General features: G+C 62.9%; 102 protein-coding genes, 2 pseudogenes and 1 riboswitch (1 of these 105 running past the window's edge). Of the genes and pseudogenes, 54 read left to right on the forward strand and 50 right to left on the reverse strand.

Translation table 11 applies throughout. From position 1 onward, the window contains the following. The 5 genes from ACZ52D_RS02785 to ACZ52D_RS02805 all read left to right on the forward strand — a co-directional run. Positions 1-303, forward strand: partial view of a creatininase gene (locus tag ACZ52D_RS02785; protein ID WP_411352330.1) — the final stretch only. The gene continues 513 nt to the left of window position 1, outside the view; the window shows 303 of its 816 coding nt (coding positions 514-816); the start codon falls outside the window, past its left edge; it ends in the stop codon at positions 301-303. A gap of 19 nt (positions 304-322) precedes the next feature. Further along, positions 323-1,441 (forward strand): polyamine ABC transporter substrate-binding protein, encoded by a 1,119-nt coding sequence (locus ACZ52D_RS02790; RefSeq protein WP_411352329.1) that lies wholly within the window; start codon positions 323-325, stop codon positions 1,439-1,441. A gap of 81 nt (positions 1,442-1,522) precedes the next feature. Continuing rightward, positions 1,523-2,368 (forward strand): ABC transporter permease, encoded by an 846-nt coding sequence (locus ACZ52D_RS02795; RefSeq protein WP_323778802.1) that lies wholly within the window; start codon positions 1,523-1,525, stop codon positions 2,366-2,368. Continuing rightward, positions 2,365-3,165, forward strand: a complete 801-nt coding sequence (locus ACZ52D_RS02800; protein ID WP_323778803.1) for an ABC transporter permease — start codon at positions 2,365-2,367, stop codon at positions 3,163-3,165. Before ACZ52D_RS02795 ends, ACZ52D_RS02800 begins: the two co-directional genes overlap by 4 nt. A 19-nt stretch (positions 3,166-3,184) precedes the next feature. Continuing rightward, on the forward strand, positions 3,185-4,276 hold the full coding sequence (locus ACZ52D_RS02805) for an ABC transporter ATP-binding protein (protein WP_411352915.1): 1,092 nt from the start codon (positions 3,185-3,187) through the stop codon (positions 4,274-4,276). A gap of 157 nt (positions 4,277-4,433) precedes the next feature. Here ACZ52D_RS02805 and ACZ52D_RS02810 read toward each other — a convergent pair whose 3' ends face one another. The 4 genes from ACZ52D_RS02810 to ACZ52D_RS02825 form a co-directional block, all read right to left on the reverse strand. Further along, positions 4,434-4,652, reverse strand: coding sequence for a hypothetical protein (locus ACZ52D_RS02810; protein WP_464442486.1), 219 nt, complete (start codon positions 4,650-4,652; stop codon positions 4,434-4,436). Between the two features lie 598 nt (positions 4,653-5,250). After that, the gene (locus ACZ52D_RS02815) at positions 5,251-6,564 is read right to left on the reverse strand and encodes a glutamine synthetase family protein (RefSeq protein ID WP_464442487.1); all 1,314 of its coding nucleotides are present in this window, start codon (positions 6,562-6,564) and stop codon (positions 5,251-5,253) included. After that, positions 6,557-7,420 carry a MurR/RpiR family transcriptional regulator gene (locus ACZ52D_RS02820; protein ID WP_464442488.1) on the reverse strand — a complete coding sequence of 288 codons (864 nt, stop codon included), beginning with the start codon at positions 7,418-7,420 and terminating at the stop codon, positions 6,557-6,559. The genes ACZ52D_RS02815 and ACZ52D_RS02820 overlap by 8 nt, the downstream gene beginning before the upstream one ends. Before the next feature lie 30 nt (positions 7,421-7,450). Further along, positions 7,451-7,681 carry a hypothetical protein gene (locus ACZ52D_RS02825; protein WP_417476069.1) on the reverse strand — a complete coding sequence of 77 codons (231 nt, stop codon included), beginning with the start codon at positions 7,679-7,681 and terminating at the stop codon, positions 7,451-7,453. Between ACZ52D_RS02825 and ACZ52D_RS02830 the strand changes: the two genes are divergently transcribed. The 7 genes from ACZ52D_RS02830 (at position 7,572) to ACZ52D_RS02860 (ending at position 16,785) form a co-directional block, all read left to right on the forward strand. Further along, positions 7,572-9,362, forward strand: a complete 1,791-nt coding sequence (locus ACZ52D_RS02830; RefSeq protein WP_464443108.1) for a branched-chain amino acid ABC transporter ATP-binding protein/permease — start codon at positions 7,572-7,574, stop codon at positions 9,360-9,362. The genes ACZ52D_RS02825 and ACZ52D_RS02830 overlap by 110 nt on opposite strands. Before the next feature lie 37 nt (positions 9,363-9,399). After that, positions 9,400-10,557, forward strand: a complete 1,158-nt coding sequence (locus ACZ52D_RS02835; protein ID WP_065331252.1) for an ABC transporter substrate-binding protein — start codon at positions 9,400-9,402, stop codon at positions 10,555-10,557. 11 nt (positions 10,558-10,568) lie between these two features. After that, complete coding sequence (locus ACZ52D_RS02840; RefSeq protein ID WP_411352325.1) at positions 10,569-11,285, forward strand: ABC transporter ATP-binding protein; 717 nt, start codon at positions 10,569-10,571, stop codon at positions 11,283-11,285. 1 nt (position 11,286) lies between these two features. After that, positions 11,287-12,180 carry a branched-chain amino acid ABC transporter permease gene (locus ACZ52D_RS02845; RefSeq protein WP_464442489.1) on the forward strand — a complete coding sequence of 298 codons (894 nt, stop codon included), beginning with the start codon at positions 11,287-11,289 and terminating at the stop codon, positions 12,178-12,180. Further along, a complete protein-coding gene (locus tag ACZ52D_RS02850; protein ID WP_464442490.1) occupies positions 12,177-12,947 on the forward strand; it encodes an N-formylglutamate amidohydrolase in 771 nt (256 codons plus the stop codon). The genes ACZ52D_RS02845 and ACZ52D_RS02850 overlap by 4 nt, the downstream gene beginning before the upstream one ends. 11 nt (positions 12,948-12,958) lie before the next feature. Next, on the forward strand, positions 12,959-13,600 hold the full coding sequence (locus tag ACZ52D_RS02855) for a cysteine hydrolase family protein (RefSeq protein ID WP_464442491.1): 642 nt from the start codon (positions 12,959-12,961) through the stop codon (positions 13,598-13,600). Between the two features lie 143 nt (positions 13,601-13,743). Next, the gene (locus ACZ52D_RS02860; protein WP_464442492.1) at positions 13,744-16,785 is read left to right on the forward strand and encodes an aminotransferase class III-fold pyridoxal phosphate-dependent enzyme; all 3,042 of its coding nucleotides are present in this window, start codon (positions 13,744-13,746) and stop codon (positions 16,783-16,785) included. Positions 16,786-17,627: 842 nt separating this feature from the next. On the opposite strand, the gene ACZ52D_RS02865 is transcribed toward ACZ52D_RS02860, so the two are convergent. Further along, a complete protein-coding gene (locus tag ACZ52D_RS02865; protein ID WP_464442493.1) occupies positions 17,628-18,362 on the reverse strand; it encodes an HNH endonuclease in 735 nt (244 codons plus the stop codon). Then, positions 18,349-19,707: an ATP-binding protein gene (locus ACZ52D_RS02870; RefSeq protein WP_464442494.1), complete on the reverse strand. Its 1,359-nt coding sequence runs from the start codon at positions 19,705-19,707 to the stop codon at positions 18,349-18,351. The genes ACZ52D_RS02865 and ACZ52D_RS02870 overlap by 14 nt, the downstream gene beginning before the upstream one ends. Positions 19,708-20,092: 385 nt before the next feature. On the opposite strand from ACZ52D_RS02870, the gene ACZ52D_RS02875 reads away from it, so the two are divergent. After that, entirely contained in the window at positions 20,093-21,295 is a 1,203-nt protein-coding gene (locus tag ACZ52D_RS02875) for an EVE domain-containing protein (protein WP_464442495.1), read from the forward strand. A gap of 329 nt (positions 21,296-21,624) precedes the next feature. Here ACZ52D_RS02875 and ACZ52D_RS02880 read toward each other — a convergent pair whose 3' ends face one another. The 6 genes from ACZ52D_RS02880 to ACZ52D_RS02905 are packed head-to-tail and all read right to left on the reverse strand — an operon-like array spanning position 21,625 to position 26,925. Continuing rightward, on the reverse strand, positions 21,625-22,617 hold the full coding sequence (locus ACZ52D_RS02880; protein ID WP_464442496.1) for an alpha/beta hydrolase: 993 nt from the start codon (positions 22,615-22,617) through the stop codon (positions 21,625-21,627). Beyond that, on the reverse strand, positions 22,580-23,620 hold the full coding sequence (locus ACZ52D_RS02885) for a TRAP transporter substrate-binding protein (protein ID WP_369924561.1): 1,041 nt from the start codon (positions 23,618-23,620) through the stop codon (positions 22,580-22,582). Before ACZ52D_RS02885 ends, ACZ52D_RS02880 begins: the two co-directional genes overlap by 38 nt. Before the next feature lie 51 nt (positions 23,621-23,671). Further along, the gene (locus tag ACZ52D_RS02890) at positions 23,672-24,961 is read right to left on the reverse strand and encodes a TRAP transporter large permease (RefSeq protein WP_369924562.1); all 1,290 of its coding nucleotides are present in this window, start codon (positions 24,959-24,961) and stop codon (positions 23,672-23,674) included. After that, positions 24,961-25,449 carry a TRAP transporter small permease gene (locus ACZ52D_RS02895; RefSeq protein ID WP_222455163.1) on the reverse strand — a complete coding sequence of 163 codons (489 nt, stop codon included), beginning with the start codon at positions 25,447-25,449 and terminating at the stop codon, positions 24,961-24,963. Before ACZ52D_RS02895 ends, ACZ52D_RS02890 begins: the two co-directional genes overlap by 1 nt. 34 nt (positions 25,450-25,483) lie before the next feature. Further along, positions 25,484-26,557, reverse strand: coding sequence for an aldo/keto reductase (locus ACZ52D_RS02900; RefSeq protein WP_222455164.1), 1,074 nt, complete (start codon positions 26,555-26,557; stop codon positions 25,484-25,486). Continuing rightward, positions 26,554-26,925, reverse strand: coding sequence for a TIGR04076 family protein (locus ACZ52D_RS02905; protein ID WP_369924564.1), 372 nt, complete (start codon positions 26,923-26,925; stop codon positions 26,554-26,556). Before ACZ52D_RS02905 ends, ACZ52D_RS02900 begins: the two co-directional genes overlap by 4 nt. A gap of 84 nt (positions 26,926-27,009) precedes the next feature. Between ACZ52D_RS02905 and ACZ52D_RS02910 the strand changes: the two genes are divergently transcribed. Next, a complete protein-coding gene (locus ACZ52D_RS02910) occupies positions 27,010-27,657 on the forward strand; it encodes a GntR family transcriptional regulator (RefSeq protein ID WP_222455166.1) in 648 nt (215 codons plus the stop codon). Between the two features lie 464 nt (positions 27,658-28,121). On the opposite strand, the gene ACZ52D_RS02915 is transcribed toward ACZ52D_RS02910, so the two are convergent. Next, positions 28,122-28,688, reverse strand: coding sequence for a LuxR C-terminal-related transcriptional regulator (locus ACZ52D_RS02915; protein ID WP_464442497.1), 567 nt, complete (start codon positions 28,686-28,688; stop codon positions 28,122-28,124). Between the two features lie 116 nt (positions 28,689-28,804). Here ACZ52D_RS02915 and ACZ52D_RS02920 point away from each other — a divergent pair, with 116 nt between their 5' ends. The 14 genes and pseudogenes from ACZ52D_RS02920 to ACZ52D_RS02985 form a co-directional block, all read left to right on the forward strand. Continuing rightward, the gene (locus tag ACZ52D_RS02920) at positions 28,805-29,980 is read left to right on the forward strand and encodes a thiolase domain-containing protein (RefSeq protein WP_464442498.1); all 1,176 of its coding nucleotides are present in this window, start codon (positions 28,805-28,807) and stop codon (positions 29,978-29,980) included. A 25-nt stretch (positions 29,981-30,005) separates the two neighbouring features. Beyond that, positions 30,006-31,517, forward strand: a complete 1,512-nt coding sequence (locus ACZ52D_RS02925; RefSeq protein WP_464442499.1) for a class I adenylate-forming enzyme family protein — start codon at positions 30,006-30,008, stop codon at positions 31,515-31,517. Positions 31,518-31,572: 55 nt separating this feature from the next. Then, entirely contained in the window at positions 31,573-32,658 is a 1,086-nt protein-coding gene (gene dctP, locus ACZ52D_RS02930; RefSeq protein WP_369926149.1) for a TRAP transporter substrate-binding protein DctP, read from the forward strand. A gap of 4 nt (positions 32,659-32,662) precedes the next feature. After that, positions 32,663-33,202, forward strand: coding sequence for a TRAP transporter small permease subunit (locus ACZ52D_RS02935; RefSeq protein ID WP_369926151.1), 540 nt, complete (start codon positions 32,663-32,665; stop codon positions 33,200-33,202). Between the two features lie 70 nt (positions 33,203-33,272). Beyond that, positions 33,273-34,589, forward strand: a complete 1,317-nt coding sequence (locus ACZ52D_RS02940) for a TRAP transporter large permease (RefSeq protein WP_369926153.1) — start codon at positions 33,273-33,275, stop codon at positions 34,587-34,589. A gap of 877 nt (positions 34,590-35,466) precedes the next feature. Next, entirely contained in the window at positions 35,467-36,225 is a 759-nt protein-coding gene (locus ACZ52D_RS02945) for a FadR/GntR family transcriptional regulator (RefSeq protein WP_369926155.1), read from the forward strand. Between the two features lie 18 nt (positions 36,226-36,243). Then, positions 36,244-37,221, forward strand: coding sequence for a tripartite tricarboxylate transporter substrate binding protein (locus tag ACZ52D_RS02950; RefSeq protein WP_464442500.1), 978 nt, complete (start codon positions 36,244-36,246; stop codon positions 37,219-37,221). Between the two features lie 4 nt (positions 37,222-37,225). Continuing rightward, the gene (locus tag ACZ52D_RS02955) at positions 37,226-37,708 is read left to right on the forward strand and encodes a tripartite tricarboxylate transporter TctB family protein (RefSeq protein ID WP_464442501.1); all 483 of its coding nucleotides are present in this window, start codon (positions 37,226-37,228) and stop codon (positions 37,706-37,708) included. Between the two features lie 9 nt (positions 37,709-37,717). Next, positions 37,718-39,217 (forward strand): tripartite tricarboxylate transporter permease, encoded by a 1,500-nt coding sequence (locus ACZ52D_RS02960; protein ID WP_464442502.1) that lies wholly within the window; start codon positions 37,718-37,720, stop codon positions 39,215-39,217. 21 nt (positions 39,218-39,238) lie between these two features. Then, on the forward strand, positions 39,239-39,778 hold the full coding sequence (locus ACZ52D_RS02965) for a 2,4'-dihydroxyacetophenone dioxygenase family protein (protein ID WP_464442503.1): 540 nt from the start codon (positions 39,239-39,241) through the stop codon (positions 39,776-39,778). Beyond that, complete coding sequence (locus ACZ52D_RS02970; protein ID WP_222455178.1) at positions 39,775-40,548, forward strand: SDR family NAD(P)-dependent oxidoreductase; 774 nt, start codon at positions 39,775-39,777, stop codon at positions 40,546-40,548. The genes ACZ52D_RS02965 and ACZ52D_RS02970 overlap by 4 nt, the downstream gene beginning before the upstream one ends. Positions 40,549-40,566: 18 nt before the next feature. Next, complete coding sequence (locus tag ACZ52D_RS02975; RefSeq protein WP_464442504.1) at positions 40,567-41,580, forward strand: zinc-dependent alcohol dehydrogenase; 1,014 nt, start codon at positions 40,567-40,569, stop codon at positions 41,578-41,580. A gap of 125 nt (positions 41,581-41,705) precedes the next feature. Then, a pseudogene (locus ACZ52D_RS02980) lies at positions 41,706-42,127 on the forward strand (transposase). Positions 42,128-42,335: 208 nt separating this feature from the next. Further along, positions 42,336-42,539: pseudogene (locus tag ACZ52D_RS02985) on the forward strand (integrase); the annotation flags it as partial. A gap of 124 nt (positions 42,540-42,663) precedes the next feature. Here ACZ52D_RS02985 and speB read toward each other — a convergent pair. The 4 genes from speB to ACZ52D_RS03005 are packed head-to-tail and all read right to left on the reverse strand — an operon-like array spanning position 42,664 to position 46,620. Beyond that, positions 42,664-43,629 (reverse strand): agmatinase, encoded by a 966-nt coding sequence (gene speB / locus ACZ52D_RS02990; protein ID WP_464442505.1) that lies wholly within the window; start codon positions 43,627-43,629, stop codon positions 42,664-42,666. 18 nt (positions 43,630-43,647) lie between these two features. Beyond that, positions 43,648-44,928, reverse strand: coding sequence for a TRAP transporter large permease (locus ACZ52D_RS02995; RefSeq protein ID WP_464442506.1), 1,281 nt, complete (start codon positions 44,926-44,928; stop codon positions 43,648-43,650). Further along, the gene (locus ACZ52D_RS03000; RefSeq protein WP_222455182.1) at positions 44,916-45,548 is read right to left on the reverse strand and encodes a TRAP transporter small permease; all 633 of its coding nucleotides are present in this window, start codon (positions 45,546-45,548) and stop codon (positions 44,916-44,918) included. The genes ACZ52D_RS02995 and ACZ52D_RS03000 overlap by 13 nt, the downstream gene beginning before the upstream one ends. A 55-nt stretch (positions 45,549-45,603) precedes the next feature. Next, on the reverse strand, positions 45,604-46,620 hold the full coding sequence (locus tag ACZ52D_RS03005) for a TRAP transporter substrate-binding protein (protein WP_222455183.1): 1,017 nt from the start codon (positions 46,618-46,620) through the stop codon (positions 45,604-45,606). A gap of 107 nt (positions 46,621-46,727) precedes the next feature. On the opposite strand from ACZ52D_RS03005, the gene ACZ52D_RS03010 reads away from it, so the two are divergent. From ACZ52D_RS03010 to rnk, 4 genes are all read left to right on the forward strand, one after another. Continuing rightward, on the forward strand, positions 46,728-47,669 hold the full coding sequence (locus ACZ52D_RS03010; protein ID WP_222455184.1) for a LysR family transcriptional regulator: 942 nt from the start codon (positions 46,728-46,730) through the stop codon (positions 47,667-47,669). Positions 47,670-48,890: 1,221 nt separating this feature from the next. Next, complete coding sequence (locus ACZ52D_RS03015; protein WP_464442507.1) at positions 48,891-49,259, forward strand: hypothetical protein; 369 nt, start codon at positions 48,891-48,893, stop codon at positions 49,257-49,259. 354 nt (positions 49,260-49,613) lie between these two features. Then, entirely contained in the window at positions 49,614-50,081 is a 468-nt protein-coding gene (locus tag ACZ52D_RS03020; RefSeq protein ID WP_464442508.1) for a hypothetical protein, read from the forward strand. Between the two features lie 85 nt (positions 50,082-50,166). Continuing rightward, positions 50,167-50,610, forward strand: a complete 444-nt coding sequence (gene rnk, locus ACZ52D_RS03025) for a nucleoside diphosphate kinase regulator (protein WP_464442509.1) — start codon at positions 50,167-50,169, stop codon at positions 50,608-50,610. Between the two features lie 572 nt (positions 50,611-51,182). On the opposite strand, the gene ACZ52D_RS03030 is transcribed toward rnk, so the two are convergent. From ACZ52D_RS03030 to ACZ52D_RS03040, 3 genes are all read right to left on the reverse strand, one after another. Continuing rightward, positions 51,183-51,602 (reverse strand): hypothetical protein, encoded by a 420-nt coding sequence (locus ACZ52D_RS03030; RefSeq protein WP_464442510.1) that lies wholly within the window; start codon positions 51,600-51,602, stop codon positions 51,183-51,185. Positions 51,603-51,647: 45 nt separating this feature from the next. After that, entirely contained in the window at positions 51,648-52,745 is a 1,098-nt protein-coding gene (locus tag ACZ52D_RS03035) for an AAA family ATPase (protein WP_464442511.1), read from the reverse strand. A 320-nt stretch (positions 52,746-53,065) separates the two neighbouring features. Next, positions 53,066-55,363 (reverse strand): adenosylcobalamin-dependent ribonucleoside-diphosphate reductase, encoded by a 2,298-nt coding sequence (locus ACZ52D_RS03040; protein WP_464442512.1) that lies wholly within the window; start codon positions 55,361-55,363, stop codon positions 53,066-53,068. A gap of 672 nt (positions 55,364-56,035) precedes the next feature. Between ACZ52D_RS03040 and ACZ52D_RS03045 the strand changes: the two genes are divergently transcribed. Then, positions 56,036-56,467 carry a DUF1489 family protein gene (locus ACZ52D_RS03045; RefSeq protein ID WP_369926969.1) on the forward strand — a complete coding sequence of 144 codons (432 nt, stop codon included), beginning with the start codon at positions 56,036-56,038 and terminating at the stop codon, positions 56,465-56,467. Positions 56,468-56,737: 270 nt separating this feature from the next. On the opposite strand, the gene hisG is transcribed toward ACZ52D_RS03045, so the two are convergent. From hisG to hisS, 3 genes are read right to left on the reverse strand one after another with little or no spacing between them, the layout of a single operon-like run. After that, positions 56,738-57,436: an ATP phosphoribosyltransferase gene (hisG, locus tag ACZ52D_RS03050; RefSeq protein WP_222455192.1), complete on the reverse strand. Its 699-nt coding sequence runs from the start codon at positions 57,434-57,436 to the stop codon at positions 56,738-56,740. Next, a complete protein-coding gene (locus ACZ52D_RS03055; RefSeq protein ID WP_222455193.1) occupies positions 57,433-58,557 on the reverse strand; it encodes an ATP phosphoribosyltransferase regulatory subunit in 1,125 nt (374 codons plus the stop codon). Before ACZ52D_RS03055 ends, hisG begins: the two co-directional genes overlap by 4 nt. Before the next feature lie 3 nt (positions 58,558-58,560). Continuing rightward, entirely contained in the window at positions 58,561-60,048 is a 1,488-nt protein-coding gene (gene hisS / locus ACZ52D_RS03060) for a histidine--tRNA ligase (protein ID WP_417474102.1), read from the reverse strand. Between the two features lie 221 nt (positions 60,049-60,269). Between hisS and ACZ52D_RS03065 the strand changes: the two genes are divergently transcribed. Both ACZ52D_RS03065 and ACZ52D_RS03070 read left to right on the forward strand, forming a co-directional pair. After that, a complete protein-coding gene (locus ACZ52D_RS03065; RefSeq protein ID WP_222455195.1) occupies positions 60,270-60,464 on the forward strand; it encodes a SlyX family protein in 195 nt (64 codons plus the stop codon). 195 nt (positions 60,465-60,659) lie between these two features. Next, positions 60,660-61,097 (forward strand): nuclear transport factor 2 family protein, encoded by a 438-nt coding sequence (locus ACZ52D_RS03070; protein WP_222455196.1) that lies wholly within the window; start codon positions 60,660-60,662, stop codon positions 61,095-61,097. Between the two features lie 42 nt (positions 61,098-61,139). Here the strand turns inward: ACZ52D_RS03070 and dnaE are convergent, their stop codons facing one another. Then, complete coding sequence (gene dnaE, locus ACZ52D_RS03075) at positions 61,140-64,652, reverse strand: DNA polymerase III subunit alpha (RefSeq protein WP_464442513.1); 3,513 nt, start codon at positions 64,650-64,652, stop codon at positions 61,140-61,142. 686 nt (positions 64,653-65,338) lie between these two features. Here dnaE and ACZ52D_RS03080 point away from each other — a divergent pair. From ACZ52D_RS03080 to ACZ52D_RS03095, 4 genes are all read left to right on the forward strand, one after another. Then, positions 65,339-66,856, forward strand: coding sequence for an ABC transporter ATP-binding protein (locus ACZ52D_RS03080; protein ID WP_222455198.1), 1,518 nt, complete (start codon positions 65,339-65,341; stop codon positions 66,854-66,856). 57 nt (positions 66,857-66,913) lie between these two features. After that, a complete protein-coding gene (locus ACZ52D_RS03085) occupies positions 66,914-67,996 on the forward strand; it encodes an ABC transporter permease (protein WP_222455199.1) in 1,083 nt (360 codons plus the stop codon). A 1-nt stretch (position 67,997) separates the two neighbouring features. After that, on the forward strand, positions 67,998-68,918 hold the full coding sequence (locus ACZ52D_RS03090; RefSeq protein WP_222455200.1) for an ABC transporter permease: 921 nt from the start codon (positions 67,998-68,000) through the stop codon (positions 68,916-68,918). 72 nt (positions 68,919-68,990) lie between these two features. Beyond that, positions 68,991-70,067, forward strand: a complete 1,077-nt coding sequence (locus ACZ52D_RS03095; protein WP_222455201.1) for a BMP family ABC transporter substrate-binding protein — start codon at positions 68,991-68,993, stop codon at positions 70,065-70,067. Positions 70,068-70,201: 134 nt separating this feature from the next. Here ACZ52D_RS03095 and ACZ52D_RS03100 read toward each other — a convergent pair whose 3' ends face one another. The 3 genes from ACZ52D_RS03100 to ACZ52D_RS03110 form a co-directional block, all read right to left on the reverse strand. Further along, positions 70,202-70,780, reverse strand: coding sequence for a hypothetical protein (locus ACZ52D_RS03100; RefSeq protein WP_464442514.1), 579 nt, complete (start codon positions 70,778-70,780; stop codon positions 70,202-70,204). An 85-nt stretch (positions 70,781-70,865) separates the two neighbouring features. Further along, positions 70,866-72,101, reverse strand: a complete 1,236-nt coding sequence (locus ACZ52D_RS03105; protein WP_464442515.1) for an HlyD family secretion protein — start codon at positions 72,099-72,101, stop codon at positions 70,866-70,868. Continuing rightward, a complete protein-coding gene (locus ACZ52D_RS03110; RefSeq protein WP_464442516.1) occupies positions 72,098-72,538 on the reverse strand; it encodes a hypothetical protein in 441 nt (146 codons plus the stop codon). Before ACZ52D_RS03110 ends, ACZ52D_RS03105 begins: the two co-directional genes overlap by 4 nt. Positions 72,539-72,677: 139 nt before the next feature. On the opposite strand from ACZ52D_RS03110, the gene ACZ52D_RS03115 reads away from it, so the two are divergent. From ACZ52D_RS03115 to ACZ52D_RS03125, 3 genes are read left to right on the forward strand one after another with little or no spacing between them, the layout of a single operon-like run. Then, a complete protein-coding gene (locus tag ACZ52D_RS03115; RefSeq protein ID WP_464442517.1) occupies positions 72,678-73,625 on the forward strand; it encodes an aldo/keto reductase in 948 nt (315 codons plus the stop codon). A 5-nt stretch (positions 73,626-73,630) separates the two neighbouring features. Further along, a complete protein-coding gene (locus ACZ52D_RS03120; RefSeq protein ID WP_464442518.1) occupies positions 73,631-74,701 on the forward strand; it encodes an NAD(P)/FAD-dependent oxidoreductase in 1,071 nt (356 codons plus the stop codon). Further along, complete coding sequence (locus ACZ52D_RS03125; protein ID WP_464442519.1) at positions 74,701-75,357, forward strand: DUF938 domain-containing protein; 657 nt, start codon at positions 74,701-74,703, stop codon at positions 75,355-75,357. The genes ACZ52D_RS03120 and ACZ52D_RS03125 overlap by 1 nt, the downstream gene beginning before the upstream one ends. A 79-nt stretch (positions 75,358-75,436) precedes the next feature. Here the strand turns inward: ACZ52D_RS03125 and ACZ52D_RS03130 are convergent, their stop codons facing one another. From ACZ52D_RS03130 to ACZ52D_RS03155, 6 genes are all read right to left on the reverse strand, one after another. Next, the gene (locus ACZ52D_RS03130) at positions 75,437-75,856 is read right to left on the reverse strand and encodes a PRC-barrel domain-containing protein (protein WP_464442520.1); all 420 of its coding nucleotides are present in this window, start codon (positions 75,854-75,856) and stop codon (positions 75,437-75,439) included. A 159-nt stretch (positions 75,857-76,015) separates the two neighbouring features. Continuing rightward, complete coding sequence (locus tag ACZ52D_RS03135) at positions 76,016-78,523, reverse strand: GcvT family protein (RefSeq protein WP_369926945.1); 2,508 nt, start codon at positions 78,521-78,523, stop codon at positions 76,016-76,018. 209 nt (positions 78,524-78,732) lie between these two features. Then, a complete protein-coding gene (locus ACZ52D_RS03140; protein ID WP_369926943.1) occupies positions 78,733-79,062 on the reverse strand; it encodes a hypothetical protein in 330 nt (109 codons plus the stop codon). A gap of 519 nt (positions 79,063-79,581) precedes the next feature. Further along, a complete protein-coding gene (locus ACZ52D_RS03145; protein ID WP_464442521.1) occupies positions 79,582-80,985 on the reverse strand; it encodes an FAD-binding oxidoreductase in 1,404 nt (467 codons plus the stop codon). 123 nt (positions 80,986-81,108) lie between these two features. Beyond that, positions 81,109-82,890, reverse strand: a complete 1,782-nt coding sequence (gene ggt, locus ACZ52D_RS03150; RefSeq protein WP_464442522.1) for a gamma-glutamyltransferase — start codon at positions 82,888-82,890, stop codon at positions 81,109-81,111. A 31-nt stretch (positions 82,891-82,921) separates the two neighbouring features. Next, positions 82,922-83,908, reverse strand: a complete 987-nt coding sequence (locus ACZ52D_RS03155) for a 2-hydroxyacid dehydrogenase (RefSeq protein ID WP_222455213.1) — start codon at positions 83,906-83,908, stop codon at positions 82,922-82,924. A 162-nt stretch (positions 83,909-84,070) separates the two neighbouring features. Between ACZ52D_RS03155 and ACZ52D_RS03160 the strand changes: the two genes are divergently transcribed. Beyond that, complete coding sequence (locus tag ACZ52D_RS03160) at positions 84,071-84,604, forward strand: SH3 domain-containing protein (RefSeq protein ID WP_417474128.1); 534 nt, start codon at positions 84,071-84,073, stop codon at positions 84,602-84,604. Between the two features lie 292 nt (positions 84,605-84,896). Then, positions 84,897-87,110, forward strand: coding sequence for an NADP-dependent isocitrate dehydrogenase (locus ACZ52D_RS03165; RefSeq protein WP_222455215.1), 2,214 nt, complete (start codon positions 84,897-84,899; stop codon positions 87,108-87,110). Positions 87,111-87,222: 112 nt separating this feature from the next. On the opposite strand, the gene ACZ52D_RS03170 is transcribed toward ACZ52D_RS03165, so the two are convergent. The 12 genes from ACZ52D_RS03170 to bioB all read right to left on the reverse strand — a co-directional run bounded on the left by ACZ52D_RS03170 (position 87,223) and on the right by bioB (position 101,181). Further along, positions 87,223-89,130: a methyl-accepting chemotaxis protein gene (locus ACZ52D_RS03170; RefSeq protein WP_464442523.1), complete on the reverse strand. Its 1,908-nt coding sequence runs from the start codon at positions 89,128-89,130 to the stop codon at positions 87,223-87,225. 213 nt (positions 89,131-89,343) lie between these two features. After that, a complete protein-coding gene (locus tag ACZ52D_RS03175; protein WP_417474131.1) occupies positions 89,344-89,868 on the reverse strand; it encodes a DUF2478 domain-containing protein in 525 nt (174 codons plus the stop codon). 156 nt (positions 89,869-90,024) lie between these two features. Next, positions 90,025-92,061, reverse strand: a complete 2,037-nt coding sequence (locus ACZ52D_RS03180) for an ABC transporter permease (RefSeq protein ID WP_464442524.1) — start codon at positions 92,059-92,061, stop codon at positions 90,025-90,027. Next, positions 92,058-93,110, reverse strand: coding sequence for a quaternary amine ABC transporter ATP-binding protein (locus ACZ52D_RS03185; RefSeq protein WP_464442525.1), 1,053 nt, complete (start codon positions 93,108-93,110; stop codon positions 92,058-92,060). The genes ACZ52D_RS03180 and ACZ52D_RS03185 overlap by 4 nt, the downstream gene beginning before the upstream one ends. A 10-nt stretch (positions 93,111-93,120) precedes the next feature. Continuing rightward, positions 93,121-94,086: an ABC transporter substrate-binding protein gene (locus tag ACZ52D_RS03190; RefSeq protein WP_369926930.1), complete on the reverse strand. Its 966-nt coding sequence runs from the start codon at positions 94,084-94,086 to the stop codon at positions 93,121-93,123. A 342-nt stretch (positions 94,087-94,428) separates the two neighbouring features. Then, a complete protein-coding gene (locus ACZ52D_RS03195) occupies positions 94,429-95,394 on the reverse strand; it encodes an ABC transporter substrate-binding protein (RefSeq protein ID WP_464442526.1) in 966 nt (321 codons plus the stop codon). A 181-nt stretch (positions 95,395-95,575) separates the two neighbouring features. Continuing rightward, on the reverse strand, positions 95,576-96,361 hold the full coding sequence (locus tag ACZ52D_RS03200) for a methyltransferase domain-containing protein (protein ID WP_464442527.1): 786 nt from the start codon (positions 96,359-96,361) through the stop codon (positions 95,576-95,578). Next, positions 96,358-96,969, reverse strand: coding sequence for a pimeloyl-ACP methyl esterase BioG family protein (locus tag ACZ52D_RS03205; protein WP_464442528.1), 612 nt, complete (start codon positions 96,967-96,969; stop codon positions 96,358-96,360). The genes ACZ52D_RS03200 and ACZ52D_RS03205 overlap by 4 nt, the downstream gene beginning before the upstream one ends. Before the next feature lie 90 nt (positions 96,970-97,059). Beyond that, complete coding sequence (gene bioA / locus ACZ52D_RS03210; RefSeq protein ID WP_464442529.1) at positions 97,060-98,358, reverse strand: adenosylmethionine--8-amino-7-oxononanoate transaminase; 1,299 nt, start codon at positions 98,356-98,358, stop codon at positions 97,060-97,062. Then, positions 98,355-99,068: a dethiobiotin synthase gene (bioD, locus tag ACZ52D_RS03215; RefSeq protein WP_222455225.1), complete on the reverse strand. Its 714-nt coding sequence runs from the start codon at positions 99,066-99,068 to the stop codon at positions 98,355-98,357. The genes bioA and bioD overlap by 4 nt, the downstream gene beginning before the upstream one ends. Next, positions 99,065-100,204 (reverse strand): 8-amino-7-oxononanoate synthase, encoded by a 1,140-nt coding sequence (locus tag ACZ52D_RS03220; RefSeq protein WP_464442530.1) that lies wholly within the window; start codon positions 100,202-100,204, stop codon positions 99,065-99,067. The genes bioD and ACZ52D_RS03220 overlap by 4 nt, the downstream gene beginning before the upstream one ends. Next, positions 100,204-101,181: a biotin synthase BioB gene (gene bioB, locus ACZ52D_RS03225; protein ID WP_369926916.1), complete on the reverse strand. Its 978-nt coding sequence runs from the start codon at positions 101,179-101,181 to the stop codon at positions 100,204-100,206. The genes ACZ52D_RS03220 and bioB overlap by 1 nt, the downstream gene beginning before the upstream one ends. A 209-nt stretch (positions 101,182-101,390) precedes the next feature. Next, a riboswitch (TPP riboswitch) is annotated at positions 101,391-101,519 on the forward strand. A 123-nt stretch (positions 101,520-101,642) separates the two neighbouring features. Between bioB and thiC the strand changes: the two genes are divergently transcribed. The 7 genes from thiC to ACZ52D_RS03260 are packed head-to-tail and all read left to right on the forward strand — an operon-like array spanning position 101,643 to position 107,649. Beyond that, complete coding sequence (gene thiC / locus ACZ52D_RS03230; RefSeq protein ID WP_222455228.1) at positions 101,643-103,469, forward strand: phosphomethylpyrimidine synthase ThiC; 1,827 nt, start codon at positions 101,643-101,645, stop codon at positions 103,467-103,469. After that, entirely contained in the window at positions 103,466-104,434 is a 969-nt protein-coding gene (locus ACZ52D_RS03235) for an FAD-dependent oxidoreductase (RefSeq protein ID WP_464442531.1), read from the forward strand. The genes thiC and ACZ52D_RS03235 overlap by 4 nt, the downstream gene beginning before the upstream one ends. Beyond that, the gene (gene thiS / locus ACZ52D_RS03240) at positions 104,403-104,600 is read left to right on the forward strand and encodes a sulfur carrier protein ThiS (protein WP_222455230.1); all 198 of its coding nucleotides are present in this window, start codon (positions 104,403-104,405) and stop codon (positions 104,598-104,600) included. The genes ACZ52D_RS03235 and thiS overlap by 32 nt, the downstream gene beginning before the upstream one ends. A gap of 4 nt (positions 104,601-104,604) precedes the next feature. Continuing rightward, entirely contained in the window at positions 104,605-105,387 is a 783-nt protein-coding gene (locus ACZ52D_RS03245; RefSeq protein ID WP_417474149.1) for a thiazole synthase, read from the forward strand. Then, positions 105,387-105,980, forward strand: coding sequence for a thiamine phosphate synthase (locus ACZ52D_RS03250; protein WP_464443109.1), 594 nt, complete (start codon positions 105,387-105,389; stop codon positions 105,978-105,980). The genes ACZ52D_RS03245 and ACZ52D_RS03250 overlap by 1 nt, the downstream gene beginning before the upstream one ends. After that, a complete protein-coding gene (locus ACZ52D_RS03255; protein WP_464442532.1) occupies positions 105,977-106,948 on the forward strand; it encodes a ThiF family adenylyltransferase in 972 nt (323 codons plus the stop codon). Before ACZ52D_RS03250 ends, ACZ52D_RS03255 begins: the two co-directional genes overlap by 4 nt. Beyond that, positions 106,945-107,649: a hydroxymethylpyrimidine/phosphomethylpyrimidine kinase gene (locus ACZ52D_RS03260; RefSeq protein ID WP_464442533.1), complete on the forward strand. Its 705-nt coding sequence runs from the start codon at positions 106,945-106,947 to the stop codon at positions 107,647-107,649. Before ACZ52D_RS03255 ends, ACZ52D_RS03260 begins: the two co-directional genes overlap by 4 nt. Here the strand turns inward: ACZ52D_RS03260 and ACZ52D_RS03265 are convergent, their stop codons facing one another. The 3 genes from ACZ52D_RS03265 to ACZ52D_RS03275 form a co-directional block, all read right to left on the reverse strand. Next, positions 107,650-108,216, reverse strand: coding sequence for an isochorismatase family protein (locus ACZ52D_RS03265; protein ID WP_222455235.1), 567 nt, complete (start codon positions 108,214-108,216; stop codon positions 107,650-107,652). 119 nt (positions 108,217-108,335) lie between these two features. Continuing rightward, positions 108,336-109,262 (reverse strand): ornithine carbamoyltransferase, encoded by a 927-nt coding sequence (gene argF, locus ACZ52D_RS03270; RefSeq protein ID WP_464442534.1) that lies wholly within the window; start codon positions 109,260-109,262, stop codon positions 108,336-108,338. A gap of 78 nt (positions 109,263-109,340) precedes the next feature. Then, positions 109,341-110,522, reverse strand: coding sequence for an acetylornithine transaminase (locus ACZ52D_RS03275; RefSeq protein WP_464442535.1), 1,182 nt, complete (start codon positions 110,520-110,522; stop codon positions 109,341-109,343). Positions 110,523-110,937: 415 nt separating this feature from the next. On the opposite strand from ACZ52D_RS03275, the gene ACZ52D_RS03280 reads away from it, so the two are divergent. Continuing rightward, the gene (locus tag ACZ52D_RS03280; RefSeq protein WP_464442536.1) at positions 110,938-111,843 is read left to right on the forward strand and encodes a DMT family transporter; all 906 of its coding nucleotides are present in this window, start codon (positions 110,938-110,940) and stop codon (positions 111,841-111,843) included. Between the two features lie 22 nt (positions 111,844-111,865). On the opposite strand, the gene ACZ52D_RS03285 is transcribed toward ACZ52D_RS03280, so the two are convergent. After that, a complete protein-coding gene (locus ACZ52D_RS03285; RefSeq protein ID WP_222455240.1) occupies positions 111,866-112,678 on the reverse strand; it encodes an ABC transporter permease in 813 nt (270 codons plus the stop codon). Between the two features lie 156 nt (positions 112,679-112,834). On the opposite strand from ACZ52D_RS03285, the gene ACZ52D_RS03290 reads away from it, so the two are divergent. Then, complete coding sequence (locus tag ACZ52D_RS03290) at positions 112,835-113,434, forward strand: GcrA family cell cycle regulator (protein ID WP_222455241.1); 600 nt, start codon at positions 112,835-112,837, stop codon at positions 113,432-113,434. Positions 113,435-113,564: 130 nt separating this feature from the next. Here the strand turns inward: ACZ52D_RS03290 and ACZ52D_RS03295 are convergent, their stop codons facing one another. Continuing rightward, complete coding sequence (locus ACZ52D_RS03295; protein ID WP_464442537.1) at positions 113,565-114,089, reverse strand: YHS domain-containing (seleno)protein; 525 nt, start codon at positions 114,087-114,089, stop codon at positions 113,565-113,567. 250 nt (positions 114,090-114,339) lie between these two features. On the opposite strand from ACZ52D_RS03295, the gene yghU reads away from it, so the two are divergent. Beyond that, positions 114,340-115,212 (forward strand): glutathione-dependent disulfide-bond oxidoreductase, encoded by an 873-nt coding sequence (yghU, locus tag ACZ52D_RS03300; protein ID WP_464442538.1) that lies wholly within the window; start codon positions 114,340-114,342, stop codon positions 115,210-115,212. Positions 115,213-115,343 lie beyond the last annotated feature (131 nt).

Here is a 115,343-nt window from a genome sequence, read left to right on the forward strand (position 1 = left end):
CTGGGTTGGGACATCGAACACGGCGGTGTGTTGGAAACTTCGCTGATGCTCAAGCTTTACCCGAATTTGGTGTGGCTGCAGGACGCAATCGACCACCCGCCGGCCGAATTTCCGCCCTATGACGTCTACCCCCCGCACGAGGACTGGACACCCTCCACCGGCACCCTGTCCTCCCCCAAGGATGCCTCGGCCGAAAAGGGCGAGCTGCTTCTCAATGTCTGCACCGCAGGGATCGTCAAAGCGCTGCGGAAAGAATTCGGAGAACGCTCTCCGGCAAGCGCGGCGGCTACAGCTGCGCAATAAACCCAGCAAGGAGACTGACATGACTGCCAAACTTATCCATCCCACCCGGCGGGCGCTGCTGAAGTCGGCCGCAGGCGCGGCGCTCGCAACCCCGTTTCTGTCTATCCGGGCCGCGGCCGAAACCGTGAATCTGTCGATGCTGGCGTGGTATGGCCATGCAGAGCCCGATGTCGTTGGCGAATTTGAAGAGCTGCACAATGTGAAGTTCACCCCGAAATACTACACCGGAGGCGACAACATGCTGGGCCTGATCGCCCAGTCGCCGCCGGGCACCTATGACGTCATCCTGTCCGACGCCGAATATGTTCAGCAGTTGAACGCGGCCGGATACATTGAGGAACTGGACCCAAACGACTATGCCTTTGATGACTTCTTCCCGGAGTTCCAGCAATTCCCGGGCCACTGGAAGGACGGCAAGCTCTACTCGGTGATCACCCGGTTTGGCTTCCTCGGTATATCCTATAACGCCGATGTGCTGAGCGAGAGCGATGCGGCCAGCTACAACGTCTTCGGCGACAGCCGCCTGACCGGCAAACTGGGCCACTTCGACTGGCACCTTCCAAACTTGGGGCAGATCAGCTTGCTGAACGGCAATCCCAATCCCTTCGACCTGAGTGACAAGGCTTGGCAGCAGGTGGAGGACAGCACAATGGCGCTGCGCGACCAGGTGGGCGGGTTCTTTGACTATGGCGGCACCTTCTCGTCGCTGAAGAACGGCCAGATGACCGCATTTGCGGGCATTGGCGACTGGATCACCGGCGTGCTGGAGAAGAACGGTGCCAATGTGCGCACCGCGATCCCGCAAGAAGGCGGCCTGCAATGGACCGAAAGCTTTTCGATCGGCAAGGGCTCCCGCAACCAAGAAATGGCGAAGAAGTGGATCCAGTACATCACCTCGCCCAATGGCCAAGCGAAGTCAGCGGATATGGCGGCCTACCCGGCGCTGATCCCCAACAAGAAGGGCTGGGTCGTGCTGAATGAGGCGAACCCTGCCGAAGCCAAGAGGCAGAACATGGTCCTGGGCCAGCACAACGCCATGGACCTGATCCGCGAAGGCCGCATCAAGTACCGCCAGCTACCCGTGCAGCAAAGCCTGGAGGACTGGAACGACTTCTGGTCCGACTACAAAGGCGCGTAACTCCACCAGCACCGGAGATGTCTCCTCCCCTGTCCCCGGTGCCCAACTGAAGGCCAGCTGCCGCCCGGTGCTGGAAAACCGATGAATACACGGCCATCTCTGTTTTCACTGACCTTTTCGCTGCCGCTTCTGATCTGGCAGCTGGCCTTCTTTTTGTTTCCGCTGGCCTTTCTGGTGGCACTTAGCTTCTGGACAGTGCGGAACTTTCAGATGCAGCCCGATTTTGACACCGTGAACTGGGTGAAAATCTATTCCCGCAGCGTGTTCTGGGATGCCTACTTCAGGACCCTGCTGCTCGCTTCTTTCAGTGCGGCGCTAATTAGCCTGGCGGCTTTCCCGGCGTCTTATGCGATCTCGTTCAAACTGGGTGAAAATGCGAAACGCTGGATGATCTTCGTCCTGATCATCCCTTTCTTCACCAGTTATTTGGTCCGCGTCTATTCGCTGCAGGTCTTCTTGTCCGACGCAGGCATCCTGAATGCTTTCCTAGGCTACCTTGGGCTCGGCCCCTATTCTATGCTCAACAACAGCTTCGGCACCCTCACCGGCTATGCCACCCTGTGCCTGCCGCTGGTTATCCTGTTGCAGGTCTTCAGCCTGAATTTCGTGAACCGTGATTTGGTCGAGGCCGCCCACAATATGCGCTGCGGCCGCCTGCGGACGGTTCTGGAAGTGATCATACCCTCTGCCAAAGCCGGTCTGGTGATCGCAGGCCTCTTCGCTTTCATCCTCAGCTTCGGCGATTTTGTGAGCCCCCTTTATCTGGGTGGAGGCAACCCGCCGACCCTTTCGATCATGATCACCGATATCACAAAATCCGGGCAGCAATGGCCGCGCGCTGCGGTGGTGGCGCTGACGATGATCGCCACACTTTTGACAGTCGCCTTTGCCGCCATCAAATTTGCCTACAGGGAGGCAGGAAAGTGACCGGTAACCGTAATCCCCTTATCAACGGCCTGCTGAAGCTGCATATCACGCTATGCCTGATCTTCATCTTCGCCCCGATTGCCGGCAGCTTTGTCTTCTCGCTGAACTCGGACCGCTTTCCTTCGCTGCCGCTAGGCTCGTTCTCAACTGAATGGTACCGGCTTATCTGGGAAGACCCACTGGTCTGGGCCGGCTTCTTCAACACTCTTCTTGTTGGCGCTTGCGTTGCAGCGATTGCGACGCTGCTGGGCTTTGGCGGCGCCTACACCGATTTTCGCTACAAGTTTTTCGGCAAGCCCGTCTATCTGGCCCTTGCCCTGCTGCCGCCCACCATCCCAGTGGTGATCATGGGGCTGGCGATGCTTGCCTTCCTCTCCCGCGTCAGCCTCTCCGGGAATGTGATTTCGGTGATCATTGCCCACGGCGTGATGTGCAGCCCATTTGCCATGGCGATCATCCGCCTGCGCCTGTCGCAGATGGACCCTGATCTGGAAGCCGCAGCCTGGAACTTGGGCGGCAATGAATGGGTAACCATGCGCCATGTGATCATCCCCTTCACCAAACCCGCAATCTATGCCGCCTTGTTCATCACCATGGCCGTGTCCTTTGACGAATTCGCGGTGGCCTGGTTCGTATCGGGCCTGAACGAGACCCTGCCGGTCAAGGTTCTGGGCTTCCTCCAGGGCCAGGTCAGCCCCCGGATCAATGCCATCGGCTCGCTCGCCTTTGTCAGCTCAATCTCCTTCATCGTGATTGCCCAGCTTCTGATGCGCAATCCAAACGCCAAGACCTCTTAACAGACAGGACAGAGCCATGATGGACACTCCAATCGTGCATTTTGACAACGTTGTTAAAAAGTTCGGCAGCTTCACCGCTGTTGAAAAGGCCGACTTCCAGATCGCCCGCGGCGAGTTCCTGGCGATCATGGGCTCTTCCGGCTGCGGCAAGACCACGACCCTGAGGATGCTGGCAGGGCTGGAAGATCCGACCGAAGGCAATATTTTACTGGACGGGAAGAAAATCAACGGCAAGCCGACCTGGGAACGGGACACGCCGATGGTCTGGCAGAGCCTGGCGCTATTCCCTTTCCTGACGGTGCAGGAGAATGTCGAGTTCAGCCTTAAGATGCGCAAAGTGTCCAAGGGTGAACGGCGTGAGCGGGCCCGCAAGTGGCTGGACCGGCTTGGTATCCTGGAGTTTGCTGACCGCAATATCTCGCAGCTGTCCGGCGGCCAGCGCCAGCGTGTCGCTCTCGCCCGGTCGCTGGTGACCGAACCTAAGATCCTGCTGCTGGACGAGCCCCTCTCCGCTCTTGACGCCCATTTGAAAGTCCGCATGCAGTCGGTGCTGTCGGGCCTGCAAAAGGATCTCGGCATCACTTTCGTTTACGTGACCCATTCGATGTCCGAGGCCTTCTCCATGGCAGACCGGGTGGTCATTATGAGCCGCGGCAAGATTGAGCAGATCGGCACCCCGGAAGAGATCTACCGGAAACCCCACAACCGATTTGTTGCGGACTTCTTGGGCTCTTCCAATGTGTTTTCTGGCAACCTAGCATCCGGAGGCAGTGTCGTTTGGAAAGTCGATGCTAAAAACGCAACCTATACTTTAAAGGCGCCTGCAGGTGTGCAGAAGACCCGCGGAGCCTCCGTGGCCTTTGCCGTGAGTTCCGAGAACATGTCATTGGCCGTCGCTGGAACGCCCTGTACTGAAAACTGCGTTGAAGCCACGGTTGTGGGCGGCGAATTCGCTGGCGCCTCTGCCACTGTCTTCCTGGAAACGGATCAGGGCCAGGAACTAAAGGTGCAAAAAGGGCATGAAGAACTCGAGGCGGTAGACCTCAGAGCCGGACAGAGGCTCTTGGTTCATTGGCTACCGGAGCATTGCCACGTTCTGCCTGGCGAATGAAGGGTTTAACGCAAACTTCGGAAGCCCACATTCCGCCCTTGGCGGCAAGCCTCCTGCCATGGTCTATTGGCTGAGAAAAGACGAAACCCAACCTGGTCAGCAGCGGCAGAGAGTAGCTTAAATTACGCCAGATCCTGTCCAACGATCGGGGAGTAGCTCATACAGATTCCGCCGCATCTTTGGTTTCTACATTCATGACCAATGCCAAGGTCAGGTGAAAGATATCTTCGCCAGTCATGTGCGCCGCCGCCCGCCCGCGCCCCCCAGGGCTGCGCAGACCGGCACGGGCCATGGCGCGCGTCATGGCATCAACCTTATTGGGATTCAGATCAAAGTACTCCGCAAGAGCACGGACCATTTCACCTTTTGTCGCCATGGGAGATGCCCTCAAGAACTGCCGATGAGGAGTTGATAGACCATGAACGGGTCACGCGTCAAGTTTTTAGTAAAACTTTTTCCGAAAAATATGCCAAAAACCGATCCGAGCCTTTAGCTCGCTTGTGAGTTGGTCGCTCTGACAGAGAGGCCCGGCAGGAAGCATTGCGACTAAAGAGGCAACAACTCTCAAAAATCTCTCACAAAAGTTTATCCAGTACTCCCCATAGGAATACTGTACTCCCTGAAAAGATACCGCAGAGCACTCTAAGGTTAGACCCGGAAAAGGATAAGAATGATGCCTTCAGCCCCCCTATAGGAGAGATGTGCCTTAAGGCTACAAACCTTCGGTCCATTAACGCAGGTGGAGCATATTCAGCCTCTGCCACCCGCCCGATACCGCACGACGACTTGGTCGGACCGCTACTCAACCTTGAAAAGCGACAAGCGGCTCCGCCAAATTCATCCGCTTGGCAAGGCCTTACTAGGAGACGGGAAAGCCCCCCCCCCTCAAGCATGCTTCGCGCATCAATGGCCCGACCTGACAGTTGGCTCACTCCTTGAGCAATCAGGTTTTACGCTACTCAGAAGGAGCTGCGCTAGTAGACTTGAGCGTAGACAGCACATCTCTCCTCTGGCGGCATCGTGTCTAGATAGGCCAGCTCACCCCTTTTATGGGCAAGGTAGACTTCTGCAAAGCCTTCCGGAAACCAACTGCGAGCAATGTCATTGCGCTCGAACCGCGCCAGGGCTTCGGGCAGCGCTTCTGGCAGTCGGGTATAGCCGCGCGCCTTCAACGCCTCTGCGGACAGTAACGACAAGTCTTCTTGGGTCACTGGCGGTGCGGCCAGGTTCTCTTGCAGGCCTTGCGCCCCAGCATGCACGATTGCAGCAAGCGCCAGATACGGCGAGGCAGCGGCGTCGCCGGCCCGGAACTCAAAATTATACTGGCGGGCAATGCCGGCCTCGTCCTGTGCCGAGGTTGGGCAGATCCGCAACGAAGCCTCGCGGTCACGCAAGCCCAGATTGTTGTAGGCTGCGCTCCAGCGGTGCGGCGTCAGGCGCAGGTAAGACACGTCGCTCGGTGCGGTGAAGGCAACAATGCTGTCTAGGTATTTCAGTACACCTGCCAGAAACGCACCGGTCACACTGGACATTCCCGCAGGACCAGCCGGATCATAAGTGGCTGGGATCCCCTGAGCATCTACAAAACTCATATGGATATGCACGCCATTACCGACGTTTTCAGGGTCGCGGATCGGCGTGAAAGTCGCTCGTTCCCCGCATCTGCGGGCGACCGAACGGGTGACCTCTCTCAAAACAGCAGCATGGTCGGCGGCGCGCAAACCATCCGTGGGATCAATTGTGACCTCGTACTGGTCGGGGCCGTATTCATTCATGAAAGTATCCGTTTCCATGCCCGCTTGCCCCAGCGCCGCCATCAGGCTTTCGGCCAGTTCACGTTTCTGCTGAAAACCGGAATGGGTATAGGCCTCACCGAATGCGGGCGACCCCGCATCCAGCTGGAATTCGTGCTCGAAGGCAGCGACAAGCCTGACACCGCCAAGATCTTCTAGCCGTTTAAGCGCCTGCTTGAGAATAGAGCGCGTGCAGCAGCTCCAGGGCGCTCCATCAAGTTCGCGGATGTCTCCCAGCACGAAGCGGTCCGCCGGGCTGCCATCCCCGTAATCGATATCAACCAACGTTTCCGCATCGGGCACCAGCAGAAGATCGCCCAAGGATCCAAATGGTGTCTCGGCAATTTTGTCGAAACAGGTGATCTGAACATTGGTGGGCGTCCATCCCACCCCCTTGGCCGAGCGTTTTTCCAGATCCGCCAGCGGAAAGCTTTTGCCGCGGATCTTACCGGCGAAATCCGAGGTTGCTGCGAATACCAAGGGGGTCTTAATCATCGCTTATCTCTCCTATGTCCAAACGAAGGGAATCCCATCGCTCAATTCTCTTGCGCGCCTTATCCCAACCGCCTTCCGCAATCCGCGTTACAACCGCCTCCAGCAGCACCAGCGCGCCCACATAGCTGTCCCAGACAGTCCCACTTTCGATAGGTGTCGCGATGACCTCGCTTGCCACTCGCGCAACAGGTGAAAGCCACTTGTCCGTTAGCAGGATAACCTGCGCGCCCTGTCGGCTGGCCGCCCGCTCCGCAAGTTGTTCGAGGCTTGGTTGGTAGCGTCGGAAATCCACCACAAAAACCACATCACGCGGCTTCATGCGTAAGAGGTATTCGGGCCAGATTTCGGGATCAGCAGGCAGGTGATAAACATTGCCCCGCATTTGCCGTAAGTGGCGCGACAGGTACAAAGCCAGCGCATCACTGATGCGCCCCCCGATCACATAGACGCTGCGCTTTTCGTCAGCAAACATATCGCAGACACGGTCAAATTGCGCTTGAGTGATGGCTGCCGTCGATTCTGACAGCAGCGCTGTAGCCCTGTTGACGAAATCTTCCAGGAAGTCCCCCTTCATCGCACGATCGCTCTGATGCAGGTCCAGAGGCGAACGGTTGCCCTCCTTCAGCTCGTCGATCAGGTGGCGCTGGAAGTCCTGATAGCCCGAAAAGCCAAGTTTGGCGACAAACCTCGAGATGGAGGGGGGCGATGTTTTCGTCTTTTCCGCAAGCGCTTGGATCGGCTCCAAGCCAGCGAACGGGTAGTCCAGCAATAACGCCGTACACAGTTTTCGCTCGGTCGCGGTCAGCGTGTCCGACAAAGATTCCAGGCGCGTTCTGACATGCATTTCTTGTTTCATGCATCCAGAGACGATTATGAAAATAAAAAGTCAACAAGCAAAAAAACATTGACTTTGAAAATGTGCGATCAGCATTGTAGGGGCAACTTCACGGGAGCCGTCCATGATCACTTCGCCAAGAACGCACATGCTTGCCGCCCTCTCTGCAATCATCGCCGGAGCCGTCGGCACCGCATTGATCGCAAGTTTCCTAGGGCCTGCTGCGGAGCGGATTGTCACGGTGTTTTTCATCTCGCTGATCGGCGTGGTCGGCATCGGCATCTACAGCGGCAACAGCGGCATTCTCAGCTTCGGCCATGTGGCCTTCATGGCAATCGGCGCCTATGTGTCCGCCCTGCTGACCCTGCCGTCGCAATTGAAGATCGCGACCCTGCCGAATCTGCCGGAGTGGCTGGCGACCACCGAAATGGGGCTGCTGCCCGCAACGGTAATCGCGATGGCAGTGACGGGCCTCGTGGCGCTGCTTGTCGGTGCGGCAATCGGCAGACTGGAAGGATCCGCCGCCACAATTTCGACCCTGGGTCTCTTAATCATCGTGCATGGTGTCATCATCGGCTGGCGGGATGTGACCCGCGGTGCCCAGTCCTTCTTCGGAGTGCCCCGCGAAACCGGCATCTGGACTGCGGTGGCAGGCGTCATCGTGGCGCTGGTACTTGCGCGGCTGTACCGGGATTCTATTTCGGGACTGAGGCTGCGGGCGGGCCGCGAAAACGCGATTGCGGCTTCGGCCGTCGGCATCAACATCCCGCGCGAGCGCCTGATCTCCTTCGTGCTGGCGGGGATGACAATGGCGCTGGCTGGTGCTTTGCTGGCTCATTTTCTGGGCGCGTTCAGCCCCAAGAAATTCTACTTCAACGATACGTTTCTACTGCTGGCCATGCTGATCGTAGGCGGCATGAGCACCATTACCGGCGCCGTGACCGGCGCGGTGATCATCACGCTGGTGACCGAGGTCCTGCGTCGGCTAGAGAGCGGCCTGTCCATAGGCGGCATCGAACTGCCCGCGGTTTTCGGCACAACACAGATCGGCATCGGGCTGATCATTCTGCTCGCCATGTTCCGCAAGCCCGAAGGCCTTGCCGGATTAAAAGAATGGGAAGAAAGACTCTTTCCGCCCGCTGCCGCTGGCAACGCTGCGCCCGCCATGCCCAAAGCACACGCCTCCACGCCGCTTGTTGCAAAGGGCATGACCATGCGGTTTGGCGGACTGGTCGCGGTCAGCAATGTGTCGCTGACCTTGCAGCCCGGCGAAATCCTCGGCCTGATCGGCCCTAACGGCTCCGGAAAAACCACGCTGCTGAATATGCTGTCGGGTGTCCTGCAGCCGAGCGAGGGAACCGTGACGCAAGGCAGCGTTGACCTGACAGGGATCCCTTCGCACAAGATTGCGGATCATGGTATCGCACGAACGTTTCAGAACATTCGCCTGTTTCCCGATCTGACGGTTCATCAGAACGTACTTGTTGCCGCCCTGTCAACGCGCGGCGGCGCCGAAGCAGAGGAGCGCGCTCAGGCGGCGCTGACCGAACTAGGAGTTGCAGCCCTGGCTGGAGAAAATGCCGGCAACCTGTCTTACGGCGATCAGCGCCGCGTTGAAATTGCCCGTGCATTGGCGTGCCAGCCGACCCTGCTGTTTCTGGACGAACCGGCGGCTGGCATGAACCGTGAGGAAACCGACGCTCTGATGGAAACCCTGCGCGGCCTCACCCGCAATCTGGGCATCGGTATCCTGATGGTCGACCACGACCTAGCCCTGATCAATCAGCTGTGCGATCGGCTGGCGGTGCTGAACGAAGGCAAGCTGATCGCCCAAGGCACGCCGGCTGAGGTCCGGCAGGACCCCGCGGTCATCGAGGCCTACCTCGGCCCCGGAAAACTAAGCTCCAAGAAAAACACTAAGCCCCAGGGTCAACCCGGGCGCAAACCAGAACTGGCCGGATGATCCCAGAGGCCAGACCCCAACAGACGGAGACTTACCCATGAAAGCACTGCTTCTATCATCCACTCTGGCTGCCGCCTTTGCGGCGGCTCCCGCCCTCTCCGAAACGCTGCGCGTCGGAGTCGCCACAGCACAAACCGGGGCCCTGGCCTACGCGGACGTGCCGGTGTCTGGCGGGATGCGCTTGGCCGCCGACGAGATCAACGCAAAGGGCGGCATTGGCGGCGACGTCAAGATCGAACTTGTCGAAAAGGACGTGCGGTCCGATGCGGCGCAAACTTCGATTGCGACCCAAGAGCTGGCGGATGACGGTGTCTCCGTGATCGTGCTGCCCTGCGACTCCGATCCGGCGCTGGCTGCAATCGGCGTCATTTCCTCGGCGCAGATCCCGGCAATCTCGACCTGCGCCTCCTCGCCGACCCTGCCGATGATCGGCGGCGATTACATGTTCTCGAACTTCCCGGGCGACAATGTGCAGGCGACCGTCTCCGCCAAATGGGCCTGGGACGAGGGCCACCGCAACGCTTATATCATCTACTCGCCCGACACCCAGTACACTACGATGCCGCTCTATTTTGCTGAAGTGTTCGAGAAACTGGGTGGAACCATCGCCGGGCAGGCAACCAATACCATCGGCCAGCAGGATTTTTCCGCTATCGCCACCAAGGTTGCAGCGCTGGACCCGCAGCCGGATGTCATCATGACGTCGGCCTATGAGCCGGACTTTCCTTCGTTGCTGAAGGCGCTGCGCGCGGCGGGTGTGACCGGCCAGGTCATAGGCTCTGACGGCATCGATAGCCCGACGACCTTCTCGCTGGGCGACGTTGCCGAGGGCGTCGTTTTCACCACCGCAGGCCATGCAACGCCTGGAAGTCCGCTAGAAGCATTCAACTCCGCCTATGAAGCCGCCAACGGCGCGCCGCCGGAAACGATTTTCAGTGCAGTCGGCTACGACCTGATCAAGGTTCTGGAGGCCGCTGTACTAGCGGCAGACGGATCAGTGGAACCCAGCGCCTTGCGCGATGCGATTGCCGGGCTGGAGAATGTTCAAGGGGCGACCAGCCTCATCACTTACAAAGGCACGGATGGAATGCCGGTTCGCCAGGTCTCGCTGATCCGCGTTGCGGACGGCGAGCGTGAACTCGTCGGGCAGCCCTCACCAGACGCCTCGCTGATCCCAGCGCCACGCATGCAATAAGGAGCGTACCGGTGTCAGCGCTTTTGTCTGTTCAATCATTCCATGTTCACTACGGAGCAGTCGAAGCGGTACGCGGCATCGACTTTGAAATCCGGGAGGGCGAAATCATCGCCCTTCTGGGAGCCAACGGGGCCGGAAAGTCCTCAACACTTAATGCCCTTGTCGGCCTTGTTCCCGTCGCCGCCGGTACAGTGATGTTTGACGGGTCGGACATCACCCACAACGCTCCTGAGACCCTGGCCCCGGCAGGGCTCACCTTGTCGCCGGAAGGGCGCCGTGTTTTCGGCACCCTCAGCGTGGCAGAAAACCTGCTGATGGGTGCCTACGGCATCCGCGACAAACAGGCCGTGGCAGCAGCTTGGGACCGTGTCTACACGCTGTTTCCCATCCTGCATGAGCGCCGCGATCAATTCGCCGGCACGCTGTCGGGCGGGCAGCAGCAAATGCTGGCCGTCGGCCGCGCTCTCATGAGCAACCCCCGGCTGCTGCTGCTTGATGAGCCGTCGCTGGGGCTTGCCCCGAAGATTGTCGAGCAGGTGTTCGAGCTGATCACCTTGCTGCGCGATCAAGGGGTGACGTTGGCCGTCGTCGAGCAGAACGTCGCCATGGCTTTGGAAGTCGCAGATCGTGGCTACCTGATGTCTGGCGGCAGGATCGTCGCAGCGGGCTCTGCTGCAGAACTGGCACAGTCGGATTCACTGCAATCTGCCTATTTGGGAGCAGGCTGATATGGACCTGATATTACAGCAGACTGTTAATGCATTTGCCTTGGGGGGCACCTATGCGCTGCTCGCGCTGGGGCTGGCGGTTGTCTTTTCCATTATGGGGCTGATCAATTTCGCCCACGGTGAACTGATGACAATTGCCGGCTATGTCCTGATGTACTGCGGGCTTGCGGGCTTTCCCTTTGTTCTGTCCGTCGCCTTGGCCGTTAGCGCAGCAGTGGCGGCAGCAGTCCTGATGGAGCGGATCGCCTTCCGCCCTGTCCGCAATGCCTCCGGTGCAACAATGCTGGTCACCAGCTTTGCCATTGCAATGATCCTCCAGGTGCTGTTTCAGAACCTGATCTCAGCGCGATCCCAGGCTGTGGTGCTTCCTCAATTCCTCTCGGACAGCGTCCAGTTCGGCGGCTTGATTATCGGCGTCAACAAGATCGCCGCGATCGCGGCAACGGTCATCATGCTAGTGTTCCTTGACCGATTCATGAAACACCAGAAAACAGGCATCGCCATGCGTGCCTCAGCCGAAGATTTTGCCGTGGCAAGGCTGATGGGTATCCGTGCCAATACAGTGATCGCCGGCGCCTTTGCCCTGTCCGGACTGCTGGCCGGTGTCGCAGCGGTCTTGTGGGTCAGTCAGCGTGCCTCGGTAGATCCGCTGATGGGCTTCACACCGGTACTGAAGGCCTTCATCGCAGCCATCTTGGGCGGTCTGGGATCCTTGCGCGGTGCGGTAGCCGGGGGCTTTCTGCTCGGAATTATCGAGATTTACCTTGCCGCCTTTCTGCCGCAGGAGCTGCAGGAGTTCCGCGACCCGATTGGCCTGTGCATCGTTGTTGCCGTGCTCCTGTTCCGGCCCAACGGACTAATCCCATCCCTCGCACTGAAGGCGGAAAAAGTGTGACCTACGGAAACGTCAAATCCGATCCTGCGACGCTGTTGGGTCCGCGCGACCCAGCCCCGGTGGAGGTTCTGAATAGCGCCAGCCGCCATCCGGTTCTGCTGGTCTGCGAACATGCGGGGCAGCAGATCCCGGAACGCTTGTCCGGCCTCGGGCTGTCGCGCACAGACCTCGACCGCCATATCGGCTGGGACATCGGCGCCGCGGCAGTGACCCGCAAGCTGGCCCACGCGATGGGAGCACCTGCGGTTCTGCAGACATACAGCCGACTGGTGATCGACTGCAACCGGCCGCCGGAGGCACCCGACGCAATGCCACTGATCAGCGACGGAACGCCTGTTCCCGGCAACCGCGGCCTGACCCAGCAGGACCGCGCGGCGCGGGTTTCCGGGATTTTCGCCCCCTACCAGGCGGCTGTCACAGAGGCCCGGGGGCAGCCTGAACGGCAGCTCTTGATCTCGATCCACAGCTTTACCGCCCGGATGGCCGGTGAGGTGCGTCCCTGGGACATAGCCTTCCTCTACCGCGGCGATGCAGACACACCTGAAAGACTGCGCCACGCCTTGCTGGAGCAAGCACCGGAGCTGTCGGTGGGCATGAATGAGCCCTATCAGATCGATGACGAGTCCGACTGGTTCGTCCCCCGCCACGGCGAGGCCAGCGGCCTGCCACACAGCCTGATTGAAATCCGCAACGACCTGATCGCCGATGACGCGGGCCAAAGCCGCTGGGCCGGTCTTTTGCGCACCGCCATCGAAAGCCTGCTTTAAGGAAGAAACACATGACACTGAGCCGAGACATTCCCGTCGATCCGCAGCAAACCGCCCTTCTGTTCATCGACGTTCAGAATTTTGGCGCCCATCGCAAGGGCGCCGAATTCGTCAACATGCCGGAGGCCGAAGTCGCAGAGAAATACGGCTGGTACTTCGCGGAGCTGGAAGGCCGGGTCATTCCGAACATGCAGCAGCTCCAGCAGGCCAGCCGCGCCGCCGGGCTTGAGGTGATGTATACGACGATCGAAAGCCTCACTCTGGACGGGCGTGACCGCAGTCTCGATTACAAGATCACCGGCTTCAACGTGCCCAAGGGTGCCTGGGACGGCAAGGTGATCGATGCGCTGGCTCCCGGCGAAGACGAAATCGTGCTGCCAAAGTCATCTTCCTCGGTCTTCGTGTCGACGCATATCGACTATGTTCTGCGCAACTTAGGTATCAAACAACTGGTGATCAGCGGGCTTATTACCGATCAATGCGTTGAGAGCGCCATCCGCGACGCCTGCGATCTGGGTTATCTGGTGACACAAGTAACAGATGCCTGCCTGACCTATAGTCCCGAACGACAAGAAAATTCCATTTCGGCCGTACAGGGCTACTGCCGCCAGCGCACCACATCTGAGTTACTTGAAGAGCTGTCTCCGACCTGACGCCCCGCCAATCTTGCTGGGCGCAAGCCTTTGCAAACAAGCATTCTTAGCGCCGCGAGGGCGTCTGCGCCCTCTTTCGTAGTCCGCCAGCCCGCGGATTGCGGCGCCCTGACATATATTCGAACTGCAGGAGCGATCACCCGATGGTACATCACTGGCAACAGGTTCTAAGCGATCATTGGGGCATCACTGCCGCGCTGACACCGCTGAACGGTGAGTATGACCAGAATTTTCTGGCGCAAGGGGAGCATGACTATGTCATGAAGATCATGCGGCCAGACTGCCAGGCTAGTTTCATTGATCTGCAGTGCCGTGCGCTTGAGCACATCAGGACACAAGCCCCCGACGTCCACGTTCCCGCAGTCTGCAGGAGCATCCGCGGCGACATGTTCTTGGCCGTAGCGGACGAGGGTGGGGCTGAGCGGCTGGTCTGGGTCATTGAGAGGCTTCCAGGGAAGACTTTTGCCGAGTTCAAGCCGCAGACCGATGGACTGATGTTTGATGTGGGGCGCGCCGTCGGGCAAATGGGGCTTGCCTTATCCGGTTTCGCCCATCCCGCGCTTGAACGTGACTTCAAGTGGAACCTAATGCAATCGGATTGGATTCTTGATTGTCTAGACATGGTTGAGAGTCACGATCGGCGCGCGCTCCTCGATTGTATCGTCGCGGAATTCTCCGCCGTTTTACCGCTTCTGAGAGATTTGCCTAACGTGGCAATCCACAACGATGTCAATGATTACAACATATTGGTCCGCGGCTCGCTGAGTGAGCCACCGCGCGTTTCCGGCCTGATCGACCTCGGCGACATGTGCGCCGGGCCGCGCATCTGTGACCTGGCGATTACTTGCGCCTACATGGTTCTTGGTCAGGAGAACCCCGAAAAGGCGCTGCAATCCGTAGTGGCCGGATATCATAGCATCTGGCCCCTCACCGAGGCAGACGTTGATCTGCTGTGGCCGCTGCTGCGGATGCGGCTGGCGGTCAGCGTCGTCAACTCGGCGCTAATGGCCAGTGAATATCCAGATGATCCGTATGTTGTGATTTCACAGAAACCCGCTTGGCAGTTTCTCGAAAATCCCAGCGTCAGCGGCGACCTGATCAAGGTCCGCCTTCGTGCGGCCTGCGGCCTGCCGGTTACCGGTGCAGCCCCGCGCATCCTGTCTTGGCTCGACCACCAGCGGGGCCAGTTTGCACCGGTGGTGGGTAAACCCCTGGATGGAATGGCGATGCGCAGCCTGTCGGTGGAGCGCTCGGTCATCCCGAGCGACCCGTTTGCAGCCGAAACCGAAGCGATGGCGGACGGCCAAAGCAGCGAGAACATCTGGCTAGGATACTACGGCGAGCCTAGGTTGGTCTACACTGGTCCTGCCTTTCAAACCGGGCCGTGGAAGGCCTCCAACCGCCGCACGGTGCATCTGGGGATAGATGTCTTTTGCGCTGCGGGAACGCAGGTGTTTGCCCCGGTTCCCGCGACGGTTCACAGCGTAGAGAACCGCTGCGGCCGCCCGGGCCAAGGGGGCGTTGTCGTCCTGCGTCATGAAACGCCAGATGGGGATCCCTTCTTTACCCTCTACGGGCATCTCGACCCAGAGGTCTGTGGCCGTCTGAAAGCAGGTCAGCAGATCAAAGAGGCTGAGGCCTTTGCCCGGCTGGGCGATGCGGCGCAGTGTGGCGGTTGGCACCCGCATGTGCATTTCCAGCTAATACTCAGCACCGAGGGCATAGCTGAACACTGGCCCGGCGCCGCTGACCCGGACGAACTGGGCCTTTGGGGAGCGCTCTCTCCGAACCCGGCCGCGCTTCTTAACCTGCCGGACGCCGACATGGTCTACCAGCCAGCCGACAAAACCAAGCTTTTGGCGGAGCGAGCGCGCTGCTTTGGCGAAAACCTGAGGCTCAGCTACGCCGATCCTGTGATGCTGCTGCGCGGCTGGCGCCACCACCTGTTCGACGAATGGGGGCGGCCCTATCTGGACGCCTACAATAACGTCCCGCACGTCGGCCACGCACACCCGCGCATTCAAGCGGTCGCGGCGGACCAACTGCTGCGCATGAATTCCAACACCCGCTACCTGCACCCCGCGCAGGTAGCTTTTGCGGAAAAGATCACTTCGAAACTGCCTGAATCGTTGTCAGTGTGTTTCTTCGTCAACTCTGGTTCTGAGGCCAATGAATTGGCCCTGCGCTTGGCTCGCGCTGCAAGCGGTGGGCGCGATATGGTCACTCCCGATCACGGCTATCACGGCAATACAACGGGAGCGATTGACCTGTCAGCCTACAAATTTAACGCCAAAGGCGGCATCGGACAAAGTGATTGGGTGCATTTGGTTGAGGTCGCCGACGATTACCGCGGCCGTCATCGCCGCGAAGATCCGGACCGGGCCGAAAAATACGCGGCGCAGGTGGACAAGGCCTTGGCCGCGATTGCAGACCGCGGCGGTAAACTGGCTGGTTTCATCGCCGAGACGTTTCCAAGCGTCGGCGGGCAGATAATCCCGCCCAAGGGCTACCTGGCCAAAGTCTATGCTCGGATTCGCTCCGCGGGCGGCATTTGCATAGCAGATGAGGTGCAAACCGGGCTTGGAAGGCTGGGAGACTATTACTTCGGCTTCGAACAGCAGGGCACCGTGCCAGACATTGTTGTGCTGGGCAAGCCGATCGGCAACGGACACCCGCTGGGTGTTGTGGTTACGACCCGGGAGATCGCCGACGCCTTCGCCCGCGGACCGGAGTTTTTCTCGACCTTCGGTGGGTCAACCCTGTCCTGCCGCATTGGCAAAGAGGTGCTGGACATCGTCGACGATGAAGGTCTGATGAAGAACGCACAGCATATGGGCACCCAATTACTTGCGGGACTGCGGACCATGGCGGAGCGGCACCCCCTGATCGGGGATGTGCGAGGTTTCGGACTGTTTATTGGTGTTGATCTGGTAACGGACCGCAACAGCCGCACGCCTGCTACGCAGGCTGCGAACTACGTTAAGAACCGGTTGCGAGAGCACCGCGTATTGATCGGGTGTGAAGGACCTGCGGATAACATTCTGAAGATCCGCCCACCGCTCACCGTGGATGACCAAGCGGTTGATATGATATTGACCCTTCTGGACCGAGTACTCGACGAAGCAGAAAACCTCTGCGGAAAGACAGGTTCCCCCCCACGCCAATATTTCCTAGATGAACCGTGAAACCTACCGCTTTGCAAAAAGCCGGACCAAACAGCTCAAAGACACTTTTTGAAAGGGAACTCCCATAGGTCCTAACAGACCAAGCCGCCTCGGAATACGTCGGCTATTTAATATTTAATGAGCGCGCATCCCAACACGCCAGTTGAACCTGCACTGGCAGGTTTTTACACAAACCTTTGGCCAGAAAACGAACCACCGTTCACACACCACCTTTCGTCGCCGCCATGTGACTTTCGCGGATGATGTCTGTCCATGTAGAGAACTGGGAAAATCGAGCGCAAACCCGCCATGTGGCGATACGGCAAAAGCAGCGTTGCATAGATGGGCATGGGGTTGATCGCCAAATGACGGCAGCCAGCCCAATTCGGACGTTTGTACGAAGCGCGGCGACTTCCTCGCTGCAAGCGCGAAGGAACCAGCCAGATTTCCCGAGAGCAGACCTCCAGGGCTGCACAGTTGACCAAGACGATGCTGCGCCCCGCTCGAAGGTCGGAGGAGCGCAGGAAGCGACCTTTGCAAAGGCGGCCGTTTTGCGCAACTAACTGAGGCTTTGTGCTGAAGCGTAGCCTTCCTTTGCTGCCATTCGCTGCGACTGCGAGCTTCTAAAACTGGAGAATGGACGCAGTGCGGGACTAAGCCTAAGCTGTTGGTTACAGTATTTGCGTCGTAGTGACCGCTGCCAGTGTGAACGGCTCGCAGCCCTTTCAAATCATAGACGCATTAACTAGATTCCAATGAGCGCGGACGTTGTCCGCACTGCTCAGGATTGACCACAGGGCGCAGGCCGTTTCTTGGAGATACGTTCTATTCTTTCGTTTATCATGCGGCTATGAATACAACTATCAATCTCCAGCCGAATTCAGCATTCGGCGTCGACGGATTTCATTTGCAATCAATGAAGCGACTTGCGGTGCAGTGAATTGGCTAGTTTCACTTACTGCTGTTGCAATAAATGCTAGACGGCCGCGTTGCCCTGCGAGGCGTTCAGCTGCAGCCCGCCGTTCTAAGCTGTAGAGCGCGTTTAGCTTCAAGCTTCTAATGCATCGCTTTCCTTTTGCTGTTTTAGGGGTAAATACCCAATTCTTTCTAATTGATATATGCTCACTGAAATCATCAAGGTGTGGGTGGGGCCAGCGATATTCGCTGGTGTTGGAGATGTTTCTGCAGTTATATCTATTTAATACGGGGCACCGCTTTATCTCCACCTTCCGTCCAGCAATCAAGCTAATCGATTTTGATAACCGAGATGAAATTTTTCGAAAAACTGCGGATTTCTGAGAGTTGCAGGTAGAGCAGGAAAGCGCCAGATTTTGAGGTTCGAAGGTAAATTTAGAGAATGCGGATTTTTCAATGAAGTGCTCAAGGTGTGTATCTTGAATGTCTCCAAGCGGGCGGCGACAATAACAGCATCTGCCCACCTGTGCAATTCTCAGCGCATCCTTTACTCCCTTCTTAAATTCAATGACCGCTTTTGATTGGCTTTCCCATTTTACTCCAGTATAGCTAGAGGCATTATAGCCATCAGGGTAACCAGGTGTCGGATTCACTCTCTCAAAGCAGATATTAATCTGTGCCATCTACTCGCTCGTCTTCAATTAGCGCCTCAATAATTAAGCGCAGGGGATCACTGCTTGGTAGAGCATTCTGTACATCAAGTAAATCTTCGCGCAGTTCAGCAAGAATAGATTCACCTTTCTTTCCGAGTTCTGTAGCATCCACCGCTCTGCTTACGAGGTCAGCTACATACGGATTTCGGCTCGAGGTCACCCCAAAGTTATCAAAAAGTATTCTGTCGCTTGTCAGTCCAAAGCTATCTTCGGATTGTATTCTTTGGAAATCTGCGTCCTCCATATCGACAATACTGCTACCCTGTTTGACGGCACTAACAATCAGTGGTGAATGTGTTGATATGACAACGTGCAAGTTCTTGAAGTGGCTAAAAATTTCCTGACAGGCCTCCATGAACCCGAGCTGCCACTCAGGATGGAGACTGTTTTCCGGTTCATCTATTAGCACTACTGCATCGTCTTGGCACGCAAATCCTAGCGCCAGGATCGTCGTCAGAATATGGAATTCGCCTGAGCTAAGTTCGAAAGCTGAGAACGTCTTCTCCTTGGCGATGGGTGCTACGCTTACTTCTCTAAGTTTCAATAATCCGCACATCAATCCAAGGCGAGCAACGTTCTCCTCTATTCCATCGTGCAGGTCCTCTTCCGCCGAAACCTTGAGGCGGAACCTTCTTTTCCTGGACAGCGCCTCCTGCAAATCATCGAAACATTTGCGATCGAAGGTTTGAATTAGAAACGCCGCGGCACTTTTTGATAGTCTTGGTAAGGTGGTTTTGTTATCCAAATAATCGCCTTCTGCGATGCGTTTGCAGTGATCGAACAGCTCAGGCTCTTCCTCTGAGTTGTACCTCTTAGGTGTGCGGGGGCGGCTGTGCCAAAGGTCAAGATGCAGCTCGGGTTTTAGGTTTGCAAAATCGAAAGCCGCACCAAAAAATGGCAGAAAAATACGCTTTTTTCTTCCGGGGTCCAGGGCATAATTCAGGAGGGTTTCGAGAGGTTGTTTTTTGCTAAGAAGGTTTGCTCCGACACGCTGCCCAATGTATACGTAGTTTGGCAGATCAAATTCTGTTGGGCGGCCGCCTAAATCTTTTGCTGGAAACCTATCAGACGCCGTTCCAGAGATGCAAATTATGGAATAATCCTTTTCGTATGTCTCCCTCTTAGCGTAAACGACCTGAGAAGTATCCGAATTTCCAGTAAGGGCCGCAACTAACTCTCCAAGCGCTCGACTTTTGTTCGATCCATTTCTGCCTGTAATAACTGTGATGTAACTTTCATGTTCCTCAAATTGCTCTGGTAGAAGGTAGACGGTCTTGCGGCTTCCGTTTGTCGTTTTGAAATCAATCTTTTCCAAATATGGCATTTTCGTTTCTTTTTCTAAGCTGAACCGATGAAGAGAACACAGATCTCTTACGTTTCAAGCGCTTGAGACAGAGCGACATCCTCTGCCTTCTATAAAGGTGATGGGTGTCTTGCGCTGAAGTCAACCCGTATCGCTTCCCTTTCTGGCGACATGGTACTGCGCAGAGCCTTCGCCTAGATAAAATGACCTGCCCACACTGGTCCTTCGTTTATCGAGAAAGTTTGCGGGTTTTGCTCTGAGGCCCAACGTTGGACCGCCAGAATCTGGTTTTTTCAGGGGGTAGAGCAGTCCAACATCTCGGAACCTCTTAAAATTGCGCACTAAATATTCCTGTGCGTTTCGATGACTTTGCAAATCATCGCATGTTAACTGAGCATTGTTCAACCTGAAGAAAGTACTCGCCGTGACCGCCTGGATATTTCAATGCAATCCTGATCACTACGATATCGATGGACTTCTGGCCACTGAAACCAAAGAAATTCTCTACGCGGCGAACCAAAGCCCAGGTCGAATGGCTCAAGGTGATACTGTGTACATTTGGAGGTCACAGGGAAAACAAAAGGCTGTCGCGGGGATCGTGGCAAAAGGCCGGTTGTTGGGTAGTGCCAGCGAACGTGCCGACGATGGGTCTGGAAGCGCGTTCTGGATTGATCCTTCTGACGCCAACGTCCGAAAAAGTCGCGTCGGCCTAAAAATCGAAGAGGTCGCGAACGAAAAAGAAGTCATTCAACGCGCCTGGATGCTGGAAGACCCAATCCTCCAGGATCTGACGATCCTGAAAATGGCTAATATGTCGAATTACGTTGTCGAAGGAGACCAACTTAAGCGGATCGAAGAGCTTTGGGAAAACACGGGCCTTTCGTGGTCCCGTGCCCAGAGCATCGCGGCCTTACGTGTCTATCATCAGACTTACGGCGGCACTCTCTCTCAATCGCCGGGTTCACCCATCTCGCAAACGGCCACCTTGATTGGACGAACGTTGACGCGGGTCCACGACAAAGTGCTTAACTTTCGCCACATCGACCCGAGGGACAAAAGGGCTGGATTGTCCGGTGCCGGATCGGTGGATCGCGAAGTTTGGAGCGAGTTTTTTCTACCTGAGACTGGTGAGATTGACAGCGAGGCATTGGAGGTCGAATTCCAAAGGCTCTGGGCTGATCCAACACCCAAAACGTCGCAACTTCAAGCACGTGAAACTGGACCGCGGACAGCTACCTATCGTCCGGGCCCGACTCCGCAAGCTGGGGACTACACAGTTTCCGTCAGTAAACATGATGAGTGGTTCGTCTATGTTTTGGAGCTAAGCAACAAGAAGGTCATCAAGGTCGGAATGTCGCACGAACCAAAGGCCCGCCTGAAACACTACAACCACACCATCATGCCGGAGATAACCGGCCTAAGGTGGAGGCTCGCATTCACTCATCCTGTTTCGGACGCTGAAACAGCACAGGTAATAGAGCAAGCCGTCTTGGGAAGCTTTGCCAAGTACCAGCTCCCTAGCAACGGAGAGATTCTTCAAAACGTGGAGGTGATGAAAGTTCAATTGGCGATAATCAGCGCAACTGGATTGACGGCTTAAATGAAATCAACATTCGTGGCGCTCGACAGCTATTCGACGCTCATCTAGCCGTGCCCAACAGTGTTGAGGCTCGACAAAGCAGCCGTTCAGTTCGTTGGCCTCAAGAGCTTCTTAGTCCCGCACCACTGACCTTCGAAGGTTGTCGGTCGCTGCACCTGCGGCGAAGGTCAGCTCTTCTTTTTGCGCCTGCGGCATGGATCGCCCGCAAAGCCGCAAGATCTGTCGACTTTGCAAAAGTCGCTATCTGCGCTTCGCCGACATCGGTGCCAAGCGCGGCATCGCCTTCCCCAACTGGGCAACTCGAAGGTCCGCTCTAGGAAAATTACAGCTTAAGCGGCGCTTTCGTTGCTCCAGGTACGAATGTCGCGACTTGGCTGAGCCTGATCGTAAAGACCGTGTATCTGGTGTTCAGGTCTTGCAAGCGCATCGAAAATGTCGAAATGGTGTTTGTCCGGCTCTTCCCAGATTGCCACCTCCGCTCCAAGCCCGGCCCACATTGACGCCAAAAGCCGATTCTGGCGTAAAAACTCGGCCCGCTCACTAGCACCGACCCAACAGCACATCCGCAGGCCTTCGGGGGGATGCAGCAGCGCCGGGCTTTCGCGCATGGCTTCTTCGACATCCAGACGCAGGCTTTCGTTCATTTTCAAACGCAAGAATGGCCGCAAATCGCTTAGGCCGGATATCGGGATCACCATCGACAACCGACTTCGCGCTTGCTCCGACAAGGTGGAGCCCTGGGCGCAGACCCGGGCCACCAGATGCCCGCCTGCGGAATGCCCGGCCAGGACAATGGGGCCCTCTACCTGCGCAGCCGCCGTGTCCACTGCCTGTGCGATTTCGCGGCCTATGTCGGTGATGCGAACCTCCGGGCAAAGAGTGTAGCCCGGCATTGCAACCGCATAGCCATGCGCCAGAGGCCCTGCCGCCAGATGGGACCAATAGCTGCGGTCCAAGGTGTGCCAATAGCCGCCGTGAACAAAGACAAACAGTCCGCGCGGCTTACCTTCAGGCAAGAACAGGTCAAAGCGTTGCCGCTGACCGCTCCCATAGGGCTGATCAAGGACCGCGCGCCCCAATTCCGTCATGTCCTGCCGGAACTTTGCTGCGGGCGCGACCCAGGCGTCCGGCCAGCGGTCGCTGCGGTGGATATGTGAAGCATTGGAATAGGCACGATCCCAATCGTCGATTTTGTAAAACATGAACAGTTCCGTTTTTGCGCCGCCCCTGCGTGGGGTGAAGCAGGACCCAATGGCCCTGCCCTGGTGTTTTTCCGATCCGGTTTCAGTTCCGGTCCACGCCCAGTTCTTCGGCAACCTCATCCAGTTGCTCCTGATAAAAGGCAACCGCTGCGTCCGCATCCACGCCTTTTGCTTTTGCGTCTTCGGTCCACTGGTCCCAGATCGGCGCAAGCCGCTCCTTCATCTCGTCCAGATCGGCGCCGGTCAGTTCGATCCGCGTCAGCCCGCCCGCCATCAGCTCATCAATTGCTTTCGCGTTATGCGCCTGCCAGACAGTGGCGAACTTGCTCACCATCGCCTCACCCGACAGCGCGTTGATCGCCTCTTGATCCTCGGGGCTGATGCGGTTCCAAGCAGCATCGCCGACAACGATGAACTGGCTGGAGGCGGCAAAGCCGCCCGGTACGGTCATCACAACCGGCATGTGCTCAGACATGTTGAAGTCAAGCACGGTGCCATAGGTCTGGAACATCCCGTCGATGATCCCGCGGGAAATCTGGTCATAGGCCTCGGTCAGCGGCGAGGAGATCGACACCAGCCCCAGCTTTGTTGCGATCTGTTCGACAATGGCACCCGGAACACGAATGCGCAGGCCATCCAGATCGTCGACGCCTTCCACGCCAGCGCGTGTGAACAGCTGATAAGAGCCCGGAACCCAAAGGCCCAGCAGATGCGTGCCTTCGTGTTCATTCGCCTCCATGAAGTACTTCTGATAGGTGCGCCAGTTCGCGATCGAATTGACCTGCGCGTTCTCGGCCGTAAAGGGCAGTTCGACCATTTCTGTCAGTTTGAACCGCTCCGGCGTATAGCCGTGGACGCCAAAGGCAATGTCGGCGACACCGTTGCGCACCATGTCAAAATGCGCGCCCGGCGCCCCAAGGGCAGGCAGGATCTGCACGGACACCCGGCCTTCAGTCGCGGCTTTGACCTCTGCGGCCCAGGGCTCGATCATATCAGTCAGAATTGGGTGGGTCGGCGGCAGCCAGTTGGAAAAGCGCAGAACCACGTCCTCTGCCAATGCAGATGTGGCGCTGGCCAAAAGGGTCAGGCTTGAAACTGCGGCAATGAAATTTCGTCTGATCATAGTCTAGTCTCCGTGTTGGTTTTGTTATGTTTTTTCTATTCTTTAGGGGTCCTACATCAGCCTCGGCAGCCATAGGGCCAGACCGGGAATGAGGATGAGGAGAAGGATGCGGATCGCATCCGCCGCAACGAACGGGGTCACACCGACGAACATCTTGCGCAGTGGCACTTTGGGCAGCACCCCTTGCAGGACATAGATATTCATCCCCACGGGCGGTGTGATCAGTGCCACCTCAACCAGCGTGACAACGAGGATGCCGAACCAGATCGGATCGTAGCCAAGATGCAGGATCAGCGGAAACGTGATGGGGATGGTGAGCAGCAGCATCGACATGCTTTCCAGAACGCAGCCCAGGATCAGGTAGATCGCCACGATCACCAGCATCATGGCCCATGCCGGAAGATCTAGCCCGGCAACAAAGCTGTTCAGCGCCGCGGTGAAGCCGGCAACGTTGATGAAGTTGCCAAACACCTGCGCCCCCACCAGAACAAAGAAGATAGACGCGCTCATGATCGCGGTTTGCCCTAGTGTTTGCAGAAAGCTCCACAACGTCAATTTGCGCCGCCAGACAGTGATCGCCAAAGCGCCAACAGCACCAACGCCCGCGGCTTCGGTCGGGGTGAAGAAATTCCCGTAGATCCCGCCGATGACAAGACCGAACAGCAAAATGACGGATCCGACCGCACGCAGCGCCACCAGCCGTTCACGCCAGTTGCTGCTTTCCCCTGCAGGCCCCGCCGCCGGGTTCAATGCGGTGGAAACAACGACCGCGCCCACATATAGCAACGCGCCCAGCAGGCCAGGCAGGATGCCCGCGATGAACAGCTTGCCGATGTCGGTCTGGGTCAGGATGCCGTAGACAATCAGGACGATGCTGGGCGGGATCATGATCCCCAGGGTGCCCGCCGCCGCGATGGAGCCGGACGCAAGGGAATCGTCGTATCCATAGCGTTTCATCGATGGATAAGCGACGCGGCCCATGGTGGCCGAAGAGGCAAGGCTGGAGCCGCAGACAGCTGCAAACATGCCACCGGCAATGATGGTGGAAATCGCCAATCCGCCGCGCCGGTGACCGACAAAGCGATACGCCAGATCGAACAATTCCTTTGAAATCTCGGCCCGGCTGATCAGATTGCCCATCAGCATGAACAACGGGATCACCGACATGTTGAAGTTGTGGACCGTGCGATAGGCCGTGTCCGCCGCCATGTATCCGGCCGGCCCCCAATCCACGATCCAGGCGAAACCGCCGACGCCAATCGCCAGCATCGCCAGGGCAATCGGCACCTCCAGAAACAGCAGCAGGAAAAGCAGCGCCAACGCGCAGAGCATGACCGTCATCAGACTTCTCCCATACCCTCGGAATCCGGTGCCTTGCGACTGAACGGCAATACAATGGCGGACACCATGCACATCGCAGCCGCGAACCACGCAAACGGCGCCAGCGGGAAGCCTGCGAAAATTGCCCGCGCCCCGGCACTGCTCATCTGATTGCCAAGCCGCAGCAAGTGCCAGGCAAAGAACAGGTAGACTGCGACGCCGACGCCCCGGCTCAAGGCCATGAACAGAAGATCCACCCACCGGTAGCGGTCGGCGACTGTCCGAAAGAGCGTCACGCGCACATGTTCCTGACGCAGCGTGACAATCGGCAGCGCCGCAAAGACCATCGCACCAACGGCGATTTCAGTGATCTCATAGGCGCCGGGGATCGGACGGTTCAGGCCGCGCAGGATCACGTCCGAAAAAGACACCGCCATCAGGACAACGATGCAGAACGAAGTGAGCAAGTATAGCGGAAACAAAATCCTGGAGGCGATGGTATAGGGCATCACACCTCCTCTCGAACAGCGGACAGATTACGGATCATGCCCCGTGAACCTTGTCAGCCGGGTTTGTATTGAGATTGTACTTCATGATCTTGCCATGCCGCCCATTGCGGTCCCCTTCGAGCCCGTAAACCGGACCATTGGGCCCCGCTGCCTGTTCCAGCACGGCAGCGATCGCCGCACGGTCCTCGGCATCAAGGGACACTTTGAACACCTCGAGAGTCTTGGGCAGATGGCGCGCGTAGCGCGCGCCGACTATGGCGCCCGCGACCTGCGGCTGGTCCAGCACCCAGCGGGTTGCGATGGTAGACAGCGCAACGCCATGCTTGTTTCCAATGTCCTGCAACACCTGGAGCAGCGACTGGAACAGCTCCCACGATCCGAATTCATCTATGATGAGCCGGTACTTGATGAGGCTGCGGTTTTCGAACACAAACCCCGGATCGGGCTTGCCGAGCCAGTTCTCGGTCAGAAATCCCCCTGCCAATGTGCCGTAACACAGGATCTGAACATCCCGGCGCGCGCCCCAATCTGCAAAGGTCCCGGCCGGCCTGCGGTCCAGCAGCGAATACTGCACCTGCGCGGACACCACGTCGAACCCCGCATCAATGAACTGGTCCATAACCGGAGCGTCCCAGTTGGTCGCTCCCAGATTGGCGATCTTGCCTTTGCGCTGGCAATCCTTCAGCACCTCAAGCTGTTCGACCGCATTGCCCACGGCCATGTCCCACCAGAAGAATTGAACCAGCGGGATACGGTCGATCTGCAGGCGTCGCAGGGACCGGTCCACGATCGCCTCGACCTCTTCCGGCCGGATGTCCGCCAGGCGCGACAGGTCGGGGACCAGTTTGGTGTGGACCACCACGCGGTCCGCCACCTCGGAACCGCGGCGGCGCCGGACATCCGCGATGAAATGGCCGATCATCTCTTCAACGCCGGTATAAATGTCTGCGCAATCGAACGTCGTGATCCCGGCGTCAAGAAAGGCTTCCATGTCTGCGATAGCATCCTGCTTTCGCACCTCCCCGTGGCCGCCGGCCAGCTGCCAACCGCCCTTGATGATGCGGGACATGCGGTGGCCGGGGCGCAGTTCTGCAGTTTCCACGGTCATTTGTCTTCTTTCCAATAGGGCGTGCCGCGCTGGTCCGGCAGGCCTGTTGTGGCCGCATGAGAAAACCAGCGCTTGTTTTCGCGGTGAATACGCAGCCGCCCGCCGCAATGCGGATCCGGGCAGGCGACCTCGGCATCGGTCGTCATCCAATCGTCGGCATCCGTCTCTCGCTGCTTGGCCGCAAGCAACGGCAGAACCGACGACAGGGCATACATCGAAATCCGGGTGTCCTGATCAAACACAAGGTTCTCGCCGACAACGCGGAAGGCCTCTCCTTCAACATGCCGGCACACCGGTGTCCGTCCGTCCAGCACGGTCTCAACCTTCAGATCGTAGAGCCAGAAACCCCGCTCTTTCTTATCCTCCATACCGCGCCTTTCCATGCTTGACCGACTCCACTGTGATGTGTGATATTTTATCAAAGATACGTTTCTAAGCTGTCAAGGGCGAACATGAGCACACCGATCATTCCCCGCATCGATCCCCTGAAACTGCGTGAAAATGTCTATTTTTCACTCCGCGACGCCTTCACCCGCGGCGCATTTGCCCCTGGCGACGTGCTGAGCCTGCGCTCTTTGGCCGATCAACTCGGGGTTTCCATGACCCCCGTGCGCGAAGCGGTGCGGCGGCTGGTAGCGGAGGGCGCACTTGTCGATACGCCATCGCGCACCCTAATGGTTCCAGCTTTCGACGCGCGGCGCGCCGCAGACCTGAAGGCCGCGCGGTTGGCGCTGGAAAGCCTGGCTTTGGACCAGGCGATGGACCGGATCAATGATGCCGACATCGACCAGCTTGAAGAGATCCTGTCGCGGCCTTCGACCAGCACGACAGGACAGCCCGACCTTGTCGCAAATCACGACTTCCATCAAATGCTGTACGGCTTTAGCCAGTCAGAGATCCTGCTGCCGATGATCGAGGCTCTTTGGCTTCAGTATGGCGCATATTTGAACCTAATCATCAGCACCCCCGCCTCAAGTGAGATCGACGAACACGCGCATCACCGCGCGCTTATCGCCGCCCTGCGTGAGGGACGCAGAACCGACGCACATGCTGCACTGAAGGCTGATATCACCCGGTCGTTTCATATCTTACTGCCCTAGGTCAGCCTCTGAATTATGTCTTCCTGCCCTTTTTATGGACCGGAACGGGGCACAACGAGGATGTAAAGCAGCTTAAGCCGCTCGGCGCGGATACGCCGAGCGCAGAGGTGGTCTTCGCTCCGGCCGAAGGCAAGATGGAGACGCAGCAGGTTCTGTTCGGACCGATCGACGGCATTGAATTGCGTTGATGCTGGCACGCTGTGCGGGCCTGACCCCAAAGGGGTCGGAATAAGCGCGCAATTTTTCGCGGTGCTTGTTTATATCGCTGAAGAAAACGATGTGGTCAGTTGCTTAATATCCGCTCTTGCGTCCAGGCGGACTGCGCGTTCGCGTTAGCAGCGAAATCACATTCTCCGCCGTTGCACACTCCCGCTTCCTGCCTATTGCGAGACTCCACCTGGTTATCGTGGGCTGCAATGCAGTCAGGAAGTGCCTTTATTCGTGCGGCTTTGTGAATGCGCCTCTCAACTCTGTACAATCATTTTTGCAACGAGTTCTGCCGCATTCTGGACACCGAGCTTCTTCATGACGGAGCTGCGATGAACTTCTACGGTTCGAGGGGATATTCCCATCGCAAGGCCCGTTTCCTTGCTGGTGAAGCCATTTACAATATGTCGGGCAACCTCGCGTTCTCTGGGCGTTAATGTGGAGGACGTCGACGGTCGGGTTTCCAAGTGATCGAACGTCCAAACCATCAATCGAAAGGGATCGGTCGGGGTCAAAGTCCGTCCTGACGCTCGGGTCCAGATGACCTCACCGCTGCGGCATTGCATGAAGCGCTCGTCCGTATAACGCGGCCGACCATCCAGCCAGCGCCGCCAACGGGAGCCTGTCTTTTCGTAATCGACACTTGAGGGGTAGAGGATGCGGATTGATTGTCCTTCAAGTTCAACGCGGGACCAGCCAAAAATGCGCTCCACCTCCGTATTCACAAGCTGAATTTTGCGATTCGACAGCACCATTAGGCCGATCGGAGCGTCCATGAACCCCGTCAAAATAAGGTCGGACTCCGAAATCTGGTCGTAATCCATGGGCCGCTTCCTTTCTCTGCACCTGCATCTACGTAGTACATACGTATTTTTATACGTAGTTCCACGGATAGCTGAGATATTTTTTTTCCAGCACCTTTGTTCCCGGAGGACATTACATGACCCAGGAAATTTATATCACAGGCTCTGGCCACACTCGGTTTGGCCGCCTCGATGCCACGCTCGAAACGCTGATCGTCGAGGCCGCGCGTGAAGCACTGGAGGAAGCACAGATTCCGCCGGCTGAAATCGACGCCATTTTTCTCGGCAACTTCAATTCCGGACTTGTGCCTGACGGGTTTGCCTCCTCACTCATTCTGCAGGCGCATCCTGACCTGCGCTTTACACCTGCTGCGCGCTGCGAAAACGCCTGCGCCTCGGGCGCGGCCGCGATTCATGCCGGGCTGAACGCCATTTGGGCGGGCCAGGCACGGAACGTTCTGGTGGTTGGCGCCGAAAAGATGACGCACCGCTCCACGCAAGAGGTTACCGCCGCCCTGGCGGGTGCGGGATATCAGAATAATCCGGCAGAAGCGGCCCTGAGTTTTCCGCAGGTCTTTGCCCTTGCGGCTGATCAATACGCGGAGCGCTATGGCGATCCGCTGGATGCGATGGCGCGTATTGCGGCAAAGAACCATGAAAACGCAATGAAAAACCCGCTGGCCCATATGCACAAGCCGCTGGCCTATGAGGTGTGCCGCGAGGTGAGCGAGAAGAACCCGCTTATCGCACCGCCTTTGCGGCTGAGCGATTGCTCTTTGGTCACGGATGGGGCCGCTGCGATTATTCTGAGCGCCTCTGACGCCCACGCTGCGGATGCAGTGGCCCGCGTGCGGATTGCAGCCGCCGAGCATGTGTCCGATTTCCTTCCGATGAGCCGCCGCGATTTCGTGGCATTCGAAGGGCCGGAGCGCGCCATTCGCGCGGCCTATGACGCGGCCGGGATTACGGTTGCAGATCTGGATTTCGCAGAAGTCCACGACTGTTTCACCCCGGCGGAGCTGCTGATCTATGAAGCGATGGGGCTCACCCCCAAGGGTCAGGGCGCGCAGGCGCTGGAGCAGGGCACCGTCTATGCGGACGGGCGCACTCCGGTAAACTTGTCCGGCGGTCTCAAGGCCAAGGGACACCCGGTCGGTGCCACCGGCGTGTCGATGCATGCACTGGGGTTCCGGCAATTGACCGCGCGTGCTGGAGGGATTCAGCGTGCCGGTGCCGAATGGGGGCTCGCGTTCAACATGGGCGGCGCGGCCGTCGCAAATTACGCAACCATTTTGCAAGCCGATCGCGCCTGAAGATCACCCGGGAACTGCTAAAACTATGAATATCGCAAATTGGCTGTATCAGACCGCCTTGTCCTGGCCCGCCCGGCCGGCACTCTATCAGGGGGACGTCCTTCGCCAGACCTATTCCGACTTGTTGCAGGCGGTCTGCAACCGGGCCGCCTGGCTGCGTGACCAGCATGGCATCCGCAGCGGTGACCGGGTCGCGGTCTTTGCCAGAAATGCGCCGGAGTATATCGAAGTACTGCATGCCTGCTGGTGGCTCGGGGCTGTTGTTGTCCCCGTCAATTTCAAACTGCACCCCCGTGAAGCCGAGTGGATCATCCGCGATGCCGCTGCGGCGCTGACACTGACGGAAAGCGGAACGGTGTTTGCGGCTGAAGACGGCATCGCCGAGGCAAAGCTTGCAGCACCGGTTGCAAATCAGGGCAAGATCACCGCGCCCGAACCGGTCTGTACACAGGCGCTCGCATGGCTGTTCTACACCTCGGGTACCACCGGCACACCCAAGGGAGTCATGCTCAGCCATGACAACCTGCGGCACATGACCCTGTGCTATGCGCTGGATGTCGATGCCGCCCAACCCGATGATCACATGCTTTATGCCGCGCCCATGTCCCACGGTGCAGGGCTTTACATGTTCGCGCAGATCCGCGCGGGCGGCGCGCATCTCATCCCTGCGTCGTTCGGGTTTGACTGCGAGGAGATCATTGGCCTCGCCGAAACCCGCGGCAACCTCGTGTTCTTTGCGGCGCCAACAATGGTCAAACGCTTGATTGCCGCTGCGAAACAGCAGGGCTACGCGGGGGACGGCATCCGCACCATCATCTATGGCGGCGGGCCGATGTATGCCCATGACATCGACGAGGCGCTTGCCTGTTTCGGTTCGCGTTTCGTGCAGATCTACGGACAGGGCGAATCTCCCATGACAATCTCTGTGCTGTCGCGCGATCTGGTCGCGGATCAGACCCATCCGCGCTGGAAGGCGCGGCGAGCCTCTGTCGGCATTGCGCAAGGGGCTGTGAAACTGGCGGTTCTGGGCACCGATGGAGAGGTTTTGCCAGCGGGTCATACCGGGGAAATCTGTGTCCAGGGCCCAACCGTGATGACTGGCTACTGGCAAAACGAACCGGCTAGCGCGCAGGCGTTGAAACAGGGTTGGCTGCACACCGGCGATCTGGGCCATCTCGACGAAGACGGCTTTCTCTACCTCACCGACCGCTCCAAGGATGTCATCATCTCGGGTGGCACCAACATCTACCCGCGCGAGGTCGAGGAAACGCTTCTGGCCCACCCTGCGGTCTTTGAAACAGCCGTCATCGGCGAACCGGAGCCGGACTGGGGCGAGCAGGTTGTTGCATATGTCGTGTTTGAACCCGGCAGCAGCGCCAGCGAGGCCGAGCTTGACAGCTGGTGCCGCCAGCATATCGCCGCCTTCAAACGCCCCAAACGCTATGTGGTCGTCCCGGAGTTGCCCAAAAACAGCTACGGCAAGGTCTTGAAAACCGATCTGCGCTGCCGCACAGGAGCCGAGGCCGCCCCCGCATAAGCCCAAGCGAATTTTTCCGGGCACGAGGAGCCCGGTTCCAACGGAGGAGAACCCAATGAAAAGACGCGACTTTCTGAAAAGCTCAGGCGCTATGGCCGGCGCGGGGCTGATCGCGGGCCTGCCCGGCCTTGCCCATGCCGCAACCTCGCTGAAATTTGACAGCTATGTCAGCGAAACCGCCGGCCCGTCCTGGATCGACCGCTGGTTCCTCGAAGAGCTTGCCAAGCGCAGCAATGACGAGATCGGCATCAAATACTACTGGGCGGGCAGCCTCAACAAGGTCGGCGAGCATCTGGGCGCGGTGCGCGACAGCACCAGCGAGATGACCCTGATCTCGCCGGGCTATTATCAGGCGGAACTGCCGGTCACGCGTGGTCTTGAATGGTATTTCCGCATGGAACGCGCCGACGAGCTGCAACTGGTGTGCCGTGACGTCTTCGAAAACTTCGCGCCGCTGCGGCAGGAATGGGAAGACCGTCACCGCAGCAAGGTGTTGTACTGGACCAACTGGAACTACGCGCCTCTGGTGATGCGCGATCCGATCAGCTCGATCGCCGATATCAAGGGCAAGAAGATCCGCGGCTACGGCGTGGCCACCGATGTGATCGAAAGCCTGGGCGGCATTGCCGTTCCGATGGCCGCGGGCGAGGTCTACCAGGCGCTCGAACGCGGGGTTCTCGACGGGGTCTACGGCTTCGATTTCGTCACCGCTGTCGCCTACAAGCTGCATGAGACCGCACCGAATTTCTACGACATCGGCGACGGACCGCATGCGCCTGCCGCCACCATCATGAATCGCCGTGTCTGGGAGGGTCTGCCCGCCGAACACCAGCAGATCTGCACCGATCTCGCCGATGAGCTGTATGGCGGAAAATTCACCGAGATCTACAACAAGGTGCTGACCGACTACGTCCAGAAAGCGCAGGCAGAAGGCGTGGTGCTGTCCTCCCTGTCGGACGAAGAAAAGCTGCGCACCAAGGCCGTCGTGCAGCCGGAGCAGGTCAACAAATGGGTCGACACCGTGGCGCGCCCCAACGGCATCGACGGCGCGGCCATGCAGGCCGTTGTAGAAGAGGCGATTGCCCGTCACGCGGGCACCGGGGCGATGAAACGTCCGGTCGAAATCGCGGCGGGCCTGTAGGCCGATGCTGGCGCGGCTGAACCGCCTGGTCGACGGGGTTTCCCGGATCACATCATGGGTGGCGCTGGGGTTCCTCGCCTTCATGATGCTGGCCATCACAGTGGATGTGGTGGCCCGCGCCGCCCTGGGACGCTCTGTGCCCGGGCTGTTTGAAATGACGGAAATGTCCATGGTGATGGTGGTCTTCATGGGGCTGGGCGCAACCCTGCTTGATGACGGACACATCCGGGTCACCATGCTGACCGATGCGCTGCCCGGTCCGTTGTCGCGCGCAAGCACGGCCCTGGCCTGGCTGTTTGCCGCGCTGACCTTTCTGATGCTGGCCTGGCCCGCGACGCTTGAGGCGGCATATTCGTTTTCGATCCGGGAGTTCCGCTGGGGCTATTTTCAGGTGCCGATCTGGTGGGCAAAGATCGCGGTCGCCGCGGGGCTTTGGTTTGCTGCGCTGCAGGCCGCTCTGCACAGCCTGCAGATCGCGCTGAAGCAAACCGGAGCGCAGCTCGACACGCCCTCCACCGGTGCGCGGAACACGCGGCTGCACTAGCCGCCCGCGCCCGAATGGTCCCGGCGGATGCCTCCGGGACCGCGACTTTGCATTTCACAGGACATCGACAATGGATGTGACACTCATCACCCTGCTCGCCGTCGGGCTGATCTTTTTCCTCATGGCCCTGGGCACCCCGGTCTTTGCGGCACTGGCCCTGTCGGGGGCTTTCGGCATCGTCATGGTGGAAAACCTGGGCTTCCTGCTCGCGCGGTTGAAGTCGTTTTCCTTCAGCCACACCGCCAGCTACGCGCTGACGGTCATTCCGCTCTTCATCCTCATGGGGGCCTTCGCCCATCATGCACAGGTCGGGAAACGGCTGTTCTATGTGGCAAATAAATGGGTGGGGCATCTTCCGGGTGGGTTGGCGATGGCCAGCATCCTGACCTCCGCCGGCTTTGCCGCGACCTCCGGCTCCTCGGTGGCGACGGCGGCCACGGTCGGGGCGGTGGCCATTCCGGAGATGAAAGAAAAGGGCTACGATCCGCGCCTTTCGGCCGGGGCGGTGGCTGCCGGCGGCGTGCTGGGCGTGCTGATCCCGCCCTCTGTCCTACTCATCTTCTATGCCGCGCTGACCGAGGTGTCGGCTGGCAAAATGCTGATCGCGGGCTTCGTTCCAGGAGTAATCACCACGGTCGCCTTCATGATCGGCGTGGCCGTGATCGGCCGCCGAGTTCAAACCCGCTCCACCCGTGCCCCCAAGGCAACCTGGGCAGAGCGGCTGTCGTCGACCACACAGGCCTGGCAGGTGCTGGTCCTGTTTTTGATCGTGCTCGGGGGCATATATCTCGGTCTCGTCACCCCGACCGAAGCCGGTGCGGTCGGCGCGCTTGCGGCCCTGCTGATGCTGGTTTTCGCCCAATCGGCACGCGGGCGTCTCGGCCATGCGCTCTCCGAGAGCTTCCGGTCTACCGCCACCACCACGGTGATGATCCTTTTCACCATGATTGGCGCGGGCATCTTCAGCTTTTTCCTGACGTTGGTGCAGGTGCCGCAGATGATCGCCGGCGCCGTCACCGAAAGCGGTATTCCGCCCCATCTGATCGTCGCCGTTCTTCTGTTGCTTTACATCCCGCTCGGCATGTTTCTCGATGCCTTCTCAATGATGGTGATCACGCTGCCCATCGTGTTTCCCACTGTTTTAGGGCTGGGCTTCGATCCGATCTGGTTCGGTATCCTCTGCGTCAAAATGTGCGAAATCGGGCTGATCACCCCGCCCGTCGGCCTAAATTGCTTCGTGATCGCTGGCATTGATCGAGATACCCCGCTGCCCGACGTGTTCCGGGGCGCGCTCTGGTTCGTGGCAATTGAGATGGTGACTGTAGCCCTTATCTTTGCCTTCCCCTCCATCATCACCTGGATGCCCGACACAATGATGGCCCCGTAGCCGATGCGCCCTAAGAAGATGTTTGCCCCCTCTTTGCAGGTGCAACGCCACTCCTGCAAAGGGGGGCCTCCATAGCGGGATGTGATCGCACTGACCTACCCTAGAAAAGGTGGCCAGCTTCACTCTGGAACGGTGGGGGGGTTAGCGCGCTGCTGAAAACACAAGATGCTAATGGTACTGATAGAGGTAATCGTCCTTGGCTTTGCACCGGAGGGCCCTGAAGAGGAGGTAGCTAGCACCCTTTTGAAAGAAACCGACCATTTGGAACCACGGGCTACGCCAGTTTCGCCTAATTCCATGCAAAAAGCTCCTCCAACCCATTGACCTTTTGATCGCGGATGCGGGCGAGTTCTTAGCCCAGCCAAAGGCTGACAACCCCGCGATGCCGTTGCGCATGTCTGTGACGCCGAAGACAAGATACTCCCGAGCACCAGTTCCCGGGCCGATCATGCTGCCTCCACTCCGTGGATCAGCGGGTTCGCCCCCCTGCTTCCAGATCACTGGGAAACCGGAGGCACCGCCCGTTGACCAGGCTCAGCTCAGCTTGAACGGAACGGCTGGCAACCGGCAAAAACGCGCCCCCTCTGTCATCCTGCGAGAAAATTCTACCTCCGCATCCCCTCAAGATTGGAACGATTACCGGTAGAAACGGAAGAAAGACTGAAGCGTTTCTATGAAGAGCCAGAAATTGACTGGTATTACAACGACCAGTAAGCGCGAGCCGGACCAGTCAGATCAGCCTTCCCACTACTAGACGCCACAATTTTTATTGTATGATAATTTAACGCCATTAATAATATCATTGACAGGTGCATTGATTCATCATACCAAACCAGCGACGTTGCGGACGTAAGCTGCAGTGTCGATGGAGGGTTCGGTGGACAGATCAATCAACAAAGCGTTGAAACGCGACAGCCTGAACAGGTCGGCTAAGGGATCCGAAATGTTGGAAACTCTCGGGCGCCGCATCGTATCGGGTGAATACGCCGTCGGTGAAACCCTTCCGATCGAGGCTGAGCTGATTGAAGAATTTTCTGTCAGTCGCACCACACTTCGAGAGGCGATCAAGACACTTACCGCGCTGGGTCTCCTGGAGGTCCGGCCCAGGCATGGGACCCGCGTTCGTCCGCAACGTGAATGGACCTTGCTAAACCGAGACGTGCTCCGCTGGATGCAGCCCGTTAACGGTTTCAACGTGGAGCTGTCGACGGCAATTGATGAAGCGCGCGAGGTTTTTGAACCCGCAGCCTGCGCCCTGGCCGCGGTCCGGGCTGACCGGAAAGAGATCACCCGTATCCGGTTGGCTTATGAAGCGATGGAGCAGGCCGCTGCAGAAGACGATGTTCCCGCAGCGATTCAAGCAGACAAGGAATTTCACCTGTCGATCCTCGCCGCGACCGGCAACCCCATACTGGAGGCCTTTGACACGGCTATCGATGCGGTTTTGGGGCAGCTCTTTCGCGCGGCTATCGAAGTCCACATGGAAAGTTTCCGCAAGAACCTAGTCAATCACCTGCGGGTTCTCGAGGCAATTGAGCAAGGCAAGCCGGAGGAGGCGCGCCAAGCAATGCTAGATATGATCAGCCTCACACGCCGCCACTTGAAGAATTACAAGATAATCCAACCAAACAGCTGAAAATAAGGAGGAAATTTCATGCTGAAGAACACCCTGCTGGCGATGGCCGCAGCGGTGGCCGCTACCGGTGCGGCCGCTGCAAATTACCCGGAAAAGCCCATCACTATGATTGTCCCTTGGAACGCTGGCGGCGGCACGGACGCCATCGCCCGCACCTTGGCCAGCGGCCTGGAAGAGGAGCTGGGTGTTCCGGTCGCTGTCGTGAACCGCTCCGGCGGAGCCGGTGTTGTCGGCCACAACGCGATGGTGACGGCCCCTAAGGATGGCTACACCATTGGATTCGCGACCGCCGAGATGCTGACCTACTATTGGACAGGCAATGCCGAATTCTCCGTGGATGATTTCACGCCGCTGGCGCTGGTAAACTTTGATCCTTCCGCGTTCCATGTCTCCGCTAGCAGTAGCTGGGAAAATCTGGACCAGGCGATTGCCGCGATCAAAGCAGAGCCTGAAGGGACCTACAAAATGTCCGGCACCGCTGTCGGCGCCGCCTATCATCTGGCATTCGCTGGTTTCCTGCAGCAACAGGGCGTCGACCCGCTGAAGGTCACGATGGTTCCGTCCCAAGGCGCAGCCCCCGGCTTTCAAGAGCTCGCGGCGGGCGGTGTGGAGATCATCCCCTCGTCGCTGCCCGAAGGCAAAACAATGATGGACGCTGGCCTGTCCAAAGCGATCGCGGTCTTCGCCGATGATCGCAACGCGTCCTTCCCGGATGTCCCGACAGCGTCTGAGCAGACCGGAACGCCCTATGCGGCGGGCACCTGGCGCGGGCTTGTCGGCCCAGCTGACATGGATGCCGAAGCCGCGGAAAAACTGGAAGCGGCCGCGCAAGCTGTCTTTGAAAGCGAGAGCTTTCAAACCTTCATGACGCAGCAAGGCTTCGGCGCACAGTATCGCGGCGGTGATGACTTTGGCACCTTTCTGAAGGCCACGCACCGAAGCATCGGAGAGGTGATGCAGTCCATCGGCCTGTCCCAACGCGCAGACAAGGGCTAAGACGATGCGGCTCCCCGATACCTATACCGGATTGGCCGTTGCCTGTCTTGGCGGCTTCGTCGTGCTGCGGGCCACTGGCTTCCCGGAGCCGACGGGAGCCGCATCCCCACGGCTTTTCCCCTACATCATCGGCAGCGCCTTTCTTGTTCTGGGGCTAGCGATTGCGGCGCGCAGCCTGTGCGCGCCTCAAGGCCGGGTCACCGACGCCTTCCGGCCGCTGGCAAACGACTGGCTGCGCAGGCCGCGGCACCTGCTGCGGGTGCTTCTGATCCCGGCAACCGTGGTTCTGTTCGGCCTCCTGTCCCCTGTTGTCGGGACCATGCTGGTGGCGGTGCCCCTGATCTTCCTCAACGCCTTGGCCTGGCAGGAAAAGCCTGTGCCCGCCTTGGTTTCATCAGTGGTGATCTGCGTCACCGTCACCCTGTTCTTCACCAAGGTGATGCGCGTACCGCTGCCCACCGGGCCGCTACCTGGTCTCTGGTTCTGAGGTTCCGTCATGGATATTTTTCTCTCCTCTCTGGAAATGGTCCTGACGGTTCAGGTTCTTGGCGTCATCCTGCTTGGCGCTGTCTTCGGACTGTTCGTCGGAGCCACACCTGGTCTCAGCGCCACAATGGCTGTTGCCCTGCTGGTTCCGGTGACGTTCTTTCTGTCGCCGGTCGCCGCCATCGGCGCCATCGTGGCCTGTTCAGCCATGTCGATCTTTGCCGGCGACATTCCCGGCGCGCTGCTGAGGATCCCCGGCACCCCCGCCTCGGCTGCCTATATGCGGGAGCTCGACGCGCTGACCCAGAAGGGGCGCCTCGATCTATCTCTGGGCCTCTCGATGTGCGTCTCGGTCACCGGCGGGCTCATCGGCACCCTTGTTCTGGTGGTGGCCGCGCCGCAATTGGCCCGCATCGCTCTAAAGTTTTCCAGCTTTGAATATTTCTGGCTCGCCCTCCTCGGCCTGTCTTGCGCGACAATGGTTGCGGGGCGCGACCGGCTGAAGGGCATGGTGTCATTGCTGCTGGGCCTGGCGCTGACCATGGTCGGACTGGATGTTACCACCGGCCTGCCGCGCTATACCTTTGGCATCATCGACCTGCAGGCCGGTGTTTCACTGATTGCCGTGATGATCGGGGCATTCGCGTTGGCCGAAATCCTGCGCACCGCCTCACGCGAGCTTAGTAGGCCGCAAAAACCGGCGACAGCAGGGCTGTCGATCCTCAAAGGCCAGTTCGGCAACCTGTGGCGGTTCAAGCTGCCTGTACTGCGCGGCAGCCTGATGGGCACCGTAATCGGCGCCCTGCCCGGCGCCGGCGCCGACATCGCCGCCTGGATTGCCTTTGCGGTCAGCCAGCGGTTCTCCAAGGTCAGGCAGAACTACGGCAAAGGAGAGCCGGAAGCCATCGCGGGCTCGGCTTCCGCCAACAACGCCGCGCTGTCCGGCAGCTACGTGCCCGCGCTGGTGTTCGGGATCCCCGGCGACTCGATTACCGCGATCGTGGTGGGGGTTCTGGTCCTCAAGGGCATCCAGCCCGGCCCGATGGTGCTGCTGACCTCGCCGGATCTGGTGAATGCGATCTATATCGTGTTTGTCCTGGCCAACCTGCTGATCATCCCGCTGGGCCTGGCCGCGGTCATGGGCGGCCGCCATGTCCTGGGGCTGCGCCCCGGCCTTCTGTACCCCGCGATCCTCTTGATGTGCGTACTGGGCACCTTTGCCACCAACAATGCGCTGTTCGATCTGTGGACGCTGGCCGCCATCGGGGTGCTGGTCTGGATCATGGAAGCCAATGACTATCCCGCGGCGCCGATGGTGCTGGGCCTGGTGCTGGGCAAGATCGTCGAGGAAAGCTTCATGTCCAGCATGATCAAGGCCGACGGCAACCTGCTTGGCTTTTTCGAACGCCCCATCGCCGGAACTCTGGGGGTCATTACGATCCTGGTCTGGCTGGTGCCCCTGCTGCTTTCACTGCGCGGCCGCCGTGTCGTGCGCTCTGAACTCTCATAACTCAACCAAAGGACTAGCCCCATGCCTGTCGAAGCCGACAAGGTCGAAGACCGCAACGACGCACTGACACCCTATCAGCTACCGTTCCCGCAGGACGCCGCTGAAGAAATCGTCATCCCCGAAGCCATCGCGACCGACGAACGCATCTGGGTGCCGCAATCGGAAAACGTCTCCTTCCGCCCGCTGTGCCTGAACGCATCGCAAGGCTACTGGATGAACCTTCTGCGGGTGCGCAAATCCGGTGTGCTGTCGCGCCACCGCCACCCGCAGCCGGTGCATGGCTTTGTGCTGAAAGGGCGCTGGCACTATCTGGAGCACGACTGGGAAGCCCGCGAAGGCGGCTATGTTTACGAGCCTCCGGGCGAGACGCACACACTGGTCGTGCCCGATGACGTGATCGAAATGATCACCTACTTCCAGGTGAACGGTGTCATGCTCTATGTTGACCCCTACGGCAAGACGATGGGCTACGAGGACGTCTTCAGCAAGATCGAGATGTGCCGCAACCACTACGAAGAAGTCGGCCTGGGCGCCGCCTACGTGGACCAGTTCATCCGATGACGGCCGGGTCTGAAAAAACCGGCGCCTGGGCGGCGCCCTTTCTTGACGGTCGGCGGGTGATGGTCACAGGCGGCTCGTCCGGTATCGGCCGTGGCATCGCCGAGGCCTTTGCGCGCGCGGGATCGCATGTCGTCGCCACGGGCGTCACCGGGCCCGAGGTCGATGCGGCCACGGAATGGGCCGCCGCTGAGGGGCTGTCCTCCCGCCTGTCCTTCCGCCAGCTCGACGTCTGCGACAGCGACGCCGTGACCCGGGACATTGGCGGCATTGACGATCTGTTCGCCTTGGTCTGCTGCGCCGGGGTGATCCGGCGCGGTGACGAACTGTCGCCGGACGTCTTCGCCAAAGTGGTCGACGTGAACCTGAACGGAGCGATGCGCTGTGCCCACGCGGCAAAACCGGCGCTGGCAAAGACCGGCGGCTCGATCGTGATGACCGCATCCATGCTGTCATTTTTTGGCGGCGGTCTGGTGCCGGGCTATTCGGCCTCCAAGGGCGGCGTGGCCCAACTGACCAAATCCCTGGCTATCGCATGGGCAGCTGATGGCATTCGGGTGAATGCCATTGCACCGGGATGGATCAAGACGCCGCTCACCGCGGCGCTGCAAGAGGATGAAAACCGCGCGCAGCCGATCCTGTCGCGCACCCCGATGAACCGCTGGGGCGAGCCCCAAGACCTCGCGGGCCCGGCAATGTTCCTGACCACGCCACTGGCGGGCTTCATGACTGGCACCGTGGTGCCCGTGGATGGCGGCTACGCGATCGCGTGAACAACGAAAGATCCAAATATGAAAGCGCTGGTCTATACCGGACCGCGCACCGTCGAGGTGCGCGACATTCCCAAGCCGCAGCCAAACGCTGGTGAAATCTTGCTGAAGATCCGCTACTGCGGGGTCTGCGGTACAGATATTGGCATTTTTGGCGGCACCCACCCCCGAGCCACCGCCCCGCTTACGCTGGGCCACGAACTCGTCGGAGAGGTGGTCGATGGGTCGGACCGTTTTGCCGCCGGTCAGCGCGTGGTTGCTTACCCCCTGCTCTCTTGCGGGACATGTCATGCGTGTCGGACAGGGCAGCCGCATGTCTGCGACAGTTTGCGGCTACTTGGCATCGACATGGAAGGTGGCATGGCGGAATACCTCGCCGTGCCCGAGGACATGCTTTTTGCGATCCCGGATGATCTTAGCGATCAGATCGCTGCGCTGGTCGAACCGATGGCCGTAGCACAGCGCGCTGTTGAACAGTCTGGCCTTCGGCTGTCAGATCGGGCCACAATTCTTGGTGCCGGACCAATTGGACTTCTGGTGGCCCTGGCCGCCCGCCAGGCTGGCGCTGCAAAGATCATTGTGTCTGATATCGACCCTTTTCGCCTGTCACTGGCTGCATCCTTCGGCTTCACAACTGTCGATCTGCGCAACCAGGACCTAACCGAAAAGATTCTGGCCGAAACCAACGGCGACGGAGCTGATGTTGTTTTTGAGTGCGCAGGGGCCGAAGCGGCTGCGCGGGACATGACCCGCGTCACCCGATCCGGCGGAACAATCTGTCTCGCGTCCCTTCATAAGGCTCCCAGCCCCGTTGCTCTACTGGACATTGCCTTCAAGGAGCTGCGACTGATCGGCTCACGCGTTTATACAAAGGAACAATTCCAACGCAGCATTGAGCTCGCGTCCACCTTGGCCGATGATCTAGAACAGTTGATAACTCGCACTTTACCGCTGAGCGCTGCAAGTTCCGCTTTTGGCCATGTCTCTGACTTACACAAGAACGATGTGAAAGTTTTGATCAACTGCAAGGAGTAATGTCACGATAACTCATCAGTTTTACTCATGAACCGCCCCCCTAATCTGAGGAGGTGTCTAATTAGGCCGTGTTGACAAAAGGGATTCACAGGCAGGGCTGAACGTGATTCAAGCTGGTATCTGCGATGGAGACCAGCTTGGCACGAGACCTTATGTCGGACGAAGAATGGGTATTCTTTGAGCGTTTCATCCTTTCTGCCCGCGCCCCGAACGGACGCAAACCGGCCAACCACCGGCTTGTTCTTGATGGGATATTCTGGATTGCCCGGACCGGCGCGCTATGGCGCGATCCTATGATGGCGACAGCATCAGGGCGAAGCTGAATGCGCGAAACGTCCTGCCCGTTATCCCAATGCGAAAATCCCGTAAGAAGCTTATCGATGTCGACCGCTCGCTTTACCGCCTGCGCAACCTGGTCGAGCGCTGCTTCAACAAACTAAAGAAGGCCCGCCGCGTGGCAACTCGCTACGACAAAACCATGGAAAGATTCCTGGGCTTCATCGACATTACATCCATCCGGCTTTGGCTCAGACATTTGTCGACATGACCTAAACACGCCGTGGCATCTGAGGGTGATTTGACGTTCAACGCGCTCGCATCATCCAAGGTAGCCACGAACGGCAGCTCAGGGCTCAGACCAGCCCAATGCATCCGCGGCGTGTCCCAAAGAACAGGCGACCTAACAACGGCCATTCAAACTGTCTGAAATTCAGGTGTCAGCGCGGTGCTGATGTCTGGGCTTGGAGGGGAAAACTATACCAAGAGGCCAACTTCCTGCTGTCATCCCGAAACGAAGAGCCTGGAACAAGGGCCGGATCATCGACCAGAAACGGCCACTGTTGCTGAAACAGGTCTGGGCGCTCCGAGCGCGACTCGAACTGGCGGGTAACCTGCGCGATCTTGCGCTGTTCAACGCGGCATTTGATAGCAGGCTTCGCGGATGCGATTTGGTAAAACTGCCTGAAAGTAATTCACTTTTGGCAGACTGTTGACAACATATAAAATCTGGCGCGCAAGCGTCTTCAGAGCTTACGCGCCAGATCTCCGCGTCATTCGCAGGGACGAATGTCGGCGGGAGGAGAGTTATTTCCTGTTGTGAAAGATGAAACCGATGAAGTTCAGCAGAAGCTGCGCGGCAAGGATCTGGGTGCTTTCGCTGGAATCATAGGCAGGGGCAACCTCGACCAGGTCGATCCCAACGACATCACCGCGCTTGCTCAGCCCCTGCAGAATTTCCAGCACGTCGTAGTAATGGAAGCCACCGTGACTGGGGGTGCCGGTGCCGGGCGCGATTGAGGGGCAGAACGCGTCGATGTCAATAGTCACATAGTAACGCGCGCCTTCGGGGATGCGGTCCAGCACCGCGTCCCTGCCCAGTTTGCGCACCTGGCGCACCGACAGGATGTCGGAGCCGCGCTCGCGGGCGTCGATGTAGCCTTCCTTGGCGGTCGAGGACACGTTGCGGATGCCCAGCTGGGTCATGCCGGAGACGTAGTCTTTCTCAATCGCGCGGCGCATCGGGTTGCCGTGGCCATCGGTGACCCCCTTGCGTTCGTCGACAAAGTCCAAGTGTGCGTCGATCTGAACCACATGAATCGGGCCGTTCTTGGCACAGTCTTCCTTGTAGGCGTTGATGCAGGGAATGTTGATCGAGTGATCGCCGCCAATGGTGACGGGCAGCGCGCCCGCGTTCAGTATCTTCTTCACGCCGTATTCGATATTGGCGTGGCTCTCCTCGGTTTTCGTGTGGATGATGTCGGCATCGCCCAGATCGACGATCCGCACCTCCGCGCCCAGATAGGTGACGTCATCCTCGTGATCATAGGCGCCAGCATGGCCGAAGCTGAACAGCGTCGAGGCCTCGCGCACCGCCCGCGGGCCGAAGCGCGCCCCGGAGCGGAACTGGCAGCCGAAGTCAAAGGGCGCGCCCAGGATCGCAACATCGGCGTCGATGCTGTCCCAATCCTCCACATAGGGTTTCTTGCCGAAGGTGGCGATGCCGACAAAGGGCAGGTTCAGGCGGCCGGATTCGTAACCGTGTGCAGACATGTTGATTCTCCGTTTTTCTCAGCGATAGGCCAGTTCCGGCAGGAACAGGGCGATTTGCGGGAAAGCGACCAGCAGGCCGGTCACGAGCAAGAGGATGACGAGGAAGGGCGGCACGCCTCGCACCACCTCTACAAAGGGGCGGCGGAACACCGCGATCGCGGTGAACAGGTTGCAGCCAAACGGCGGGGTTGCGGCACCGATGGCAACCTGCAGGGTGATCAGCACGCCGACCAGAACCGGGTCGAGGTCGGCGGTTTTGATCATCGGTGCAAAGATCGGCACCAGGATCAGGATCACCACAATCGAGTCCACGAACATGCAGCCCACGAAAAAGGCGACGGTCACAGCCAGCAGCGTCATCAGCGGCCCGGCCTCATCCAGGCCCAGTGAGGCGATGATTTGCTGCGGCACTTGGGCAAAGCTCAGCGTCCAGCTGAAAGCCGCGCCCGCCGCGATCAGGATAAACACCACCGAGGTAATGGCGCCGGTCGACAACGCAATATCCCACAGGTCGCGCAAGCGGACCGAGCGGAAGATCAGCACCTCCAACACTGCCGCATAGAGCACGCAGATCGCGGCCGCTTCGGTCGGCGAAAACACCCCGCCATAGATGCCGCCCACGATGATCGCCGGGAACCCCATCGGCCACAGCGCGCGGCGCATGGCGGTGAAACGCTGGCCCCAGCCCTCGCGCGGCAGCACTGGAATGTCATGGCGGTAGGCGTAGGCCATGCAATATGCCGAAAACAGCACCACGATCAGCAGCCCCGGTACGATGCCTGCGATGAACAGCTGCGAAATCGAGGTGCCCGAGACCACACCATAGATGATCATGCCGATGGAGGGCGGGATCAGATAGGCCAAGTCCGCGGCATTGACGATCAGGCCGATGGCAAAGCTGTCCTTGTAGCCGGACATCAGCATTCTGGGCCGCATGGCACCGCCGACCGCCACCACAGTTGCCTGGGTCGAGCCGCAGACCGCGCCGAACAGCGCACAGGCCGAGGTAACGGAAATCGCTAGGCCGCCCTTGATATGACCCATGAAGCTCATCACTACGTCGATCAGCCGGTTGGCGGAATGGCCGCGGGTGATTATGTCGGCGGCCAAGATGAACATAGGCACCGCAATCAGCGCGGCAGGCTTCACGCCGCCGATCATCTGCTGGATCAGGATCTGCATGTTCATGGATGGGAAGTAGACGAGGAAGCCCAGCACCGCGGCCGAGATCAGCGGCATCTTCATTGGGAACCCTGCCAGCAAAAGCAGGATCATCACGGCAAGCATCAGTTCGGACATTGCTTTTCCTCCCCGCGCTGGGTCTCTTCACCAACGTCTTCATAGCGCTGAATGGCCGCTGCGGTTTCCGGGTCTTCGTAGCTGTCCACCTCTAGGTAGGAGACGTAGATCTCCTCCTCGGCGAAATTCAGGTTGCGCAGCGCGGTCAGCAGGTATTGGAACGAGGTCAGTGCCAGCCCGATCACCACCCAGACATAAGTGAGGTACAAGGGTACCTGCAGCGCAGGGGTGATGCGGCCACGGCTGGCCACTTTCTGCACATAATCCAGCGCGTAGCACGCGAGCAGCGCCATCATCACCGCGGTGGTGGCAGCGATCACCACCATCAACCCCTTGCGCATCTTTACCGGCAGCGCGTCATAGATCGCCGACATGCGGATGTGAATGCCCTTGCGGGTGGCATAGCCCAGCCCCATGAAAGTTACGATGACAATCAGGAACTCATTCAGTTCCTCAGAGAAATAAATCGACTGGTTGAACACATAGCGGCCAAAGACATTGGCGATGGTGTTGCCAGCCATCAGGATGATCCCCCAGCCCAGGATCCAGACCTCGGCACGGCCAATGGCGCCGTCAATCTTTCCCAGAAAGCCGAAAGGAGCGGATTTGCCGTCTTGCATGATTTCCTCCCTTGGTTCGGCCCCGCGCGAGACTGGGCGGGGCCTAATAGCGGGATCAGTTGCCCGCCAGCTCTGCCTGCAGGGCGTCCAGCAGCTCTTGGCCGCGGGCGCCTGCGGTCTCGACATAAGTCGCGGCAGTGTCGCCCGAGCGGGTACGAAAGACGTCGCGCTCTTCCTCGGTAAGGACGACCAGGCCGATGTCCGGCTTGGATTCCTTGATCACGTCAAGACGGGCCTGATTGAAATCGGCGACCACGCCGTCGATGAAGCCGGTCATATCGGCCATGGTGTCCCGCACCAGCTGCTGGCGCTCCGGGGTCAGGGTGGCGAACCAGTCGGAGCCCGCGACCACGGTTGTGACCAGCTCCTGCTCGCCCGCCCAGATCAAGTGGCTGGTGACCTCATAGAATTTCATCTCCTCGATGGTCGGAATCGGGTTCACCTGGCCGTCCACAGCACCCAGCTGCAGCGCGCCGAACACTTCGCCAAACGGCAGCGGCGTCGGGCTTGCGCCCATGTTCTTGTAGGTTTCCAGCAGGATGGGCGACACCATCACTCGCATCTTGAAGTTCTCGAAATCCTCCGGCGTGCGGATCTCACGGTTGGTGGTCCAGACTTGCGGGCCTTCGGAATACATTGTCATGATTTCCAGGCCGCGCTTCTGGAAGTCCGCGTTCAGCGGGCCATAGATGGTCTCCGAACCGCTCAAAATGTCCGAAACCGCCGCCGGGTCGGAAGGCAGCAGGTAGGGCAGCAGGAACACCTGGCTCTCCGGCACGATGGTGCCCAGGTTGCCGATCGACACATTGGTTAGCTGGATGATGCCATCGGCTGCCTGTTCCACCGTCTCGGTCGGGGTGCCGAGCGTGCCCATCGGATAAACGGTCACCGTCACATCGCCATCGGTCGCTGCCTCAATGCGCTCTTTGAACTCCTGCGCATAGGCGTCCATGATTGAGCCTGGAATCTCCTCAATGGCGAATTTCCAGTCCTCCGCAAAGACGGCGGCCGGCGCCAGGCTTAGCAGCGCCGCAGCCGCGGTGGTTTTCAGGTGATTCAAGCTAAAGGCCATGCAGGTCTCCTCCCGGTTGGCATGGTTGACGGGGGTCGGGAGGCACCACAGCACGAAGAGATGCTTTGAAAAATATTACATTGATTATCTTTACATAAGAATATTTCATGCAAATCGACCTTAAACAAAAAAAGGGATCTGCCATGAAGCTGTTGCGCAACACGCTACTGGAAACCTTTGTCACTGTCGTTGAGTGCGGCGGTTTTTCTGATGCGCAATACGCCCTTGGCGTCACGCAATCCGCCATCAGTATCCGCATCCGCGATCTGGAAACCTCCTTGGGCTACCGGCTCTGCGAACGCGGCCGCGGCGGCTTCCGCCTGACGGAACGCGGAGAGATCGCCTATCAGAAGGCCCGCGATATCCTGCGCAGTGCCCGCGACTTTGACGCTGAGCTGCTGGAGCTGCGGAATACAATTTCCGGGGATCTGCGCATAGGGATCGTGGATGCGATCGACAGTCTTCCAGACCTTAAGTTTGTCGAGGCTTTGCAACGGTTCCTGGCCCGCCCGAATGAGGTCAGGATCGAAATCGTGGTCGCGTCCCCCATGGACCTGACACAGCAGCTGATCAGCGGCGAGTTGAACGCTGCCGTGGCGCCGTTCCGCAACCAGGTGCCCGAACTGGAGTATGTGGAACTGTGCAGGGAGGAGCACAGGCTTTACTGTGCTCTCGGGCATCCCTTGTTCACTGAGCCGGATAGTGAAATCTGTCTTGAAACCATAGGCCGGTTTAAGTTGTGCCAGCGATCATATGATATGCTGGTATCACCGGAACTCGGATCGCCCGAACCGATGGCGGTCGTGGCCAACATGGAGGCCATGGCGATGCTCATCGAAACCGGTCAGTTTCTAGGGCCACTACCAACGCATTTCGCCCGCAGGCGGGTTGCAGAAGGCAATTTCCGGGAAATCAGTAATACCCAAATGCGTTGGAACTCAACCTTCTATCTCGCAACCCGCCGAGTGCATGTTCTCAGACATGCCGTAGAACTGTTTGCTCAAGATCTGCAGAACGCCTGCCTTGATGAAAGCAAGACGCGGGAATGAAGCTTGAGTGCGAATAAAAAGGCAGAAGCTGATCGGCAGCTCTGTTGCGGGCGTTAGCATGGCATAGGGGGAATGCCGATGTCTCAAAAGGTAACGCGCGAAGCGAGTGTCCTAGCTAGTACAGGTTGCACGCGCAGCAAATGGCTGGTTGGTCCCGCGTCTGAGTTATCGGATCAAGCTGCGGCGAAAGCATGCTTGCGGTCCAGGTAAAACTGGCACCTTGAATGACCTCTTCGGTGACATTGGCTGCATCGCAACAATGAGTGTGCCGCACCTGCGAGGAGATGCTGCGCCAGCAAGATCCCGCAAGAGCAACGGCGGTAAAGACGGCAACCAAGTCATACGATGCAAGTTTCATGCTGCGCCCTCGACGAGCGGCAGCTTTTGATCACGGCACCGCGGCGAAAATCGTGGCCTAACCTGGCGACAGTAAGGGTTTTGCAAAGGTCGCAATCTGCGCTTTTCTAACATCTGCACCGAGCGCCGCATCGCCCTGGTCAGCAGGGCAGACCCGAAGGTCGCTTCCGGGAAATCTGGCAGGTTACCCCCCTGATAGCGACTAGACGGGACATGCCTTGTCCCATCTGAACTTCAAGCTGCGGCAGCTTAGAGTCAATCTCTTCGGGCTTCGGTCGCTTGTTCGCCATTCGTGGTTCTACATTTTCTAAACATAACGGTGGACCAATTCAATTGGGGAGGCTCAGGCTTAGAAACGGAAAACGCTCACGTCCGTGGTCCGGCCTTGGGGGCAAGTCCACATCAGCCGGAACCATCCGGCTTTCGGCGATTCAGAGTTGGGGAACAGAGCAAGAAGACCGGGCTGTAACAAGGCGACTGAGGCCAAGTCATGGAGCACCGGTCATAAAGCAAAACAACCAATAGCGTCGCCTACAGTGATGTCAACATTCCCGATCAGGAAGGGTGCGACGCGTTTTTGGCCTCTCGCCGTTTCGAAGAGAAACGCTATGCAGGTAGGTCGAGGTGGGATGTATATTGAAAGAGCCCCGGGGCTCAGAAGGTGCGCTAGAAATGAGGAGGCATGACTGTGCCGAACTTTTTGAGCTGACTGTTTGGCGGTAGCAGAACTGGTGGGGGTACTGAGTTCCGGTGCGGGGCGCTACAAAAGGAAGCGCAGCGGCTGGGACAGTAGAGGCAGGGGTCGCTATCCCAAATCTTCCAGCCAAGGCGTACTTCAAAGCGCTAGATCTTCTCTCCCGGGGTATGTCTGATTGCGACTACCGGACCGCTGCCGCCGCGGCGCACGCCGGATTGCCGAACCTAAAGGATTGGCTCAGCAATCCGGACGTAGTTCAGGACCGCCTGGACATTCGGATCCCGGAACTGGCCGAGAGCGGAACCATGATGGCAATCATGGCCGACCCGATGGGTCTGAGCGAACTGCCCGATCTGGTTCAGAAATTCAAGCACCTCGCGGACTGTCGTGAGGCGACGGACGCACATTTCGAGGATCTCAATCTGTTCATCCGCAACAGGAGGATTGTCCGGCAAAAGTCCGGAACCCAAAAAAATGGGTTCAAGGAAGAACTGGACATTGAATATGGCCACCGAGCTGCCGGGTTGATTTCATAACTCGAGAAAAACGGGCACGTCAGGCGGAAAGTGGATAGCAGAACCAATTGGCTTTACCCGGCTGCGGACCAAGTTCTCAGGTTTGGCGCGCGAGCTCCGCTTCCACCCGTGAGCCGGGGGCACCCGAATTGCGTCATGGGCGAGCAAATCGACATCCTCACACTTATAACGGTTGACAGTTCGCGCCCGGCGGCTAGGCTTTCCTCATGGTCAAGAGCGTAAGCCCATTCCGGTTTCTTCTTCTGAACCGCCCGGTTCCCCGGGCGGTCTGCGCATAGGCGCGTCTTTGACCACCCGGGGCTTCTCAAATCCTTGAATTGAGAATGCGGGCCTTGCGGCTCCGGGAGACATTTCATGACCATCATCAAGATGAACCGGCTGCCTGAGAGCAGCGACTTTCGATCGCTCTATGAGAGGTCCTCATTGGGCGCAGGTTTCCTTTTGACCGTTGAAGACCGGCTTGGCATCGAGCGCCTTCTTCACGGCCGCGGCACGCGAAATGCGCCCAATCCGACGCTATTGAACGGGTTCCTGAACCATAAGTTGCGGATTTCGCGCGGCGCTCCGTGGCCCACCCCGCCGGAACTGGTCGTGGCCGGCTGCCATGTGACCTACATGATCAGCGGCGAGGGCGCGCGTTCGGGTGTGCTGTCGATGAGCCCGACACCGGCGCCTGGGCGGATCCTCGTCGCGTCATTGCTCGGCGCAACCCTGGTCGGTATGCGGAAAATGCAGAAAGTTCCGCTCTTGCGGGATGACGGCCGCATCGAGACGATCGTTGTTCTGGACGTAATTCCCGCACCGGACGACGACACGGCCTAAGAATGGCTCGTAGCCCCGATTTTTAAGGCCATCAATCTGATCCACCACATCAAAGCCCTTGGTTAGCTGGGGCAAGGAGACTTCCATGAAGGAAAATTACTCCGTTTCACGCGGGCCCGCCCGCCGACCGAAGCTCATCATTGCAGATGACTGTGCAGACAAGCTCGAGATGCTTGCCGAAGGTGCGATCCGCCGGAACCCGGAACTCGCAGACCGTTTGCTTGGCGAACTCGGCCGGGCCCGCATTGTGCCGCGCGCCAAGCTACCGGCCAACGTCGTGTCGATTGGCCGAGAGGTCACCTACCGCGATGAGGCCACCGGGCAAGAAAAGACCGTCACACCGGTTTACCCGGAGGCGGCCGACATCGCCCAGGGGCGGATTTCGATACTGACACCAATTGGTGGCGCCTTGATCGGACTGGCGGAGGGCGCCTCCCTGCACTGGCATACCCGCGATGGGGAAAAGCGAGTTCTGACCGTTTTGCGCGTCGCGTCCCAGTACGTCGCCGAAGGACTGGAAGCTCAATGAACCGCTATTCCCGGAGGCCAACAGAGCACCATACCCACCCCGGAAGGAGCCGATCGATGCGCTGACAAAGCCATACCGCTTCTTCCGGGATATCGTCCGGCGCCGATGCGGCGTCCCGTTCTTCATATCGAAAGATCCAAAGAGAAGCACATGACCCGGCACATTCCGCTCTCCTGTCGGTCCTGCAAAGTGCAACTCCCTCGTGCAACCGCACATCGCTGCCCCATCTGTCGCCATGTACTGGGTGGCCCCACGCCCATCATCCGAATCTCTTGCCGCCGCTGCGGTTCGGAGGTGGAGAGGAACGCCCGAGCCGCCGCAATCTGTATCCGCTGCCGGTCTCGCCATCCGTCCCGGCTTCAGCAGAAGGACTGCTGATAGCACGGATGGGACCTCTGCAGTGCGTGAGCATCCTGCAACTCCCTCCTTTTTTGGGGGGAGTGCCACACGGCAGTGTCCAGAGGTTTCCCTGTGCAGTCCGTCTCATGAGGATGGACCAAGCAGGTGGCGCTGATGAGGTTTAGTGAAAGGCTCAGGGCATGCCCCCTCGACAATACAGGATGCTGCTCCTGCTAAGATCGGGACCTCAACAGCCGCACGGCGCAGGAATCGCATGTGGTTGTTAGCCAGCCGCCGAGGGATTTCTTCTGGGCCGACCGAGTACCGCAATGCTCACAGGTCTTCGCAGCTTCCATCTGGGCCTGAGCTATCCGATAGGCGGTGCGCTCGTTGCCGCCGCGCGCATAGAACCGCAACGCACCCAGTTTCTGTTTAACCTGCTGCGCCCGGAAGCGTGTCAGACCATCCTCACGTATGATGTCGGCTAGATCTGCACTGAGACGCTCAATCAGAGGATACCAGCCCTCGCCACAGGCGAAGCCCCAAGCGAGGCTTGTCTTCTTGATGCTCCAAGGCGGAGGCCCATACACGTCGGGAAACCGCTCCATGATGCGCTGCGCTTCAACAGTGGTGTAATGATTTCGGCCGGCCATATGCGGCTCCTTCAATAAAGCTCTACGTTTAAAGAAATTGCATGTTCAATGAAGAAGCCGAGCCGCCTCCAACGCTTCCCCCCGAGTGAGCATCCGGATGACATGCCGCAGGCTCAACGACGCTGTCTGACCAGAAATCTCCAGCACCTCGACTACGGCATCGACAGACGCTTGTGCCAACCCGCGCCTGCCGCCTTCACGGCGGGCAAAGGCTACCAGGTCTGGCACCGGGACAGGTGACAGCTTTATGACCTCCAGGCGGCTTAACAGAGGGGCTGGCAAGGTGGTTAAGGTGTTGGAGGTCAGCACCCAGCTGATCCGGGACATGTCGAACCCGACCTGATAGTAGGGGCATTGCCAAGATGCCGCCGAGGATGGCTCCAAAAGGGACAGCAGCCCCTCGGCAAGTCCAAAGCTGTTCCCTTTTGTCGAAGTCGCAACTCCCGCCTTCTCCACCTCATCCACAACGACAATCGGGTTCGCGATCAGGTGCTTCAAGATCGTCATCAAAGGGCGTCCCGGCTGTGCATTGGCCCAGCCGCGCTGGGAGCCCACAATGCCGAACGACGCCTGCTCTGCCGTCGCCTCTACGCCACAGCGGGGCACACCAAGTGCAGTGCTCAGCTGACGGGCCCACATGCTCTTGCCAATTCCCGGGGGGCCGTCCAGCAGCACCGGAGGCAAGCGGAAGCCCGAATCCCCATTGCGGACTGATCGCCGCATCGACTTCCAAAGGAGATCCGTCGCAGGTGCCATCCAGGGCATGTCGGCATGAATACCAGCGGCGATTTCATCCGCTTGGTCTTCTGTCCGGATCCTGATCAGGCTCACGCCATTGCGCAGCCCCTCGAGCGCCCTTCGGTCTTCGCGCTTCAGGTGGGCAAGGCCTGCAGCCGCGTCCCGCCGCTCCGCCAGCCTGTTCACCCGGCGGTCTATCCGGTCCTGAACTTCGCGCTCGAAACGAACCTGCATCAAGTCTGTTTCCCACCGCAGGGCGTCCTCCGGGTCTTCCGACTCCGGCGGTACAACACCGCGCTCGAGGGCTCGGCGCTCTTTCAGGAACCGTTCCAGGCGCTGCCGTATTGCCCGACGGTCTTTCTCGACATTGTGGAACTCTGCTTCGATGAATTTGATTCTGGACATAGCTGGCCCTTTCCCGGCGCACTGCGCCGTCCGGCTCCCGATTGCACAGGGTGTGCTCGGGTAAGTGAAGGAAAGAACCTGGCCAGGTTTGAGCTGCAGTCCTGCTCGTAACAGCGGTTTCAGTCAACAGGCAGAGCGGGTTTGTTCAGGCGAACCGGCCCCGCAAGCAGGCAAAAGGCAACCGCCCCTTATGCCATTGTTTTAAAAAGAAACCACCGGCCGCGCCGCGGCCGGTGGTCATTAAACCCGTGTCGTAATGGTCAGAAAACCCCCAAAATGGTCACGTTTTCGCGGGTCCTACACTACTCAGAGCGCGCCCCTCACCCGCACTTCGAGTGGCCGCAGCTGCGGCAGGTCATGCAGCCTTCGACCATCTGCATGTCGAACTGGCCGCAGCTGGGGCAGGCCTTGCCGCGCGGCGGGGTGAGGTTCACCACCTCCGCCTGCGGGTCGGACTTCAGGCCCATGCCCTCGCCTTCCAGGAAGCCGGTCTTGATCAGATGCGTCTCGATCACGCCACCAATCGCCGCCAGGATCGACGGGATGTACTTGCCCTGCACCCAGGCGCCGCCGCGCGGATCGAACACCGCTTTCAGCTCCTCGACCACGAAGGACACGTCGCCACCACGGCGGAACACGGCCGAGATCATCCGGGTCAGCGCCAGCGTCCAGGCGTAATGCTCCATGTTCTTGGAGTTGATGAAGACCTCGAACGGGCGGCGGTGGCCGTTGATGATGATGTCGTTGATGGTCAGGTAGATCGCGTGCTCGGAATCCGGCCACTTCAGCTTGTAGGTGTGCCCCTCCAGGCTCTGCGGGCGGTCCAGCGGCTCGGACATGTAGACGACCTCGGCGCCGTTCTCGTCCACGTCGGCCTCATGCGGCGCATCGGCGCTTTCGCCCGGCGCGGTGTCGGCACTCTCGCTCACCGACAGGACCGAGCCGGTCACGTCGTTCGGGCGGTAGGTGGTGCAGCCTTTGCAGCCCTGGTCCCAGGCCTGCATGTAGACGTCCTTGAAGTCATCAAAGGAGATGTCTTCCGGGCAGTTGATGGTCTTGGAAATCGAGCTGTCGATCCATTTCTGCGCCGCCGCCTGCATTTTCACATGCGCCGCAGGCGAGAGCGTCTGGGCGTTCACGAAATAGCCGGGCAGCTTGGCGTCATCGCCGAACTTCTCGCGGTACATCTGCACCGCGTAGTCGACCACCTCTTCCTCGGTGCGCGAGCCGTCCTTCTGCAGCACCTTGCGGGTGTAGGCATAGGCGAACACCGGCTCGATGCCCGAGGAGACGTTGCCCGCGTAAAGGCTGATGGTCCCGGTCGGCGCGATCGAAGTCAGCAGTGCGTTGCGGATGCCATGCTCGCGGATCGCCTCGCGGACGTCCTCATCCATGTTCATCATGTTGCCGGAGGCGAGGTATTTCTCCGCGTCGAACAGCGGGAAGGCGCCCTTTTCCTTGGCAAGCTCCACCGACGCCAGATAGGCGGCGCGGGCGATGCTGTGCAGCCATTCCTCGGTCTGACGCGCCGCTTCGTCGGTGCCGTATTCCAGCCCCAGCATCAGCAGCGCATCGGCGAGGCCGGTGACGCCGAGGCCGATGCGGCGCTTGTTCTGCGCTTCCTCGGCCTGCGCCTCCAGCGGGAACTTGGAGACGTCGACCACGTTGTCCATCATCCGCACCGCGGTAGCGACCAGATCCTGCATCGCCTCCTGGTCCAAGTGGGCGTTGGTCTCGAACGGATCCGCCACCAGACGCGCCAGGTTGATCGAGCCCAGCAGGCAGGCGCCATAGGGCGGCAGCGGCTGCTCGCCACAGGGGTTGGTGGCCGCGATCTGCTCGATATAGCTGAGGTTGTTGGCCTTGTTGATGCGGTCGATGAAGATCACGCCCGGCTCGGCGTAATCATAGGTCGCCTGCATGATCTTGTTCCACAGGTCGCGCGCCTGCACGGTGTGGTAGACCTTGCCGTCGAACTGCAGATCCCAGGAGCCGTCGGATTTGACCGCTTCCATGAAGGCATCCGTCACCAGCACAGACATGTTGAACATGCGCAGGCGGGCGGGATCGGACTTGGCGGTGATGAACTGCTCGATGTCCGGGTGGTCGCAGCGCATGGTCGCCATCATCGCGCCGCGGCGGGAGCCGGCCGACATGATGGTGCGGCACATCGCGTCCCAGACGTCCATGAAGGACAGCGGCCCGGAGGCATCCGCCGCCACGCCCTTCACATCCGCGCCGCGCGGCCGGATGGTGGAGAAGTCATAGCCGATGCCGCCGCCCTGCTGCATCGTCAGCGCCGCCTCTTTCAGCATGTCGAAGATCCCCGACATGCTGTCCGGCACGGTGCCCATCACGAAGCAGTTGAACAGCGTCACCTGGCGCGCGGTGCCGGCGCCTGCGGTGATGCGACCGGCGGGCAGATATTTGAAATCTTCCAGCGCCTCGTAGAATTTCTCTTCCCAAACATCGGGTTGCTTCTCCGCCCGCGCCAGGTCACGCGCGATGCGGCGCCAGCTGTCCTCGACCGTCACATCGATCGGAGTGCCATCCGCTTTCTTGAAACGGTATTTCATATCCCAGATCTGCTCAGCGATGGGGGCGGCAAAGCGGCTCATGTGTCGATCCTTCGAGTCGTTCGGGCTTCATGCGAAACGGCTCCGCGACGGCTGCTCTTTCCGGGCACCGTGGCGAATCCATTTTTGATTAAGGCTTACTTGCAGCAATTGCGTAGGAGAACACAATACCTTGAAGTCAGAGCGCCGTAAACCACTATATAGAGGTGTCGCTCTGGATGACTCTGTGGATATCTTGTGCGCAAGTCCCGATGACAAATCCATCGAGCGACGCGCGCAGATACAGGCAATCCTCTCAGCGCCTACTCGACACCCCCTGTCCGAAAAGATTTGACCAAGTACGCCCTCATCTCCACGGGACATCCGGCTCCACCTAACCCCATGACGATAATACACATCTGCCCTCGGAACCCGAAGAAGGCAGACAGGCCGGGAACCGTTCAGTGATCTCCTTCGGCGGGCAGTTCCCGCCCGCAGCCCGTCGCATGACGCGACACCAGCCTTGGATATTATGGTATTGGAACGCCCGGCGAGCCGGGCCGGCGTCAGGCAACACGGCCCCGCCGTCGCTGGCCCTGTCCGGGCACCGGGGCAAATCCATTTTCTACCGAGGCTTACCGGCAGAAAATGCCGCGACAAACACAAGACCTTGAAGTCTGCGGCCCAAATACTACTATATACAGTCAAGGCGCTGAACGACTCTGTGGGGAAACTGTGGATAACTGCATCAACTTGGTAAAGCTCTCGGTGGGCACGGAAAGCGTCGACGGCCTGATGGCCTGGCAAGCGATGCGCCGCGCCGAACTGCCGGAGGGATTGCCGCGCCACGTCACCCGCATGTGGCCCAAGCGCGAGGCGGAGCTTTTGAACGGCGGCTCGATCTACTGGGTCATCAAGGGGCTGATCCAGTGCCGCCAGCGCATCCTGCGCCTGGACGAGTTGCGCGGCGAGGACGGCATCCGCCGCTGCGCCATCGTGCTGGACCCGCAGATCCACCGCACCCACACCGCGCAGAAACGCCCGTTCCAGGGCTGGCGCTACCTCAAGCCCGAGGACACCCCCGCGGATCTCCCCGCGGGCAAGAAACAGGAAGATCCCCTGCCCCCGGAGCTGTCACAGGCTCTGGCCGAGATCGGAGTTATCTGAGGCCTGCCGCACTCCCCCCCCCCTTGCGGCAGCCTCGCCAGCGCCGGGCGTCAGCCCGGCGCGCGGCCCAACCGGGGCGGTGCCATCCGTGATGGCGCCTGCCCCGGGCGGGAGCGCCCACCGTCAGTCGCGGCGGGAGCGCCCACCATCGGAATTGAAACCAGCGTTGAAATCAGACTGCAGGGGCGTTCTCCCGCCCCCTTGCAAAGGCATCTCGCGATGCCTTCAAGGTGTTGGGCCCAGCCCGCGCCTTGCGCGGGCTGCCCCGCGTTACTTGCGCGCTTCCAGCAGGTCCAGAAGCGTGTTCAGCGCCGCCTTGTCCTCGGTGCCGTATTTCGCCACCCGGCTGCGCCACAGGGTGGCCTGCGACTTCAGCACCAGCCCGTCCGCCAGCAATTTCAGGTGGTTGGCGCGCAGGGTCTCACCGGTCGAGGTGATGTCGGCGACCATCTCGGCGGTCTCGTTCTTCACCGTACCCTCGGTGGCACCCTGGCTGTCGACCAGCTGGTAGTCCGCCACCCCCGCATCGGTCAGGAACTCCCGCACCAGCCGGTGGTACTTGGTGGCGATCCGCAGGCGGTGGCCATGCTGCGCGCGGAAGGCCGAGGCCGCCGCATCCAGATCATCCAGCGTGTCCACGTCGATCCAGCACTGCGGCACCGCCAGCACCAGGTCGGCATGGCCAAAGCCCAACTCGGCCAGCTCCTCCACCTGCTGCTCAAAGCGCGGCAGCTTCTCCTGCACCAGGTCGGTGCCGGTCACGCCGAGGTGGATGCGCCCCGCCGCCAGCTCGCGCGGGATCTCGCCCGCCGACAGCAGCACCAACTCCATGTTCGACACGCCTTCGACCGCGCCGGCATATTCCCGGTCCGATCCGGTGCGCGACAGCGTCACGCCGCGCTTGGCGAACCAGTCGAAGGTCTTTTCCATCAGCCGCCCCTTGGACGGCACCCCCAGCTTCAGCGTCATGCCCGCGCCTCCTCAAGCTGCACCATCAGATAGGGGCGCAGCACGCCGCCCACTGCCGGGATCTCCTCACCCTGCCCCAGTTGCCGGGTCAGCGCATCATAGCGCCCGCCACTGGCAATCGGCGGCAGGTCGGGGCGCGCCTCGGCGTAGAAGCCAAAGACGAACCCGTCGTAATACTCCATCGAGGTGCGCCCGTAGGAGGCCTCGAAATCGAGGTTCTCCACATCGACGCCGCGCGCCTTCATCGCCGCGGTGCGCGCATCCAGCCGGTCCAGCGCCGGGTTGATCTGCGGCAGGTCCACCGCAATGTCGCGCATCTGCTCGATGGCATAGGGCACGGTCTCGCGCACCGCCATCAGCGCCTCCAGCGCCAGCAGCTCATGCTCGGCGATCGGCGGCGCCTTGGCGTCGGCGCGCAGCGCCTCCACCCGCGCCTGCACCTCGGCGGCGCGGCGCTTGCCCAGCTGCGGTGCCGAGCCGGTCAGGTCGCCCTCGGTCTCCAGCAGCTTCTTGCGCGTCTCAGGCACCGGGGTACGACCCGCGAACCGGTCGAGCAGCGCGCGGAAGCGGCGCGGCCGCCAGATGTGGCGCATCAGCGCCGCCTTGCGCTTCTCGGTGGTGTTCAGCCCCTGGACCGCGGCCATCAAGATGCCGATGTCTCCGGTCGCCGCCCGCAGCGGCAGCCCCCGCACCTGCAGCGCGAACAGCGCAAACACCTCGGCATCCGCCGCCGCCGCATCCTCGCGGTCGAACACCTCGTAGCCGACCTGCAGGTATTCATTGGGCCGCTCGGGGTAATGTTCCTGGCGGCGGAACACCTTGCCCGAATAGGTATAGCGCGCAGGCTCGGCACCGTGGCGCATATGCGCCTCCACCACCGGCACGGTGAAATCCGGGCGCAGCATCTGCTCGCCGCGCAGCGCGTCCGAGGTCACATAGGCGCGCGCCCGGATGTCCTCGCCGTAGAGATCCAGAAGCGTATCGGCGGGTTGCAGCAGCGGCACGTCGACGACCTGCGCACCGGCGGCCTCGAAGCGCACCCTGAGCTGCGCCGCCCGCGCCTGGACCGCGCCCAGGTTATCCGCCAGGTCACCGACCCGTCCTTGCGTTTTCACAGCCATCGCTCAGCCCTGCCCGTCGAGGATTTCACGCACCTTGGCAACCAGTTCCGTGCGCGGCACTTCGAACTGGCTGGGGCGTTCCTTCCACTCTTCCAATGTGGCGTTCTCGGCGATCTTGGCGCCGAGGATCAGGTCCTTGATCTGCACCACGCCGTTTGCCTTCTCGTCGCCCCCCTCGATCACCGCGACCGGCGAGTTGCGCTTGTCCGCGTATTTCAGCTGGTTGCCGAAGTTCTTGGGATTGCCGAGGTAGACCTCGGCGCGGATGCCCGCATTGCGCAGCTCCGCGACCATCGCCTGATAGTCGGCCATCCGGGCGCGATCCATCACCGTGACCACCACCGGGCCGGTTGCCTCGGCCGTCAGACGGCCCTTGGCATGCAGGGCCGCCAGCAGCCGGTCGACGCCGATGGAGACCCCCACCGCGGGCACTTCCTGGCCGGTGAAACGCTTGACCAGACCGTCATAGCGGCCGCCGCCCGAAACCGAGCCGAACTGCCGCTTGCGGCCCTTCTCGTCGAGGATTTCAAAGGTCAGCTCGGCCTCGAACACCGGGCCGGTGTAATAGCCCAGACCACGCACCACCGAGGGGTCGATCTCGATCCGGTCCTGGCCATAGCCGCCCGCGGCCAGCAGCTCGCCGATCTGCTCCAGCTCGGCAATGCCCTCCTGACCCGCCTTGCTGTCGCCCACCGCGGCGCGCAGGTTGGCGAGGGTGCCCGCCGCATCCGCCGCCTTGGAGGTGAGGAAGGCCAGCACCGGGGCTGCCTGATCCTCCGACAGGCCGACGCCGTCGATATAGGCACCGGAGGCATCCAGCCGCCCCTTGGTCAGCAGCTCGCGCACGCCGGCCTCGCCCACCTTGTCGAACTTGTCGATGGTGCGCAGCACGTCGTCGCGCTTGGCGTCGCCATCGGCAAGGCCCATGGCCTCCAGCACGCCGTTCAGGACCTTGCGGTTGTTGACCCGCACCAGGTAGTCGCCGCGCGGAATGCCGACGGTCTCCAGCGTGTCCGACAGCATCGCGCAGATCTCCGCATCCGCCGCCATCGAGGACGTGCCGACGGTGTCGGCATCACATTGATAGAACTGGCGGAAACGGCCCGGACCGGGTTTCTCGTTGCGCCAGACCGGCCCCATCGCATAGCGGCGATAGGGGGTCGGCAGATCGTTGCGGTGCTGCGCGTAGACCCGCGCCAGGGGCGCCGTCAGGTCATACCGCAGCGCCATCCACTCGCCGTTGTCCTTTTCGTCGAACTCCTGCCAGGCGAACACGCCCTCGTTGGGGCGGTCGACGTCGGGCAGGAACTTGCCCAGCGCTTCGACGGTTTCCACCGCCGAGGACTCCAGCGCCTCGAAGCCGTAATGATGATACACACCCGCGATGGCCCGCAGCATCTCAGTTCGCTGGGTCACCTCCGCGCCAAAATAGTCACGGAACCCCTTCGGCGTTTGCGCCTTGGGGCGGGGTTGTTTCTTCACTTTGGCCATCTGAGGCCTCCTCACGGGTAGCGGTTTCACTCGCGTGGCGGTCTAGCGGATGCAAGCCGTGGCGGCAAGAAGGAGCCGCGGCGTCGCGCCCGAAGAGGCGTAAAAACCAATCCGGGGCCCGCGAGATCCCGACCGGCGCAGGCCGCGATTTTATCCGGACACCATGGACCTTGGCCGCCAACGCACCTATTTAGATGCATCCGCAATCAGAGGTCCGAACCATGCAGCATCTGGAAGAGCAAATCGCCCATCTGACCCGCAGCGTGGAGGAGATGAGCGACGTGATCACCCGCCAGCAACAGGAGATCGACGTGCTGACCCGCCGCGTTGCCCTGCTGGTGCAGCGCGAGGCAAGCCGCGAGCAGGAAGGCACCGGTGGCGTGATCCTCGGCGACGAGCGCCCGCCGCATTACTGACGCCTGCGCCGCCCGGTCGACACAGCATCCGACGGCCGCAGCGCCGGGAGCACAGCGCGTGGAAAACTTGCCGCGCGCAAAGAAACCGCTTGCGCATTTGCCGCAGGGTCATGCACGCTGGGGCTGAATTGGCCTTGGCAAATGGGTTTGCCCTTTTTAATTGCGTTCGCAAAACGCACAAATTGGACGCTGGCAGTGACAAGTAACGCGGAACTGGTACATTTTTGGTTTGAAGAGGTCTGGTACCGCGACAACAACGCGGTGCTGGGAGAGATGTTCTCGGACGAGACCGAGGCCACCGGGCCGGTGTCCAACCTGATGGGCAAACAGTTCATCGCGTCGGATTTCGTGTCCACCATGAAGGCGCTGCTGGGCGGCGCGCCGGAGTTCACCTTCCGCGTCTTCGAGGAAGCCGGCGATTGGGTCATCACCTGTTTCGACGTGCATGTGACCAATCACCCGCACCGCCCACCGTTCGATTTCGATGGCCAGATGATCTTCAAGGTCGAGAATGGCCAGATCTCTGCGATCCACTCCAGCCTGAATTACATCAAGCTGTTCGAGGGGCTGGGCCAGATGCCCCCGGAGACCCTGCCGGTCTGCCTCAGCGGAGCCGAGCTGGTCTGGAAGTGATCCAGACTGGATCCGGCGGCAGGCGCGCTGCGCCGCCTGCCCTCAGATCTCCTCCACGTCCATTACCCCGTCCAGCGACTTCAGCGCGCCCTTGATCTGCGGGTTGATGGGGAACGGCTGGCCCAGGTCCATCTCGACATCGCCGGGCAGACCGGGGTCCTGCAAATACATGAAGATCTCCCCGCGAGAGGCGTTGCGGGCGGCCGATTTGGCATCTTCCAGCACCTGCGCCACGGTGTTCACGGCCGACACGTCGTTGAGATAGACCCGCAGGCAGCTGCGCCCGGCATCGGCAATCGCACTGTCCACCGGCCCGACCGAGCGCACCAAAAGCTTCAACTGGTCGCTTTCCATCGTGGCCTCGGCCGTGATCACCACCTTGGCCCCGGTCTCGAGGAATTCTCGCGACTTTTCCAGCACTTCCGAGAACAGCGTCACCTCGAAGGCCCCGGTGGGATCGCTGAGCTGGACAAAGGCAAAGCGGTTGCCGCGCGCTGATTTGCGCTCCTGACGCCCGGCCACCACGCCGGCCATCTTGGCCATGAAGGGACCACGTTCGGCCTTGGCCGTCACCTCGTCCAGCGTCATCACCTTCTTGCGCTTGAGCGCGGGCATGTAGTCATCCAGCGGGTGGCCGGACAGGTAGAAGCCGATCGCCTTGAACTCCTCGCTCAGCCGTTCGGCGGGCAGCCAGTCGGGAACATTCGGCAACCGCGGCTCCGGCAGATCCTCGCCCGCCTCGCCGAACAGCGACACCTGGTTGGAGTTGCGCTGGTCATGCACCGCCGCGGAATAGTCGACCAGCGCGCCGAGGCTCTCGAACACCCGCCGCCGGTTGCTGTCCAGCTGGTCAAAGGCCCCTGCCCGCGCCATCATCTCCAGCGGCCGTTTGCCGACCCGTTTCAGGTTCACCCGGCGGGCAAAGTCGAACAGGTTCACGAACGGCCGCTCCTGGCCGCCTTCGCTGCGCGCCTCGGTCACGAGACGCATGACGTCGACGCCGACGTTCTTCAGCGCGCCCAGCGCGTAGACCAGCTCGCCGTTCACCACGTTGAAGGTCGCCATCGAGCGGTTGACGCAGGGCGGCACATAGGGCAGCCCCAGCCCCTTCTTCACCTCTTCGAAGTAGATCGCCAGCTTGTCGGTCAGGTGGATATCGCAGTTCATGACGCCGGCCATGAACTCGACCGGGTGGTTCGCCTTCAGCCAGCCGGTCTGATAGGACACCACCGCATAGGCCGCCGCGTGCGACTTGTTGAAGCCGTAGTTGGCGAATTTCTCCAGTAGGTCGAAGACCTCGCTCGCCTTCTTCTTGTCGACACCGTTCTTGGCCGCCCCGGCCTCGAACTTCGGCCGCTCGGCGTCCATCGCCTCCTTGATCTTCTTACCCATCGCCCGGCGCAACAGGTCGGCACCGCCCAAGCTGTAGCCGGCCATCACCTGGGCGATCTGCATCACCTGCTCCTGGTAGACGATGATGCCCTGGGTTTCCTCCAGGATGTGGTCGATCAGCGGGTGCACCGACTGGATCTCGCGCTGGCCGTTCTTGACCTCGCAATAGACCGGGATGTTTTCCATCGGGCCGGGACGGTACAGCGCCACCAGCGCCACGATGTCCTCGATGCAGGTGGGCTTCATGCGCTTCAGCGCGTCCATCATGCCGGTGGATTCCACCTGGAACACCGCCACGGTCTTCGCCCGCGAGTAGAGGTCGTAGGTCGCCTTGTCATCCAGCGGGATGGCGTTGATCTCGTTCACCGCCCCTTCCGGTGGCTCGTATAGCTGGGTGCCATCGGCCGCGACATGCAGGTCACGCCCGGACTGCTTGATGAGGTCCACGGCGTTCTGAATGACCGTCAACGTTTTCAGGCCCAGAAAGTCGAATTTGACCAGACCGGCCTGTTCGACCCACTTCATGTTGAACTGGGTGGCCGGCATGTCCGAGCGCGGATCGCGGTAGAGCGGCACCAGCTCGTCCAGCGGCCGGTCCCCGATCACAACCCCCGCCGCGTGGGTACCGGCCGAGCGCAAGAGCCCCTCGACCTGCATGCCGTATTTCAGCAGCCGGTCGACGACCTCCTCGTTCTCGGCCTCCTCGCGCAGGCGCGGTTCTTCCTTCAGACTGTCGGCGATCGACATCGGCTTCACGCCCTCGACCGGGATCAGCTTGGACAGCCGGTCCACCTGGCCATAGGGCATTTGCAGCACCCGGCCCATGTCGCGCACCGCCGCCTTGGACAAGAGCGCACCGAAGGTGATGATCTGCCCCACCTTGTCGCGGCCGTATTTCTCCTGCACGTATTTGATGACTTCCTCGCGGCGGTCCATGCAGAAGTCGATGTCGAAGTCCGGCATCGACACCCGTTCCGGGTTGAGGAAGCGTTCGAACAGCAGCGAGTAGCGCAAGGGGTCAAGGTCGGTGATGGTCAGCGCATAGGCCACCAAAGAGCCCGCACCCGAGCCCCGCCCCGGCCCCACCGGGATGCCGTGGTCCTTGGCCCACTGGATAAAGTCCGCAACGATCAGGAAGTAGCCGGGAAAGCCCATGCCCTCGATGATGCCCAGCTCGAAATCCAGTCGCTCCTGATATTCCTCGACGCTGACCGCATGCGGGATCACCGCCAGGCGCTTTTGCAGACCCTCGTTGGCGATGCGGCGCAGCTCGGCCACCTCGTCGTCGGCGAATTTCGGCAGGATGGGATCACGGCGATACGCCATGAAGGCGCAACGGCGGGCGATTTCCACCGTATTTTCAATCGCCTCCGGCAGGTCGGCGAACAGCGCGACCATCTCCTCCTGGCTTTTGAAGTAATGCTGTGCGGTCAGGCGGCGGCGCGGCTCCACCTGGTCAACATAAGCCCCCTCGGCGATGCAGATCATCGCGTCATGCGCCTCGTACATCTCCGTGTTCGGGAAATAGACGTCGTTGGTGGCAACCAGCGGCAGCTCCATCGCATAGGCCATCTCGACATGGCCGCGCTCGGTCAGCTGCTCGGCCTCGGGCTGGCCATGCTCCCCCGGATGCCGCTGCAATTCCACGTACAGCCGGTCGGCAAAGATCGCTTTCAACCGCTGCATCAGCGCCTCTGCCGCGGGGCGCTGCCCCTGTTGCAGCAACCGCCCCACCGGTCCATCCGGCCCTCCGCTGAGACAGATCACCCCCTCGCAATGCGCTGCCAGCTCCTCCAGCGTCACATGCGGCAGCTCGTTGCCCTCCCGCAGGTACAGGCAGGAGTTCAGCTTCATCAGGTGCTCATAACCGGTCTCGCTCTGCGCCAGCAACACCAGCGGCGCGGGCGGCTTGGGCCGCTCGCCGGGCGCAGGCTCGGCATACCGCAGGTCGACCTGGCAACCGATGATCGGCTGCACCCCGGCGCCGCTCGCCGTGACCGAGAATTCCAACGCCGAGAACAGGTTGTTGGTGTCGGTCACCGCGATGGCGGGCATCTCGTGCTTCTTGCACAGATCGGGCAGCTTCTTCAGCCGCAGCGCGCCTTCCAGCAGCGAATACTCGGTGTGGGTGCGCAGGTGAATGAATCGGGGAGAGCTGGTCATGCCGCAAAGCTATCCCATTGCCGCGCCGGGGTGAACGGCGTTCTGCACCCGCCTGCCAGGGCATCCGCGCCCCTGCCCGGCGCGGGTCCAACACCCGCCAAAATCGCTGCGGTCGGGGTGGTATTTTATCCGATCTGTTGAAACTCTTTCACGCCCGATGCCGTAAGCGCGCGTGAAATACCGGATAAAACGCATTAATTATAAAGTGATACCTGTTCATGCGGCAATTTACTTGCGCTGCGAGCCGCGGCGGTGGCGGGGCGGTTTTTCTTGCTTTGACAAGGGGCTGCTCCCTAGGCTGGCGACAGCAAGCAATAATCAGCCCGCCTCCTTCCCCACCGCATCGAAGGGGGCACTACGGGTCAACAGGGAAATGCGGAGGGTCCGGGGATGATGGCTCATCTCTTTCGGTCATGCACTGGCGCGGGGGTCTCCGGCGCCGGGCGCATTGCGGCACCAACGCCGCAGAGGTCTGGAAACACAGGCCAATTGCGGCTGCCCTATTCCCAAGTGCTGGATCAGACGCTATGCCAGCCGCTGTTGAATCACCTGATTGCCTGCACCGCTCCCGCCGCTTTTTTGCGGGTGCCCCGGCCGGGGCCGGGCCCGCAGTGGCAAGCGGCATCACGACTCCCGCCGCAGTTGCGGCATGGTGAAGAACACGGATTGAGAGAGGACCGGCGCGCGTGACTGTACCCCTGCTAAGCCTGCAAGGCCTGACCAAGGCCTATCCCGGCGTTGTGGCCAATGACAGCGTATCCTTTGACATCGGCGAGGGCGAGGTTCACGCCCTGCTCGGCGAAAACGGCGCCGGGAAATCGACGCTGGTCAAGATGATCTACGGGTTGGTGAAACCCGACAGCGGCCAGATGCTTTTGCGCGGGGCGCCCTTTGCCCCGGCAGAACCGCGCGCCGCGCGCGCCGATGGCATTGCCATGGTTTTCCAGCATTTCTCGCTGTTCGATGCGCTGAACGTGGCGGAGAACATCGCCTTGGGCATGGAAAACCCGCCGGAGATGCGCGACCTAGCTGCCCGCATCCGCGAGGTGTCGGAAACCTACGGCCTGCCGCTGGACCCGTTCCGCACCGTCGGCGATCTCTCCGCCGGTGAGCGCCAGCGGGTCGAGATCATCCGCTGCCTGCTGCAGGACCCGAAACTGCTGATCATGGATGAGCCGACCTCGGTCCTCACCCCGCAGGAGGTGGAGATCCTGTTCAAGACCCTGCAGAAGCTGCGCGCCGAGGGCACCTCGATCCTGTATATCTCGCACAAGCTGGAGGAAATCCGCACCCTGTGCGATCACGCCACCATCCTGCGGCTGGGCAAGAACGTCGGCGAATGCACCCCTTCTGAGACCTCGGCCCGCGACATGGCCGAGATGATGGTCGGCAGCTCGTTGCAGACCCCGCAGCGCAAGACCCGCGAGTTCGGCGAGGTGGCGATGGCGATCACCGGCCTGTCGGTGCCCGCCCCGTCGGCCTTTGGCACATCGCTCAAGAACGTGCACCTGACGGTGCGCAAGGGTGAAATTCTGGGCATCGGCGGCGTTGCCGGCAATGGCCAGGACGAACTGCTGGGCGTACTGTCGGGCGAGGTTCTGACGGCGGCGGATGCGGTCAAGCTGCACGGGCAGCCCATCGGCCGCCACGGCCCCACCGCGCGCCGCGCGCTGGGGGTGCTGGCCGCGCCGGAGGAACGCCTTGGCCATGCCGCCGCCCCGGACATGAGCCTGACGGAAAATGCCATGCTCACCGGTTCGGTGCGCGAGGGGCTGGAGAAGAACGGTTTCCTCGACTGGGGCAAGACCAAGGATTTTGCCGAACGCATCATCAAGGCTTTTGACGTGCGCACGCCCGGCCCCGGCAATGCGGCGCGCTCCCTGTCGGGGGGCAACCTGCAGAAGTTCGTGATCGGCCGCGAGGTGCTGCAGAACCCGGATGTGCTGGTGGTGAACCAGCCGACCTGGGGTGTCGACGCCGCCGCCGCCGCCGCCATCCGCCAGTCGCTGCTGGACCTGGCCGCCAAGGGCGCCGCGGTGATCTGCATCAGCCAGGACCTGGATGAGCTGATGGAGATCTCCGACAGCTTCGCCGCCCTCAACGAGGGCCGCCTGAGCGCGCCGCGCGAGGCCGCGGGCCTGACGGTCGAAGAGATCGGCCTGATGATGGGCGGTGCCCATGGCATGGAGGTGGCGCATGTCTGAGGTCGGTGTCCGCCTCCGGCGGGAGTATTTCAAGAAAGATGAAAAGGGAGCCGCGCAATGATCCGGCTTGAGAAACGGCCGCAGCCGTCGCGGGCCTGGTCGCTGGCGACGCCGCTGGTGGCGGTGCTGGCAACGATGGTGTTCGGCGGGCTGCTGTTTGCGGCCCTCGGCAAACCGCCGGTGGAGGCGATCCGCACCATTTTCTGGGAACCGCTGTTCGGCGAGTTTTCCTTCTACTACCGCCCGCAGCTTTTGGTCAAAGGCGCGCCGCTGGTGCTGATCGCCATCGGCCTGTCGCTGGGCTTTCGCGCGGGTATCTGGAACATCGGCGCCGAGGGCCAGTACATCATGGGCGCCATCTGCGGCGCCGGTGCCGGCCTTGCGTTCTATCCGCTGGAGGCCTTCTACATCTTCCCGATCATGGTGATCGCCGGCGCGCTTGGCGGCTGGGCCTGGGCGATGATCCCGGCGATCCTGAAGACCCGCTTCGGCACCAACGAGATCCTGGTCTCGCTGATGCTGGTCTACGTGGCCGAGCAGTTCCTTGCCTCGGTCTCGCTGGGGCTGTTGAAGAACCCCGAGGGCTTCGGCTTTCCCGGCTCGCGCAACCTGCAGGCCTATGACAGCGCCCACAATGCCGAGCTGATCGCCGGCACCGGCATGCACTGGGGCGTGGTGGCCGCATTGATCGCGGTGATCTTTGCCTATGTGCTGCTGAACCGCCACATGACCGGCTACCACATCCGCCTGACCGGCGAGGCGCCGCGGGCGGCCAAGTTCGCGGGTGTGAACCCCGCGCGGCTGGTGCTGTTCTGCCTTGGCATGTCCGGGGCGCTGGCCGGGCTGGCCGGCATGTTCGAGGTCTCCGGCCCCTCCGGCCAGATCTCCATCGACTTCAACGTGGGCTACGGCTTTACCGCGATCATCGTGGCCTTCCTTGGCCGCCTGCACCCGGTGGGCATCCTGCTGGCGGGTGGGCTGATGGCGCTGACCTATATCGGCGGCGACATCGCGCAGTCGAACCTGCAGCTGCCCGCGGCCGCCATCCAGGTGTTCCAGGGGATGCTTCTGTTCTTCCTGCTGGCGTTCGACCTGCTCACCAATTTCCGCATCGCAATCGGCAAGCCGGAGGTCGCGTAACATGGATCTGTCTGCAATCAACCCGGTCCTGCTGATCGCCTCCCTGATGGTCGCGGCGACGCCGCTGCTGCTGGCCGCCATCGGCGAGCTGGTGGTGGAGAAATCCGGCGTTCTGAACCTCGGCGTCGAGGGGATGATGATCGTCGGCGCCATCGCGGGCTTTGCCACCGCGGTGGAGAGCGGCTCGCCCCTGCTGGGCTTCTTTGCCGCCGCCTTTGCCGGTGCCGCTTTGTCGGTGCTGTTTGCCATCCTGACCCAGTTCGCGCAGGCCAATCAGGTCGCCTCGGGCCTGTCGCTGACGCTGTTCGGCCTTGGCCTCTCGGCGCTGATGGGGCAGTCCTACGTCGGGGTGAAGCCGCCGCGGATGGGGGACATCCACATCCCGGTGCTGAGCGACCTGCCCGTCGTCGGCCCGATCCTGTTCGGCCATGACATCATCCTCTACTTCGGCATCGCGCTGACCGCCGCCGTGTGGTGGGTGCTGAAATATTCCCGCATGGGCCTGGTGCTGCGCGCGGTGGGCGAGAACCACGAGGCCGCCCATGCGCTCGGCTACAAGGTGATCCGCATCCGTATTCTGGCGATCCTGTTCGGCGGCGCCTGCGCGGGTCTCGGCGGCGCCTACATCAGCCTCATTCGCGTGCCGCAGTGGACCGAGGGCATGACCGCCGGCATCGGCTGGATTGCCCTGGCGCTGGTGGTGTTTGCCAGCTGGAAGCCCTGGCGCGCGCTGCTGGGTGCCTATCTTTTCGGCGGTGTCACCGTGGTGCAGCTCAATCTGCAGGCGGCGGGCGTTGCCATCCCGGTCGAGTATCTGGCAATGTCGCCCTATCTGATTACGATTATTGTGCTTGTTATCCTTTCGGCGGACAAGAGCAGCGCACCCGCCTCGCTCGGCCGTAATTTCCATGCCTCCCGCTGATATGGCGGGCGGCACACGATCCCGCCCAGGGTCCTCTCCTGGGCGACACAACCAAAACGGGGAGTCCCAAACATGAAACTGACCAAACTTCTGACCAGCGCCGCCGTGGCGCTCGGCCTTGCCGCCGGTGCGGCCTGGGCGCAGGACAAGACCAAGGTGGGCTTTGTCTACGTCGGCCCCGTCGGCGATGGCGGCTGGACCTATGAGCACGACCAGGGCCGCAAGGCGGTCGAAGCCGAGTTCGGCGACAAGGTTGAAACCGTTTACGTGGAAAACGTGGCCGAAGGCCCCGACGCCGAGCGGGTGATGACCCAGATGGCGCTGGAAGGCGCGGACCTGATCTTCACCACCTCCTTTGGCTACATGGACCCGACCATCAACGTCGCCAAGAAATTCCCCAACGTGAAGTTCGAACACGCCACCGGCTACAAGCGCGCCGAGAACGTCTCGACCTACTCGGCCCGCTTCTACGAGGGCCGCGCCGTGCAGGGCACCATCGCGGGCCACATGACCGAGAGCAACATCATCGGCTACATCGGCTCCTACCCGATCCCGGAAGTGATCCGCGGCATCAACTCGGCCTATATCCACGCCAAGAAGGTGAACCCGGACGTCCAGTTCAAGATCGTCTGGGCCTTCACCTGGTTCGACCCGGCCAAGGAAGCGGATGCGGCCAAGGTGCTGATCGAACAGGGCGCCGACGTGATCCTGCAGCACACCGACTCCACCGCGCCGCAGGCGGCGGCCCAGGCGGCCGGCAATGTCTACACCTTCGGCCAGGCCTCCGACATGGCGGAATACGGCCCCAAGCCGCGGATTTCCTCGATCATCGACAACTGGGCGCCCTACTACATCGCCCGGACCAAGGCCGTGATGGATGGCACCTGGGAGTCGGTTGACACCTGGGACGGCATCGGCGCCGGCATGGTCGGCATCGGCGAGATCACCGACGCGGTTCCGGCCGAGGTGAAAGCCGAGGCTGAAGCCCTGATCGAGAAGATTGCCTCTGGCGACTACCACCCCTTCACCGGCCCGCTGAAGAAGCAGGACGGCAGCGACTGGCTGGCCGAAGGTGAAGTGGCCGACGATGGCACCCTGGCCGGCATGAACTTCTATGTCGAAGGCCTGGAAGGCGACATCCCGCAATAAGCGGCGCGCGGTCAGCCGCGCCCCTGACACCCGAAAGGCCCGCCTGTCGGCGGGCCTTTTTTTGTTGCGCGGCTCCGGCGCAGCAAGGCGCGGCAGGGCGGCGGCCCGGCCCGGCCCGGCGCGACGCGGAAGGCTCAGCCGCAGGAGACCGGCGCTGCCAGCCTGCGGACCTGCCCCTTGTGCTGCTGCACCAGCGGCGCCCCGATGACACTGCAACCGGACAGCCCCGCGGCTTGGGCGGTCAGCGCCTGCAGTGCCGCACTGTCCGGCGCGCGCAGGTCGGCCTTGGGCATGTTGAGGGCAAAGAGCACCGCGAAGCTGCTGCCATCGACGGTGACGATCCGAAAGCGAGCCCGCGTGTTCCCCAGCTCCGCCTGCGCGGCATAGGGGGCGCTGCGCTCCCGCTCCATGTAGGTCAAGGCCGCCTGCGCCGCCGCGGCCGGGTTCAACCGCGGGCCACCGGCCTGAAACCCCGCCGAATGGGCCACCAGCCAGGGCGCGCCGCTGCGGGTGCGGTGGACGCCCGGGCGCATCGCCACATGCGGCGCAAGCGCGGCTTCCGCCCCGGCGCGATACCCGAGATCCGGCGCTGTCATCGGCGCGCTGCCATTCCCGCCGTGGCCGGTGCGGGTGGCGGTCCAGTAATCGGGCCTTTCGGGGGCGGCACAGGCCGTCAACACCACTGCGGCCGCGACTGACACAAACGGTTTCACCAGAACTCTCCTTTGCGCAATTGCTCGCGCCGGAGCCTAGCGGCCAAACGGGGCGGCAATATGGCCTGCCGCCCCGCGGAGACGGTCAATGACCCGACAGCACCAGGGTGGTCACCGGCATCAGCAACAGGCGCAGCCGCAGGCCCGCCGCATGCACGACGCCGATGGTATCCACCACATGCAGGAACAGGCGTTCGCCGGTGCCAAGGCTGTCATCCTCCTGCAGCCGCGCGTGGTTGCTGGTGTAGACATTCGCGATGCAGTTGCTGCCCGGGGGCAGCGGCTCCACCATCCCCGCATACAGCGGTTCCATGATCACCGTGATGGTGCCCGGTTCGCGCATGTTCTTGAGGTCGCGCAGCTCATCCGTCGGGCGCAGCTGGCCGGTTGCAATGACATCCTGCACCGCCACCACCACCATCGGGATCACCGTGAACGGTTTGGTCATGCAGCCGATTTCCCCCACCATGCCGGGCTTGATGACCTGTGCCGCCATCTGGTTGAACCCCGCCTGAAAGCGGTTTCGGCCCGACTCCAGCGGCACCAGGATGCCCGCCGGGCGCAACACCGGGCTGACATAATCGCCCACCTGCAGCGCGAATTGTTCGATCCGGGCATCGACACCGGCGGTGACAAGCGTCTTGTCCAGCTCGGCCTCGGCCAGGTGCAACTGCGCCTCGGCGCTGGACATCCGGGCCGGGATCAGCACATCGATCTGCTGCTGCACTGCCGCCATCTGCGCCTCGGCGGCCTCCACCGCGGCCTCCCGCTGGGCAACCAGGTTTTCCAGCCGTTCGATCTCGGTCAGCCGCACCGCGCTGGAGCCCTGGTCGCGCAGCTGCTGATTGCGCTCCAGATCATCCCGCGCCTGCGCCAGCGCTGCCTGCGCCTGGGCAATCCCCGCCTTTGCGCGGGCGAGATCGGTTTCCGCCAGTTTGTGCGCGGCCGCCACCTCGGCGATCGCCGCGCGCGCGGATTCCAGCGCCGCCTGCTGCGAGAGCCCTTCCAGCCGCAGGATCGGATCGCCTGCCTTAACCTCCTGATTGTTCTCGACATAGACCTCGGCAACGCGGCCGCCAACCTGCGGCAGGATGGTCACGGTGCGAAAGTAGGAGGCCACCGTCTTGGTGGCGGGATGAAAGTAGAACAGCGTGGTGATCACCATCAGCGTCAGCATCACGCAGGCGGTCAGCCCCCAGCGCAGCTCATACCAGACGGAAAACAGCGTCAGCTCCCGGCCGATGCGCTTTCCCTGCACGAAGCGGCGATAGAGAAAATCCGGCAGGATGGTGACCAGCGCGCACAAAAGTGTCTCGATCATTGGTCAGCGCCCCCTGCCACGGCTTGTCCCTGCGCAGAGGCGCTGCCCTGGGTCGGCTGGGGCGGCGCGGCCTGCCCTGCTGGCGACGCCGCCGTGCCCCGTTGCCCCCGGATCGCATCGGCGATGGCGCGCAGCGGGCTGACCAGATCCGGGATCTGGAAGCCGGCGATCAGGATGGCCGCGATCCAGAAGACATTGTTGTGGGTAAACAGCGCCAGCAGCGCCAGGATGCCGACCAGCTGGAACTGCGGGTGATTGCTTTTGTGCGCCATCCTCTCGGGCAGCGCGTGCAGAGAGAAATAGGCCACCCCGATCAGCAGGACCATGACGACGGTGAACACCGCCATGAAGCTGAACAGGAAATCACTGCCGTCCGCAGCGACCACGTAGGACGGTATGTGGCCCGCTGCCATCGGATGAACTTCTGGCGTCGTCATTCGAATGCCCCTTTTGATACAAAATGACTTGGTGAAAGCACATGCAATAGTTGCACCGCTTGCAGATCCGACAAAGCCTTTTGTGGAAAGCTGCGGGAAACCCCTTTGCCATCCGCGCCCGGCGTGGCAGTGTCGCGGCATGACCAGAACCACGCTTTTGACCAGCCCCGACACAACCCCGGCGAGCAGATTTGCCTTTGGCTGCATGCAGTTCGGTGGCCGCGCCGATGCCGCGCAGTCTGCGGCGATGTATGACGCCTGCCGCGCCGCCGGGATCAATCATTTCGACACCGCCTGGGTCTATACCGATGGCCAGTCGGAACGTATCCTCGGCGATCTGATCCGCGCCGAGCGCGACGCGCTGCTGATCGCCACCAAGGCGGGCTATACCGGTGGTGCCGGTGCGGCCAACATCCGCGCCCAGCTCGACGACAGCTGCCGCCGCCTGGGACTAGAGATGGTCGATATCCTGTATCTGCACCGGTTTGATCCCCAGACCGACCTGCGCGAGACGCTGGAGTGCTTTGCCTCCCTGAAGGAGACCGGGCGGATCCGCTATGTCGGCCTGTCGAACTTTGCCGCCTGGCAGGTGATGAAGGCCCAGATGCTGGGGCGGGACCTGGGCGTCGCGGTGGATATCCTGCAGCCGATGTACTCTTTGGTGAAACGCCAGGCCGAGGTCGAGATCCTGCCGATGTGCGCCGATCAGGACATCGCGGTTGCCCCCTACTCGCCGCTCGGCGGCGGGCTGCTGACCGGCAAATATGCCAGCGGCGACAGCGCCGGGCGGCTGCGCGAGGACAGCCGCTACGGCGCGCGCTACGGGCAGGCGTACATGCATGAGGCGGCCCGAGGGCTGGTGACGCTGGCGGCGGAACACGGCTGCGATCCGGCCACCCTGGCGGTGGCCTGGGCAGCGGCGCATCCCAGCCGTCCGATGCCGATCATCTCGGCCCGCAACGAGGCGCAGCTGCGCCCCTCGCTGGCGGCGCTGGAACTTGACATGGACGCCGATCTCTACAGCGCCATCAGCGCGCTCAGCCCGCGTCCCGCGCCGGCCACCGACCGTCTGGAAGAGCAGGAGTAACGCCCGTGCAGGATTTCATCGTCATCGGCGGCGGCATGGCGGGTCTCAGCGCCGCCGCACGGCTGTCGGAGCTGGGCCGCGTCACCGTGCTGGAGCAGGAAGAGGCGCTGGGGTACCACGCCTCGGGGCGGTCGGCGGCGATGTTCGCCGAGACCTATGGCCCGGCCCCGGTGGTCGCGCTCAGCCGCGCCAGCGCCGCCCATCACCGCGCTGCGGGCTGCCTGTCGCCGCGCGGTTTCCTGCTGCTGGGCGGCGCGGGCGAGGACGCCGCTTTTGCGCAGGAAATGGCGGAGTTGGGGCTGGAGGAAATCAGCGCCGCCGAGGCCTGCGCCATGGTGCCGGTCCTGCACCCCAACCGGATCACCCGCGCGGCCTGGCATGCCGATCCGCAGGACCTGGACGCCGATCTGCTGCTGCAGGGCTTTGCCCGCGAAGCCCGCGCCAATGGGGCGGTGATCCGCACCCGTCTGCCGGTCACCGCGATCAGCCGCAGCGCGCAGGGCTGGCAGGTTACCGCGGGCGGCGAGCTGTTCGAGGCGCGGCAGCTGGTCAACGCGGCGGGCGCCTGGGCCGACCAGGTGGCGCGGCTGGCCGGGGTCGCCCCGATCGGCCTGCAGCCCAAGCGCCGGTCGATGGCGCGGCTGCCCGCCCCCGGCGGCCATGATGTCACCGGCTGGCCGATGTTCATGGGCCCGGGCGAAAGCTGGTACGCCAAGCCGGACGCTGGCAAGCTGCTGGTCTCTCCGGCCGAGGCCGACCCGGCAGAGCCGCATGACGCCTTTGCCGACGACATGGTGCTGGCCGAGGGGCTGGCGCGTTACGAGGCATACGTCAGCGAACCGGTGACGCGGGTGGAGCACAACTGGGCCGGTTTGCGCAGCTTCGTGCGCGACGGCGCGCTGGTGCTGGGGCCGGAGCCGGATCAGCCCGACTTCATCTGGTGTGCGGCACAAGGCGGCTATGGCATCCAGACCGCCCCCGCGGCCGCACAGCTGGTCGCTGATCTGGTCGCAGGGCGCGCGCCCGAGCTGGAGGCGGCCACGGTCTCCGCGCTGACACCGGGGCGGCTGCGCTGATGCCGGTGCGGTCTGTTCCCGGCGCCGCCTCGGTCGCCCTGCCGCAGGACGGCAAGCTGTTCGCGCCCGCCTCGGCCCGCAACTGCGAGGCAATCGGTCAACTGCTGGCCATGGTGGCGCCGCCGAGGGGCCGCGCGCTGGAGCTGGCCAGTGGCACCGGCCAGCATGTGGTCGCCCACGCCGCCCGCCTGCCCGGCCTGACCTGGCAGCCGACCGAGGTGGACGCGGTGCGCCGCGACAGCATCCGCGTCTACATCCAGGAGGCCGGACTGGACAACATCCTGCCCCCCGTCGCGCTGGACGCCACCGCGCCGGGCTGGGCCGCGCAGCATGGGCAGCAGGATCTTATCGTGCTGGTGAACCTCCTGCACCTGGTCAGCGAGGCGGAGGCGAAATGCCTGATCACCGAGGCCGCCGCGGCGCTGGCACCCGGCGGGCGTTTCGTGATCTACGGCCCGTTCACGCGCGGCGGCGCGCTGACCAGCGAGGGCGACCGCAGCTTTGACGCCGCCCTGCGCGCCCATGATCCCGAGACCGGCTACAAGGATGATTTCGACGTCATCGACTGGCTGCACGACGCCGGGCTGGAGCTGCTGCAGGCGGTGGAGATGCCCGCCAACAACCTGGCGCTGGCGGCGGAAAAACCGCGCGGCTGACGGGCTACCCCCCGCGGCACGGAACACCAAAAGAGGGGCCGAGGGCCCCTCTTGCGTTGCTGTGCTGACAGCGGCGGCGTTAGTCCCACCAACCCTCGTCAACCGACGGCAACTGTTCCAGCTGTTCTTCGGTGAAACGGGTAACGATCACGTAGCGCTTGTCATCCACCGGCGCCAGGCGCATGTCCTCGACCGGGATCATCACGTGCTTGTCGCCCACGTCCAGGAAGCCGCCCACTTCGGCAACAACGCCCTTCATCTGGCCGTTGCGATCCAGGATCACATCCTCGATTTCACCGATGTCGTTCCAGTCCGGGCCGATGCCGTCCGCTTCCCAGTTGCCCCAGGTGTCATCATCCATCGGGCCGTTCAGCGTGTAGATGTCGCCACCGGTGATGTCGCGGGTGCGGATCAGGTTGTCGGAGTCCATATGCGTCTCGGCCAACGCCGGGGCGGCTGCCAGACCAGTCACAAGAGCGATCGTCGCGAAGCGTTTCATGCTGCTGTCTCCTTTGTTCGTTTCCTTCGTCCAACCAACGGGCGGCGGGGCGGAAAGTTCCGGAAAACAAGGAAAATTTGCCGTCGCATCGACCTTGCGCGCGCAACGAAAAAGCCCCGGCAGGATCGCCGGGGCTTTTCCGTCTGTGTCATGCGAACGTCAGCCGTTCTGACGGATGGTCTCGTTCTTCGGGTCATAGGGGCTGTCGCAGGTCACGACCGCATCCCACAGCTTGTCCTGCATCTTGACCTTCAGCTTGGTGCCTTCGACAGCCATCTCGGGCTTCACATAGCCCATGCCGATGGATTTCTCGAAGGCGACCGAGTAGCCGCCGGAGGTGAGACGGCCCACACGGGTGCCATCCTCGGCATAGAGCGCCTCGCGGCCCCAGGGATCGGCGTCTTCGGGACCGTCGATCAGCAGGGTGCAGCATTTCACCCGCACGCCGGTCTCGATCAGCTTCTCCTTGCCGTGGAAGTCCTTCTCCAGGTCGACAAAACGCGGCAGGTCGGCTTCCAGCGGGGTCGCGTCGCGGCCCAGTTCGTTGCCGAAGGCGCGGTAGGATTTCTCCTGGCGCAGCCAGTTCTGGGCGCGGGCGCCGACCAGCTTCATGCCGTGCTTCTCGCCCGCCTTTTCCAGCAGGTCAAAGAGGTAGTTCTGCATCTCGATCGGGTGATGCAGCTCCCAGCCGAGTTCACCGGTGTAAGCCACACGGATCGCGTTGACCGGGCACATGCCCAGTTCGATCTGGCGGGCCGACAGCCAGGGGAAACGCTTGTTGGACAGCGCGGTTTCCGGGTCGGCGTCGACGATCACCTCTTTCAGCACGTCGCGCGACTTGGGGCCTGCGATGGCGAAGACGCCCCACTGGGTGGTCACGTCCTGGATCTCGATGTAGCCGAACTCCTCCATCTTGTCCTCGGCCGCCTTGCGCAGGAAGTCGGCGTCATACTCCGACCAGGCACCGGCGGAGACCAGGTAGTAGTTGTTCTCGCCGTTGCGCACGATGGTGTATTCGGTGCGCGTGGTGCCATGTGAAGTCAGCGCATAGGTCAGGTTGATGCGGCCGACTTTCGGCAGCTTGTTGCAGGTGAACCAGTCGAGGAACTGGGTGGCACCGGGGCCTTTGACGACATGCTTGGTGAAGGCGGTCGCGTCGATCAGGCCAACGCCGTTGCGGATCGCCTTGGCCTCTTCCACGGCGTATTGCCACCACTTGCCACGACGGAACGAGCGGCTTTCCCTGTCGAAGTTCTCCGGCGCATCGACGGGGCCGAAGTAGTTCGGGCGTTCCCAGCCGTTGACCCAGCCGAACTGTGCGCCGCGGGCCTTCTGACGGTCATAGGCGGGGGCGGTGCGCAGCGGACGGCAGGCTTCGCGCTCTTCGTCCGGGTGGTGCAGGATGTAGACGTGCTCGTAGCACTCCTCGTTCTTGCGGGCCGCGAACTCGGTGGTCATCCAGTTGGAGGAGTAGCGTTTCGGGTCGAGCGACGCCATGTCGATCTCGGCCTCGCCGTCCACCATCATCTGCGCCAGGTAGTAGCCGGTGCCGCCCGCCGCGGTGATGCCGAAGGAGAAGCCTTCCGCCAGCCACATGTTGCGCAGGCCCGGCGCCGGACCGACCAGCGGGTTGCCGTCGGGGGTGTAGCAGATCGGACCGTTGAAGTCGTCCTTGAGGCCGCTTTCGGCGCAGGAGGGCACGCGCTCGGCCATCGCCATGTACTGGTCGGCGATCCGGTCGAGGTCCAGCGGGAACAGGTCGGCGCGGAAGCTGTCCGGCACGCCATGCTCAAACCGCGCCGGTGCGCCGTGCTCGTAGATGCCGAGGATCCAGCCGCCGCGCTCCTCGCGGGCGTAGGATTCGTTGTCGGCGTCGCGGATCACCGGGTGCTCGGGGTTGCCCGCTTCGCGCCATTTGACCAGCTCGGGGTCCTGATCCATGACGATGAAGGTATGCTCGACCGGGATCGCCGGCATCTTGATGCCCAGCATCTTGGCGGTGCGCTGCGCGTGGTTGCCGGAGGCGGTCACGACGTGCTCGGCGGTGATCACCACCTTCTCGTCGGACTCGACCAGGTTGCCACCCTTCTCGATCATCTTGGTGCAGGTGACTTCCCAGTGGGTGCCGTTCCAGTGGAACGCGTCTGCCTGCATCTTGCGGACGATCTCGACGCCGCGCTGGCGGGCACCCTTGGCCATCGCTTGGGTCACGTCGGCAGGGTTAATATAGCCGTCCTCGGTGTGGTAGATCGCGCCCTTCAGATCGGAGGTTTCGATCAGCGGCCAGCGTTCCTTGATCTGTTCCGGGGTCAGCCACTCGTACTTCACGTCGCAGGTCTCGGCGGTGGAGGCATAGAGCATGTATTCGTCCATGCGCTCCTGGGTCTGCGCCATGCGCAGGTTGCCGACCACGGCGAAACCCGCGTTCAGGCCGGTTTCCTCTTCCAGGGTCTTGTAGAAATCGACCGAGTACTTGTGGATGTGGGTGGTCGCATAGGACATGTTGAACAGCGGCAGCAGGCCGGCTGCGTGCCAGGTCGAACCGGAAGTCAGCTCGTCCCGTTCGATCAGCATGACATCGTCCCACCCGGCCTTGGCCAGGTGATAGGCAATCGAGGTGCCGACGGCGCCGCCGCCCACAACAAGTGCTTTGACTTGGGTTTTCATTCTCCGGCTCTCCAGCGTTATGAGATTCTTGGCAATGGTTATGCCCAAGCGCGTGCGGCGGCGCGAAATCCAGCCGACGCAAAAACAGCCAAAACCGACCTTGCGCGCCAAGCTCGACAGGTTTCTGGCGAAAAACCCCGCCAACGGCCTGTTTCACCCGGCATTTCGGCTGAATCGCTGTGCTGGAAAACCGGTGTCGGCGCCTGCGCTCAGCAGTCGGCCACGGTGCCACGGCGCACGCAGACCGGCTGCGGCGCCTCCTCCTGCGGGGCGGCCTGCGCTTCGGCCAGCTGCTCGCCGCCGCCCAGCAGGCTCTTGCCGTAGCTGGCAACGTCGCCCCACAGGGACGTTTCCGCGTCACCTCTTGCCGCCTTGGCGGCACGGGCGCGGGCAAAGCGATCCTGCACGATGGTGCCGTAATCGGTGGCGCTGAGATCACCCCAGCCCAGCCCCGCATCGCGGGTCTGGATATAGTAATCCGCACCGATCACCGCCTGGGTGCTGCACAACAGGATGCCAACGGCTTTTTTCAGTCCCATGGGTGGTCTCCGCCTACTTCCTCGCCCTGGTGCCAACGGGCACCGGCATGGGGCGCGAAATTGCGGCGGTTTGCGGGCAATTCTGCGCAGAACCGGCACAATTGCCGCTATCCGGCCAGGGCCCCTGCCCCGCCGGTGCTTGTTCGGTACTGTCTATGTCGCTCACGCTGTGCAGCGGTTGAGGATGGCGGCGCCGCCACGGGGGCGGAGGCGGGACGGGCGTATCCGCCCGCACGCTAAACGTTGTCTCTGCGTGCCCCCTGCAAAAGGGGCCCTGTTCCTGGGTGCCGGGGGTGTCAGGCCCGGCAATGACCGCGATCCACGACAGCCTGCCATAACCGCCTTTACATGCGGTGACAGCGGCGTGCGGCGGCGGCGCAACACCCCGGCGGCGCGCGGGCGGCCAGCGGCGTGCAGTGAGTATTTTGGGAAAGATGAAGGCGCGGACGTCACTTTCATCTTTCTTCAAATACTCAAATCCCAAGGCCTGCCTGCAGCGCCAAGGCTGGCGGGCTTTCGTCAGATCTCGAGGATCTTGCCGGGATTGAGGATATTTTCCGCATCCAGCGCCGCCTTGATGGCGGCCATGTAGCGGGTGGTCTCGCCCAGTTCCTGGGTCAGATAGGGACGCTTGCCCTGGCCGATGCCGTGCTCACCCGTGCAGGTGCCCTCCATCGAGATCGCCATCTCGTTGAGCCAGCCGACATATTTGTCCGCCTTGGCGCGCTCTTCTGCGCTGTCCATGTCGATCAGCAGCAGCGCGTGGAAATTGCCGTCGCCGACATGGCCGACCATCGGTGCCATCAGGCCCATTTCTTCGGCCTTTTCGCGGGCCGCGGAAACGCATTCGGCCAGCCGCGAGATCGGCACGCAGACATCGGTTGAGATGCCCTTGGCGCCCGGGCGCAGCTGCAGGCTGGCCCAGTACATGTCGTGGCGCGCCTGCCACAGCTTGCTGCGCTCCTCGGCGGTTGATGTCGCGGCGATGTCGAAGCCGCCGAATTCCTCGGCGATGGAGGCGAACATGTCGGCCTGCTCCACCACGCCGGCGTCGGAGCCGTGGAATTCCAGCAGCAGGAGCGGCGTTTCCGGCAGCTCCAGCCCGGAATAGGCGTTGGCGGCACGCACGCTCAGCGCGTCCAGCAGCTCGATCCGGGCAACCGGAATGCCGTATTGGATGGTCATCATCACCGCGCGGCAGGCGTCGTCGACGCTGCGGAAGGCGCAGCGGGCGGAGCGGATCGCCTCGGGGATGCCCTGCAGTTTCAGGGTCAGCTCGGTGATCAGGCCAAGGGTGCCCTCGGAGCCGACCAGCAGGCGGGTCATGTCATAGCCGGCCGAGGATTTCTTGGCCCGCTGCGCGGTGCGGATCACACCGCCGTCGGCCATCACCGCCTCAAGCGCCAGCACATTGTCCTTCATGGTGCCATAGCGTACCGCGTTGGTACCGGACGCGCGCGTCGCCGCCATGCCGCCGAGCGAGGCATTGGCGCCCGGATCGATCGGGAAGAACAGCCCCTGGTCGCGCAGGTAGGTGTTCAGCTGCTCGCGGGTGACGCCGGGCTGCACCACCACGTCAAGATCCTCGGCATTGACCCTGAGGATCTTGTCCATGCGCATCATGTCAACGCAGATGCCGCCGGCGGGCGCGTTCACATGGCCTTCGAGGGAGGTGCCGGTGCCGAAGGGGATCACCGGCACGCCGTGTTCGGCGCAGGTGCGCACGATCTCGGCGACCTCCTCGGTCGAGGTGGGGAAGGCCACCGCGTCGGGAGCTTGGTTGGTGATCCAGGTGGTGGTGTGGCCGTGCTGTTCGCGGATCGCCTGGCCGGTCTGCAGCCGGTCGCCCAGACGGTCCTGCAGGGTGTCGATCGCGGCGCGGATCCCGGCCTCGTTGCGGGGCAGTGAGGTGGCTTGGACCATGGGCGGGGCTCCTGGAGGCTGGTGGGTATGCTTATCAATTACCCGGGCACTATAGGCGCCCGCAGGCCGGGTGCAAGGCACGAAGCCGGGAGCGGCCCGGCCCCCTTGGGCCGGGCGGCGGCGTTATCCGCCGAGCGCGATGCCTTCGCGGCGCGGGTCGGCAGCGCCCTTCAGCCCCTCGCCGATCTCGATCGCATGCAGACCGGAGGTGAGGTCGCGGGCATTCACCTTGAAGCCCATCTCGGTCAGCGCTTCGCCCAGGTCTTCGGCGCTGGTGCCCACCTCGAGGTCATAGGTGCCGAAGCGGTTGACCAGATGCGGCATTGCCAGCGCTTCCTGGATGTCCATGCCCCAGTCGGCCCAGGCCACGATGGATTTCGCCACGTAGCCGATGATCCGGCTGCCACCGGGTGAGCCGATGGCCAGCACCGGCTGGCCGTCGCGCAGCAGGATCGTCGGCGCCATCGAGGAGCGCGGCCGTTTGCCCGGCTCCAGCCGGTTGGCAATCGGCACGCCGTCCTTGTGGCTGCGGAAGGAGAAATCCGTCAGCTCGTTGTTCAGGAGGAAGCCGTTTGTCATCAGCCGCGAGCCAAAGGCGTTCTCGATGGTCGTGGTCATCGACAGCACGTTCCCGTAGCTGTCCACGATCGAGATATGCGAGGTCGAGGGCAGCTCGATCGACTCGTCGTCGGCCAGCAGCAGCGCGTGGTCGAACTCGGGCGCGCCCGGCGCCACCTCGGGCAGCGCGTCGTCGCCTTGCAGCAGTTCGGCGCGCGACGCCAGGTAATCCGCCGCCACCAGTCCCTGCACCGGCACCGGCACGTAATCGCTATCGGCCATGTAGCGGCCCCGGTCGGCAAAGGCGAGACGCGAGGCATCGCCGATCAGCCGCCAGGCCTCGGCACTGTCGGGGCCCATCGCGGCCAGGTCATAGCGGTCGAGCATGCCGAGGATCTGCCCCACGGTCAGCGCGCCGGAGGACGGCGGGCCCATGCCGCAGGCCTCGAAGTCGCGGTACTGGGCGCAGACAGCGGGGCGCTCGCGCACCTGGTAGAGCGCCAGATCCACCGTCGACAGCACACCGGGGTTGCCCTCTGCGGTCTGCACCGTGCGGCTGATGTCCGCGGCAATCGGCCCGGTATAAAAGGCCGCCGCGCCGCCCTCGGCCAGGGCGCGCAGGGTGGCGGCGTAATCGGGGTTCAGCAACGTGTCCCCTGCCCGCAGCGGCGCGCCGCCGGGCAGGAAATACGCCGCCGTGTGGGCAAACCGCCCCAGCCGGTCGGCGTCGCCCTCGACCAGCGCGGCAAGACGTGGCGAGACGGCAAAGCCTTCCTCGGCCAGCTGGATCGCGGGTTCGAACAGCGAGGGCCAGTTGGCGCGCCCCCAGCGCCGATGCGCGGCCTCAAGCAGGGCGGGCGTGCCGGGGGTGCCGACAGAGCGGCCGCCGACCACGGCGTCATAGAATTTGAGCGGTTCGCCGTTTTCATCCTGAAACAGCGTCGGCGTGGCGGCCAGCGGCGCGGTTTCGCGTGCGTCCAGCGTGGTCAGCTCGCCGCTGGCGGCGTCGTACCAGACCAGGAAGGCCCCGCCACCGAGGCCCGAGGATTGCGGCTCAACCAGCCCCAGAACGGTCTGCACCGCCACCATTGCATCCGCCGCCGTGCCGCCCGCGCGCAGGATTCGCGCCCCGGCCTCGACCGCATGCGGGTTGGCGGCAGCCACCATCCAGTTCTCGCCCTTCACCGCGCGGCCGTCGGCCTTGGCGGCCAGCGCTTCGGCGACCTCGGTGGAGATCGCCTCGAAGGTACCGGAAGTGGCGGCCTCGGGTGCCACCGCATCGGCCGCCTCCTGTGCAAGGACGGGGGCCGCGGCGAGACCGGCGCAGGCCAGAACGACATACTTCATCAAAAATCCTCCCTTGAAAAAACGGCGGCCTCTACAGCATCGAGGGCACCACCTGATCCGGCGGACGGTGACCGTCCTCAAATGTCTTGATGTTCAGCAACACTTTCTCGCCCATCTCGATCCGCCCCTCGATGGTGGCCGAGCCCATATGCGGCAGCAGCACCACGTTGGGCAACTCGCGCAGGCGCGGGTTGATGTCGGTGCCATGCTCATAGACGTCGAGGCCGGCGCCCGCGATCTCACCCGCGCGCAGCATCCGGGTCAGCGCGTGTTCGTCGATCACCTCGCCGCGCGAGGTGTTGACGATGACACCGGTGGGTTTCATCAGCTTGAGCCGACGCGCGTTCATCAGATGGAAGGTCGATGGCGTCGAGGGGCAGTTGACCGAAATCACGTCCATGCGGGCGACCATCTGGTCGAGGCTCTCCCAATAGGTGGCCTCCAGCTTTTCCTCGATCTCCGGGCGCAGGCGGCGGCGGTTGTGGTAATGCACCTGCATACCAAAGGCGGCGGCGCGCCGGGCGACCGCCTGGCCAATCCGCCCCATGCCGAGAATGCCGAGGCGGCGTCCGGCGATGCGGCCACCCAGAAGCGCGGTCGGCGCCCAGCCCTGCCAGTCGCCCTTCTGCATCACCGCCAGCCCCTCGGGGAGGCGGCGCACCACGGCCATGATCAGCGCCATGGTCATGTCGGCGGTATCATCGGTCAGCACGCCGGGGGTGTTGGAGACCAGGATGCCACGCTGGCGGGCCGTGGCGACATCGATGTGGTCGACCCCGGCACCGTAATTGGCGATCAGCTTGAGCCGCTCGCCGGCCTGTCCCAGCAGCCCGGCGTCGATGGTGTCGGTCACCGTCGGCACCAGCACATCGGCCTCCTTCATGGCCGCCGCCAGTTCGGCCCGGCTCATCGGGGTGTCATCCTCGCGCAGGCGCACGTTGAACAATTCGCTCAGCCGCGTTTCCACTGGTTCAGGCAACCGTCGCGTAACGACAACACTCAGTCGGTCTCTTGGCACTTGCGCTCTCCCTTGGGCATTTCTATTCCTGCGCCTGCGTGGCATCGTGGCGCAGGACGCGGACGGGCACAAGAACCCAAGCGCCTCCTGCTGCCGCTGGACGGGAAAAATCCTTCCTTTGGCAAACGGTCAGACCTAAAGCGGGCATCAACGGCAGTACGAATGACAAAGGCAGACAGAAGCGTGACATTTGTGGCAGGGTTTGCGCGCCGCCTGGCGGCGGCGGTCATCGCGGTGACAGTGGCAGGCGCCGCCTGCGCCGCCGAGACCCGTGGCCCGGTCACCAACCTGCCGCTGCCCCGTTTCGTGTCGATGAAGGCCGCGAAGGGCAACGTGCGCCGGGGTCCGTCGCTGAGCCACAAGATCGATTGGGTGTTCAAGCGCCGCGGCATGCCGCTGAAGATCACCGCCGAATATGGCCATTGGCGCCGGGTGCAGGATCGCGACGGCTTTGGCGGCTGGGTGCACTATGCCCTGCTGTCCGGGGTGCGCACGGTGCTGGTCGAAGAAGACATGCTGACCGTGCACACCCGCCCCGACAGCAAGGCGCCGGTCAGCGCGGCTTTTGAACTGGGTGTGGTGGCACGGCTGGGCGAATGCCAGCCCGACTGGTGCGAAATCTCGGCCGGTGGCTACAGCGGCTGGGCTCCCAAGAAGAAGCTCTGGGGTGTCGCCCCGGATGAGCTGCGCGACTGACCGCGGGGAAGCCCGGCGGGCGCGCAGGGCGCCCGGTCAGACCGCCCCCTGCCCTCGCCTTGGTGGTGCCGGGACACGTCCGCCGCGGCAATCCGCGCGCAGGCCGCATGCGCCAAACCATTGCACCCGCAGCAATGGTGATTTACATGGGTGGCACATCCATGGCTGCCAAGGCCGGTCCGGGCCCCCTTTCCGGCCCCCGCCGCGGTGGCACGGCATTTCTCTGATCGGCGCGGTCGCCCGCGCTGGCGTCATCATCAAACCTCCGAACTTCGCTGAAAGGTTGTGGAACATGGCAGAAAACTCAAAGCCCGACGTATTGTATACCATTGTAGACGAAGCGCCCGAACTGGCCTCGGCATCCTTCCTGCCGATCATCCGCAAGTTCGCCTCTGCCGCCGGTGTGACCGTCGGCACCAAGGACATTTCGCTGGCCGGGCGCATCATTGCCGCCTTCCCGGAGAACCTGACCGAAGAGCAGCGCCAGAACGATGACCTGGCCGAGCTGGGCCAGCTGGTGAAGACCCCGGACGCCAATGTCATCAAGCTGCCCAACATCTCTGCTTCGGTGCCGCAGCTGACCGCCGCGATCAAGGAACTGCAGGGCCAGGGCTATGACATCCCGGACTACCCCGAAGAGCCGAAGACCGACGCCGAGAAGGACATCCGTGCGCGCTACGATGCCATCAAGGGCTCGGCGGTGAACCCGGTTCTGCGCGAAGGCAACTCTGACCGTCGCGCTGCCAAGGCGGTGAAGAACTTTGCCCAGAACAACCCGCATTCGATGGGGGAATGGAGCGCCGACAGCAAGACCAAGGTCTCGTCGATGCCGGGCAACGATTTCTACGCCAACGAGAAATCCGCCACCATCACCGCCGCGCAGGCCGGTAACGCGAAGATCGAATTCGTGGCCAAGGACGGCGCCGTCACCGTGCTGAAGGACAGCTGGCCGCTGGAAGAAGGCACCGTTGCCGATGCCACCTTCATGTCCGCCCGCGCGCTGGATGCCTTCCTCGCCGAGGCGATCGAGGACACCAAGTCCGATGGCACCATGTTCTCGCTGCACCTGAAGGCGACGATGATGAAGGTCTCCGACCCGATCATCTTCGGCCACGCCGTCAAGGCCTGGCTGGCACCGGTGTTCGAGAAATACGGCAGCGAGCTGGAAGCACTGGGCGTGAACCCCAACTCCGGCTTGGGTGACCTGCTGGAACGCGTCAAGGGCAATGCCGAGATCATGGCCGCCATCGACGCGGTGCGCGCCGAGCGTCCCGACATGTACATGGTCGACAGCGACAAGGGCATCACCAACCTGCACGTGCCCTCCGACGTCATCATCGACGCCTCGATGCCCGCGGTGATCCGCGCCGGCGGCAAGGGCTGGGATCAGGACGGCAACAAGGGCGACACCAACTGCGTGATCCCCGACCGCTGCTATGCATCCGTCTACGACGAGACCATCAACTTCTTCAAAGCCAACGGCGCGCTGGACGTGACCACCGCCGGTGCGGTCGCCAACGTCGGCCTGATGGCCCAGAAGGCCGAGGAATACGGCTCGCATCCGACCACCTTCGAGGCGCCCGCAGACGGCACCATCCGCATCGTGCTGGCCAATGGTGAGACGCTGCACTCGCACGACGTGGAAGCCGGTGACATCTGGCGCTCCTGCACCGTGAAGAAAGCCCCGATCGAGAACTGGATCCAGCTGGCGATGGACCGTCAGCGCCTGACCGGCTCCGAGGCGATCTTCTGGCTGGACGCAAACCGCGCCCATGACGCCGAGCTGATCAAATACGTCAAACCGGCGCTGGAAGCCGCGGGCGTGGCCGACAAGTTCAAGATCCTGGCACCGCGTGAAGCCACCCGTCAGTCGCTGGAGACCATCACCGCGGGCAAGGACAGCATCGCCATCACCGGCAACGTGCTGCGTGACTACCTGACCGACCTGTTCCCGATCCTGGAGCTGGGCACCAGCGCCAAGATGCTGTCGATCGTGAAGCTGATGAACGGCGGCGGCCTGTTCGAGACCGGGGCCGGAGGCTCGGCCCCGAAACACGTGCAGCAGCTGGTCGAGGAAAACCACCTGCGCTGGGATTCGATGGGCGAATTCTGCGCGCTGGGGGAATCGCTGAAGTTCCTGGCCGACAGCAAGGGCAACAAGAAGGCCGGCGTGCTGGGCGCGGCGGCAGAGGAAGCGACCCAAGGCATCCTCGACAACAACCGTTCGCCCTCGCGCAAGGTCGGCCAGCCCGACAACCGCGACAGCCACTACTGGTTCGCCCGTTACTGGGCCGAGGCGCTGGCGAAGCAGGAAGACGATGCCGAGCTGGCGGCGCATTTCGCGCCGATCGCCAAGGAACTGGCTGACAAGGAAGCACAGATCCTGGCCGAGCTGGCCGCGGCGCAGGGCGCTCCGGCGGACATCGGTGGCTACTACCACCCCAGCGTCGAGCTGAAGGCCAAGGTCATGCGCCCCTCGGCGACCCTGAACGCCATCATCGACTGATCGACGCGGCAGCTGCCGCAGCCCAAAACAGGAAAACGCCCGGAGCCATGCTCCGGGCGTTTTTATTGGCGCCGTCGCGGTCCCCCGGCGATGGTGCCGGGGGCAACCGGGATCAGAAGTCCTGCCACATGTCGCGGGCAGCGTTGCCCTGCGCCACCGGGGCGGCAGCGGGCGCCGAGGCCAGCTCCACGTCCCAGTCGTCATCGCCGTGGGCGGTGGGCACGACCGGGGCGGCAGGTGCCGCCGCGCGGGGTGCCGCCGGGGCCGCGGTCGCCGCGGAGTTGCCGCCCGGGATCTTGAAGTGGGCAACCATCTCGGACAGCTTGGTAGCGTCGGTTTTCAGCATGTGGCCGGCCGCGGTGGCCTCTTCCACCATGGCGGCGTTCTGCTGGGTCACCTGATCCAGCTGGGTCACACCGGTGTTGATCTCGTTCAGGCCAGTGGACTGCTCGGCCGCGCCTTCGGCAATGCCGGACACCAGCTGCGAGATGTGGCTCACCTGCGAGACGATGCTCTGCAGCGCCTCGCCTGCCTTGCCGACCAGATCCACGCCGCGCTCGACCTGCTGCGAGCTGTTGCCGATCAGGGTCTTGATCTCCATCGCCGCATCCGAGGAGCGCTGCGCCAGGGCACGCACTTCGGAGGCCACGACCGCAAAGCCACGACCGGCTTCGCCCGCGCGGGCCGCCTCGACACCGGCGTTCAGCGCCAGGAGGTTGGTCTGGAAGGCGATGTCGTCGATCACGCTGATGATCTGGCTGATGTGGGCCGAGGACTGTTCGATCTCTGTCATCGCGGCCACGGCGCTCTGCACCACCTCGCCACTGGTGCGAGCCTCTTCCTTGGCCTCTTCCATGGTGGCTTCGACGCTGCGGGCGCCTTCGGCGGCGGATTTCACGCTCGCGGTCAGCTCGTCAAGGGCAGCGGCGGTCTGCTCCAGCGTCGCCGCCTGGCTCTCGGTGCGATGCGACAGGTCGTCGGATGCCTGGCTGATTTCCTCGGCGCCGTTGCGGATGCTGGCGGCGGCGGCGACAACCTGTTCCACGGTGCCGCTGAGAGTGCGCGCGGTAGTGTTGAAGTCCTTGCGCAGCTGTTCGTATTCCTCGGGGAAGCTTTCGGTGATCTGCGCTGTCAGGTCGCCCTGGGACAGCACGGACAGCTTGCCGCGCAGGGTATCCACCACCCGGCTGCGCACGCGGTCCAGTTCCTTTTGCTCCTCCTCCAGCTCACGCTGGCGAATCAGCGCGGTGCGGAACACGTCGAGCGTGCGGGCGATCTCTCCCAGTTCGCTGCGGGCTTCGGTCGACGGGATCTCGCTTTCGGTGTCACCATCGGCCATCGCCTGCATGCGATCCTTCAGCGCGCCAAGCGGGCCGGTCACGCCACGGGTCACGAAGAAGGCACCAATCGACAGCAGCAGCAAGCTGACCGCCATCACGGCAATCGCCTGATTGCGCATGGTGGCTACTTCGGCTTCGATGTCGGAAACATAGGCGCCGGTGCCGATGATCCAGCCCCAGGGCTTGAACGCCTGCACATAGCCGATCTTGGCTTCCATCACGTCAGAGTTGGGCTTCTTAAAGTAATAGGTCAGATCGCCCGCGCCTTTGCTGGCAGCGATCTTTTCCAGCTCGACAAAGACGTTCATGCCTTTGACGTCCTTGTAGCCCGCCTGGTTGGTGCCGACCCAATCGGGCACAACAGGGTGAGCCTGTACGGTGATGTCATGGTCAAACACGAAGACATAGCCCGCGTCACCGAAGCGCAGCGCAGTCAGGCGCTCGCGGCCGATGTCACGCGCCTCCTCCGGGGTGAAGCGGCCATCCGCCACCCCCTGTTCGAGGTCATGCAACAGGCTGATCGCCGCATCGGTGACATTGTGCAGCTCGGCCTTGCGCATGGCGTAGGCGTTTTGGGTAACCTGGGTCAAGATCAGGACTGTCAGCCCCGCGGTCATCACAAGGGCGAGCAGCGCGAGCGCGTAGATCCGCACAGGTAAGCGGTACATGAAAGCTGGCATTATTACAGGGTCCTTTTATTGGGCCATTTGCCAAAGCTTTAGTGCCAGCTTCCTAAAAAAGTCCTAGCCTCGGTATTCCATTTAAAATTGCTCTGATTTTACGGTGCATTTTCGACGGAAAGCGGCCACGGCAACGGCCGCCGCAGACCCATCTCCGGGCGGTGAGGCTGTCCTTGGATCGTCGTGGTTGGTCCGTCGCCGGGAACGGCGCGGTCAGTCGTTGGCCGATTCGTGCACGGCGGCAACCGCCCAGGCCTCGAGCGCGTCGAGGTCCGGTTCGGCAGCCGTCGCCAGCCCGTCGGCGAAGGCCTGAAAGGGGGCGACGTTCAGCCGGTTCACACCGGACAGCACCGGGATGCCCCTTGCCAGCGCCTCGGCAATCACTGGCCGCATGCCACGCCCGTCGGCCTCGTGCTTGCCGAATTTGTTCACGATCATCAATTGCGGCAGCGGATCAGATTGCAACGCCGCCGAGACCTGCCCCACCGCGCGCTCCAGCGCCTCTGGGTTGAGGCGGCAACCGCGCGATCCGGCCCCCAGCGACTGCGAGATGCGGATCGTTTCGCCATCCGGCAGCACCCGCACATCCATGTCGCACAATTCGCTGTCGTGGCACTCCACGTTGGTCTGCACGATGCCGCCCAGACGGATGCCGCGAGCCTGCAGGCGGTCGGCCAGGGCGCTCAGCAAACGGTCGGTGGCGCCGCGTTCCTCGGTCATCACGTAGGCGAGTTGCATGGGTCGTATTCTCCGGTGTCGTGCTGTCCCATAGGTGGGGATATGGCCGTCAGGGTCAAGCCCGGATGGCCGCGAAACATCGGCGGGCAACCACCTGAAGACAGGAAAGGGCACCGCGGGGGTGCCCTCTCTGTTGGTCGGCAAGGTCCGAACGGGTCAGAGCCCCAGCGCGCGGCGACGGTCCTCGGCAAAGCCCTGCACGATGCGGTCGGCAATCAGCGCGAGAATCGCCATCGCCGCCCCGGCAGAAATGCCCAAGCCCACATCCGCCTTGCCCAGCGCCAGGTAGATCGACTGGCCGAGGCCGGTGGTGCCGATCAGCGCCGCGATCACCAGCATCGCAAAGGCATAGAGGATGGTCTGGTTCAGCCCCAACAGAATCGACGGCGCCGCATAGGGCGCGCGCACGTCGCGCAGCATCTGCCAGCGGGTCGCGCCCGAGGCGGTTGCCGCCTCGATCATCTCGGCAGGGGTCTCGGTCAGCCCGTGGCGGGTGTAGCGGATCATCGGCACGATGGCATAGGCGATGATCGCGAGGAAGGCCGAGAACTCGCCGATCTGGAACACCATCAGTACCGGGATCAGGAAGACGAACAGCGGGATCGTCTGCAGCATGTCGCAGACCGGGCGCACCACGCGCCACACGGTGGGCGACAGGGCCGAGGCCAGCCCGATGCCGCCGCCCAGCAGCGTGCAGGCAAAGACCGCCGCGCCCGACAGGTACAGGGACAACAGCGCGCGCTCCCACAGGCCGGAGACCAGGATGGTGGTGAGCAGTACAACGGTCAGCAGCGCCAGCCCGCGCCCCGCCGCGACCCAGGCCAGCGCGCCCGCCCCCGCCAGCACGAAGGGCCAGGGCAACTGCGAAATCCCGGTCTCGAGCATGCCCGCCGCGATCAAGATCATCAGCCCCAGCGCCAGATGGCCGCGCCAGGCGCAGAGCAGGCCGAGGACGGCACCGGCGGCGAACAGAGCCGCGCTCATCGCGGGGGTCCAGGCAAAGCCCCAGGTAAAGGGCAGCACCGCCTGATCCAGCCCGATGCGCAGCGGCAGCAGGACGTAGAACATCACGTTGTTCTTCAGCGCCGTCAGCGCCGCGGCATTGGCGGTGGTGAAGGCCGACAGCCCGGCATCGACACGATCCGCCACCGGGTTGAACAGGGTGTAATCCTCGGCCGAGCCAAGACTGCCCCAGAACACCGCACTCACCAGCACGCCCAGCGCCAAAATGCCCCAGGCCACGCGCGGATCATGGCGCTGGCGGCGGTCTTCGGTCAGGGTGCCGCTCATCCGGTCGATCAGGATGGCGAAGATCACGATCACCAGACCTGCCAGCAGGCTCTGGCCGAACTGTGCCTTGCGCATGGTCAGGAGCACCTCCCAGCCGATGTCGTCAAAGCCGCCGATCACCGCGGCAATGATCACCATCGACAGCGCCGCCATCAGGCATTGGTTGACGCCAACCATGATCTGGCGGCCGGCCGAGGGGATCTCGCATTGAAACAGCTGCTGCAGGCGGGTGCCGCCGGACATGACGGCGGCTTCCTTGATCTCGGGCTCGACGCGTTGCAGCCCCAGCAGCACATTGCGCGCCATCGGCGGCGCCGCATAGATGGCCGAGGCGATCAGCCCCACCACCGGACCAAAGCCGAACAGCACCAGCAAGGGCGTAAGGTACGCGAAGGTCGGCACCGTCTGCATCACGTCCAGCGTGGCCTGCACCGGGCCGCGGATGCGGGGGTATTCATTGGCGAGGATACCGATGCCGCCGCCGATCAGCAGCGCCAACGGCACGGAGACCGCAACCAGTGCCAGCGTGTTCATGCCCTCGGACCAGTAGCCCGACGCCAGCACGAACCCCAGCCCGACAAGGGCCATCAGCGCCATGCGCAGCCCGCCCAACATCCAGCCCAGCGCGGTGGCGGCGGCGATCAGCAGCGGCCAGGGGGTCTGTTTCAGGGCGGCACTGGCGGCCTCCATCGGGTAGAACAGCAACGCCGAGAACGCCCGCGCGGCGGGTTTGATCAGCAGCAGAAACCATTCCACCCCTGCCCCGACCCAATCGGTCGCGGGCAGCACCCAGGCCTTGGGGAATTGCACCAGCCACGGCGCCACGCCCTCCAGCAGCAGGCACAGCGCGCCGACTATGGCGGCCAGCAGCGCGGCCTGCGCGCCCTTGGTCAGCTGGGTCATGGCTGCTCCACCTGCAGCGCGGCGGCGAGATCGGCGGGGTTCACCACGCCCACCAGCTGGCCGTCTGGTGCGCGCACCGGCACTGGTTCATACAGCTCCATGCAGCGGGCCAGAGCCGCGTCCAGCGTCATGTCCTGGCGCAGGCCGGGATCGTCGGGGCCATGCGCCAGCCCGTCGCCGGTCTGCATGACCGAGGCCACGCGGGCGTGCTGCCCCTTGGCCACATCGCGGGAGAATTCACGTACGTAATCATCGGCCGGGCGCAGCACGATATCGGCGGGGGTGCCGATCTGCACGATCTTGCCATCGCGCATGATGGCAATGCGATCGGCCAGCTTCAGGGCTTCGTTGATGTCATGGGTGATGAAGACGATGGTGGTCTTCAGCTTGGCCTGAATTTCCAGGAACTCGTCCTGCAGCTGCCGCCGGATCAGCGGGTCCAGCGCCGAGAAGGGTTCGTCCAGGAACCAGACCGAGCAATCCGCCACCAGCGAGCGGGCGATGCCGACGCGCTGGCGCTGGCCGCCGGACAGCTCGCGCGGGTAATGGCGTTCGCGGCCGCCGAGGCCGACGAGGTCGATGACCTCCTGCGCCTTGGCCATGCGCTGGCTTTTCTTCATGCCTTGCACCCGCAGGGGATAGGCGACGTTTTCGGCCACGGTCATATGCGGGAACAGGCCGAAATGCTGGAACACCATGCCCAGCTTCTTGCGGCGCAGTTCGATCAGCCGTTTGGGGCTGGCCTCGACGATGTTCTCGCCGTCGATACGGATCTCGCCGCCGGTGGCGTGCAGCAGATGCGAGATGCAGCGGATCAGGGTGGATTTGCCAGAGCCGGACAGGCCCATGATCACGAACAGCTCCCCCTCCTGCACCTCAAAGGAAGCGTCCTGCACCGCGGGCACCAATCCGCGGGCGCGCAGATCATCCGCGGCGGCCTGCGGGCTGTCATGCTGCGACAGCGCCTGCTTCAGGGCGCTGTCGACGTTCTTGCCAAACACCTGCCAGACATTCTGGCAGGTGATGGCGGGCGTATCGGAGCCGCTCACAGGCATCGGCTCAGTTGGTGGCGGCGTCGACTACCGGGCGCCATTTGTCCTCGTTGGCGGCCATCCAATCGGCAACGACCTGTTCGACCTTGCCGCCGTCCACGTCGATCGCGCCCATCATCGGCTGCTGGTCTTCCACCGCCAGGGTGTAGTTCGCGAGGATTTCATAGGCGGCGGGCCAGGTTTCTTCCATGCCGGACCAGGCAGCCTTGAAAATGCGCGAAGGCGCAAAGTCGCAGTCGTTCACCGCGTTGGGGTTCGGCCCCCAGGCGGGATCGGAGAAACAGGCGTCCTCGCCCGGCGGCAGGTCGACGAATTTGACGTCATAGGCCGACATCGCCCAATGCGGCTGCCAGAAGGTGATCAGCAGCGGCGTCTTGCGCTCGGTCGCGGCGCGCAGCTCGACGATCAGCGCCGCCTCCGACCCTGCGGGCACGGCCTTGAACGGCAGCTCCAGGGCCGCCATGCGGTCGGCACCGGGCGTGCCCCAGTCGGCGGGGTAGTCCACCAGGCGGCCCTGCGGCAGGGTTTCGGCGGTGGCAAACTGCATCGCGCAGTCGCGCAGCGCTTCCCAGGCCGGCAGGCCGGGGCAAAGCTCAGCCACATGCGCCGGGTAGGCGATGCCTTCGCGGGCGTTCAGCTCCAGATCGCCCAGTTCGACCACGGTGCCTTCCTCGACCTTCTTGGCGTATTCGTCGGAAACGTTGGAGGACCAGATTTCCAGCGTTGCGTGGATGTCGCCGTCGGCAATGGCCTGGAACTGGTTCAGCATGCCGGCCGAGACGTATTCCACCTCATAGCCCGCGGCCTTCAGCATCTCGCCCGCGATATGGGTGGTCACGTGCTGGCCAGTCCATTCGTTCAGCGCCAGCTTGATCGGCTTGGAGGTGTCGCCCAGCTCCGCGGCCGAGGCCAGACCAGCGGCCACGGTCATGGAGGCGGCGCCCAACGCCAACGCATATCCCTTGAAGTTCATCCTGATACTCCCTGTCATGTGTGTGCGCCGCCGAAGGCCCGGCTGTGGCGCTGTTTTTGGAACCCGGTGGTTCGTGGCACGGGTCTGCGTGTGGAACGGGTCCACGTAAACCGCCGCGTGCCGATGAGACCGAGTGTGGCGGGTGATACTGCAAGTATTTGAACCTATTACGGCGCTTTGTCGAGCAAATGCGGCACGAAAGGCAAAACTTCCTGAACGAGAGATCAGCTTTTTAACTTGTGAAACAAGTTTTTCCCGTCCCCGGAACAAGTGTGCCCCCGCCGATGGCAGGGGCACAATCGCGGCACCGCGCGGATCAGAACCGCGCCGGCGTGTCGGGTATCAGCTGCGGCCGGCGCCCAGCGCGGCTTCGACGATCGGCATCCATTTGGCCCGGTTCACCGCCAGCCAGCCGCGCGCCGCGCCCTGCACGGTTTCGCCGCGCACGTCGACAAGGGCAATCAGCGGCTGCTGGTCCCAGATGCTGAGCTGGAACTGTTTCAGGATCTCATGCGCGGCGGGCCAGCGCTGCTGCAGGCCCGGCCAGGCGGCCTTGACCACGCCGCCGCGGTAGAAATCGCAGTCGCCGGTGGCTTTGGGGTTCGGCCCCCAGGCGGGATCGCTGTGGCAAGCCGGTTCGGGTTTCGGCAGGCGGACGAACTGCAGCGCGTAGGAGGACATCGCCCAATGCGGCGCCCAGAAGGTCGAGATCACCGGACGGCGGTCCTTGTAGGCCTGCTGGAAGGTCTCGATCATCGCCGCCTCGCTGTCGGCGGCCACCACGTCGAACGGCAGCTCCAGCGCCCGGATCCGGTCGGCCCCGGGCGAGCCCCAGGAGGCCGGATAGGACAGGTAGATGCCCCGCTTGCCCTTGCTATCGGCCGAAAAGATGCCCGCACAGTCGCGCAGCGCTTCCCAGTTGGGCAGGCCGGGGCACATCTGCGCCACGTAGGGCGGCACCACGACGCCGTTGCGCGCGTCGAGCCCCATGTCGCCGAGTTCCTCCAGCTGGCCGCTGTCACGCGCCGCGAGATAGGCTTCCGGGCTGCTCGTGGTCCAGATCTCGACCATTGCATGAAAGTCGCCGTCGGCGATTTCCTGGTAGATCGCGGATTGGTCTGCCTCGGCATATTCCACGGTATATCCGGCGTGTTCCAGCATGCCGCCGACGATGTAGGTCGACAGCTGCTGGCCGGTCCAGTTGTTCAGCGACAGGCGGATCGGCGTGCTCCGGTCCCCCATCTCCAGTGCGTTCCCCACCGTTGGCATGGCCAGCGCCAGCGCGGCCACCATTGCCCTGAGCTTCATTGGCGTCACTCCCGTACTGCCAGTCGTCTTGCAGCCACCCGCGAAGGGCGGCGCAGCACCGGAGATAGCAAGCCCGGATTGAGAAAGATTAACGCGCGGCGGGCCGTTGCCCGCAACCGGCCGGAAAAACGATTAAAACTCGTGCCAACCGCGCATTTCCCCGCCGAAACGTCGCAAAGCGTCAGCCTGTCTTGCGCGCCAGCAGCAGCACAGGGTCATAGGTCAGCGGCAGCCGCCCCGCCTGCCCGAAGCGGGCGCGGTAGCGGTCCTCGAAGTCGCGCAGGCGGCGGCGGCTCCAGCCCTGCTGGGCGTGGCCGTTGACACCGGTCTGGCGCAGGTGCTTCAGCAGCGCCATGGCGCCGTCGAAATGCAGCACCTGCGGGGTCTGCTCCAGCGCGTGGATCTCCAGCCCGGCGGGCAGCATGGCGGGCCAGTCCGCCGCATCCAGATAGCTCGGCGCCGCAGCGGCAGAGCCGAGCGCTGCCAGCTCGTGGAACTGGTTGCGGCCGAAACCCGACAAGAGCAGCCAGCCGCCCGGCGCAAGATGGTCCGCGAGCCGCGCCAGCAACCCCGGCAGGTCGGCGATCCACTGCACCGTCGAGGCCGAGGCGACGAGGTCCAGCTGCGCAGGCAGCGGCAGCGTCTCGATCGGCCCGGCCGCGAACCGCGCCCGCGTCGTCCGTGGCAGGACAGAGAGCGCGGCGGAGGCCTCGGGGACCAGATCGTTCAGCAGCAGTCGGCCAAAGTCGAAGCGCTGCGCCAGCTGCTGCGTCAGGTGGCCGGTGCCGCAACCGAATTCCACGGCACTGCCGATTTGCGGCGCAGCCCCGGCCTCGGCCAGCAGCTGCGCCAGCCGGGCCGCGATCCGCGCCTGCACCGAGGCCGCGCGGTGGTAGCTGCCCAGCCCGCGCCGGAAGCTTTGGCGGATGCGGGTCTGATCGGGAATGCGGGCGCCGATGTCCTTCATTGCAGCAGCGCCTCCCAGCTGGAGAACCAGTCGAAGGGTGCATGCGGGGCGTCGATGCTGCGCACCGGCTGGCCTTCCCAGGCGCGGGCCAGGTTGGCGGGCGGAAAGATCTTGTCGGCGGAGCTGATCCAGACGTGGTCGAACGCGACGTGGGGCGCGTCGCCGCGCGCCTCGACGGCCAGCAGTTCAGCCCGGCGGGCAGCCACGTCCAGGGGCTGGTCCGGCTGCGGTGCGCCGAAGACGCGGGTCAGGAACTGCTGGAAACTGGCCGCGTCCAGGGTTTCCACCGTGCGGCGAAAGATGGCCGACGGGATGCCGGTGTTGCGGCTGACCGGAGAGAGGCTGCCATTCACCGCCACCTTGCGGGCGAAGGGATCCGGGCGGGACTGCTGCCAATGGGCGTAAGCCGCCACGCCAAAGGACCAGGCCACGAGGCTGACGCTGTCATAGGCCGACAGGTCCGGCAGTTCGGCCTCAAGCGCGGTGTAGTCGCTGGCAAAGAGGATGTCCTGCGAGCCGGTCAGATGGGCGAAGACCTGTGGCCCGACGGCCCAGCCACCGAAGACCACAATGGCTTCGGACGCCTGCCCGGCGGCACCGCCGGGCATTGCCCGTCCGCCCCCCCGGGCGGGCGATACTCGCCCCCCCGCGGCCGGGCCATGCCCTTGTGCCTGTTTCAGCCAGCGGAAATCCACGGCCTACAGCTCCCGCGCCAGCCGCAGCATGCCTGCGGTGATCTCGCTGAGCTGGTCAGGCGTCGTGATGAAGGGCGGCATGGTATAGATGTTGTGACCGAAGGGGCGCAGGAAGACCCCCATCTCGTGCGCCCGCGCGTGGGCCTCGTCCGCCGACACGCGGTGCTTCATCTCGATCACGCCGATGGCTCCCAGCACCCGCACGTCCGCGACATTGGGCAGGTCACGGGCCGGGGCGAGCTCGGCCCGCAGCTGCTCGGCAATCGCCGCCACCCGCCCGCGCCAGTCCTGCCCGGTCAGGAGATCCAGCGAGGCCTTGGCCGCAGCGCAGGCCAGCGGGTTGCCCATATAGGTCGGCCCGTGCATGAACAGGCCCGGATTGCCGCCACCGATGCCTGTCGCCACGCGGTCGTTGGTCATGGTGCAGGCAAAGGAGATATGGCCGCCGGTCAGCCCCTTGCCAAGACAGATGATGTCGGGCTCGACGCTGCAGAAGCCGGTTGCAAACAGCTCCCCCGTGCGGCCAAAGCCGGTGGCGATCTCGTCGAAGATCAACAAGATGCCCAGCTCATCGCATAGCGCGCGGGCCTGATTGAGGTATTCCGGGTGGTAGAAATACATCCCGCCGGTGCCCTGCACGACGGGCTCCAGGATGAAGGCGGCGATCCTGTCGGCATTGGCCTCCAGCACGGCGCGCAGTTCCCCCAAGCCGTTCTGCGCCGGATCGTCGATCCAGTCCCGGTCCAGCCTGACCGGCGGGCGGGGGACGAAATGCTGCACGCTCAGCGCGCCCTGAAACAGGTGGTGCATGCCGGTGTCGGGGTCGCAGACGCTCATCGCCTTCCAGGTGTCGCCATGATAGCCGGAGCGGATGGTTGCGAACTCCTGCCGCTGCGGCTGGCCGATGGCGTGCTGGTACTGCACCGCCATCTTCATCGCCACCTCGACCGAAACCGAGCCCGAGTCGCAGTAGAAAATGCGGGTCAGGCTGTCCGGCGTGATCGCCAGAAGTTTGCGGCCGAGGTCGATTGCCGGATCATGGGTCAGCCCGCCGAACATTACATGCGGCAGGGTGTCGAGCTGGTCGTGAATGGCCGATGTGATCGCCGGGTTCCTGTGACCGTGCATCATGCACCACCAGGACGACATGGCGTCGATCAGCCGGGTGCCGTCCTCCAGCGTGATATGCACGCCCTCGGCCTCCTTCACCACGAAGGTGGGGCCGGGTTTGGTGACGTTGGTATAGGGGTGCCACAGGTGCTGCTGGTCAAATTGCAGCTGGGTGAGGTCAGAAGCGCTCATGCCGGGTCCTCCTCCGACGCCAGCGCCTCGCGGATCAGGTCGAGGTGGATGTTCTCGGCAAAGGCCTGCGCCAGCGCCGCGGAGCATTCATCGGTGCGCGCAGCACCGGGGCCGCCCGCATCACTGCCCAGCCCCGGCGCGCTGCGCAGGGCTTCGACAAAGGGCAGCCGCCCCAGATGCGCCGCCTTGCCGAACTGGCAGATGGTTTCCTCGACCTCCGGCTCCGGGTTGCCGATGAAGGCAACGCCCACCACCTCGCAGCCCGCATCGCGCAGCGCCTTCAGCGACAAAAGCGTGTGGTTGATGGTGCCGAGCTGGGTGCGTGCACACAGGATCACCGGCGCGCCCCAGCGCGCGATCAGATCCAGATAGAGCTCACGCCGGTTCAGCGGCACCATGAGGCCGCCCGCCCCCTCGGCCACCAGCACACCGTCGGTGTCCGGCAGCTGCAGCGTCCCGGTGTCGATTTCCGCCCCCTCGGCCTCTGCCGACAGATGCGGCGAGGCCGGAAGCTGCAGAAGATAGCCCTCGGGCAGCGCCGGGCGGCCGGACAGGCGAGAGACGATCTGGCTGTCGGTCTCGTCCTCCAGCCCCGATTGCACCGGTTTCCAGTAGGTGGCCTCCAGCGCCTGCACCAGCCCGGCCGAGAAGATGGTCTTGCCGATGCCGGTGTCGGTGCCGGTCACGATCAGCGTGTTTCTGGGCGTCATGAGCGTGCCTCCAGTTCGCGGGCAAGGGTTTCGAACATCGAGGTGATGACCCCTGCCCCGGTATTCAAGGTGATCGACAGCCGCAGCCGCGCGGTGCCGCGGGGCACCGTGGGCGGGCGGATGCCGCGGATGTCATAGCCGTGACCCTGCATCGCCGCGGCCAGCGCCATGGTGCGCTTGTCGTCGCCGATCACCACCGGCAGGATCTGGCTGGCAAAACCGTCCAGCCCGCACAGGCGTTTGGCCTCGCTTTGGGCGTGGGTGATCCCGGCCCAGGCCTGCTCCCGGCGGGTCGGGTTCTGGCGCAGTTCCTGCAGGGCGGCGCGCACGAGGGCGGCGTTCAGCGGTGACGGAGCCGTCGCATAGATGAAGCCGCGCGCCTTGTTGATGAGGGTCTCGATCAGCACCCGCTGGCCGCAGATCAGCGCGCCGGAGGCGCCCAGCGCCTTGCCGCAGGTGTGCAAGGACAGAACGTTCGGGCGGTGCGCGATCTCATGGGCCAGACCGCGGCCCATGTCGCCGAAGACGCCGGTGGAATGGGCCTCGTCGACCACCAGCACCGCACCGGTCGCATCCGCCAGCTCCATCAGCGCGTCCAGCGGGGCGAGATCGCCATCCATGGAATAGACGGCCTCGACTGCGATCCAGACCTGCCCCGCGCCGCCCGACGCACGCCAGTCGCGCAGCACCCGTGCTGCATCGTCTGTGTCACCGTGGGCAAAGCTGCGAGTCTCGGCGCGGCCCAGCCGCATGCCGTCATGGGTGCTGGCGTGGATCAGCGCGTCATAGAGCACCAGATCGCCCTGCTGCGGCAGAGCGGAGAAGATCGCCTGGTTGGCGTTGAAGCCGCCGCCCATGAACAGCGCCGCCTCGGTGCCAAAGAACGCGGCCGCCTCCGCCTCCAGCCGCTGATGCTCGGCGTCGTTGCCGCGCAAGAGGCGGGAACCACCCGCCCCCACCGGCACGCCGCGCGCCAGCGCGTCCGATGCGGCGGCACGCAGCACCTCGCTGCCCGCCAGCCCCAGATAATCGTTGGAGGCAAAATCATGCCCCTCCCGCGGCATCAACTGCCGGTAGCGCCCGCGGTTGCGCAGCGCTTCCAGCGATTTTTCATGCCGTGGAAAGGCGCCCGCCATCAGCGGCTGCCGTCGCAGCCCACGGCCATCGCGGTGATGCCCAGACGGTCGAACAGCTGCTGGTCCTTGTCTTCCTCGGGGTTGTCGGCGGTCAGCAGCGTATCCCCCACGAAGATCGAGTTGGCGCCGGCAAAGAAGCACATCGCCTGCATCTCGTCCGACATGTCGGTGCGGCCTGCGGACAGGCGCACGTGGGACTTGGGCATCAGGATGCGGGCCAGCGCCACCGAGCGGACGAATTCGATCGGGTCCAGCTTCTCGACATTCGCCAGCGGCGTGTCGGCGATCGGGATCAGCATGTTGACCGGCACCGAATCCGGGTGCTGCTCCAGCGTGGCCAGCGCCAGCATCATGTCGATGCGGTCCATCTGCTGCTCGCCCATGCCGACAATGCCGCCCGAACACACCTTGATGCCCGCTTCGCGCACCTTGTTCAGGGTGTCGATCCGGTCCGCAAAGGTGCGCGTGGTGATGATTTCCTTGTAGTAGCGCTCGGAGGTGTCGATGTTGTGGTTGTAGTAATCCAGCCCGGCATCGCGCAGGCGGAACACCTGCTCCTCGTCCAGCATGCCCAGGGTCATGCAGGTTTCCATGCCCAGTTCCTTGACGCCCTTCACCATCGCCTCAAGCGCGGCCATGTCGCGGTCCTTGGGCGAGCGCCAGGCGGCGCCCATGCAGTAACGGGTCGCGCCGCCTTCCTTGGCTTTCTTTGCCTCCGCGATCACCCGCTGCACCTCGATCAGCTTGGAGGCCGAGAGCTGCGCGCCGTTGCGGGCGGACTGCGAGCAATAGGCGCAATCCTCGGCGCAGCCGCCGGTCTTGATGCTCAGGAGCTTGGATTTCTGGACCTGGTTGGGGTCGAAATACTGCCGGTGGACGCTGTGCGCATGGAACAGCAGGTCCATGAAGGGCTTGTTGTAGATCTCTTCCGCTTCTTCGCGGGTCCAGTCGGTCCGGATGGGTGCAGCGTCCAGCATGCTGTCTCCTGTGCTCATGTCCCTGCCATGCGCGGATGGCGTTGCGAAATTTTATAGATAACTTTGCCGCCCCCGATCAAGCGCCAAAGCGGCGGCGCAGCGATTTGCCACGAGGCGGACCGAAAATCCCAACTAACAACCTATTACTGCTATATAAAAATAATCTACAAAAATTCATGTTGACGCCACGGGCGCTGCTCCCTAACCCTAAAGCCACGCAGGGGAGTCCCGCCAAGGGGACTGAGAGGTGGACAGGAACGGCATCAGCCGGGCCGGTGAAGCGACCCTTTGAACCTGACCCAGTTGATACTGGCGTAGGAAGCTAGGCACGCTTGGCCACCGGGGATCGTACAGCCCCGCATGCCGCGCGATGACTGAACAAGGGGGCCGGTACACCCTCTGTTTCCCAGCCAAACCTCATCTGGTGTCTTTTCCGAGTCTCGGCTTCGAGGAGCACCAAAATGAACGTCCCAAACCCCAAGATCACCACGGGCGCCCTGCCCGCTTCGCGCAAGATCTACGTGAACGGCGAGGTCCACAAGGACATCCGCGTGCCCATGCGCGAAATATCCGTCCACCCCACCGCAGGCGAGGATCCGCTGCCGGTCTATGACAGCTCCGGCCCCTATACCGACCCGAACGTGCTGACCGACATCCGCCAGGGCCTGCCGCAGCTGCGCCGCCAGTGGATCCTCGACCGCGGCGACGTCGAAGAATACCAGGGCCGTGACGTGAAGCCGGAGGACAACGGGTTCGTCGAAGGCGACCGGCTGGTGCCGGAGTTCCCCGTGAAACCCACCCCCCTGCGCGGCAAAAACGGTGCCGCACCGACCCAGCTGGCCTATGCCCGTGCGGGCATCATCACGCCGGAGATGGAGTTCGTCGCAATCCGCGAAAACCAGCTGCGCGAGCTGTCGCCCTGCCACGGCAAGCGCGACGGCAATGACTTCGGCGCCAACATCCCCGACTACGTGACCCCGGAGTTCGTACGCCAGGAAATCGCCGCCGGCCGCGCCATCATCCCCGCCAACATCAACCACCCGGAAATCGAGCCGATGATCATCGGCCGCAACTTCCTGGTGAAGATCAACGCCAACATGGGCACTTCTGCCGTCACCTCCTCGATGGAAGAGGAAGTGGACAAGCTGGTCTGGGCGATCCGCTGGGGGGCCGACACGGTGATGGACCTGTCGACGGGCCGCAACATCCACAACACCCGCGAATGGATCATCCGCAACTCGCCGGTTCCGATCGGCACCGTGCCGATCTACCAGGCGCTGGAGAAGGTCAACGGCATCGCCGAGGACCTGACCTGGGAGGTGTTCCGCGACACGCTGATCGAGCAGGCGGAACAGGGCGTCGACTACTTCACCATCCACGCGGGCGTGCGTCTGCACATGGTGCCGATGACGGTGAACCGGGTCACGGGCATCGTCTCCCGCGGCGGCTCGATCATGGCGAAGTGGTGCCTGCATCACCACAAGGAGAGCTTCCTTTATGAACATTTCGAGGAAATCTGCGACATCTGCCGCCAGTATGATGTGAGCTTCTCGCTGGGCGACGGGCTGCGCCCCGGCTCGATTGCGGACGCCAATGACGAGGCGCAGTTTGCCGAGCTGGAGACCCTGGGCGAGCTGACCAAGATCGCCTGGGCCAAGGACTGCCAGGTGATGATCGAAGGGCCGGGCCATGTCGCCATGCACAAGATCAAGGAGAACATGGACAAGCAGCTGGAGTGCTGCCACGAGGCGCCCTTCTACACGCTTGGCCCGCTGACCACCGACATCGCGCCGGGCTACGACCACATCACCTCGGGTATCGGGGCGGCGATGATCGGCTGGTTCGGCTGCGCGATGCTGTGTTATGTGACGCCCAAGGAGCACTTGGGCCTGCCGGACCGCGACGACGTGAAGACCGGCGTCATCACCTACAAGATCGCGGCCCATGCTGCCGATCTGGCCAAGGGCTTGCCGGGGGCGCAGCGCCGCGACGATGCGCTGTCCCGTGCCCGATTCGAATTCCGCTGGGAGGATCAGTTCAACCTCTCGCTGGACCCGGACACTGCGCGCGAGTTCCACGACCAGACCCTGCCCAAGGAAGCCCACAAAGTGGCGCATTTCTGCTCCATGTGCGGGCCCAAGTTCTGCTCGATGCGGATCAGCCACGACATCCGCGCCGAAGCGCAGAAAGAGGGGATGGAGGCAATGGCCGCCAAATTCCGCGAGGGCGGCGAGCTTTATGTGCCTGCAGCCGAAGCGGCGGCGGCCAAGACGGAACCGGCGGAATGATCACCATCGCAGGCGCGGGCCTTGCCGGCCTCGCCTGCGCCTATGAGCTGGCGCAGCGCGGCGCGGCGGTCACCCTGTATGAACGGGGGGACACCCCGGGCGACAGCAGCGTCGCGCGCTATGCGGGCGGCATGCTGGCCCCCTGGTGTGAGCGCGAAAGCGCCGAGGAGGAGGTCATCACCCTCGGCAGCCGCGCCGTCGACTGGTGGGAAAAGGTCACGACCGTCCACCGGCGCGGTACGCTGGTGGTGGCACCATCCCGCGACCGGGCAGAGCTGACCCGCTTTGCCCGCCGCACCAGCAACCACCGGGCCGTGGCCGGGGCCGCGATTGCGGAGCTGGAGCCGGCCCTTGCCGGGCGGTTTGCCCAAGGGCTGCTGTTCGAGCAGGAGGCGCATCTGGACCCGCGGCGCGCCCTGCGCGACCTTGTGGACAAGGTGCGGGCACTGGGGGTGGAGATCCGCTGTGGCGGCCCGGCCCCCGCCCGCGTCACGCTGGACTGCACCGGCATGGCAGCCCCGCTGCCCGGCCTGCGTCCGGTGCGCGGCGAGATGGCGATCCTGCATTGCCCGCAGGTGGAGATCCGCCGCACCCTGCGGCTGCTGCACCCGCGAATGCCGCTGTACCTGGTGCCGCGCGACGAGGGGCTGTTCATGATCGGGGCCACCATGATCGAGAGCAGCTCTGTCCGCCCCGTCACCCTGCGCTCGCTCGCGGAGCTGCTGAACGCCGCCTACACGCTGCATCCCGGCCTCGGCGAAGCCAGCGTGGTCGAGACCGGCGCGGGGCTGCGCCCGGCCTTTGCCGACAACCTGCCGCGGCTGACCGAACAGGACGGCACGCTGTACCTTAATGGCCTCTATCGCCACGGGTTCCTGCTGGCCCCTGCCATGGCGCAGCAGGCCGCGGACCGATTGTTACCGGAGACATCTGATGAAGATCATCGTGAATGCCAAACCGCATGAAGTCGCGGCAACCGACCTGCAGTCCGTGCTGGACGAGCTGGGCTTTGCCGCCTCGGCCGTCGCGACCGCGGTGAACGGCAGCTTTGTCGCCCGCCCCAAGCGCGCCGAGGTGACGCTGGCCGACGGCGACCGGCTGGAAGTGCTCGCCCCGATGCAGGGAGGCTGAGATCATGAGACTTTATGGAACCGACGTCGCCTCGCGGCTGCTGCTGGGCACCGCGCAATATCCCTCTCCGGCCGTGCTGGCAGAGGCGGTGAAATCCAGCGGCACCGGCATCATCACCGTGTCGCTGCGCCGCGAAACCGCCGAGGGCTCCGGCGCGGGTTTCTGGGACGGGTTGCGCGACACTGGCTGCCGCATCCTGCCCAACACCGCCGGCTGCCACACGGTGCAGGAGGCGGTGACCACCGCCCATATGGCGCGGGAGCTGTTCGACACGGACTGGATCAAACTGGAGGTGATCGGCCATGCCGACACCCTGCAGCCGGATGTCTTCGGCCTGGTCGAAGCCGCGCGCATTCTCTGCGCCGATGGCTTCAAGGTCTTTCCCTACACCACCGAGGATCTGGTGGTGGGCGAACGGCTGCTGGAGGCGGGCTGCGAGTTGTTGATGCCCTGGGGGGCGCCAATCGGCTCGGGTCAAGGCTTGCGCAACCCGGACGGCCTGCGGGCGATGCGGGCGCATTTCGCAGGCGTACCGCTGATCGTCGACGCCGGCATCGGGCGCCCGTCGGATGCGACGCAGGCGATGGAGCTGGGCATGGATGCGGTGCTGTTGAACACCGCCGTGGCCAAGGCCGGCGATCCTGCCGCGATGGCCCGGGCCATGGCGCTGGCTGTTGACGCGGGCCGTGCCGGATACCTTGCCGACCCGATGGAGCGGCGCGACATGGCGGTGCCCTCGACGCCGGTTCTGGGACTGGCCGAACTCAACATGACGGAGACCGCATGATGGAGCGTTTCTACCTGATCGTCGGCCATGTCGGTCGGCTGGAGCTCTTGGTGCCGCAGGGCGCGAGGCTGGTGCAGCTGCGCATCAAGGACCAACCCGAACCGGAGGTGCGCCGCCAGATCGCCCGCGCCCGCGACTTCTGCGCGGTCCATGACGCCCAACTGGTGGTGAACGACTACTGGCAGGCGGCGTTGGATCTGAATTGCAACTTTGTCCACCTTGGCCAGGAGGACATGGAGACCGCGGATTTCGCCGCCCTGCGCCGCCGCGGCGTGCGCTTTGGCCTCTCCACCCATGACGAGACGGAGCTGGAGCGCGCGCTCTCCCATGATCCGGCCTATGTGGCGCTGGGGCCGGTCTATCCGACACTGCTGAAGAAGATGAAATGGGGGCCGCAGGGGCTGGAGCGGGTGACCCGCTGGAAACAGATGGCGGGCAAAACGCCTCTGGTGGCGATCGGCGGCCTGACGCCCGAGCGCCTGCCCGGCGTCTTCGCCGCCGGTGCCGACAGCGCGGCGGTGGTGACCGACATCCAGCGGGCCGCCGACCCGGAGGCGCGCACCCGGGAATGGGCCGAGGCCTGCCGCGCATGAGCCGCTATGCCCGCCAGATGATCCTGCCGGAGGTCGGCGCCGACGGCCAGGCGCGGCTGGCGCGCGCCCATGTGCTGGTGGTGGGGGCTGGCGGACTGGGCTGCCCGGTGCTGCAGTATCTGGGCGGCGCCGGGGTCGGGCGCCTCACCATCGTGGATGGCGACGTGGTGGAGGAAAGCAACCTCCACCGGCAGGTTCTGTATGCCATGCAGGACATTGGCCGACCAAAGGCGGAAGCCGCGCAGGCGCGGCTGCTGTCCGCCAACCCGGCGCTTGAGGTCACCGCACTGGCGCAGCCGCTGGACGCCGCCAACGCCGCCGCATTGGTGCAGGCTGCGGACCTGGTGGTCGATGCGGCGGACAGTTTCGCGGTCTCCTACATTCTGTCGGACAGCTGCCGCGCAGCGGGCAAGCCGCTGATTTCGGCCTCGGCACTGGGGCAGTCCGGCTATGCCGGCGGGTTTTGTGGCGGTGCGCCATCCCTGCGCGCGGTCTTTCCCGACCTGCCCGCCCGCGCCGCCACCTGCGCTACGGCGGGCGTCATGGGGCCTGCCGTGGGCATGATCGGCGCCCTGCAGGCGCAGTTGGCGCTGAAGGTGCTGCTGGGCCATCAGCCCAGCCCCTGCGGCCAGCTGTTCAGTTTCCGGTTGGAGGACCTGCATGTCAGCAGCTTCCGCTTTGACGGCGCGGAGGAACCCGAGGCTGCCCTGCCCTTCGTCGCCACCAGCCAGATCACGCCGCAGGATGTGGTGGTGGAGCTGCGCCCCGAGGAGGAAGCGCCGCGGATGGCGGTGCCGCAGGCGCAGCGCATCGCGCCCGCGGATCTGGCCGCAGCCGACCTGCCGCGCGGGCGCCGCATCGTGCTGTGCTGCCGCAGCGGGCTGCGCGCCTGGGGGGCCGCCGCGACCTTGCAACAGGCGGGCCACCGCAGCCTTGCCCTGCTCGCCGCCGGAGACAGCCCCGCATGAGCGCAATCCTGGCCATCGGCGGCACCGACAGCAGCGGCGGCGCGGGACTGAGCCGCGATGCGGCGATGGCGGCCGCCCTTGGCGTCACCCTGCGCCCCGCCGTCACCGCCGTCACCGTGCAGACGGATGCGGCGGTACTGGCCGTCCACCCCTGCACCGCCGAGGCCGTGGCAGATCAGATCGCTGCCGCGCTGGCCACGCCCGCCCCGCCCGGCGCGGTGAAGATCGGCATGCTCGGCTCCGCCGCGGTGGCAGATGCGGTGACCAACGCCCTGCCCGACGATCTGCCCATCGTGCTGGACCCGGTGCTGAAGGCCACCTCTGGCGGGACGTTGATGGCGGCGGGCGGTTTTGGCGCGCTGCTGCGCCGGGTTGCGGTGGTGACCCCCAACCTGGATGAGCTGGCAGCGCTGTCTGGCTGCAGTGGTGACCCGGCCCGGCAGGCGGCAGCCTTGCTGGCGCAGGGTGTGCAGGCGGTGCTGGTCAAGGGCGGCCACGGCCGCGGCGCTCTCAGCACCGATGTGCTTTACTGCGCCGATGGCAGCACTGTTGCCTTTGAAAAACCCCGGCTGGGCGTCTCGAAGCGTGGCACCGGCTGCAGCCTGGCCACCGCGATTGCCTGCCATCTGGCCCTGGGCGCGCCGCTTACAGAGACCTGCCGTGCCGCCAAGGAGGCGGTGCACCGCTGGCTGCAGGAGTGATCAGGCAGCGGGCAGCCTCTCCAGTACCTCCGCCGCTGGCAGCACGGTGCCGAAGCCGGCCTGCAGCGCCGACAGGGTCACCTCCAGCACCACTTCGGCATCTAGGTCGCCGCCCTTGCGCGCAGGCAGGGCAAACGCCACCAGCGCGTCCTCGACGACCTCGATCTCGAAGCCGAGGTTGGCGGCAGACCGCGCCGTGGAGTTGACGCAGAAGGCAGCAACCCCGCCGACAATCACCAGCCGGGTGACGCCACCCGCCTGCAGATGCGCCGCCAGCCCGGTGCCGACAAAGCCGGAGGAGCCGGTTTTCCAGAACACCGCCTCCCCTTCCGCAGGGATGGCGCAAGGAAGGGGCTGGCCGCTGGGCAGATCGCGGCGGAACTTGCTCTCGGACCGGGGATCGTCGTGCAGCACATGCACCACCGGCAGCCCCGCGGCGCGAAACCCCGCCGCCAGTTCCGCCACCCGCTGTTCCGCCTGCGGATTGGCCTGCGGCCGACCAGCCGCCGCCACATTGGCCATCTCCTGCTGCATGTCGACAATCAGCAGCGCCGTGTTTTCATACATCAAAAAACCCTCGCGGAGGCATTCGCCGCGAGGGTTGCAGATCCGCGCCACCGAAGCCAGCGCAAACATGTCGTCAATACGGCCTCAGCACCGCGGTGCCGAAAAACCGGGCAATCGGCTCAGCCCTCGAGGCACCAGCGCATGATCGCCTTTTGCGCGTGCAGGCGGTTCTCGGCCTCGTCGAAGATCACCGACTGCGGGCCGTCCATGACGGCGGAGGTCACTTCTTCTTCGCGGTGCGCGGGCAGGCAATGCATAAACAGCGCATCCGGCTTGGCGTGCGCCATCAGTGCATCGTTCACCTGATAGGGACGCAGCATGTTGTGGCGGCGTTCCTTGGAGGACTGGCTGTCATGCATCGACACCCAGGTATCCGCGACCACCAGGTCGGCGCCCTCGACCGCCTTGGCGGCATCGCGTTCGATCACCACCTTGGAGCCGGCCTTGCGGGCGAGGCCTATGAACTCCTCCTCCGGGTCCAGCTGCGCCGGGCCGGTAAAGGTGAGGTCGAAGCCGAACTGGCCCGCGGCGTGCAGGAAGGAGGCGCAGACGTTGTTGCCGTCCCCGCACCAGACCACCTTCTTGCCCTTGATCGGACCGCGGTGCTCCTCGTAGGTGAGGATATCGGCCATGATCTGGCAGGGGTGGGTGCGGTCGGTGAGGCCGTTGATCACCGGCACATCGGCGTATTCCGCCATCTCGGTCAACACGGTCTCGTCGAAGGTGCGGATCATGATCATGTCGACATAGCGTGACAGCACGCGGGCGGTGTCGGCGATGGTTTCGCCGTGGCCCAGCTGCATGTCCTTGCCCGACAGCACCATGGTCTGGCCGCCCATCTGGCGCACGCCGACGTCAAAGGATACGCGGGTCCGGGTCGAGGGTTTTTCGAAGATCAGCGCCACCATCCGGTCCTTCAGCGGCAGCTCGTCGTCGAGCGCGGCCTTGGGGCGCCCCTGACGCGCCTGCTTGGTGGCGCTGGCCTGATCGATGATCCTGCGCAGGTCGGCCGGGTCGGTTTTGTGGATGTCGAGAAAATGATTCATGTCGGTATCGCTTTGTTCTGGCGAAGGCCGGGGGCGCCTGCCCCCGGACCCCCGGGAGTATTTATGCAAAGGTGAAGGTCAGGGGTTGCCCGCGCTCAGGCTTGTCGCCACCGCGTCCAGACGGCGGTGGGCTTCGGCGATGTCGTCGTCCGTCAGGGTCAGCGGCGGCAGCAGGCGGATCACGTTGTCCGCAGCCGGGACGGTGATCAGCTCATGCTCGTAGCCTGCTTTCACCACGTCGAGGTTTGCCGCCTTGCACTTGAGCCCCAGCATCAGACCCGCGCCGCGCACCTCCTCGAACACCTCGGGGTGATCGGCGACCAGCCCCTCCAGCTTTTGCCGCAAAAGGCCCGCCTTGCGGTTCACCTCGGCGAGGAAGGCCGCGTCCGCCACGTGGTCCATCACCGCGCAGCCCACCGCGCAGCCCAAGGGGTTGCCGCCATAGGTGGAGCCATGGGTGCCCGCGGTCATGCCGCTGGCGGCCTCTTCGGTGGCCAGCACCGCGCCCAGCGGGAAGCCCCCGCCAATGCCCTTGGCCACCATCATGATGTCCGGGGTGATGCCCGCCCATTCATGGGCAAACAGCTTGCCGGTGCGCCCGACGCCGCATTGAACCTCGTCCAGGATCAAGAGCAGGCCGTGTTCATCGCAGATCGCGCGCAGCGCCTTCAGCTCGGCATCCGGCACCGCGCGGATGCCGCCCTCACCCTGCACTGGTTCGATCAGGATGGCGGCGGTCTGTTCGGTGATGGCATTGGTCACGCCGTCCAGATCGCCGAACATCAGATGCTTGAACCCCGGCAGCAGCGGGCCGAAGCCCTTGGTCATCTTCTCCGAGCCTGCTGCGGCAATGCCGGCGGAGGAGCGGCCGTGGAAGGAGCCGTCGAAGGTGATGATCTCCACCCGCTCCGGCTGGCCTTTGTCATGGAAATACTTGCGCGCCATCTTCACCGCCAGCTCACAAGATTCGGTGCCGGAGTTGGTGAAGAACACGGTGTCGGCGAAGCTGTGCTCCACCAGCTTGTCCGCCAGCGCCTGCTGCTGCGGGATGTGGTAGAGGTTGGAGACATGCCACAGCTTCTGCGCCTGGCTCGTCAGCGCCTCGACCAGCGCCGGATGGGCATGCCCCAGCGCGTTCACCGCAATGCCGGAGCCCAGGTCCAGAAAGCGTCGCCCGTCGGCCGTGGTCAGCCAGGCGCCTGCGCCTTCGACGAATTCAAGCGGCGCGCGGTTATAGGTTGGCAGAACGGACGGGATCATCGGGATCATCCTTTTCAAAGATAGAAGCCAAAGCTGTGACGTAAGCTTGGCCTTGGGTCAACGGTGGAACACTGGTTTCAATTGGGGAATGTGCCACGGGTCGGGCACAACGGATCAAAGGGCCGGTCACGCCAGGCGGCGTCGGCGTCGCGAGATGGTGATATATGCGCGTTTGATCATAGGCAGGTTCCATAACGGAGGATTCGGCAAAAGAAAACCCTTTTCGGATGCTCGTGCGGACAATCCGCCATCCCTGCTCTCGCCCCTGTTGGCTTTGCCTGGATCGGAAACCTGGCAATGGGAGCGGACGCGCCGCCATTGACGCCGACCGACCAGCAAGTTCCGGCGGCACAATTGGGCCTGTGCCACATCCTTTCCCCTTGAAACGCGCCCCCGGTTGGCGCACCGCTACGCCATGCACAGTGCCCCCTCACAGAACCCCGCCCTCGCCGCCAGCCTGATCGTGGCAGCGACCACATTCATTGCCGCCACCACGCTCCTTGCCAAGGCGCTGGGGACGGATGCTCTGGGGGCGCCGCTGCACCCGATGCAGATCAGCCAGGGGCGGTTCATGTTTGCCTTTTTCGGCATTTCGGCGGCGGTGCTGACGCTGCGGCCGCGCTTTCACCGGCCGCACTGGGGGTTTCATATCGGGCGCACCTCCTGTGGCTGGGCGGGGATCACGCTGCTGTTTGCCTCCGTCGCGCATATCCCGCTGGCGGAGGCCACCGCGATCAGCTTTCTGAACCCGGTCTTTGCCATGCTGCTGGCGATCCCGCTGCTGGGGGAGCGTGTCGGCCCCTGGCGCTGGGGCGCGGCGGCGATCGCCATGGCGGGAGCGTTGATCCTGCTGCGCCCCACTCCGGCCGGGTTTCAGCCCGCGGCGCTCTTGGCGCTGGGCGCGGCGGCGGTGATGGGACTGGAGCTGATCTTCATCAAGAAGCTGTCGGGTCGCGAGGGGCCGCTGCAGGTGCTGTGGGTCAACAACCTGCTGGGGCTACTGATCGCCAGCTGCGCGGTGCTGCCCGTCTGGCAGATGCCCAGCGCGGCGCAATGGGCGGCGCTGGCGGCGCTGGGGCTGGTGATGGCCTGCGCGCAGGCCTGTTTCATCAACGGCATGGCGCGGGCGGATGCGTCCTTTGTCGCGCCATTCAGCTATGCCACGCTGGTGTTTGCCGCCGTCTATGACTTTGCCGTCTTTGGCGTGGTGCCGGACTGGGTCACGGTGCTGGGGGCCGCCATCATCCTTGTCGGCGCCGCCGTGCTGGCCTGGCGGGAGACAAGACCGCGGCCGGCAGGGCCACCGCCCGCCTCGGTCTGATCGACGCCCTGCCCGGCTGGGTTCAGGGCTTCAGCCGGTAGCCCGTGCGCAGCATCGACCAGGCCAGCAGGCACACTGCAAAGGTGGCGCCGCTGCAAACCGCCAGCCCCAGCCATGGCGAGCTGTCAGAGGTGCCGATCACCCCGAAACGCACACCGTCGATCAGGTAGAACACCGGGTTCAGATGCGAGATGGCGCGCAGCACCGGCGGCAGCGCCTCGACCGAATAGAAGGTGCCGGACAGGAAGGCCAAGGGGGTCACGATGAAGTTGGTGATCGCCGCCATCTGGTCGAACTTGTCAGCAAAGACGCCCGCGACGATGCCAAGCCCGCCGAGGAAGGCCGCGCCGAGCACCACGAAGACCAGCGCCACCAAGGGATGCGCGGGTACGATCTGCAGCACCGCCATCAGCCCCAGTCCGATGGCCAGCGCCACCATGATACCGCGCGCCACCGCGCCCGCCAGGTAGCCCAGCAGGATCTCCAGCCCCGACAGGGGCGGCATCAGCGTGTCGACGATATTGCCCTGCACCTTGGAAATCACGATCGAGGATGAGGTATTGGCGAAGGCGTTCTGGATCACCGTCATCATCATGATGCCCGGCGCAAGGAAGGTCAGGAACGGCACCCCCATCACATCGCCGCGTTTCGGCCCGATGGCGATGTTGAAGATCATCAGAAACAGCGCCGCCGTCATCAGGGGCGCCAGCAGGGTCTGAGTCCAGACCACCAGGAATCGCTTGACCTCGCGCCAGGCAAGCGCCTGCAATCCCAGCCAGTTGATGCGCCCGAAGCGGCGCGCGCCCAATTCGACCTGATAGCCCTGATCTGCCATGCTGCCCCCGATTTTGTTGCATTGCCTGCATAACGGCTGCGTCATGAGGCGCAAGGTGCCTTGTAACTCCGCCCACAGTGATTAAAATGGGGCGATCACCGGAATAGGATGGCGGCCGCAGAACACTGGGGCCGCTATTAGCTTGAAAGGCAACATATGTCCTGGACAGACGAGCGCGTCGAACTGCTCAAGAAAATGTGGGGCGAAGGCCAGTCGGCGAGCCAGATCGCCAAGGAACTCGGCGGTGTGACCCGCAATGCCGTGATCGGCAAGGTGCACCGACTCGGCCTGTCCAACCGCAACAGCGGTGGCACCAAGGCGGCAGAACCCAAGGAAAAACCAGCAGCGGCACCGGCTGCAGCGGCACCGAAACCGGCCGCGGCCCCGAAACCCAAGCCGCAGCCGAAGACCGAACCGGCACGTCCCGCCGCGGCCCAACCCGCCGCCTCGGAGGCCAAGCCCGTGACCCCGGCCCGCCGCCAGATCATCCCGGCCGGGCAGCCGCTGCCGCCGCAGCCCTCGGCCAATGAAATCAGCCCCGAGGCGCTGGCCAAGGTAAACGAGGTCGAAAAGAAGGCCAAGAAGCTGGGCCTGATGGAACTGACCGAGCGCACCTGCAAATGGCCCGTGGGCGACCCCGCGACCGAAGATTTCTGGTTTTGCGGCCTGCCCGCCCAACAGGGCAAACCCTATTGCGAGGCGCATGTTGGCGTGGCCTTCCAGCCGATGTCCTCCCGCCGCGATCGCCGCCGCTGAACCACGGCTGCCCGCCTGAAATGCCTGCGCCCCGTGCCAATTCTGGCGCGGGGCGTTTTTATTCCATCCTGAGGCACCGCTTGCCGGGCTGGTTGCCGTTCTGGCCGCTCCGGCGCAGCGCGGCGCGCGCTCAGCTGCCTTCGGGCGCCACGGAGGTGAATTTCGGGATCACCCGATCCGAGGCCGCATCCGGCTCAATCTTGGGCCAGTTGCCTTCGGCGAGCGTGATGTGGCCCGGGATGTCCTCTTCCCAGAAACCGACGACCACATCGGTGATGTTGAGATACAGCTTGTCGTCAACGATGCGCCACAGGTTCGGGTTGCCCGGCACCTTGCCGCCCTTGGACACGCCGTAGGCACAGTGACCATCATACTGCGGCGCGTAGTAGGCCGGGTCTTCAAGGAATTTGTCACGGTTTTCTTCGCTGGCAAAGGCCCAGGTCGCACCGTTGTATTCAACCGTGATCGAGGCCTTGCCCGGCACCGCCCCGGTTTGCGGCGTGCCCACCGGCTGCGCTGCAAGACTGCGGTAGGCGACCACGTCATAGCCGGACACCGCATAGCCGGTGCTATCAACATATTGTTCACCGGCAATCCCCGGCGCGGCCATGGCAAGGCTGAGCGCCGTCGCGGCAGCAAAAAGAAAACGCTTCATCGGAATATCCCTTTCATCGGTGACGGCGGATGCCTCACAGACGCAGATTACACGGCACCCGGCAGATGCGAAGGCCCCCTCACGCCCCTGTGTCCGGGGACGAGACTTCGTGAGCGCGCTGTAAAATTTCCGTGCGACCGACCTTCCAGTCATTGGAATATTTGCGTGCTCTGCTTATCTGTGTGCAAGCCACTTGCCGCCATGCGGCGAAGCTCCGCGATCACGAAACAGTCACGCAGGGACACGACAGATGAGCGACACAGCCTACACCCCGCCCAAGGTCTGGAAATGGGAACAGGAGAACGGCGGCCAGTTTGCCTCCACCAACCGCCCCATCGCCGGTGCCACCCATGACAAGGAACTGCCAGTTGGCGAACACCCGCTGCAACTCTATTCTCTGGCAACCCCGAATGGCGTCAAGGTCACCGTCATGCTGGAGGAGTTGCTGGCCAAGGGCCACGCCGGGGCGGAATACGATGCCTGGCTGATCCGTATCGGAGATGGCGACCAGTTCGGCTCAGGTTTTGTGGAGATCAACCCGAACTCCAAGATCCCGGCCCTGATGGACCGCAGCGGAGAGACCCCGGTGCGGGTGTTCGAAAGCGGGTCGATCCTGGTGCATCTGGCCGAGAAATTCGGGGAGTTTCTGCCCAAGGATGGCCCCGCACGCATCGAAACGCTGAACTGGCTGTTCTGGCAAATGGGCAGCGCGCCCTATCTGGGCGGCGGTTTTGGCCATTTCTATGCCTACGCCCCCGAGAAATTCCAGTATCCGATTGACCGTTTCGCGATGGAGACCAAGCGGCAGCTGGACGTCTTGGACCGGCAACTGGCCGAGCGTCCGTATATTGCCGGGGACGACTATACCATCGCCGACATGGCAATCTGGCCCTGGTACGGGCAGCTGGTTCTCGGACGCCTGTACGATGCGGCAGAGTTCCTGGACGTCGAAAGTTACAAGAACGTGGTCCGTTGGGCCAAAGAGATCGACGCCCGCCCGGCGGTCCAGCGCGGCCGGATGGTCAACCGCGCCTTTGGCGATCTCGAAATGCAGCTGCATGAGCGCCACGACGCCAGCGACTTTGAAACGCGTACTCAAGACAAGCTGGAAGCCGCGGAATAAGCCGCGCATCCAAAGCACAACCGGCGCGGCAGCCCGCGCCAGTGGGCGTTCGGGTATCCCCGGACGCCCATCTACATTCCAGGGCTAGACGCTGCGCGCACGGGCGGCACTTGCCCCCCCCGTCGTGACAC

The organism is Leisingera sp. S2M4 (assembly GCF_055398055.1).

Bases quoted from the DNA above. Each gene is read 5' to 3' on its own strand.
- ACZ52D_RS02885 (WP_369924561.1), bottom strand. From the start codon at position 23,620: ATGATCAGACGAAATTTCATTGCCGCAGTTTCAAGCCTGACCCTTTTG.
- hisS (WP_417474102.1), bottom strand. From the start codon at position 60,048: ATGGCCAAAGTGAAGAAACAACCCCGCCCCAAGGCGCAAACGCCGAAG.
- hisG (WP_222455192.1), bottom strand. From the start codon at position 57,436: ATGACGCTGAAGCTGGGGGTGCCGTCCAAGGGGCGGCTGATGGAAAAG.
- ACZ52D_RS03065 (WP_222455195.1), top strand. From the start codon at position 60,270: ATGCAGCATCTGGAAGAGCAAATCGCCCATCTGACCCGCAGCGTGGAG.
- ACZ52D_RS03190 (WP_369926930.1), bottom strand. From the start codon at position 94,086: ATGAACTTCAAGGGATATGCGTTGGCGTTGGGCGCCGCCTCCATGACC.
- ACZ52D_RS03035 (WP_464442511.1), bottom strand. From the start codon at position 52,745: ATGTCCAGAATCAAATTCATCGAAGCAGAGTTCCACAATGTCGAGAAA.
- speB (WP_464442505.1), bottom strand. From the start codon at position 43,629: ATGTCTGCACACGGTTACGAATCCGGCCGCCTGAACCTGCCCTTTGTC.
- ACZ52D_RS02855 (WP_464442491.1), top strand. From the start codon at position 12,959: ATGACACTGAGCCGAGACATTCCCGTCGATCCGCAGCAAACCGCCCTT.
- ACZ52D_RS02965 (WP_464442503.1), top strand. From the start codon at position 39,239: ATGCCTGTCGAAGCCGACAAGGTCGAAGACCGCAACGACGCACTGACA.
- ACZ52D_RS02815 (WP_464442487.1), bottom strand. From the start codon at position 6,564: ATGATTAAGACCCCCTTGGTATTCGCAGCAACCTCGGATTTCGCCGGT.
- thiC (WP_222455228.1), top strand. From the start codon at position 101,643: ATGAACGTCCCAAACCCCAAGATCACCACGGGCGCCCTGCCCGCTTCG.
- ACZ52D_RS03005 (WP_222455183.1), bottom strand. From the start codon at position 46,620: ATGGCCTTTAGCTTGAATCACCTGAAAACCACCGCGGCTGCGGCGCTG.
- ACZ52D_RS02865 (WP_464442493.1), bottom strand. From the start codon at position 18,362: ATGGCACAGATTAATATCTGCTTTGAGAGAGTGAATCCGACACCTGGT.
- ACZ52D_RS02880 (WP_464442496.1), bottom strand. From the start codon at position 22,617: ATGAGGTTGCCGAAGAACTGGGCGTGGACCGGAACTGAAACCGGATCG.
- ACZ52D_RS02935 (WP_369926151.1), top strand. From the start codon at position 32,663: ATGCTGGCGCGGCTGAACCGCCTGGTCGACGGGGTTTCCCGGATCACA.
- bioA (WP_464442529.1), bottom strand. From the start codon at position 98,358: ATGAGCGCTTCTGACCTCACCCAGCTGCAATTTGACCAGCAGCACCTG.
- ACZ52D_RS03180 (WP_464442524.1), bottom strand. From the start codon at position 92,061: ATGACCCAGCTGACCAAGGGCGCGCAGGCCGCGCTGCTGGCCGCCATA.
- dctP (WP_369926149.1), top strand. From the start codon at position 31,573: ATGAAAAGACGCGACTTTCTGAAAAGCTCAGGCGCTATGGCCGGCGCG.
- ACZ52D_RS03175 (WP_417474131.1), bottom strand. From the start codon at position 89,868: ATGCAACTCGCCTACGTGATGACCGAGGAACGCGGCGCCACCGACCGT.
- ACZ52D_RS03110 (WP_464442516.1), bottom strand. From the start codon at position 72,538: ATGACGACGCCAGAAGTTCATCCGATGGCAGCGGGCCACATACCGTCC.
- ACZ52D_RS02795 (WP_323778802.1), top strand. From the start codon at position 1,523: ATGAATACACGGCCATCTCTGTTTTCACTGACCTTTTCGCTGCCGCTT.
- ACZ52D_RS02960 (WP_464442502.1), top strand. From the start codon at position 37,718: ATGGATATTTTTCTCTCCTCTCTGGAAATGGTCCTGACGGTTCAGGTT.
- ACZ52D_RS03195 (WP_464442526.1), bottom strand. From the start codon at position 95,394: ATGAAGCTCAGGGCAATGGTGGCCGCGCTGGCGCTGGCCATGCCAACG.
- ACZ52D_RS03260 (WP_464442533.1), top strand. From the start codon at position 106,945: ATGAGCGCAATCCTGGCCATCGGCGGCACCGACAGCAGCGGCGGCGCG.
- ACZ52D_RS02895 (WP_222455163.1), bottom strand. From the start codon at position 25,449: ATGCCCTATACCATCGCCTCCAGGATTTTGTTTCCGCTATACTTGCTC.
- ACZ52D_RS03255 (WP_464442532.1), top strand. From the start codon at position 105,977: ATGAGCCGCTATGCCCGCCAGATGATCCTGCCGGAGGTCGGCGCCGAC.
- ACZ52D_RS03000 (WP_222455182.1), bottom strand. From the start codon at position 45,548: ATGCAAGACGGCAAATCCGCTCCTTTCGGCTTTCTGGGAAAGATTGAC.
- ACZ52D_RS02900 (WP_222455164.1), bottom strand. From the start codon at position 26,557: ATGACCGTGGAAACTGCAGAACTGCGCCCCGGCCACCGCATGTCCCGC.
- ACZ52D_RS02970 (WP_222455178.1), top strand. From the start codon at position 39,775: ATGACGGCCGGGTCTGAAAAAACCGGCGCCTGGGCGGCGCCCTTTCTT.
- ACZ52D_RS03265 (WP_222455235.1), bottom strand. From the start codon at position 108,216: ATGTATGAAAACACGGCGCTGCTGATTGTCGACATGCAGCAGGAGATG.
- ACZ52D_RS03280 (WP_464442536.1), top strand. From the start codon at position 110,938: ATGCACAGTGCCCCCTCACAGAACCCCGCCCTCGCCGCCAGCCTGATC.
- ACZ52D_RS03010 (WP_222455184.1), top strand. From the start codon at position 46,728: ATGCAAATCGACCTTAAACAAAAAAAGGGATCTGCCATGAAGCTGTTG.
- ACZ52D_RS03085 (WP_222455199.1), top strand. From the start codon at position 66,914: ATGATCCGGCTTGAGAAACGGCCGCAGCCGTCGCGGGCCTGGTCGCTG.
- ACZ52D_RS02890 (WP_369924562.1), bottom strand. From the start codon at position 24,961: ATGACGGTCATGCTCTGCGCGTTGGCGCTGCTTTTCCTGCTGCTGTTT.
- ACZ52D_RS03090 (WP_222455200.1), top strand. From the start codon at position 67,998: ATGGATCTGTCTGCAATCAACCCGGTCCTGCTGATCGCCTCCCTGATG.
- ACZ52D_RS03235 (WP_464442531.1), top strand. From the start codon at position 103,466: ATGATCACCATCGCAGGCGCGGGCCTTGCCGGCCTCGCCTGCGCCTAT.
- ACZ52D_RS03135 (WP_369926945.1), bottom strand. From the start codon at position 78,523: ATGAAAACCCAAGTCAAAGCACTTGTTGTGGGCGGCGGCGCCGTCGGC.
- ACZ52D_RS02910 (WP_222455166.1), top strand. From the start codon at position 27,010: ATGAGCACACCGATCATTCCCCGCATCGATCCCCTGAAACTGCGTGAA.
- ACZ52D_RS03140 (WP_369926943.1), bottom strand. From the start codon at position 79,062: ATGGGACTGAAAAAAGCCGTTGGCATCCTGTTGTGCAGCACCCAGGCG.
- dnaE (WP_464442513.1), bottom strand. From the start codon at position 64,652: ATGACCAGCTCTCCCCGATTCATTCACCTGCGCACCCACACCGAGTAT.
- ggt (WP_464442522.1), bottom strand. From the start codon at position 82,890: ATGAAGTATGTCGTTCTGGCCTGCGCCGGTCTCGCCGCGGCCCCCGTC.
- ACZ52D_RS03295 (WP_464442537.1), bottom strand. From the start codon at position 114,089: ATGAAGCGTTTTCTTTTTGCTGCCGCGACGGCGCTCAGCCTTGCCATG.
- rnk (WP_464442509.1), top strand. From the start codon at position 50,167: ATGAAGGAAAATTACTCCGTTTCACGCGGGCCCGCCCGCCGACCGAAG.
- ACZ52D_RS02955 (WP_464442501.1), top strand. From the start codon at position 37,226: ATGCGGCTCCCCGATACCTATACCGGATTGGCCGTTGCCTGTCTTGGC.
- ACZ52D_RS03015 (WP_464442507.1), top strand. From the start codon at position 48,891: ATGTCTGATTGCGACTACCGGACCGCTGCCGCCGCGGCGCACGCCGGA.
- ACZ52D_RS03245 (WP_417474149.1), top strand. From the start codon at position 104,605: ATGAGACTTTATGGAACCGACGTCGCCTCGCGGCTGCTGCTGGGCACC.
- bioD (WP_222455225.1), bottom strand. From the start codon at position 99,068: ATGACGCCCAGAAACACGCTGATCGTGACCGGCACCGACACCGGCATC.
- ACZ52D_RS03105 (WP_464442515.1), bottom strand. From the start codon at position 72,101: ATGATCGAGACACTTTTGTGCGCGCTGGTCACCATCCTGCCGGATTTT.
- bioB (WP_369926916.1), bottom strand. From the start codon at position 101,181: ATGCTGGACGCTGCACCCATCCGGACCGACTGGACCCGCGAAGAAGCG.
- ACZ52D_RS02835 (WP_065331252.1), top strand. From the start codon at position 9,400: ATGAAAGCACTGCTTCTATCATCCACTCTGGCTGCCGCCTTTGCGGCG.
- ACZ52D_RS02825 (WP_417476069.1), bottom strand. From the start codon at position 7,681: ATGCCGATGCCGACCACGCCGATCAGCGAGATGAAAAACACCGTGACA.
- ACZ52D_RS03285 (WP_222455240.1), bottom strand. From the start codon at position 112,678: ATGGCAGATCAGGGCTATCAGGTCGAATTGGGCGCGCGCCGCTTCGGG.
- ACZ52D_RS03160 (WP_417474128.1), top strand. From the start codon at position 84,071: ATGACAAAGGCAGACAGAAGCGTGACATTTGTGGCAGGGTTTGCGCGC.
- ACZ52D_RS03095 (WP_222455201.1), top strand. From the start codon at position 68,991: ATGAAACTGACCAAACTTCTGACCAGCGCCGCCGTGGCGCTCGGCCTT.
- ACZ52D_RS03290 (WP_222455241.1), top strand. From the start codon at position 112,835: ATGTCCTGGACAGACGAGCGCGTCGAACTGCTCAAGAAAATGTGGGGC.
- ACZ52D_RS02905 (WP_369924564.1), bottom strand. From the start codon at position 26,925: ATGGAGGATAAGAAAGAGCGGGGTTTCTGGCTCTACGATCTGAAGGTT.
- ACZ52D_RS03220 (WP_464442530.1), bottom strand. From the start codon at position 100,204: ATGGCGGGCGCCTTTCCACGGCATGAAAAATCGCTGGAAGCGCTGCGC.
- ACZ52D_RS02915 (WP_464442497.1), bottom strand. From the start codon at position 28,688: ATGGATTACGACCAGATTTCGGAGTCCGACCTTATTTTGACGGGGTTC.
- ACZ52D_RS03130 (WP_464442520.1), bottom strand. From the start codon at position 75,856: ATGAAACGCTTCGCGACGATCGCTCTTGTGACTGGTCTGGCAGCCGCC.
- ACZ52D_RS03250 (WP_464443109.1), top strand. From the start codon at position 105,387: ATGGAGCGTTTCTACCTGATCGTCGGCCATGTCGGTCGGCTGGAGCTC.
- ACZ52D_RS03145 (WP_464442521.1), bottom strand. From the start codon at position 80,985: ATGGTCCAAGCCACCTCACTGCCCCGCAACGAGGCCGGGATCCGCGCC.
- ACZ52D_RS03205 (WP_464442528.1), bottom strand. From the start codon at position 96,969: ATGCCCGGCGGTGCCGCCGGGCAGGCGTCCGAAGCCATTGTGGTCTTC.
- ACZ52D_RS03165 (WP_222455215.1), top strand. From the start codon at position 84,897: ATGGCAGAAAACTCAAAGCCCGACGTATTGTATACCATTGTAGACGAA.
- ACZ52D_RS02975 (WP_464442504.1), top strand. From the start codon at position 40,567: ATGAAAGCGCTGGTCTATACCGGACCGCGCACCGTCGAGGTGCGCGAC.
- ACZ52D_RS02925 (WP_464442499.1), top strand. From the start codon at position 30,006: ATGAATATCGCAAATTGGCTGTATCAGACCGCCTTGTCCTGGCCCGCC.
- ACZ52D_RS02950 (WP_464442500.1), top strand. From the start codon at position 36,244: ATGCTGAAGAACACCCTGCTGGCGATGGCCGCAGCGGTGGCCGCTACC.
- ACZ52D_RS03030 (WP_464442510.1), bottom strand. From the start codon at position 51,602: ATGGCCGGCCGAAATCATTACACCACTGTTGAAGCGCAGCGCATCATG.
- ACZ52D_RS02995 (WP_464442506.1), bottom strand. From the start codon at position 44,928: ATGTCCGAACTGATGCTTGCCGTGATGATCCTGCTTTTGCTGGCAGGG.
- ACZ52D_RS03200 (WP_464442527.1), bottom strand. From the start codon at position 96,361: ATGAAGGACATCGGCGCCCGCATTCCCGATCAGACCCGCATCCGCCAA.
- yghU (WP_464442538.1), top strand. From the start codon at position 114,340: ATGAGCGACACAGCCTACACCCCGCCCAAGGTCTGGAAATGGGAACAG.
- ACZ52D_RS02805 (WP_411352915.1), top strand. From the start codon at position 3,185: ATGGACACTCCAATCGTGCATTTTGACAACGTTGTTAAAAAGTTCGGC.
- ACZ52D_RS02940 (WP_369926153.1), top strand. From the start codon at position 33,273: ATGGATGTGACACTCATCACCCTGCTCGCCGTCGGGCTGATCTTTTTC.
- ACZ52D_RS02810 (WP_464442486.1), bottom strand. From the start codon at position 4,652: ATGGCGACAAAAGGTGAAATGGTCCGTGCTCTTGCGGAGTACTTTGAT.
- ACZ52D_RS03055 (WP_222455193.1), bottom strand. From the start codon at position 58,557: ATGGCTGTGAAAACGCAAGGACGGGTCGGTGACCTGGCGGATAACCTG.
- ACZ52D_RS03115 (WP_464442517.1), top strand. From the start codon at position 72,678: ATGACCAGAACCACGCTTTTGACCAGCCCCGACACAACCCCGGCGAGC.
- ACZ52D_RS03275 (WP_464442535.1), bottom strand. From the start codon at position 110,522: ATGATCCCGTCCGTTCTGCCAACCTATAACCGCGCGCCGCTTGAATTC.
- thiS (WP_222455230.1), top strand. From the start codon at position 104,403: ATGAAGATCATCGTGAATGCCAAACCGCATGAAGTCGCGGCAACCGAC.
- ACZ52D_RS02820 (WP_464442488.1), bottom strand. From the start codon at position 7,420: ATGAAACAAGAAATGCATGTCAGAACGCGCCTGGAATCTTTGTCGGAC.
- argF (WP_464442534.1), bottom strand. From the start codon at position 109,262: ATGAATCATTTTCTCGACATCCACAAAACCGACCCGGCCGACCTGCGC.
- ACZ52D_RS03020 (WP_464442508.1), top strand. From the start codon at position 49,614: ATGACCATCATCAAGATGAACCGGCTGCCTGAGAGCAGCGACTTTCGA.
- ACZ52D_RS03040 (WP_464442512.1), bottom strand. From the start codon at position 55,363: ATGAGCCGCTTTGCCGCCCCCATCGCTGAGCAGATCTGGGATATGAAA.
- ACZ52D_RS02790 (WP_411352329.1), top strand. From the start codon at position 323: ATGACTGCCAAACTTATCCATCCCACCCGGCGGGCGCTGCTGAAGTCG.
- ACZ52D_RS02860 (WP_464442492.1), top strand. From the start codon at position 13,744: ATGGTACATCACTGGCAACAGGTTCTAAGCGATCATTGGGGCATCACT.
- ACZ52D_RS02845 (WP_464442489.1), top strand. From the start codon at position 11,287: ATGGACCTGATATTACAGCAGACTGTTAATGCATTTGCCTTGGGGGGC.
- ACZ52D_RS03125 (WP_464442519.1), top strand. From the start codon at position 74,701: ATGCCGGTGCGGTCTGTTCCCGGCGCCGCCTCGGTCGCCCTGCCGCAG.
- ACZ52D_RS02920 (WP_464442498.1), top strand. From the start codon at position 28,805: ATGACCCAGGAAATTTATATCACAGGCTCTGGCCACACTCGGTTTGGC.
- ACZ52D_RS03170 (WP_464442523.1), bottom strand. From the start codon at position 89,130: ATGCCAGCTTTCATGTACCGCTTACCTGTGCGGATCTACGCGCTCGCG.